We start from the raw sequence: 114,955 nt of genomic DNA, 5'->3' as shown, positions 1-114,955 counted from the left end.
CTCGGCGACTCGTGGCCGCACGGGTCCCCGGAAATAGATCCAGTCGATCGCCTTCGGCGGTGATGCGACTGGAGACTTGGTGGTGCCGACCGTCTCCGCGAAGCCGCTGGGGATCACCGGATGGGTGGGCGGGCAGTGCCGTCCCAATGCGCTGAAGGCGTCGAGATATCCGCCGTTGCCGAAGGTCCAGAGCGGGACGCCGATGTCGTTGATGTCGACCGCGAACAGCACCGGCTCGTCCTCACCGGCGATCTTGGCCAGCTCTTCAATGACCCGCAACGCCTGCGGAACGCGCTGATTCACCCCGGATGCCAGCTCTATCGGGGTACCCGCGTAGGACAGGTGGGCGGTGGACATCAGCAGTGTGCCGCCGCCGTCGGCGCGACGGAGCCTGACCCAGAACAACCGGGCGTCCGCGTCGAGAATCCCGACGTCCTCGGCGCCGTGGCCGACCCGGGCGAACAGATCGCTTCGCCACCAGATGTTCGACTGCCGCTGCCAGCCGGGGAAACCGTCGTCGACCCTCTCGTGATCGGGCATCGCCGCATCCAGCACGTCGCGCGACCACGGGCGGAGCTCCTGGGTCGCCAACAGATCGGGTGGCCGGGCGCAATACAGCCGGCCGAGGGCGGCGCTGCGTTCCTGCGCCCAGGTGTCGCCCCACAGGTTGTGCGTCTGGACGACGACGGTGGTCATCGGAGCTCCGCAGCGTCGGCGGTGCCGGCGGGCGCGACGGTGTGGTTGTACCGCAACAACTCCCGGGCTCCGCCGGGTTTGATCCTGATGGACGTGACGGAGCAGTTGTCGGGTGCGGAGAATGCGGTGTGACCGGGCGACGGCAGACCGAGGGCGGCCGCTGCGGCCACCCGGATCGGCCCGCCGTGGCTGACGGCGACCATGGCCCGATCCCCGTCACCGTCGGGCAGCCGCCCGACCGCGCGGGCCAGCGCCGCGGCGACCCGGCTGCGTGTCTGGGCGAAGGTCTCGCCTCCGCCACGCGGCAGGTCGACACCGTCCTCGACCGCGGCGACCGTGTCCGGGTGCTCGGCGGCGATCTCGCCGAAGGTGCGGCCGGACCAGTCACCGACGCTGATCTCTCGCAGTGCCCGGTCGGTGACCACCCTGGCGCCGATCCGGGCAGCGTAGGGCCGGCAGGTGTCCATTGCCCGCGGCAGGTCGCTGGAGATCACCAGGTCGGGTGCGGGCACCAGGTCGGCGAGTGCCTCGCCGAGAGCCGCGGCCTGGCGGACGCCGTCATCCGTCAGCCCGGAATCGGTCTGGCCCTGGTAGCGGCCCTCGACGTTCCACCGCGATTCGGCGTGGCGGACAAGATGAATCGTGACGGTGCCGCTCATGTCGGGGACTCCAGCCAGGGCCGGACCACCGGGACTGCGGCGAGCAACGCTCGGGTGTATGCGTCCCGCGGGTCGGCGAAGATCTGCCGCACCGCGCCCTCCTCCACCACCTCACCCTTGTTGAGCACCAACACCCTGTCGCTGAGGTGCTCGATCACCGACAGGTCGTGCGAGATGAACAGGTAGGACAGGCCGAACTCGTCCTGTAGGTCGGCCAGCAGGTTGAGCACCTGCGCCTGGACCGACACATCGAGGGCGCTGACGGCCTCGTCACAAATGATCAGCTTCGGCCGCAGAGCGAGCGCGCGGGCGATGCAGATCCGTTGCCGCTGACCGCCGGAGAACTGATGCGGGTAGCGGTCGCTGTAGTCCGGGTTGAGCCCGACCCGCTCCATCAGCTGCTTCGCCTCGTCCGTCCAGTGCGCGCGCGGCAGCTGCCCGCGATGCACTCGCCAGCACTCGGCGATCTGGTCGCGCACCGTCAGCCGGGGGTTCAGCGAGGCGTACGGGTCCTGAAAGACCATCTGCATGTCCCGGCGGACGGCCTTGAGCTGCTGCGGGCCGTACCGGGTGATGTCGCGGCCCTCGAACTCGATCGAGCCGGCGGTGGCCGCGACGAGTCCGATCACGGCGCGGGCGATCGTCGACTTGCCGGACCCGGACTCCCCCACCAGGCCGACGGTCTCACCCGGCCCGACGTCGAAGGTGACGTCGCTGACGGCGACGATCTCCCCGACCCGGCGCAACATCACGGAGGACCGGATCGGATAGGCGACCCGCAGGTGCTGGACCCGAAGTACCGGGGACGGTGCCGGTCCGGCCGGCCGGTCAGTCATGGGCGAGCACCTCCTCCGACCGGAAGCAGGCGGCGACGTGGGTCGGCTCCCAGCCGTCCGGTCGTCGCAGCTGCGGTATCTCGTCACGACACCTGTCGATCGCGTGCGGACAGCGCGGGTGGAATGCGCAGCCGGTCGGCAGCGCGAGCAGGTTCGGCGGGCCGCCGGGGATCGGCGTAAGTCGTTCTCCGATGACCGTCGTCGACGGAATCGATTCGAGCAGCCCCCGGGTGTAGGGGTGGGCGGGATGGTCGTAGACCTCCCTGATCGTGCCGGCCTCGACGATGCGGCCGGCGTACATGATCGCGGCCCGCTTGGCGACGTCGGCGACCACGCCGAGGTCGTGGCTGATGAGGATCATCCCCATGCCGGTCTCGGCCTGCAGGTTGGCCAGCAGCTTCATCACCTGTGACTGCACGGTCACGTCGAGGGCGGTGGTCGGCTCGTCCGCGATGAGCAGTTTCGGTTCCAACGCAATGGCCATCGCGATCATGATGCGTTGCCGCTGGCCACCGGAGAACTGGTGCGGATAGTCACGGATGCGCCGCTCGGCGTCCGGGATGCCGACCCGGTCGAGCAGCTCAAGGGCCTTGGCCAGCGCCTGTCGCTTGTCGATGCCCAGGCGCCGCCGGAACGGCTCGGCGATCTGCCAGCCGACCCGGAACACCGGGTTGAGCGAGCTCAGCGGGTCCTGGAAGATCATCGCGATCTCGGTGCCGCACAGGCGTCGGACGTCCTTGGCCGGGAGCGTGACCAGATCGCGGTCTGCGTAGCGAATGCTGCCGCCGACAATGGAGCCGGCCGGCCTGGGTAGCAGCGCCATGATCGCCTGGGCGGTGACCGACTTGCCGGAGCCCGATTCGCCCAGGATGGCGATGGTCTCGCCCCGCCGGACGTCGAAGCTGACCCCGTCGAGCGCCCGCACCACTCCGGCGGAGGTGGAGAACTCCACCTGCAGGTTCTGCACGCTCAACAGCGGCGCGTCCGGTGGCACCGACTTCTCCAGGGCGACCGGCGTCGACTGGCTCATCAGGCGCTCCGCAGCCGCGGGTCGAACCGGTCGCGCAGGGCGTCGCCGAGGATACCGGTGGCCAGTACCAGGATGGCCAGGGCGATCCCGGGCAGGGTGGAGATCCACCAGGCCGTCGTCAGGTAGGCGGTGCCGGCCTGGATCGAGCTGCCCAGGCTGGGGACGCCGAGCGGAACGCCGACACCGAGGAAGGACAACGCCGCCTCGGCGAGGATCACGTGGCCGAACTCCACCGTTGCGACGACCAGGATCGGCGCCAGACAGCCCGGCAGTTGGGTCCGGAACATCAGGTGCAGATGGCCGGCGCCGAGCGTCCGGGCCGCATCGACGTACTCCCGGTTCTTCAGCGCCAATACCTGACTGCGGGTGACCCGGGCGAAGACGACCCAGCTGGCGATGGACAGCACGATGATGATGTTCGTCAGACCCTGGCCGAGCACCGACGCCAGCAGGATCGCCAACAGGATGGACGGGAAGGCCAACTGGATGTCGGCGATCCGCATCAGGGCCATGTCGATCCAGCCTCCGAAGTGACCGGACAGCAGGCCGACGAGGACACCGAAGACACCGGCGAACAGCAGGGTGAGCGCACCGACGGTGAGTGACACCCTGGCACCCATCATCATCTGGGCGAACATGTCCTGCCCGACCTGGTCGGTACCGAAGATCGCCGTCTTCCCATCTGCCACCGTCGTCCCGGGCGGCTTGAGGCGGTACAGCAGCTCGGTGTGCAGCGGGTCGAAGTGATACAGGATCGGGACCAGGATCGCCCCGACGACGTAGAGCGCCACGATGATCAGCGGGATGACGATCCGCAGCCGGACCCCCCGTCGCGCCCTGCGGGCACGGCGCATCGTGCGCGCGGCCGCGCCGGCCCGTGCCGCAGTCGTCACGACAGCCTCACCCTCGGGTCGAGGTACCCGTACAGCAGATCGATGATCAGATTGACCAGCACGAACGCCACGGCGATCACCAGCACGCAGGCCTGCACGACCGCGTAGTCACGGACCTGGATCGAGGTGACCAGCAGCCGGCCGATGCCGGGGAACGAGAACACCGTCTCGGTGATCACCGCACCACCGAGCAGGGTGCCGAACTCCAGCCCGACGATGGTGATGATCGGGATGGTCGCGTTCCTGATCGCGTGCGGGAAGATCACCGTTCGCTCCGGCAGGCCTTTGGACCGGGCGGTGACGATATAGCCCTCGCCCATCACTTCGAGCAGGCCGCTGCGGGTCATCCGGACCAGGATCGCGATGAACGGCAAGGCCAGCGTGATCGTCGGGAGCACCAGACTCGCCGGCGAGTCCAGGCCGGCGCTCGGCAGCCAGTTCAGCTTCCGCGAGAACACCAGCATGAGCACGATGCCGACCCAGAAACCCGGGAGTGACTGGGTCAACAGCGACAGGGTGGTGACAGCGCGGTCGCTGAATCGGTTGACCCGCAACGCGGCCAGCAGGCCGAGGGGGAAACTCACGATCACCGCGAAGACGCAGGCCAGCACCGCCAGCAGCACGGTGTTCGGCAGTACCTGACCGATGAGCTGCGTCACCGGGACGTTCTGCGTGTAGGAGTTGCCGAAGTTGCCCGTCACCGCCTTGCCCAGATACCCCAGGTACTGCAGCAGCAACGGCCGGTCGAGGCCCATCTCCGCCCGCAGTGCGGCGATCTGCTCGGGCGTCGCGGTCTCACCGGCGATCAGCACGGCCGGATCGGCGGGCACCAGGCGCACGACGATGAACACGACGGTGACGGCGCCCCACAGTACGAACACGGCCAGCAACAGGCGTCGTGCGACGTAGCCGAGCACCCCGCACCTCCGCTGGATGTCGTGGTTGCCGTCGCCGTCGCATGAGATCTCCGTCGACCCGCAACATTATCGTTCATGCACACTGTCGCATTGATGGTCATATGTCAACAGATCGATGTGCCTTTCACAGCAAGCACTTCCTCGTTGGATCGCAAGGTGCTGTCAATTGCGCGGCGCCTCTGGACGGCGATCTTCGGTAACGCTAATGTGAGCGCGACGATGCCGACGGCGGCAGCGCGCAACCCACTCCTAGGAGCAGCGGTGACCACCACCGACATCAGCGGGTTGGCCGACGCACTGCGCGGTGCGCTGCGCAGCAGCGACGGCCGGCTGTCGAAGTTCAACCCCCTGCGGCGGATCCTCACGTTCGACGACTTCAACGACGGCCTGCACGGCTGGGTCGAACTGGGCGGCAACTACAACGGCCGAGGCGACCTCGAGTCGTTGGACCGACACTTTCGGGACATGCGACCCCCGCAGTTGTCCAACGCGAATTTCTTCGACGTCGGCACGCACGGTGCGATGTCCGGCACCTACTCGATGAAGCTCGCGACCCGGGCACACCGCGGGCACAGCGCCACCGGCATCCGGCGGCTGACGATGAGCGGTCGCGGCCTGCTGCAGATCGAGGCGTACCTGGCCTGGAAGACCGAGGCGAACCTCTCCGGCACCGAACAGGAGAGCAATTCCTTCGGGGACATCACCTGGGACGCGAACTCGCATCCGTCGGAGGCACAGTTCGGATCGTTCACCGTGGCCACGGACCTGTGCACCGAGGGCGTCAGGTACCACAACGTCATGCGTTTCGTGAACGCCGATGCCGACGGACACCTGATCCAGAAGTGGGCCTATCCGGTTGTTCCTGAACCCACCCCGCACGAGCGGCACGAGGGGGTGCACGACTACGAGTACGGCGCCGACTTCACCGCCCCCGACCCGAACGACTGGCGGTACCTGTCCGACGACCGCGTCGAGACCTGCTACAACGAAGTGCCGACCAAGATCAACTGGCACTATCTGCGGTTCTTGATCGACACCAGCACCCGCTCCAACGTCGAGCTGCAGTTCAACAATGACGTGATGGATCTGCGGGGCGTGCCCGTTCCGCCGTACGCCGACAAGTACGAGTCGCTGGAGAACCTGCTGAACTTCTACTTCTCCGCGAGGACCGTCAGCGGTGTGCGCAACTTCCTGTTCCTGGATTCCGTCGTGATCTCGGCGGGGTGGTGATCATGGCGATGCGACAATCGCAAAGTGCGGTCATCGAGCGCGGGGTCGACCTCGATACCGTCCATTCGACCGATCCGTTCGAAGTGGCCTGGGCCGGCGAGGCCAGGTGGTTCGTCCAGTTCCTGCGGCCCGCCCCTGGCTGCCGGGTCTCGATCCAGGTGCAGATCTCGCCCGACGGCATCAGCTGGATCGACCACGAGTCCGTGGCCGCGCGCGAGACCGAGGCGGTCGGAATGGTCTCGATCCCCGTGGCGCAGTTCGGGCACTGGCTGCGACTGACGACCAGCAAGGTGGCGGGCGAGAGTTCTCCGTCGCTCCGCATCTACCTTGAGCTCAAGGAGTGACATCGAAGCGGATCGGTCGAACGGTAGGAGCGCGTCGTGCAGGAAGTCGGTAGCAATCCGCACCGAACGACCCTCAAGGATGTCGCACAGGTCGTCGGGCTGTCGGTGAACACCGTCTCCCGTGCCCTCAACGAGAGGCCGGGAGTCGGTGAGGCAACCAGGCAGCGGATCAAGGCGGAGGCCGAGCGGATCGGCTACGTGCCGAACATCCACGCCCGATCGCTGGTCCTCGGTTCACGCCAGACCATCGCGATGATCGTCACCAACCTGTTCAATCCGTTCTTCGCGGAGTTGGTCAGTGAGGCGGAGTCACGCGCGATCGAAGCCGGATACACGCTGCTGTTGCTGCTGTCCGAGGAATCCGAGGACCGAGAGGTGGCTGCGGTCGCCGCGGCACTGCGTTCCGGGGTCGACGGCATCCTCGCGGTTCCGGTCAGCAACGACTCGCACGCGTACGACGGGCTGACCCGGGCCGGTCTGCCACTGGTGCTGGTGAGCAGGAACATCGCCCATCTGAACGCGGATCTCTACGCCAACGACAACGTGTCGGGAATGCGGATGACGACGCACGCAGTGCTCGATCGCGGGGCGACCGACGTCGTCCTCATCGAAGAGGATCTGCAGATCTCGACGGTGCGCGACCGGATCGCCGGGTTCCGGCTGGCGCTTCAGGACCGCGGCGTCCCGTTCGACAGCCGCAACATCGTGCTGATCCCGACCCGCCGGTCGGCGAGCGTCGCGCTGCCGTGGTTGCCGTGGCAGGCGGAGGACGCCCATCGGGTCGCCACCGACCTGTTCGAGCGGGGCCGCCGCCCCCATGCCTTCGTGCTCGGCAACGACCACTTCGCGCTCGGCCTCTACGCCGCGCTGCGGGCGCAGGGTCTGCGGGTCCCCATCGATGTCATGGTGATCGGCTGGGGCGACCAGCCGTTCGCCCGCTACCTCGATCCCCCGCTGTCGACGGTGGCGCTGCCGGCCCGGCAGGTCGCCGCGCATGCGATGAAGCGACTGCTGCACAAGGTCTCCGGTAGTCAGGAACCGCCGGAGACCTTGTGCATCGAACCTGAACTGATCGTCCGAGGCTCGCTGCCACGCGAGCTCGTTCTCGCCACCGGAGGCCAGACGCCGTGACCAACTATGCCGCAGTGATGCCGACCCTTGGCACCATCGAGATCTCGGACGTCGGCGACCCGACGCCTGGACCGCGGGACGCCGTGGTGAAGATGGAGGCCGTCGGCGTCTGCGGATCGGACACCGCGTACTTCACCGTCGGCTACGTCGGCGACTACCTGGTGAACGGGCCGATCATCCTCGGCCACGAGTGCGCCGGGGTCGTCGTCGAGGTGGGCACGGGCGTCACCGGCGTCCGGGTCGGTGACCGGGTGGCGATCGAGCCCGGCCGGCCGTGCCGGGACTGCCGGGAATGCATGGCCGGCCGCTACCACCTGTGTCCCGACCTGATCTTCTTCGCCACCCCGCCGTACGACGGATCGCTTCAGCAGTACATGGCCGTCGACGAACGTCAGCTGTTCGTCCTTCCGGACACCATGTCGTTCGAGGACGGTGCGCTGTGCGAGCCACTGTCGGTGGGCATCTGGGCGTGCCACCGCGCCGGACTGCAGCCGGGCGACAGCGTGCTGGTGACCGGAGCCGGCCCGGTCGGCATCATGGCCGCGCAGGCGGCCAGGGCGTTCGGCGCCGCTGACGTCACGATCACCGATACCTCCGACTGGCGCATCGATTTCGCCGCTCGGCTCGGCTTCACGGCGGCGCGGGCGGGCGAGTCCGAGCGCAACGACTTCGACGTGTTGCTGGAGTGCTCGGGGGCACCGACGGCGCTGGCCGACGGTGTGTGGCGGCTGCGGCCGAACGGCCGGGCGGCCATGGTCGGCATGCCCAAGCAGGACGTCACGCTGGCACTGTCCCGGCTCAACGTGAACGAGCTGACCATCGGCCTGGTCAACCGGTACGGGCACACCTGGCCGACCGCGATCTCGCTGATCGCCGGTGGCCGGGTGGATGTGTCCACGATGGTGACCCAGCGGTTCCGGCTCGATCAGACCGTCGAGGCGCTGCTGAATGCCAGCCAGGAGCCCGCCTCGATGAAGGCGATGATCGCGCCGCAGCAGGTCACCGGCTGAAGCGAGCGATAGCGGCCACGGTCAGCGACCACCGGGGCTGCGCTCACCCTCACCGGACACCACGGGCCCCGCCCGCGCCCGGCCCTGCGCCGATCCGACGGCCGGCAGCAGTTGGTTCCGCACCACGACCACCACCAGCACATCGCTGCCGGACAGCTCGCAGGACAGCACCGAGCCACCGTTCGCGGCCGCGATCGCGCCCGCCCGCTGGCAGGCGGAGCCGGTCCCGGACTGGACCGCGGTCGCGCCGGCCAGCGCGGCCAGGTCGGCGGCGCCCTCGGCGCGATGCCGGGCGATCACGGCACCGCCGATCTGCAGCGCGATGATCAGCAACGCCAGCAGCGCCGCGCCACCGATCGCGGTGAGCACCGTGGCGTAGCCGCCGTCAGCGGCTTTCCGGCCACGCAGATCACCCATCGCCGGCGCCCTCCTCGCTGGCCGCGACCGCAGTGGCGCTCACCCTGATGCCCGGCAACAGCCCACCGACCCCGCTCGCCGAAACCGTTGCCGTCACGGTGTTCCCGTCGACGCTGACGGACAGCGCGGCGCCGGCCGGGGCAATCGACCCGACTGCGGCGGCCGCCCGGTCCTGATCGCCACGGGCCGCCAACCTGGCCGCTTCCCTGGCCGCATCGACACACCGGATCTGGGCGATCGCGCACCCGATCCCGGACAGGCACAGCGCCAGCAGCACCACCAGGACGGACAGCGCGACGGCTGCCTCGATGGTGACGGAGCCGCGTTCGCCGGACCGCCGGGACCGGGCGGGCATCACACGATGCCCAGTGCGCGGGTGATCAGCGACGTCAGCCCGGCGACGATCGAATCGCCGGTGACGATCCGGTAGAGCACCGCTGCCAACGCGGCGGCGACCAGCGTGCCGACGGCGTACTCGACCGTCGTCATCCCGCGGTCGTCGTGTCCGATCCGGCTCCACAGCAGTCGCCCGAAGGCGATTGCCCGATGCCGTATCCGCGACTGGATGTCTTGTCCCACAGGCCTTCCCCCTTTCTGATTGTCGGCACCGCCGGCGGCGGTACCTGGTGCCGATCAGCCTGCCGGGGACGATCGGTCCGGCGCCGCGACTGCGGCCCGTTCTGTGGACCGATGACGACGGGTGGACAACTTTCCGGGCGTCGGACACCGACGAGCACCGGGAATCACCACAGGTGCAGGGTGTCGAGCAGTCCGACAACGGCCGGGGCGAGCCCGAGGCACAGGAACGCCGGCAGGAAGCACGCGCCCAACGGTGCGGTCATCAGCACGCCGGCCCGACCGGCTGCGGTCGCAGCGGCGTCGGAGTTCTGCCGCCGCAACTGATCCGCCTGTTCGGTGAAGGCCGCCGCCAACGCGGTGCCGCCGGCCGCCGATCGGCAGGCGGCGGCCGCCACCGATGCCAACTCGGCCAGCTCGGCGGCCGGTCGCCAGGCGGCCTGCGGATCGGCGCCGACCATCAGCATGGCGGCCACCTCGTCCAGCACCTCGATCGGCGTGCGCCAAGGACCCGGCGGTGACGACGCCGCCGGGCCGGTGGCGCCGACCGCGACCAGCGCCGAGCCGATCGGCAGTCCCGACCGCAGGCAGGCCGCCACCAGGTCCAGTCGGCCGGCCAGTGCCCGCCGTTGCGCGGACAGCTGGGCGGCACTGGGGCGGTTCGCCCGGCGGGCGAGATACACGGCCAGCGGGACAGCACCGAGCACGCCGCACCACCACCACCGCGGAGCCAGCAGTGCGATCGCCACCGGCAGCCCGATGGCGGCCGCCCAGCGGCGGATGCCGGTGACCAGCCGCGCGCCCGGGCCCGATCGGCCCGGGCCGGCGGCCGTCGGCCCGGCACCGTGGCCGGGTCCCGCGACACCCACGCCGCTCGCCCCGATGAACCCTGGAAGCGGACCCGACGGCCAGATCAGCAGTGCCGAGCCGATCGCGAACAGCGCCGGGGCGACGACGGCGGACGCCGTCACGGGCGCACGATCCTGGCCGACCAGAGCAATCCGGCGCAGGCCAGCGCGACCCCGGCCGGCAGCAGCAGCCCGCCGGGTGCTGGACCCAACAGCACCTGCAACGGCCGCGCGCCCATCCCCGACCCGAGCAGCAGGCCGAACGCCGGCAACGCGGCCAGCACGTAGCCGGAGAACCGCGGCCCGGCCACCTGCGCGGACCGGTCGCCGGCGGCCCTGACCCGGTCGGCCAGGTCGCCGGCGATCGCATCGACCAGCGCGGCCCACGGCACCCCGTGCCGGGCCGACAGCACCAGGCCGGCCCGAAGCTGCTCAGCCACCTCACCGGCCGGTCCGGATCTGGCCGGTAACGCACGGTCGAGACCGAGCCTGCCGGCGGCCGCCAGATCGGACATCAATTCGCCCGCCGGGCCGCCGATCGCGGCAGCGGTCGCCGCGGCGGCCGCCGGCGGCGGCGCGCCGCTGCGCAGCTCGCGGCCGAGCATCCGGACCGCTGCCAGCAGGCCGCTCCAGGCCCGCTCCCGGCGGCGCTCGGCCCGTTGGTCCCGCACCAGCCGAACCGCAGTGCCGACGGCAATGGCGGCTGCCGCCGCCGGCAGCGGCCCGGCGAACAACCAACCGAGCGCGCCGGCACCGACGGCCGTCAATACAGCGCTCGGCAGGATCGGCGTCCAGCCGGCACCCGGCCGGCCGGCCGGGCCGCGGCCAGCGAGGCGGCCCGGCGGTGACGGCCGACCGGTGCCCGACTCCGGCCACAGTGCGACAGCAGCGGCCGCCAACAGCAGCGCCGCCGCCACCGCCGGCCGTTCCGGCCAGCCGGACCCGGCACCGGCACCGGGGATCACCACGGCGGTGCCACCCCGCGGGACAGCAAGAGTTCCCGCAGGTGGGAGGCTCCCGGCTCGACCGGCAGCCCCTCCAGCACCGCGGGGTCCGGCTGGACCTGCCCGTCCTGCCGCCGCCGCAGCACCCCGACCTCGACGAGCCGACGCACGCCGTCGTCCCGACGCAGGTGCAGCACCACCGCTATCGCTCCGGCCAGTTGGGAATGCAGGGCCTCCCGCGGCACCCCGCCGGTCGCCGCGAGCGCCTCCATCCGGGCGGGAACGTCGCGCACCGTATTGGCGTGAACGGTGCCGGCCCCTCCGTCGTGGCCGGTGTTCAGCGCGGTCAGCAGATCGATCACCTCCGCGCCGCGGACCTCACCGACGACGATCCGGTCCGGGCACATCCGCAGGGCCTGCCGGACCAGCTCGCGCAGGTCGACCGCACCGGCGCCCTCGACGTTCGGTGGCCTGGCCACCAGCCGGACCAGATGCGGGTGCGGCGGACGCAGTTCTTCGGCATCCTCAACCGTGACGATCCGCTCGCCGGGCGGCACCTTGGCCAGCATCGCCGACAGCAGCGTGGTCTTCCCGGAACCGGTGCCGCCGGAGATCAGGAAGGCCAACCGGGCCTCGATGATCGCTCGCAGCAACGGTTCGCAGATTCCGGGGAGGGCGCCGCCGGCGGCCAGTTGGTCGAGGTCGTGGCGGACCGGTCGGAGCACCCGCAGCGACAGGCAACTGCCGGACGAGGCGACCGGCGCCAACACCGCGTGCAGTCGGGTGCCGTCGGCGAGCCGGGCGTCCACGTAGGGATGGGCCTCGTCCAGCCGGCGATCGACCGAGGTGGCCAGCCGCCGGGCCAGCCGTTGGACCGCTGCCTCGTCGGCGAATCGCACATCCGCCCGCTGCCAACCGTTACCGCGGTCGACGCGAACGTCATCCGGGCCGTTCACCACCACGTCGGTGGTGTCCGGGTCGGCCAGCAGCGGGGCCAACGGGCCGGCCCCGACCAGCTCCCGTTGCAGCAGGTGCAGCAGCCGCAGCATCTCGGCGTCGCTGACCAGCCCGGCCTGCTCGCCGCGGACCGCCCTGGCCAACGATGCGGGGGTCGGCTCAGCACGTTCGTCGGCCAGCCGCGCCTGCACCCGCTCCACCAGGCCGGCCGGGAGCCCGTCGACCGTCTTCGTGCCGATCGCGTTCAGCTCGGCGGTGCTCATACGGTCACCGGCTCGACCGCAGCCAACACCGCGGCCGCAGCCCGACCGAGCGGCGACTTCGGATCGGTGCCGGGTGGCCGGCCGTGCTCCAGGTCCTGCAACAGCCTGGCCTGTGGCCGCACCCGCGCCAGCAACGGCAGCTGCAGCGCCTGGGCGATGTCGTCGGCGCCGATCCCGCCCGGCGATGGGCCACGGACCACCACCCCCGCCCAGGCGCCGAACGACCGCAGCCGCTCCACCTGACGCTGGGCCGCGAAGCACCCACGGACGTCGGCCGGCACCACCAGCACGATCAGGTCGGCGATCTCGATGATCCGGTCGGACGCCGCGGTCGGCACCCGAGGCAGGTCGAGAACCGTCAGGTCGCCCGCGCGCCGGGCGGAGTCGATCACCACCTCGGCGACCGCGGCCGGTACCTCCCGATCGGCAGCGCGGTCGAACCCCAGCACCGGCAGCTGGCCGCGGGACAGGGCGAGCCCGGGCAGTGCCCGGCGCAGCAACTCCGGCGACAATCGGCCGGCCGGCGCCGCCAGGTCGGACCAGCGGACGCCCTCGGCATCCTCGACACCGAGCACCACGTCCAGTCCGGCCCCCCACCGGTCGCAGTCGGCCAGCAGGACCTGCCGGCCGACCCGGTGAGCGGCCACCGCCACAGCGGTGGCGAACACCGAGGCACCGGCGCCGCCGCAGGCACCGAGCACCGCGATCGCCCGGCCACCGCTGCCCGGTTCGGCGATGGCCCCGCCGAGGGTCTCGACCAGGAACTCCTCGGCCTCGACCACCGACACGGTGCGCTGGACGCCGAGCAACACACAGTCCCGCCACAGATCCGCGGCGGGTTCCGCCTGCGTCACCGCGATCACGCCATCCCGGCGTGGCAGCCCGGCGGCCACCGCTGCGGGCACCTGGGCGATGTCGATGACGATCACCGGGGCGGCCCGCCATTGCGACCGGTCCACCGTGGCGCAGGTCAGCACCTCTACGCCCGCGGCGGCCGCCAGTCGGAGCAGGTCCTCGGCCATCTGCCGGTCGTCGGTGATGATCAACGGTTCGTTCATTCCTGGTGCCCCCTCGCCGGTTCCCGCGTCGGCGCGGGATCGGACACCAGTCGACCCGGCAAGGCCGACGCCGTCGAGGTCGTCGATCGACTGTTGTGGACCGGTGGGTGTCTGTGGACAACGGCGAGCACGAAACCCGGTACCGCGATGCCCTGCGGCGACGGCCGCGGCATCGATCGGAACCGGGACGTACGGCGCCCCGTCAGAAGGACATCGGTATCGTCCGGCGCCGCCGGGATCGCTCCGCCCAGGACCGATCCGCGCCGGAACGGCGCGGAATCGATCGGGGAATAGGGGCGGCCCCCGCCGGGGGGAGGCGGGGGCCGCGGGGTTCAGTTCCGGGGGGTTGAACTGAACCGGGTGGTCGGTTTCGGGGGGGGTGAAACCGACCTGTCCACTGTAACCCGGGTCCCCGTCAAACGTCACGCCCCGCGGAGGATAAAAGTCTGGCGGAAATCGAGGGCCGGCACGTCGACCACGGATTGTTCCGGTCCTGATTGGGCTTTCCGGGTGACGATCACCGTGTGCGCGCCACCGTTCGTGCAATTCCCTGAGCGCCGTTCCGTGACGTCGCCGACCCGGCCGACCGACCCTGCGGCGAAACCCGGCCGCGGGTTATTGCCAACAGTGGGGAGCAGGGGTAACACTGACGGTACGGAGCCCCGATCGGCCAGGGACGGAGTGGAAGAGAAATTCCGCCCACCCCGACACGGAGAGTCCGGCGGGAACCAACGGCACCCACTCACCGCCAACGCCGCGGAAGGTGCGCCGTCAAGGCCTGCGGGGAATGACCCCGCGACCTGCAACGACGACGAAACTCGGTGCAGCTTGCTAGCCGTGGGACTTTCCGCTGACGGCGCCCGATCGGCAACGATCGGGCGCCGTCTTCCATCTCCGCCGGGTCCGTCGGCGGGTCCGGGCGACAGATCCCGGTTCCCGCCGCCCGGTCCGTCAGCCCGTTCCGGGCGCTCGTCGCGACACGCCGAAGGGCCGTCGGCCCGGACGGATCGCCGGCCCGACCCCGGGCCGTCAGGGCGCCAACAGGCGATGTCCCGGAGCAACCAATCCGAACTCCGATAATTCACTCTTTCGGAGGGCTCCGCATCGGCGGGCGGGCCGACGGTCACCGGCCGTGAGCGGACGCCGTGGCCACCGCACCCGTCAGCCGGCCGATCAGTCGGCGGCGGCGGCGGCGATCGAGCCGCCCTCGCGGGCTCCCGCGCTCAACCACTCGCAGTTGGCGACGACCCAGTCGGCAACCCCCGCCGGCGACCCATCGGCATAGCCGTCGGCCAACTCGCGATAGCGGCCGCCGGCCCGTAGTTCCGCGACCTCGGGAACCCCGAGCCCGTGCGGATCCAGGCCGGTCGTGACAGCGACCAACCGGCCGGCCGCCCTGGCGACCACGCCGTCGGCGGTGCCGAAGGGCGCGCCGGCCAGCACCTCACCGTGCGCGAGCGCCACCACGATCGGCGCCGGAGCGCCGTCGGCGGCGATCAGCCCGGCCAGCGCGGCGAGCCGGTCCGCCGCTCGCACCGGCCTGCCGAGCGTCTCCGGGTCGGTCACCAGGTCGGCGGCGGCCAGCGTGTGTAACCGGGCCAGCACCTGCAGCGGCGAGCGCTGCCATACGGCGGTGGCCGATCCGAGCGCGGCGGCCACCCGCAGGGCGCCGGCCAGCACCGGGTCGGTGACCGACTGCTGCTGCTCCGTCAGCGTCGGGTCTCCGCCGTCCAATGCCGCCGAGGCCCGCGCCGCCCGCACCGACGCCGCGGCCGACGTCTTCGGCCAGCCCCGCCGGTTCGCCGGATGACGATGCAGCGCGGCGAGCGCCGATCGCGCATTCTCGACGGCGTCGGCGACCCCCGGCAGGGCGAGGAGTTCGGCCGCGCCGGCGGCCCGTTGGTTCACCGACATGCCGTCACCGTATCGATCCCGGCACCCGGACCCGCCGTGGCCGGGCAATGCCGACGGGGTTAGTTTCGTAACACGCCAACGCCCGGCCGTCCGCCGGTGTGTGCGAACCCGCCCGATGCCGTGCTCCCAGGGAGAAGACCGTGGCCGACAATCCAGCCAACAGCGAGACCCTCGACAACCTGCTCAGCGAGAACCGCACGTTCCCGCCGTCAGCAGAGCTGGCCGCGAACGCGAACGTCAAGCAGGAGGCCTACGCCCGCGCCGAGGCAGATCCCGAGGCCTACTGGGCCGAGCAGGCGAACCGGCTGGACTGGGCGACACCGTTCACCCAGGTGCTCGACTGGTCGGATGCCCCGCACGCCAAGTGGTTCGCCGACGGCAAGCTGAACGTCGCGGTCAACTGCGTCGACCGCCATGTTGACGCCGGCCACGGCGACCAGGTGGCATTCCACTGGGAGGGCGAGCCTGGCGACAGCAGGTCGGTGACTTATGCGCAGCTCAAGGACGAGGTGTGCAAGGCGGCCAATGCCTTGGTCTCGCTCGGGCTGCAGACCGGGGACCGGGTGGCCATCTACCTGCCGATGATCCCGGAGGCGATCGTCGCCATGCTCGCCTGCGCCCGGCTCGGCCTGCCGCACTCGGTGGTGTTCGGCGGGTTCTCGGCCGAGGCCCTGCGCTCCCGGGTCGCCGACGCCGAGGCGAAGCTGGTGATCACCGCCGACGGGCAGTTCCGGCGCGGGTCGGCACTGCCGCTGAAGGCCGCCGTCGATGAAGCCGTCGAGGCGTCCGATTCCGTGCAGCACGTGCTGGTGGTCCGGCGTACCGGCATCGACGTCGAGTGGGCCGACAACAACCTCTGGTGGCACGAGCTGGTCGACGGGCAGTCCACCGAGCACGAGGCGGAGGCGTTCGACGCCGAGCACCCACTGTTCATCCTGTACACCTCGGGCACCACCGGTCAGCCCAAGGGCATCCTGCACACCTCCGGCGGCTACCTCACCCAGGCCGCGTACACCCACCACGCGGTGTTCGACCACCAGGCCGGACAGGACGTCTACTGGTGCACCGCCGACATCGGCTGGGTCACCGGGCACACCTACATCGTCTACGGCCCACTGGCCAACCGGGCCACCGAAGTGATCTACGAGGGCACCCCGAACTCGCCGCACGAGGGCCGGCACTGGGAGATCATCGACAAGTACCAGGTGTCGATCTACTACACGGCGCCGACCACCATCCGGACCTTCATGAAGTGGGGCAAGGACATTCCGGCGAAGTACTCGCTGGCCTCGCTGCGGATCCTGGGCAGCGTCGGCGAGCCGATCAACCCGGAAGCATGGATGTGGTACCGGGAGAACATCGGCCACGACAACTGCCCGATCGTCGACACCTGGTGGCAGACCGAGACCGGCGCGATCATGATCTCGCCGCTACCCGGCGTCACCGCCACCAAGCCGGGTTCGGCAATGCAACCGATCCCCGGGATCAGCGCGAAGGTGGTCAACGACGAGGGCGTCCCGGTCGGCAAGGGCCAGGGCGGCTACCTGGTGATCGACAAGCCGTGGCCCTCGATGCTGCGAACGATCTGGGGTGACGACGCCCGGTACGTCGACACCTATTGGTCCCGATTCGCCGCCCAGGGCTACTACTTCGCCGGTGACGGCGCCAAGTACGACGATGACGGCGCCATCTGGCTGCTCGGCCGGGTCGACGACGTGATGAACGTGTCCGGGCACCGGATCTCCACCACCGAGGTCGAGTCGGCGCTGGTCTCGCACCCGTCGGTGGCCGAGGCCGCCGTGGTCGGCGCCAGCGACGCCACCACCGGGCAGGGCATCGTGGCCTTCGTCATCCTGCGGGGTGACGCCGCCCAGGACGCCGCCGAGGCGGACGCCTCGGACCGGGTCACCGAGCTGCGCAACCACGTTGCCAAGGAGATCGGCCCGATCGCCAAGCCCCGGCAGATCATGGTGGTCGCCGAGCTGCCGAAGACCCGCTCCGGCAAGATCATGCGGCGACTGCTGCGGGACGTGGCCGAGAACCGGCCGGTCGGCGATGTGACGACGCTGGCCGACTCGGCGGTGATGGAGCAGATCTCCAGCGGCCTGTCCGCGGGCAGCGAGGACTGACGCGGCGGGTCCGGCCTGGACGGGATCGGGATTGGGATCGGGATTGGGATCGGGATTGGGATGGCAATCCGTGGTTATGGTGCTGCCAAAACCACCGATTGCCATCCCAATCCTGGCGAAGGGGCCGGGCGAAGGCCGCGGGCTCGCCTAACACTTCTTTCAGTTAGAATTGTGAGATGAGGCCCCCGCGACTGTCCGGCAGGCCGCTGCTGACCAACCGGATCGATCGCGAACTGTTCGTCGATCGTGAGGTCGAGTTGCGACGGATCGCCGGCGCTCTGGCCGGCGGGCTGAACTGCGCGATCACCGGCGAGCCCGGAATGGGCCGCACCAGCCTGCTGCACCGTGCTTTGGCCGCCGAAGATGGGCCGACGTTGCTGATCGGCGGCGGCGCCGTCACCGACGCCACCGACCTACTGGACCGGATTATTGCGAAGCTGGCCGACACCGGCAGGCAGCCGACCCCGGTGGCTGCCGATCCCGATCCGGTGCTCGACCGGATCGCCGCCTTGCGGGGTCGGATCGGGCCGGACCGGCCCGTGATCGCGATCGACGACGTTCCGCCCGCCGCGGGGGTCGACCTGTTCGGTCGCTACCGGGACGACCTGTGGACGGTGCCGGCGACCTGGCTGGTGACGGTGTCGTCGGCGCACGCCGGGTTGCTGCTGCGCCCGCCGGCCGACGTGTTCTTCGAGGTGCGGATCGACCTGCCGGCACTGTCGGACGACGGGTCGGAAGCGTTGTTGCGCAGGCGGATCGGTGACGAGTCCGGGTGGGACCCGGAACCGGTGGTCCGGGTGGCGCAAGGCAACCCGCGCCGGCTGATCGCCCTGGCTAGGCAACTTCGTCAGGCGGACCCCGAGCAGCGAACGGCAGCCGCCGATCGGCTCGCCACAAGCGCCGCAACCTTGGCCGGGATGTCGGTCCCGGCCCGGATGCTGGCCGCCGAGTTGGAAGCGGTGGGAAGCGCCTCGGCATCCGATCCCGTCCTGCAGCAACGACTCGGCTGGACCCGGTCGCGGATCGTGCAGGTGCTCAAGGAACTCCAGGCGGCCGGGCTGGTGACCGCCACCGACGAACGGTCCGGCCCCGGCCGCCCGCGCAAGGTCTACCGGCCGACCGATCCGGCATCGTCGGAGGCGTCTGCCAGACTCAGTCGATCATGAGCCAAGACCTGCTGAACCTGCTGCGCGACAACGGTGCGTTCGACCCGGCGCCCCGGCACGCGGAACTCTCGGACATGCACGTCCCGTTCGACACGCTGTCCGGCGCCCGGAACGTCGAGCACGCCCTGCTGGCCGGGCTGCGGGCCGGGAACCGGATCGCCCTGCTGGGGGCCAGCGGCTCGGGCAAGTCCAGCGTCGTCGCCTACACCCTCGGCCCACTGGTCGAGGGGATCTTCCCGATCCCGGTGCCGGTCTATCCCGAGCCGGCGACGGTCGCCGGCAACGGCACCGAGTTCGTCGCGCACCTGGTGCGCACCATCAGCCGGATGCTGCAGGCCACCACCCCGGGGCTGTCCCGTCCGGCGCAGCAGCTCGAGCAGCGGGCGACCGCGGGCGGCACCGGGCAGCGCCGGCATCGGATCAGCGCCGGCTGGCGGTCGGCGGGGCTGGGCCCGGAGCTGGCGTACGAGCTGGAACGGGCCGTCAGCGTGCCCGCGCCGACCGCGGGACAGGTGCTGGACCAGGGCCGGCAGATCCTGGACCTGGTGGCCGCCGACGGATTGGTGCCGATCCTGATCCTGGACGACACCGACCGCTGGCTGGCCGCTACGGCGCCGGAGATCGCCAGGGTCCGCCGCGAGTTCTTCTTCACCGTCCCCCGGCTGCTGGCCGAGGACCTGGGGGCAGCGGCCGTCATCGCCGTCCACCCCGAGTACCTGCAGGATCCCGGATACCAAGCGGCGCAAGGCTTCCTCACCGACGCGATCCAGGTGCCGGCGGTGCCGTCCGCCGCAGCCGTCGGCGCGGTGTTGGCCCGCCGGGTGGAGTTGGCCAGGGCCGCCGAGACCCCGGACGTGGCGGAGGTGTTCACCCCGGACGCGCTCGAGGTGTTGTACGCGCACTACACGGCGTGGCCGTCCAACATCCGCCGCAACATCCTGTTGCCGGCGCACACCGCGCTGTCGCTGGCGCTGGACGATGGCGTCGACCGGATCGACGAGGGCCACATCATGGTCGCCATCACCAGCTGACGAGCTTGGCCAGACGGACGTCGGTGGTCAGCCCGCGGTGCGGACACGCGGACGGTGTATCAACCGCGCACAAGAACCGGCGCAATTCGCGGGTGGTGACGGCGGGGCCTCCACCGGGTTGGCGTGACCGGGTCCTGTGCGTACGACGAGCTCGGATCCTGGCATGGCGTCGTCCCGGGCCTTGCCGATCGCGACGGGCGGCGACGAACTCATCTGGCGGGAGCCGCGATGCTTCCACCGAGCGTGCCAGCCGCTGGTCGGCCACGTCGGTGGCGAGCGATCCGACCCAGCGCCGCGTAGCCGCTCAGCGTGGCGATCGGGCCATCCGGCTGTGCCGGTGCAAGACTGCGAACACCAGACCCGCGCCGAACGACAGGCCGACGAGATGGGCTTGCTCGATCCGGAATTCTCAGAACCTCCATCATCGGAAGATCTCGACACCCACCCTGCGCCACGCACCAGTCCAGCCCGTCAGCCAGGCCCTTGGCACCATCTGCGAAGAGCCCAGAAACCGCCACGCCATCAGGTCGGATGAGTCGTATGTGCGCAAGCCACCCTTCCAGCGGCACACTGAGCAGCGAACATCGCAAGGCCCCCGATCGTGAACTAGGTGTGAGAGCGCAATCCGTGACCCAGCAACGCATGATGCCAGATGGCCCAGAGTTGCTGACACTTGCCCGAACGCTACTCGGCCCAGCCCGGTTACTCACCGGTCATAAGCAGGATGCGGAGGATCTCGTTGCAGACACGATAGTAGCCATGCTGCCAAGGTGGTCTTCGATCAAAGGCAGCAAGACAGCCTACGCGCGACGCGCCCTTACGAACAGATTCATAGACGCATACCGAAGGAAAGCACGAGAGCCCGACCACCGTCAAATAAGCCTATTCATCACACCAGACCCTGCCGACCAGGTAATTCTTAGTGCCGACCTCCAAAATCTGATCAAGGACCTGTCTGAACAGAGCAGGCAGGTTCTCGTGATGCGGTACCTCCTTGACCAATCGTCGTCCGATGTCGCTGCTACCCTCGGCATACCCGCAGGTACTGTCCGACGAATAGCACACCAGACACTGCGGCAGCTTGCCAATAGGCTGTACCCACTCGATCCCTTTCCGAGATAAGGAGGCGCCTTGTGCTCACCCCAAGAGAGCGTCGTACACGTGATCAGATTCGTAATAGTTTCGGAGACGAAGAGCTGTCGCCAGAACTGTGTGTGCGAATCGAAGGCGCAATAGTCGAAAGCGCGCGCTCGACACCTCGTCGCGTGCGTTCCAACCGGCGCTTCGGCCCGTTCGCCATACTCGCGGTCATTGCGCTGGTCGTTGGCCTGATCGTGATTGCACAGGTTTTCCACAGCGAAGGCACGGATCGCGTTGCTTCCCACAGCAACACCCAACGTCCCGTGCCCATCCCAGGCTCGTGCGGCACGCAATGGACTACGGAGACGGGTACTCCCGGCCTACTGAATACTGTCAATTGGCCTGCAACTCTCAGCTTATCTGCCTCGACTACCGTGACGGTCAGATTGACTAACCGGTCAAACGGACTTCTCGTCGGGAGTAGTAGATGGACGATCGTCGTCACGGACCAGGCTGACAGGATCGTTGCAACCTTCGCAGACGAGCAACTGACTCTTAAACGAGAGGTTCAGCTCGAGCCCGGTGCATCCGAGACAACCAAGGCCAAGATGGGACCCGTCCAAACGGCGTGCGACTCCTACGCACCACCCAAGCCCGGGACGTACCGTATCAGCGCAATCGCAACTCTCGGTGCTCATTGGGCAACTAGTGTCCCTGTAGATATCAGCGTCATCCCTTAGTCGCTGGTCCGTCACAGCGATCTTGGCGGCTACTTCATGCGATGTTCAGGTTCACATTTAGGCTACTCAGAGCAGCAGGAAGAGATCTATACAAGATGCTGCCGTAGCAGTTGGCCCCATTCATTTGTCGCGCGACCACAGACGCACCGCGCTCGGCGACAATTCCATATGCTCGGCCAGCGACGTAAACCGGCCCGCCACTGTCGCCCTCGCAGGCAACCGAGTAGTAGCCATCGTCATTCCCAGGGAAATCAATCTTCCCGAAACCGGTCTATCCGTCTCGAGGGTTGGTATACCCAACTTGCTGCAGGACTCCGCATCCGGTTCCGCCATTCGCCCCCGACTTGCAGATGTAGTGACCCACCAGAGCTCCGCTCGTAGAGGCATTTGGCGCCAAGTCGTAAGTCTCGTTTCGCGTGGTGGGGTAAGGACCGATGCTCACCGCCACGAACAGGTAGTTCCCCCCGAAAGAGGCTCCATTGGTTACGGAAACGAGACCGTCGTCGCGGGTACTGGTCGAGAACCAGTTGTGGACTACGCCGATAGTGTAGGAACCACCGCTTGGCGTGAAACCCTTAATAGTGGCCCCTGCCCCGCCTTCGTCGTGCAGGCAGTGCCCTGCAGTCAGAATGTAGGGCTTCCCGTCAGAATTACTCCGCACATTGAAGCCCAGGGTACAGACACGAGTGTTTCCGATGTCTACACCGCCGCGCGTGGGTGGTTGACACCTCATCGGAACCGAAGCGGTCGGAATTGAGCATGCGAGCTCTTCTTCGCGCGGATCACTTTCGCGACCCTCCGAACCTTCGAACGACACGGCGGTGCCGTACGATTCCGCCAGGGCATTCTGTATCGTATTTCGTTCAGCTGCGGTCTTATATAGAGCTACTCCAACTGTATTGGTCCAAATGTCTACAGAGGTGGTCACTCCGACGACTGGAGACAGAGCAGCGTCAATCTTGCGGCTGATGCCTGCTAGTTCGATTAAGCCGTGTTGGACGAGATCGACCTCAAATGGAATATCGTCCGGCATTCCGGATGCTATTGCATCCGTCATCAAATCGATCCGCTTCGTGCTGAGAAAGTGCACAGTGCCGTCACCTTGCTGCGAGATAAATGCACCCGCGAAAGTATCCGGAAACGACAGCAAGAGCGACTGTGTCAGGTCCTCGACCTTGTACTGATTTGCGATCCGATACTCGGCAACCCGATTGGAATGGACTGTACATGAGCCATCGCAACTGCAGCTGGGTCGACCCTCGTCTCGTCGGCGCTGGCATCGTTGTCTCGAGAACTGGCTTCGGCTGAGACTGCTGGAGGCACCAGGACGGCGGCAGCAAGTGTCAAGGCGAGCCCGCACATCGCCGCTCGGTAGAGTTTGCCCAACTCCGGCTCCTGAATTCGGCTGTCGATTTGAGGGTGACGATAGCGCGCGCGTCCCCGTCAGTCCATAACCCGATCAGAATCGGATCTGCCTGGTCATCGCCATGCTTGCGAACCAGCCCCGCCGCCTGTTACAACTCCCCGCCCCTGTCGGGCGTTCGGAACCGAGAGGCTCACTCTCTTAGATCGTCGGCCGCTTGGCCCGAGGCTTCCGCTGGACCGACCATGGCTGACCCGACACGCGCCATGGAACGCCTGATCACCGCCGCGATCCGTCAGCCGACAGCATCTGCCTGACCAGCCGGGCCTGGTGTTGATCGACACCTGGATCCCCAATACGCCCCTGCGCGGGTCTTCCAGCAGGTCGCCGGCCCGATCCAGGAGCACCCCGATCGGCATCGGTGTGTGTAGACCGACCTTGGGTCAATGCCGAGGGGCGCGTCCTGAAGGGACGCTGTCACGGCAGCGTCAGTGCCCGCCGGCCAGCAGGTCGAGGGCGGCCTGCTTCTCCCGCTCGAAGCGGGCGACGACGTTGTGCTGGATGTTGGGTGGGCTGCTCGGGAAGTGCGCCCGGCCGTCGTCCCGGCCCCGCTCGTCGTACATCGCGGTGACCAGGTCAGCATCCGACATCGCCGCGACGTCCTTGCCGGCCAGCGCGTGCGTCATCACCCCGACGCTGAACCCGCGGTGCTGTACCGCCATCGACCACATCGCCTCGGCGACCACCGGGGATCGCCCCTGCAGGCTGAACCCGGGGACGGCCGCCTCCACCGAACGCACCACCGGCTGGTAGTGGGTCTGCGCGATGAAGTCGTACTGGGACTTGCCGAATCCCTCGGGATCTGCCTGCGCGAGCGCCTGCCATTCGGTCTTGAAGGCGGCCGACCCGGGCGTCAAACCCTTCAGCTCGGCGGCGATCGCCGGGTCGTGGGCGGCCGCCCACTTCACGTATTCCGGCATCGTCGGCGTGGAGATCTGGAACGTCCCGTACGACACTCCACCCGGATCGTCGATCCCGGTCGAGACGGTGTCGAGGCGCCCGTTCGACTCCTCCGCTGCGGACAGCGCACCGCTCGGGTGCCCATACCGGTCCTCGACCGCGGCCGACATCGGGGCCGGCTGGGCCGACGACTCCGGCGGGGCCGGCGGGGCCGGCGGGGCCGGTTGGGCAGACGGGGCTGACGACTCCGACGACTCCGTCGGGGCCGACGGAGCCGGCCCGGCTCCCGAGGAGGCGACCGGCGCGGCCGGCGCGGAACCGGCGGCTCCGCTGGCCGCATCCTGCTCGGCCGCCTGGGCCACCAGGTCCTTCGCGGCCAGCAGCATCGCGGCCGAAACCCTGGTCAGCGCCGGTTCGCACGAAGCGTCCCACTGGCCGGCGAACCGGTCCCGGTCAGGCCCGTACCAGGCCGTCGCCGTCAGCTGGGCGGTGGTCCGGCGGCCGATCTCGCCGAGAGTCTGCGCGCCCTGGGTGATCTGCCGGCCGAGTGCCCTGAGCTGATCGGGGTTCGCACCGAGAAATTCAGCACTACGGGATCCGGTCATGCCGATCAGCGTGCGACAACCGTCACTCTGCCGGCAATCCGGTCGGGCCGGAACCTTCCTCTCCGACCACGTGCCGCACGACCACCGGCCGCGCGTTCGACCGGCCGGATCAGCAGCCGGCCGGTGCTCGTGGCACCATGAGTCGCGGCCGACCGATCGTGCCGCTCGCCATCGAAGACCGAAGGAGGGACCGTGGCAACTCCCGGCACCCCGCACCCTGACCTGTCCAAGCGCCACGACATCCCGCTGGTCGCGGAGCGTGACGTGGACCGGACGGCGTCGATCGGCACCCTGGTCAAGGACGCGTCGACGCAGATGTCGACCCTGGTCAGGGCCGAGATCGAGCTGGCAAAGACCGAGATCACCCAGTCCGTGAAGCAGGGCGCGATCGGTGGGGTGTTCTTCGTGGCCGCCGGCGCCATCGGGCTGTTCTCGTTGTTCTTCTTCTGGCTGATGGTCGGCGAGATCCTGGACATCTGGCTGCCGCGTTGGCTCGCCTTCGTCATCGTGTTCGTGGTGATGCTGCTGATGGCGGGTGCGTGCGTGTTCCTCGGCATCAAGAAGGTCAAGAAGGTCAAGAAGCCGGAACGGACGATCGCCAGCCTCGATCAGACGAAACAGTCACTGACCGAGGCGGTCAAGCAGCACGACGGCGCAGCCTGAGCTGTCTGTCCGCCGCGGCTTTATGGGCGGCCGCCGCCCGGCGCAGATGGGTGCGATGACGCAATACCAGTGCGACGCCGCAGCCGCCGAGGACGACGGCGATCAGCAGCAGGACCAGCAGCGCAGTCGTCATCTATTCACGATACGCCGAGCGGTCCGACCCGTCAGCCGTGCGGGACGCAGGCTCCGGTGGGCTCCGCCGTCGCATCGGTCTTGCCCGCCTCCAGCACCTGCCGGACCTGCTCGCCGGTGAGCGCGTAGCCGATACCGGCCACGTCCGGCGCGGTGCCGAAGACCACTCCGATCACGGTCCCGTCCGGGTTCAACAACGGGCCGCCGGAGTTGCCCGGCTGCACCACGGCGCGCAACGTGTACACCTCGCGCTGCACCGTGCTGGCGCCGTAGATGTCCGGTCCGCGCAGCTGGAAGCGGGTGGCGATCCTGGCCGGCTCCACGGAGAACGGTCCGTTCAGCGGGTAACCAGCGACGATCGCGTCCGACCCGATCTCCACCGGCGCCGGGTCGAAGGGCAGCGCCGGTAGGCCCAATCCGGGAACCTGCAGTACGGCCAGGTCGGTCTCCGGGTCGTAGAGCACCACCTGCGCCGGCAGCCACCCGTTGCCCGACTGGATCTTCGCGGTGGCCGAACCGGCGACCACGTGGGCGTTGGTCAGCACCCGGTCGTCGGCGATCACGAACCCGGTGCCTTCCATGCCGCGGCTGCACTGCGGCGCGTCGGCCATCACCTTGAGGATCGATCCGCGGGCCGCCTGCACTGCGGCGTTGCCGGCCAGTGCCGAGTCCGGCGCCGGCACGTTGTCGGTCGGGGTGCGACCGAGCGGTGCCAGGATGGTCGGCAGCCCCGAGTCACTCAGCGCGGCGCCCAGCGCCGACGAGATCTGCTGCGCCTGGCTCGGCATCGCCGCGTCGATCTTGTTCAGCAGCATCGACGAGCGCACCGCCGACGACAACCACGGGATCGGCGCCGCGCCCAGCGGTACCGCGATCATCCAGGTCACCAGCAGCACGGCCAGGGTGTGTCCGACGAAGCCGAGGACCCGGTCCACCACCACCGCCGGTTGCCAGGTCACCCGGCGGGACAGCGACCGGCCCAGCCAGGAGCCGCCGAGTTCGCCGAGACCGACCCCGACCACCGCGCAGGCCACTCCGATGGCGACCTTGGCGCCGGAGTCGACCAGCTGGTCCATCAGCAACGGGGCCAGCCGGAGCGCGATGATCGCGCCGGCGACGGCGCCGACCAGCGACAGCCCGGCGACGATCAGACCCTGGCGCAGGCCGGAGACCGCCGCCCAGATCAGGAGCACGATGATGATCGCGTCGACGAAGGTCATCGGTCGGCATTCCGTAGCGACTCGAGCGCCGATGCGGCCGCATCGTGCGGCGGCAATGTCAGGTCGCGGCCCGGTGTCCACGGCCGGCTCCAGCCGCCGAACTCGAGCACCGCGTCGAGCAGGATGCCGGTGAACCCCCAGACCACCATGGAATCCACCTCGAACGCCGGCCCCCTCGCACCGCTCGACAGCGTCACGGACCCGCGGCGGTGCGGGTCGATGAGAGTGGCGATCGGGATCCTGGCCACGGCGCTGGTCTCCGCCGGGTCGACCACGGCGATCGGACCAGGGGTACGCCAGTAGCCGATCACCGGCACCACCCGATTCCCGGAGAACCCCAGATGCAATTCGGTGACCTGCAGCAAAGGCAGCACCGACGCCGGGTCGAGGCCCGTCTCCTCGGTCGCCTCGCGCAGCGCGGTGGCCACCGGATCCTCCCCCGGCTCGGCGTGCCCACCGGGAAACGCGGGCTGGCCGCCGTGCGCGCGCAGGCCGGCCGCCCGCTCGGTCAACAACACGTCGGGCCCGGATCCGTCAGCCCCATCGGAGAGCAGAATCAGCACGGCACTGGACCGGCCGTCGTCTTTCGCCGCGACCAGGCCTGACAGCGGCGGCGGGAACGGCCGGTGCGTCACCGCCTCGATCAGCGGGTGCAGCCACGACGGTGCGGTGTCCGCACCGGGCAGCTCGATCCCGGCCGGCCCCGCAGGATCGGTCACCCGAGACCGTCCAAGCCGACCAGCTTGAGCAGCCTGGGGCGCTCGGCGCCGACCACCAGCGCAGCGGCCGCCGCCGGTTCGGTGGGCCCGGTGCCGTAGGACGGGCACAGCGATGCCAGGTAGCAGGCACCGCAGGCCGGCTTCTTGGCATGGCAGACCCGGCGACCGTGGTAGATCGCCCGGTTCGAGAACGGGGTCCACTCGGCCTTCGGCAACTGTTCGGCCAGCTCGGCCTCCACCTTCACCGGGTCGGTGTGCTCCGTCAGCCCCCACCGTCGGGCCAGCCGGCCCAGGTGGGTGTCGACGGTGATGCCGGGCTTGCCGAAAGCATTGCCCAGCACCACGTTCGCCGTCTTCCGGCCGATCCCGGGGAGCGTCACCAGGTCCTCGAGGGTGTCCGGGAGCACCCCGCCGAAGCGCTCGACCACTGCCTGCCCCAACCCGATCACCGCTGTCGTCTTGTTGCGGAAGAACCCGGTCGACTTGATCAGGGTCTCCAGCTCCGCCCGGTCGGCGCCCGCGTAGGCGGCGGCATCCGGGTACCGGGCGAACAGCGCCGGGGTCACCAGATTGACCCTGGCGTCGGTGCTCTGGGCGGACAGCACGGTGGCGACCGCCAACTCCAGTGGCGTGCCGAAGTCGAGTTCACAGGGCGCCTCGGGAAACTCGACCGCCAGCTCCGCGGCGATCCGGCGAGCCCGCCGGGTCCTGGCCAGCGGCGTCGCCGGCGCCGTCGCCTTCTTGATCGGCGTCCGCCGGGTTGCTGTTCCTGCCATGCCAGCTAGGTTGCCACAGCCGCCTGAGCCGCCCCCACGGGTTGACCCGGACTGCACGCGCCCACGACCGCCCCTTGTCAGCTGCGGCGGCTCCGACGGTGCACAATGAGGTCGCTATGACCGTCTTCCTGGTGTTACTGATCCCACTGCTGCTGATGATCTTCGCGCTGCTGATGGAACGCGTCGAGCACCGGCTGCGGACGGCCACCATGACCGAGGACGAGGTCGAGGAGTTCCTGGAGTCGGCCCAGCCGGACGAGGTGAACACGTTCATCCGCGAGGGCTGGACCAGGGCGTTGTCGCTGTTCCGGCTGCGCCGTCGGCCGCGGCCGACGCAGCATGCGGACCCGGTTCCGGCCGAGCCGCAGCACTGATCCGGATATCCCGGGCGCATTCCGGCTCGACCGGGACCGGAGCACCGCCTGTTGCAGGTTCGTCGCGCGATTCTGCGCGCCCAACGGCAAGCACGACCGGCGGGTTTGCCTAGACTGTGACCCACACCTCGGAGCTGTCGCCGCCAGGCACCGCTCCGGGGTCCGTCGGGTCACGGCGGATCAGCTCGAACGGCCATGCGGCCGAACTACAGGAGGACCAGGTGGAGGAGAACCTCGCCAAGGCCGGCATCTTCCAGGGTGTCGACCCGGATGCGGCGCTCGCCCTCGGCTCGCAGCTCGAGACGGTGGAGTATCCGCGGGGCAGTGCGATCTTCACCGAGGGCGAGTTGAGCGACCGGCTCTACGTGATCCTGTCCGGCAAGGTGAAGCTCGGCCGGCACTCCCCCGACGGCCGGGAGAACCTGCTCGCGGTGATGGGCACGTCCGACATGTTCGGCGAGCTGAGCGTGTTCGACCCTGGTCCCCGCACCTCGACGGCGACCGCCGTCACAGATGTCCGGCTGGCCACCATGGACCGGGCGAATCTGCGCGAGTGGATCTCCCGCCGGCCGGAGATCGCCGAGCAGCTGCTGCGGGTGCTGGCGCGTCGACTGCGCCGGACCAACAACAACCTGGCCGACCTGATCTTCACCGACGTGCCCGGCCGGGTGGCCAAGGCGCTGCTGCAGCTGGCCCGCCAGTTCGGCCAGCAGGAGCAGGGCGAACTTCGGGTGACGCACGACCTCACCCAGGAAGAGCTGGCCCAGCTGGTCGGTGCGTCGCGGGAGACCGTCAACAAGGCGCTGGCCGACTTCGGCCACCGCGGCTGGCTGCGGCTGGAGGGCAAGTCCGTCGTCATTCTCGATCCCGAACGGCTGTCCCGCCGCGCCCGCTGACGACCGTTGCTGACGAACCGCAGGTCATGCTGATCCGCGATGCCCGCCCCTGGGGCGGCGACCCGAGCGACATCACCGTCACCGACGGGCTGATCTCCGCGATTGCGCCGAGTTCCTCGGCCGGAGCCAGGAACGTCGACGTGGTCGAGGGTCGAGACCGGATCCTGCTGCCCTCGTTCTCCGACGCCCACATTCACCTGGATTCGAATCGACTCGGCCTGCCGTTCCGGCCGCACACCGCCGGCACCGCCGACGCGCCGGCCTCCCTGCGCCAGCTGATCGACAACGATCGCGCGAACTGGCGGGCAGCGGAGACTTCGATGGCCGAACGGACGGGCACCGCGCTCGGCCTGGCGATCGCCCGCGGCGGCACCCGGTTCCGGTCCTACGCGCAGGTCGACGCCGACTGCGGGCTGGAGCGGCTGGAGGCGGTGCTGGCCGCGAAGCAGCAGCACCGGGATCGGGCCGAGGTCACGGTGATGGCATTCCCGCAGGCCGGCATCCTGCTCGAGCCGGGAGTGCCGGCGCTGCTCAAGCAGGCACTGCGATCCGGCGCCGACGTGATCGGTGGGCTGGATCCGTGCGGCCTCGACCGGGATCCGGTCCGGCACCTGGATGTGGTCTTCGGGCTGGCCGAGAAGTACCAGGTGCCGGTCGACATCCATCTGCACGAACGGGGCACGCTCGGCGCGTTCACCATCGAGCTGATCGCCGAGCGCACCGCCGCGCTGGGTATGCAGGGCCGGGTGACGCTCTCGCACGCCTTCGCGCTGGGCACCAGCAACGACGACGCCACCGTCGGCGCATTGATCGAACTGCTGGCCGCGCAGGACATCTCGGTGGCCACGGTCGCGCCGTCCGGCAGCGGGGTACTGCCGATCCGCCGGCTCACCGAGGCGGGGGTACGGGTCGGGCTCGGCCAGGACGGGATGCGCGACTACTGGTCGCCGTACGGCAACGCCGACCTGCTGGACCGGACCTGGCAGCTCGCGTTCACCCAGGGCTTCCGGCCGGACGAGCTGATCGAGTACTGCGTCGCGGTGGCCACCGTCGGCGGCCGGTCGGTGATCGATCCGTCGGCCCCGCGGGTCACCTCGATCGCGGACCGCCCCGGGCTGACGATCGGCGACCCGGCGGACCTGGTGCTGGTGCCGGGCGACTCGGTGACGGCAGCTTTGATGGATCGGGGCACCGACCGGACGGTGATCAGGGCGGGCACGGTGGTCGCCGACCGGCTCGAGCTGCTGCCGGCCGGCTGAACACCTCGGCGCCCGGCAGCGCGGTTCAGGCCTGCGGGTCGCCGCCCGTCTCCTTCCATTTGCGCGGACCGGTGCTGCCGGCCGGGTAGCTGTCCAGCGGCACCTTGTCGGCCTTCCAGGCCCTGAGCACCGGCGCGACCACCCGCCAGCAGTCGACCGCCGAGTCGCCGCGGACGGCCAGCCCGGGATCGTTGTCCAGCACCCCGGCGAGCACCTCGCCGTAGGCCGAGAGCTCGCCGGGCCCGAAGTCGACGACCATCTCGTGCGGGTCGAGCTCCATCGGGTCGCCGGGGCCGTTGACGTTGATCTGCAGCCGCATCTGATCCGGACCGAACCCGATGTGCAGGCGCTCCGGTTGCGGTGAGCCGTGGAATCCGTCGGGCAGCCGCGGGGCCGGCTTGAAGGTGATGACCGCCTCCTTGCGCCTGGTGCTGAGTGCCTTGCCGCTGCGCAGGGTGATCGGCACGCCCGCCCAGCGCCAGGTGTTGACCTCCACCGTCATCTCGGCGAGCGTCTCGGTCTTGCGGGCCGGGTCGACGCCCGGCGAGGCGGCGTAGCCGGCGAGTTTTCGCCGGCCGATCCGGCCGGCGGTGTACCGGGCGCGGCGGCTGGAGCCGACCGGGTCGTCGGCCCACACCCTGGTGGCCCGCAGGATCTCCGCCTTCCGGTCCCGCAGGTCCCCGGCCGTCAGCGTCGGCGGCGCCTCCATCGTCAGCAGGGTCATGATCTGCAGCAGGTGCGACTGGATCATGTCGACCAGCGCGCCGGCGCCGTCGTAGTAGCCGGCCCTGCTCTCCAGGCCGAGGTCCTCGTCGAAGACGATCTCCATCTTCGCCACGTGCAGGTTGTTCAACACCGGTTCGAACAGCCGGTTGGCGAACCGGAAACCGAGCAGGTTCAACACCGTCGACTTGCCGAGGAAGTGGTCGATCCGGAAGACGTTCTCCTCCGGCACCAGCCGCAGCACCAGCTCGTTCAGCTTGGCGGCGCTGGCCGCGTCGGTGCCGAACGGCTTCTCCATCACCAGCCGGGTGTCCCGAGGTAGGTCGACCTTCGTCAGCGCCTGGCAGGCCAGCGCCGTCACCGCCGGGGGCAGTGCGAAGAAGATGGACACCGGGCCGACCGCCTTGTCCAGCAACATCTTCAGCTGCTCGGGATCCGTCACGTCGGCCTGCGTGTAGCTGGTGTCGGCGAGCGCCTTGGTCACCAGGGCGCCCTTGGCGTGCTGGGTGGCGAAGGCGTCGGTGACCCGCTTGTGCCACTTCGCCTGGGTCCAGGGCTCCATCCCGCTGCCGAGCAGCAGCAGGTCCCTGCCGCGGTCGCAGGCCAGCAGCCCGCCCACCCCGGGCAGCAGTAGCCGGCCGGTGAGGTCGCCACTGGCGCCGAGGATCAGCAGGGTCTGCCGGTCGCCGCCGCGGGGACCCGACGACGCGGTGCCGCGGCCGGTGGTCTTCTTCACGCTGCGCTGTGCCATCCGTTCAGCCTGCCAGCCGCGGCGGCCGGGCGCAGGTCAGGCCGGTCCGAGGTGCTCGGCGTTCCGGCGCAACCGGCTGACGGTCACCGACATGGTCACCACCGTGGGTTCCGGCAGGGCCGCCACTGCGGCGGCGATCTGCTCGGCGGACCGATGCCGGGCGGTCGGGCCCATCGCGACCAGGGCACGCAGGTCGGCGGGTGAGAGCCGCAGCTGCGCCGTCACCGCGGTGGCGGCGACCAGCTCGAAACCGGGCCGCCAACCGACGGCCACCGACGCCGCCTTGCCGGCGTCGATGTCCAGCATTCCCAGCGGGCCGCGGATCTCGGCCAGGTGGCCGGGCTCGGGGGTGACGACGACGGCGATCCCGCCAGGTCGCAGCACCCGGGCTAGCTCCGCGACGTCGCGTGGGGCGAAGATCACCAGCAGGGTGTCGATCGCCCGCGAGCGGATCGGCAGCGGCGCCCAGGCGTCGGCCAGCACCGACGCCACGCGCGGGTGCGCCTTGGCCGCCCGGCGGGCGGCATACCTGGACGAATCCAGCGCGATGCCGACCTGCGGTTCGGTGTGGGCCAGGTAGTACGCGGTTCCGGCGCCGATCTCCAGCACTGCGCCGGGCCGCTCCGGTGTCCGGTCGCGCCGGACCGCGTCGCGGACGGCCTCGGCGATCGCCGCGTAGTGCCCGCCGCCGAGGAACTCTGCCCTGGCCGCCACCATCGCGGCGTCGTCGCCGGTGTCGGTCCGCGACCGGCCGCCGAGCAGCGGCAGGTAGCCCTGCCTGGCCAGGTCGAACCGGTGTCCCTGTGGGCAGCCGACGGTGCCGGGGTCGACACCGGCGAGGGCCGCGCCGCAGTGCGGGCACGCCAGTAGCGGCAGCGCCGGCCCGAGCGCCCCTGGCTCGGTCACTACTGTTGGTTCCGCAGGTATTCCAGTTGCGCGGCAACGGATTTCATCGCCGCGAAGCGCACCTGCGCCGGCGTGTCTGTATACACCGCGTCGACCACCTGGTCGATGGTCGCATCGGCGCCGAGCCGGCGCAGCACCTCGCGGATCTGTTCGAGGCGCAGCAGCCGGTGGTCCCGGTACTCCCGACAGGTCTGTTCCAGGCTCGCCAACTGCGGGCCGTGCGCGGGCAGCACCCTGGCGGCGCCGTAGCCCTGCAGTCGATCCAGCGATCGCAGGTAGTCGGCCACGCTGCCGTCCGGATGCGCGATCACCGTGGTGCCCCGGCCCAGGATGGTGTCGCCGGTCAGCATGCTGCCGCCCGGGCCGTCGTCCGGCAGCAGGAAGCTGACCGAGTCGTCGGTGTGGCCGGGGGTCGGCACCGCCTCGATCACCACCCCGGCGGACTCAATCCGTTCCGGGCCGGCCAGTGGTGTGCCGCCGCCGTGGCAGTGCACCGGGTCGGCGGCCCGCACCGGTGCGCCGGTCAGCTCGTGCAGCCGGGCGGCCCCCTCGGTGTGGTCGGGGTGCCGGTGGGTGATCAGGATCAGCTGCACGTCGCGGGCCGCACCGAGCGCCGACAGATGACGTTCGTCGGCCGGACCGGGATCGACGATCACCGCACCGGCGCCCCGCCGGCCGATCACGTAGGAGTTGGTGCCCTCCAGCGTCATCGGGCCGGGATTGGGCGCCAGCACGGTGCGGGTCAACTCGGTGGTCGCGGTCGGGGGAACCGGCGGCAATGCCATCTGATCTCTCCTCGGTGCTGATCTCTCCGCGGTGCGGTCTCGGCCGGGTTCGGGCTCGGCCCGGTTCGGCGGTCGATGCCACGTTGACACCTCCCCGCCTTGACGGACGGGGATTCGAGAGCCACTCGGCCGGTAGTCGGGTTGGTTGTCATGCTGCCACTCCGTCGTCCCGGTCTCCCGTGGTTCTTCCTGCTTCATCGACAGATGCCAGCGTTGTCAGCTGGTCTTCTCCCGTCTCCAACAGCCCCGGAGGGCCGTCCGCGTGAGCGGCAGGCGTTTTTAGACTCCGGCTGTCCACCGGCGTCGTCGGTTGAGTGCTCGCGGATGCGAGTAGACGCAATCCCTCGGTGAGGATGTTGCGGGCGGCATTCACATCACGGTCGTGAGCGACACCGCATTCGACACAGGTCCAGTGACGGACCCGGAGTTCTCCTCGACCTTTGGGGCCGGTGATCTGCCGGCAGGACGAGCAAGTCTGGGTGGAGGGGTAGTACCGGCCGACCTTCACCACGGTCCGGCCCTGTCGGGTGGCCTTCTCGGTGATCAGCCGCAGGAACTGGCCCATCGCCTGGTCGTGAACGGACCTGGCCAGATTCGATCTGGCCATCCCCGTGATGTTCAGGTCCTCGACGGCGATCACGTCGTGGCCGGCGATGATCTTCGCCGCCTGCCGGTGGGCATGATCCAGGCGGGTTTGCCTGACCTTGCGGTGCAGGACGGCGACCCGTTGCTTGGCCTTGCCGCGGTTCTTCGAACCCTTCTCCTTACGAGACAGCGCGCGCTGGGACCGAGCCAGGGCACGGGCCTTGCTGCGCAGGAACTTCGGGGTGTCGATCCGGGCGATGGCCTCCTGGCCGGTGGCGGTGTCGCTGGTCACAATGGTGGCGAAACTGGACAGCCCTGGGTCGATGCCGCACACCCGTCCCGCGGCCGGCGCCGCGTCCTCGGTGACCTCGACGACGAATGAGACGTAGGTGCGCCCATCGGCCTCGCGGATGACGGTCACGCTGGCCGGGGTAGATGGCAGCGGCCGGGACATCACAAGCTTGACGGGGCCGATCTTCGGCAGGCGCACGACAGCTTCCCGGTCCCCGGTTCGGGAGACGGCGAACCTGGCGTTGCGGGTGAAGCACGCGGACTGGCGTGAGTCGTGTCGGGATCGGAACTTCGGCGGCCCCATCTTCGGCCCCTGGCGTTCGCCCGTCAGGCCGGCGAAGAAGTTGCGGTATCCGCGATCAACGTCGGCGATGGCCTGCTGCAACGGCACCGCGCTGACCTCGGACAGGTATGCGCGTTCTGGTGTTGTCTTCGATCGAGTGAGGGCGGCGCTCAGTTCCGAGTATTTCAGGTACGGCTGGCCCGCCCGATAGGCGGCCCGCCGGGCTGCGATGGCGTCGTTGGCGGCGACCCGCACACACCCGAACAGCCGGCTCAGGGCGTGCCGCTGCTTGGCATCGGGATAGGCCCGATACCGATAGCGCAACACGGTCGATTCCACCCCCCGAGCATATTTTCAGCCACCGACACCGAACCCGCCCCGACCTGACTCGAAGCACCGATACGGGAACTGCGCGCCGACTTCGACTGCGAACTCGTCGAGTTCAATGGCGAAGGCGAACACGTACACCCGCTGATCAACTTCCCGCCGAAGGTCGCCCTGGCCCGACTGGTGAACTCCCTCAAAGGTGTGTCCAGCCGGCTGATGCGCAAGAGTCCCCTGGCCTGGCCCGGCGCCACAACCGCCAACAAACTCTGGTCCGGCTCCTACTTCGCCGGCGCTGCCGGCGGCGCACCACTGGACGCCCTTCGCACCTACATCGACAACCAGAACCCGCCCCAGCAAGCCTGCGTGGGCCTAAACGGTGATCCACCGCCGCCCCGAAGGACAACGCCCTCCCACCTGGCCCCGAGGTAGCGCCGGCCGTTCCGGGCCCGCCACGTACCCTGCGTTGATGGCAGACGTGCGGACGGTGGCGCAGGCGCAGCAGCTCTTCCACCCGGACGGGGTGTACCTGAACACGGCCACCGCCGGCCTGCCGCCGGATCCGTCCTGGGAGGCGTTGCAGGGTTCCTGGTCGAAGTTCCGGGCCGGCACCGCGCAGGGACCCGACTACGACGAGTGGGTGGAGTCGGCGCGCGGGCACTACGCCCGGCTGGCCGGGGTCGACGTGCAGCGGGTGGCGATCGGCAATCAGGCGTCGGTGTTCGTCGGCACGATTGCGGCTTCGCTGCCGGACGGCGCCGAGATCCTCACCGCCACCGGCGATTTCACCTCGGTGACCTTCCCGTTCCTGGCGCAGCAACGGCAGTCGCACCGGCGGTTCACCGTGCGTGAGGTGCCGCTGCCCGAACTGGCCGGGGCGGTCACACCGACCACCACCCTGGTGGCCGTCTCCGCGGTGCAGTCGGCGGACGGGGCGATCGCCGACCTGCCCGGGATCGCGGCGGCCTGCGCGGCCAACGACAGTCTGTCGTTGATCGACACCACCCAGTCGCTGGGCTGGTACCCGCTGCGGACCAACGACTTCGACGTCACGGTGACCAGCGGCTACAAGTGGCTGCTGGCGCCGCGCGGGACGGCGTTCATGACCATCCGGCCGGAGCTGATGGACCGGATCGTGCCGGTGGCTGCCGGCTGGTACGCCGGCGAGGAACGCTGGTCGTCGATCTACGGCAGCCCGCTCCGGCTGGCCTCCTCGGCCCGCCGCTACGACATCTCTCCCGCCTGGCACAGCTGGGTCGGCGCGGCCCCGTCCCTGGAGTTGTTGGCGGACATCGGATCCGCGGCCCTGCACGAGCATGCGGTGGGCCTGGCCAACGCGTTCCGCGCCGGCGTCGGTCTGCCGCCGGGCGAGTCGGCGATCGTCAGTCTGGACCTGCAGCCCGGGGCGGAGCAGCGGGTCGCCGATGCCCGCGTTACCGGGGCCATGCGAGCCGGCAAGCTGCGATTGTCGTTCCACCTCAACAACTCCGCTGACGATGTGGCAGCCGCCGTCGGAGCGTTGAGCGGCTGGATCAGCTTGTCATCGGCGGTACCGGCATCCCGAGAGCGCCGAACTCGTGGTCGCCGAACCTGACCACCACCGACTCCCCCTCGGCCGAGATCACCCGCGGCGAGGCGGGATGCACCCGGCGGTCGATCTGCAGCAGGTCGGTCGCGGATGGCAGGGCGGCCAGGTCGGAGAGCATCGCCACCGTCGGGGGCATCAGGGCGATCTCGCCTTTCCGGCCGGCATCCAACGCGTCCTGCGGCCGGACCCAGCGGCCGATCTCGGCCTCGGTGGTCAGCAACTGCGGCTCCGCGCCGGCCGGCGCGACGGCGGCCAGGAAGAAGGTGTCGTAGCGGCGGGGCTGACCGGGCGGCGTCACCCAGCGGGCCCAGGGCCGCAGCAGATCGGCCCGGATCGTGGCGCCCAGGGCCTCGATCCCGGTCCGGTGGCCGACGATCCCGCGCCGGAGGTCCTCGCGGACGGCCGGGTCGGTGGCCGCCGATCCCGGCGGCAGATCGGCGAGCAGCACCCCGGTCTCCTCGAACAGCTCGCGGACCGCGGCCGTCACCACCGCCGCCGCCAGTACGGAGTCGGCCGCGAACCGGTCGGCCCACCAGTCCGGTGCCGGGCCGGCCCAGTCCGGCGTCACCTGGTCGCGATCGTCGACCCCACCGCCGGGGAAGGCCGTCATCCCACCCGCGAACGCCATCGACGCCACCCGCTGCAACACGAAGACCTCGGGGCCGGCGGCTCCGTCGCGGAGCAGCATCACCGTCGCGGCCGGCCGGATCCGCACCGCCGGATCGGGCGGGCGCGGGTCGGCTGACATGCGATCACCGTACGCGGCAGCAGGTCGACCCGGCCGCGGCTATGGTCGGGACGTGACGACCGACGCCAGCACACCGTCAATACGGGCCGGCAGCGCGGGCTACGTCGACAGCGAGGTCGGCCGGCTGCGCACCGTCATGCTGCACCGGCCCGGCGCCGAACTGTCCCGGCTGACGCCCCGCAACAACGACCGGCTGCTGTTCGACGGGGTGCCGTGGGTGAGCCGGGCACAGGACGAGCACGACGCGTTCGCCGAGGCATTGCGGACCCGCGGCGTCACCGTCCATTACCTCACCGACCTGCTCACCGAGGCGTTGGAGTCCCCGGACGCCCGGAAACTGACCATCGCCGAGGTGCTCACCGATCCGCAGCTGGGCACCGATCTCGGCGACATCGTCGGCGCCCACCTGGAAACGCTGTCGCCGGCCGAGCTGACGTCGGCGCTGATCACCGGTATCTCCCGGACCGAGCTCGCCGACGGGGCCGGGCTGGCCTTCGCGTTGATGGCCGACCAGGACTTCGTGGTGCCGCCGCTGCCGAACGTGTTGTTCACCAGGGACTCTTCGGTCTGGGTCCGCGATCGGGTGGCCGTCACCTCGATGACCATGCCGGCCCGGCACCGGGAATCGACCTTGACCCATGCCATCTGGAGCCATCACCCGGAGTACGCCGGCACCGAGCACCTGTACAACGACGATCTCGAGCCGCTGGAAGGTGGCGACGTGCTGTTGCTCGGCCCGGGCGTCGTCGCCATCGGGGTCGGCGAGCGGACCGCCCCGGCCGGGGCCGAGCGGCTGTCCCGCAACATGTTCGAGGCCGGCTTGGCGCACACGGTGTTGGTGGTGCCGATCGCCCAGGACCGTGCCACCATGCACCTGGACACCGTCTGCACGATGGTCGACGTCGACGCGATGATCATCTATCCGAACGTCGCCGACACCCTCACCGCCTTCACCGTGACAGCACCCGACGGCGCCCAGACCCAGCTGCGGGTGAGCCGGCGCGAACCGTTCCTGCCCGCGGCCGCCGCGGCGCTGGGGATCGAGAAGATGCGCACCATTTCCACCGGCCTGGATCCGGTGACGGCCGAACGCGAACAGTGGGATGACGGCAACAACACCCTGTGCATCGCGCCCCGGGTCGCGGTGGCCTACGAGCGGAACCTGGTCACCAACGCGGCGTTGGAACGGGCCGGCATCGAGGTGATCCGGATCGCCGGATCCGAACTCGGCAGCGGCCGCGGCGGCCCCCGGTGCATGTCCTGCCCGATTAAGCGCGACCCCGGCTGACGGCCACCGGCATGGGCGAGCGTTCGGAGGTGCGGCTGCCTCCGCAGGGCGGATTGCCGCCGGTGGACGTCGGGACCGGCGAGGTGGTGGAGATCGCCTGTGACGAATCCGGGTTCTCGGGGCGAAACCTGCTGGATCCGTCGATCCCGGTGATCACCCACGCGAGCGTCGATCTGCGGGTGGACGAGGCTGCCGAACTGATCGCCGCGGTACGGTCCGCCCTGCGGAGCGCACCGGGCGAACTCAAGTCCCGGCAACTCCTTCGCGGCCGAAGGGCGGACCAGGTGCTCGCGATGCTGCTGACGGCGCTGTCCGGCCGGGCACACGTTCACGTCGTCGAGAAGGAGTACTACCTCGTCACCCGGATCGTCGACCTGTTCATGGCCGAGCCGACCTACGCCTCCGGCACCCGGCTCACCCAGCAGCAGCGTCCGGCCGCACTCGCGCTGTACCGGGCCCGGGGCTCGGCCGGTCCCGACTGGAATACCTTCCTGGCGACCTTTGTCGAGCTGGTCCGGACCAAACGACGGCGGGAGCCGGATCGCCGGGCCCTTGACCGGTTCTTCCAGGCGCGGGACGCGCTGCTCGCCGGCGGCATCGGGCCGCCGGCCGCGGGTGTCCTTGAGGAGCTGCTCCCCGGCCGGGTATTGGCCGTCGTGTCCCGGATGACCCACGACGACCGGTCGATCCCGCCACCGTTGGAGCCGGTGCTGCCGGCGTTGGCCGAGACGGTCATGTTCTGGAGTGCTGGGCACCGGTCGGTAGTGGTGATCCACGACGAGCAGAGCGCCCTCACCCCCGACCGGCTGACGCGGCTGAAGCAGGTGCTGGCGGAGAGTCGCGGACCGGCGGCCGGGACGGAACCGGGCCGGCCGACGCGGCCGGCGATGTCACCGTTGGCCGGTCTGGTGACGGTCGACTCCCGGGACGATCCCCGGGTCCAGGTCGCCGACCTGCTGGCCGGGGTGGCCAGGCACGCGGAAGAGTCCGGTGACGACGGACCTCTGCAGCCCTTCGTCTCCCCCACCTCCCTGCGCGACCGCGCCCGTTCCGGCTGACAATCCGCCGCCCCGGCGGGTCCTCCCCAGGGCAGTCGTCCCCAGCGGCTCGCCAGATCACCTCTTGACAACGATGTCAGACGACGGTGAACTACCGGGACCAGGAGCGGGCAAGGGAGCCGGCTCGGGCACCGGGAGGAACCACCCATGCACCGTCGTCCGTCACGCCGTCCCAGTCTCGCGCTGGTCGCCGGAGTCGCCGCCGCACTGGCCCTGAGCCTGCCCGCCCAGGCGGCGGCCGCGACCCCCGCCGTCCTGGTCGCCGCGGGGAGCACCACCGCGACGGCCGCTCCGGTGACCGACCCGGCGAGTGACGTCGACCCGCTGGTCGGCACCGCCAACGCGGGCAACACCTTCCCCGGCGCGGTCGCCCCGTTCGGCATGCTCAGCTTCTCCCCCGGCCAGTCCCGCTACTACGGGCCGACGTCCGGCGCGAACGCCGGCAAGGGCACCGTCCGCTGGGCCTCACCCAGCGGATACCAGTACGGCACGGACTTCATCACCGGCTTCTCGCTGACCCACCTGTCCGGCGCCGGGTGCAACGGCGCCGGCGGCGACGTGCCGATCATGCCTATCACCCAGGACGTCACCGGCTCGCCGACGCTGCCGGCCGGCGGCATCTCCACCGCCTACTCCAGCACCTTCTCGCACGATCAGGAGCAGGCATCGCCCGGCTCCTACCGGGTCACGCTGGACTCCGGCGTCACCGCGTCGCTGGCCGCCACCGCCCGCACCGGCAGCGCCAGATTCGCCTTCCCCGCCGACAAGCCCGCCGGTCTGCTGATCCGCGGTTCGGACTCGATCGCCGGCAGCTCGGACGCGGCCGTCACCATCGATCCCGCTGCCCGCACCGTCTCCGGCTCGGTGACCAGCGGCAACTTCTGCGGCCCGTACACCGGCGACGGCATCCTGCAGCACAGCTACTACACCCTGCATTACACGATCGCCTTCGATGCGCCGTTCGCCGCGGTCGGCACCTGGAAGGACGGGACGGTCAGCAGCGGCAGCACCTCAGCGCGAGGCGGCACCGGCTACACCGGCGGACTGAACCCGGATGGCGGCACGGCCAACGGATATGCGCCGGCCGGCAAGGGATCCGGCGGCTACCTGATGTTCGCCCCTGGTTCAACGGTGAACGCCAGGGTCGGCATCTCCTACGTCTCGGACGCGAACGCGACAGCCAATCTGCAGGCCGAGAATCCGGCCGGCCGCACCCTCGAGCAGGTCACCGCGGCCACCAAACGGGACTGGAACGCCGAGCTCGGCCGGATCACCGTCGGCGGCGGCACCGACAACGAGCGCAGCACCTTCTATACCGCGCTCTACCATGCGCTGTTGCACCCGAACCTGGTGAGCGACGTGAATCGCCAGTACCCCGGCTTCGACGGCCGGGCACACCTGCTCCCCGCCGACCAGCAGGCGCAGTACACCACCTTCTCCGGCTGGGACGTCTACCGCTCGCAGGTGCAACTGCTGACGCTGTTGGATCCGCGGCGCGGCAGCGACATCGCCGCATCGCTGCTCAACCAGGCCGACCAGAACGGCGGCGTCTGGGACCGCTGGACGCACGTCACCGGCGGCACCCATGTGATGGTCGGCGATCCGTCGGCCGCCGCGTTGGCCGGCATCCTGGCCTTCGGCGGCACCGACTTCCCGATCCGGCGCGCCTTCGACTCCCTCGCCACGGCGGCCAGAGTGCCGACCCAGCAGGACTATTCGAGTGCCGGCTGGAACGTCGCGGTGATCGGACAACGCCCGTCGCTCGATCAGTTCCTGAGCCACGACTTCTACCCCGAGGGCTGCAACGCCTGGGGTTGCCCGAACGAGACGCTGGAGATGGCGGCGGCCGACTACGGGCTGGCCACCATCGCGAAGTACCTCAAGGACAAGAAGTCGTACACCGAGTTCGTCACCCGGTCACAGTCCTGGCAGAACCAGTTCAACCCGGACGCCACCGACGGCGGCGGCTACATCCAGAGCCGGATGGCCAGTGGCAGTTGGGTTTCCGGCTTCGACCCCGGCTCCTCGTCCGGCTTCGTCGAGGGCACCGGCGCCCAGTACACCTGGATGGTGCAGCACAACCCGGCCGGCCTGATCGACGCGATGGGCGGCAACGACGCCGTGAACGCCCGGCTCGACAGCTTCTTCAAGGACGCCGACGGCAACTGGGTGCTGATCGGCCCCTGGGACGGCACCACCCACGCCAACATGGACAACGAGCCGTCGATCGGCGCCGCCTGGCTCTACAACTACGCCGGCACCCCCTGGAAGACCCAGGAGACGGTGCGGCAGACCATCTCCCAGCTCTGGCTGGACACCAAGGACGGCGTTCCCGGCGGACCGGACGGGATCCCTGGCAACGACGATCTCGGCGAAATGAGCTCCTGGCTGGTGTTCGCCGCGATGGGCCTGTACCCGGAGAATCCGTCGTCTGCCGACCTGACGATGGCGGCGCCGCTGTTCCCGTCGATCACCGTCACCCGCAGCACCGGCAAGAGGCTGCAGATCACTGCGCCGGCCGCCGCACTGGACGCCCAGTACATCGACAAGCTGAAGGTCAACGGTGCGACCAGCAGCAAGACCTACCTGTCGGCCGCCGCGCTCAGAAAGAACACCACCGTCGACCTCACCCTGACCACCACACCGAATACCGCCCGCGGTACCCGTCCGGCCGACGCGTCGCCATCCAACCGCGACGGCGAGAAGCCTTACACGGCCAGCATTTCCTCGCCGGCCACCACCGCGGTGCCCGGCGGGCTGAGTAAGGAGGTCACGCTGGACGTGGTCCGGCTCACCAGCAAGGCACCGAAGAAGGTCACCTACACGGTGACGGCCGGCGACGGTCTGACGCCGATCCTCCCGACCTCGTCGATCACCATCGGGGCTGACGGCAGAGCCTCGGTGCCGATCGTGTTGCGGGCCGACAAGAACACCCCACTTGGCAGCCACACCGTCACCGTGCACTACGCGGTCGGCAAGACCGATCTCGGATCGCTGACCTTCACCGTGCTGGTGGCGAAGCCGGCAAAGACCCTGCTGTCCACCAGCTTCGAACCGGGCCAGCCCCAACCGGCCGGCAGCGTCCGGCTGGATTCCACCGGCTTCGGCGAGTACTGCTGCGGGATCGGCGGCACCGAATCCAAGGCCCAGGGCGGCGATGCCAACACCGGTACCTGGGCGACCATCTACTCGGCCCGCGCGGTGACGGCCGGCAATCACGCCGACAACGTGCTGCTGTCCGGCGGGCAGACCGGGCAGCGAGTCGCCGCCGGCGACGTGTTCTCCTACGCAGTGCGGCCGCAAGCCACCGGCGGCCCGTTCGGCGACTACGTGCAGAACGCGAGTCAGTACGTGGCCGTCGATCTGCTGTTCACCGACGGGACCAGGCTGTCCGACAGCGGCGCGCTGGCCTCCAATGGCGCCACTCTCGAACCGGAGCAGCAGGGCGGGGCGCTGACGCCGGATACCTGGACCACGGTGCAGGTATCGATCCCGGCGCAGGCGGCCGGTAAGACCGTCGACAAGGTGCTGCTGGCCTTCGGCACCGGCGACGTGGTCGCCACCGCCGGCCATTCGGACGGCTACCTGCGCGGCTGGATCGACGACGTGTCGATCACCCATCCGCTACCGGCTCTCACCGTCACCGCGCCGGCCGATGCCGCCGCCGTCAGGGGCCAGGAGTTTACCGGCACGCTGGCGTCGTTCACCGGCGGGAACGGCGCCGCTGCCGGCGATTTCACCGCGAGCATCGACTGGGGCGATCGCAGCGCGGCCTCGGTCGGCACCATTGCCGCCGTCGACGACGGCTCGTACACGGTGACCGGCAGCCACACGTATTCGAAGCTCGGTGAGTTCACCGCCACCGTCTCGGTCACCGACACCGATGGCGTCACCGAGTCGGCACCGCTCACGGTACGGGTCACCAAGGCCTCCCAGCGGGACCTGCCGACTCTCACCGTCAGTCGGCAGACGGCCCTTCGGGCCGGCGAGATCACCGTCAGCGGCGGTGGTTTCACCCCCGGCGAGCAGGTGCGGATCGCGGTGGATGCGGCCGGCGCCACGGCGGTGACGGCCACCGCCGGCGCCGACGGCGCCGTGCAGGCGACGGTGCCGGTCCCGAGGTCGGCGGCCGACTACGACACCGTCACCGCGTTCGGCGTCATCTCCGCGTCGCCGGCGGTCGGCGGCATGACGGTGACCGGCTGACGGCTACCGGACCTGCCGGGACGGTTCGGTTCCCGGCGGGTCCGTAGAGTGCCGCCATGGCTGCAAGCAACGATGCGTTGGGGATCGGGCTGCTGGGATTTCGTCAGGCCGTGGCCGAACGGGACTTGGGCGTTGAGGGCATTCACATAGCCCGGGAAGGCCACGATCCAGTGGCCTTTCGGTGGGTTTCCGACGATCGGCGCGAGGTCTACTCGGTGTCCAAGACCTTCACGTCGGTGGCGGTCGGCATCGCGCAGGCCGAAGGGCTGCTCGAACTGGACGACCGGGTGCTGTCGCATCTTCCGCAGTTCGCCGACGCCGCCGCCAGTGGCGTGCAGGAGATGACGATCCGTCATCTGCTGACGATGACGGCCGGGATCGATTACCGATGGGATGATCCCGACTTCGACCATCCGGGCGATCCGGCCGAGGACTTCCTGTCGACCGCACCACATGCCGCGCCCGGGAGTTGGTTTGCCTACCGGGGCACGAACTCGTACCTGCTCAGTCGCATCATCGCCGCCGCCAGCGGCCAGGACATGCGCGACTTCCTGATGCCGCGACTGTTCACCCCGTTGCAGATCGGGAATCCGCAGTGGCTGCGGTGTCCGTTGGGATATTCGATGGGCGCACTTGGCCTGCAACTGCGGACCGAGGAGATCGCGCGACTAGGCATCACCCTGCTGCACAGAGGTGCCCACCAGGGCCGGCAACTCGTGCCCGCCGAGTACGTCGACCTGATGCACGGCCCGTCCATTGCTTCCGACCTTGAGGGCGTCGAGGGTTCCTACGGCCTGCACTGCTGGCACTGCGCGCGAGATGACGCGTGGCGGATGGACGGCCTGTACGGCCAGTTCTGCGTCATCTTTCCGCACCAGCGCGCGTGTGTCAGCGTGACCTCGCACTACGAGAGGCCGACGGTCGACATCCTCGACGCGATCTGGGACGAGATCGTTCCCCACCTGTAGGCAATAGCCGCAGGCCGACGCTCGGCGCCGACCCCTGGCCGGTTCAGGCGTGGGAACTGAGCTGGAATACCACTTTTCCTGCGACGCGCCGGCCACGCAGCGCATCGACTGCCTCGTCGAAGCGCTCCCAGGAGCCGCGCCAACCGATCTCAGGCACCACTGCACCCTCTGCGACCAGCCGTACCAACTGGGCAAGGTCGGCGGCGGCGTCGAATTCATTGACGTAGGACGTGAGCGTCTTGGGTGGGCCAACGGTCGCGTAGGGAGGGAAGACGGCCGGCTCCGCCGAAGTCCACCCGATCGATTGCAGACTGCCGCCGGCAGCAAGGAGTTCCCAGGCCCTGACCAACTGGCGACCACCGACCGTCTCCACGACGATGTCGACGGGTTCGTTGATCCCCGCCATGCCCTCCACCACCTCGTCTGCGCCAGCGTCGGCGAGGCCGTCGCCGCGCGCCGGAGAGCCGACCGAAGCAACGACGTACGCCCCGGCCAGTGCGGCCAGTGTCACGGCGTACCGTCCCACTCCACCCGAGGCACCCGTCACCAACACCCGCTTGCCGGGTCCGACCCCGGCGGAGCGCAGCGAGCGGAGCGCGGCCAGGCCCGCCGTCGGCAATGCTGCTGCCTCGGCAAGTCCGACACCGTCCGGAACCTCGGCCACTGCCGAAACGTCGACGGCGACCCGTTCCGCGAACGCGCCGTCCGCAAAGAGGACGACGCGGCTGCGCCGCGGCGGCCCCGACCCGTCCGTTGCGCCCCGCAGGACGATCCCGGCCGCGTCCAGACCCAGCGGCGCGCCGACCGGCACGCGTCCCGAACGGGCGTTGTTCAGGTCCGCGTAGTTCAAGGCCGCGTACTGCACTCCGACGAGTATCTGATGCGGGCCGGCAACCGGGGTGGCTACCTCCCCGAAGCCAATGTTCGAGTCCGCGGACGGGTCGACGATCAGTGCGCGGGTCGAGGTCGACGTCTCGGCTCGCTCGGTCCCCGGCTCCGCCGGTACATCCCGGTAGTTCGCCACCCCATCAACCTAAGCCAGTGCCGGCCAACAACAACGGGCGGACGGCTCGCCGTTAAGATGCCGCACATGCTGTACACGTGGCTGACCGAGCGGCTGGGCATCCGGCATCCGGTGATCAGCGCGTCGATGACCGGAGTGGCGCACGGCCGGCTCGCCCGGGCCGTCAGCCGGGCCGGCGGACTGGGCATGCTGGGGATCGGTAGCCAGGTGCCCGTCGAGTTTCTGGCCGACGAGGCGCGGATCGCGAGCGACGACGGGGCGCTGCCGTTCGGGGTGGGGCTGACCGCCTGGGCACTTCCCGGCCGTCCGGAGCTGGTGGCGGCGACTGCCGCGCAGCGGCCGGCGCTGGTGTCGCTGTCGTTCGGCCCGGTCCGGCCCGGCGACGTGGAACTGCTGCACGCCGCCGGTGTCGTCGTCTCGGCGCAGGTGCACAACCCGCAGGCCGCGCGCGACGCGGTGGCGGCCGGCGTCGACCTGATCGAGGCGCAGGGCACCGAAGCCGGCGGACATACCGGAACCGTCGCCATGCTGCCGTTGCTGCAGCGGCTGCGGCAGGAGGTCGATGTGCCCGTGCTGGCGGCCGGCGGCATCGGAACACCCGAAGCGCTGGCGGCCGTGCTGGTCGCCGGGGCCGTCGGCGCCCGGGTGGGCACTCCGCTGCTGCTCAGCCAGGAGGCCGTGCTCGACGATGCCGCTCGCGACCGGCTGCGCGCGGCCGAGGTGGACCAAACGGTCTTGTCTCCCCTGTTCGACCAGGTTCTCCGTCCCGGCTGGCCGCAGGACTATCCTGTGCGCACGCTCGCCAACGACTTCACCGACGCCTGGGCCGACAAGGTCGACCACCTTCCGCCGGGCGCCGAGGCCCGCCGGCAGGTGACCGACGCGGTCGATTCCGGGAACTACGATCTGGCACCCATCCTGGCCGGGCAGGCCGTCGGGCTGCTCACGGCGGCGCGACCGGCAGCGGACGTGATCACCGAACTGGCCGAGGGAGCCGAGGCCGTGCTCCGTTCCCGGGTACCTGGACTCCTGGGCGAACGTTGAGGGCCGGCGACGCCGCGCGCGGCGGGGTCGCCGAGTAGCTACCGTTACCGGATGACGCAGCGCGATTGGACCGACCTCACCGACTCGGTTCGGGTCTGCCACAGTGCGTTGTACGCCACCGCCAGCACGGTCGTTTCGCGACCCGGCAGCAACGAGGTGTTGCTGGTCGATCCGGCCTGGGTGCCGTCCGAATTGGCCGGCCTGGCAACGGATCTCACCGACGCGGGACTGACGGTGGCCGCCGGGTTCAGCACTCATGCGCACCACGACCATCTGCTGTGGCATCCGGGATTCGGCGCCTCGCCGCGGTATGCGTCGCCCGGCGCCACCGCGCTGGCCGAGCGGGAACGGCCGGCCCTGCTGACGGCGCTCGGACCGGGCTGGCCGACCGAGCTGACCGATTTACTCGGCCGGGTGAGCGCGACCGACACCCTGGAGCCCTGGGGCGAGTTGGTGATCCACAACGCGCACTCGACCGGACACGCAGCGCTCTGGGTACCCGACGACCGAGTGCTGCTGGCCGGCGACATGCTCAGCGACCTCGAACTGCCACTGCTGCAAGAGACCGGCTTCGCGGCCTACGACGCCGGTCTCACCGCGCTACGCCCGTACGTCGAACGGGCCGCGATCGTGGTGCCGGGGCACGGATCGCCGACCGGGGCACCGATGGAACGTTGGCTGGCCGACCGCCGCTACCTGGATGCGCTGGCGGCCGGCACCGACGCCGATGACGAACGGCTGGCCAACCCGGACATGCCGCAGGCACATGCGGCGAACCTGACCGCCGTCGCCGAAAGCCGACCGGCCGAATAGCCGAACGGCTCAGCGAACCTCGACGATCGCTTCGACCTCGACCGGAGCGCCCAGCGGCAGCTCGGCGACACCGACCGCGGACCGGGCATGTCGGCCGGCCTCGCCGAGCACCTCGGCCAGCAGGTCGGACACTCCGTTCACCACGCCAGGCTGCCCGGTGAAGCCCTCGGCGGACGCGACGAACCCGACCACCTTCACCACCCGCACCACGTTGTCCAGCCCGACCTCGGCGTCGATCGCGGCCAGCAGGTTCAGGCCGGCCTGCCGGGCCACCGCCTTCGCGTCCTCGGGCGACACCTCGGCGCCGACCTTGCCGGTGGCCACCAGCTTGCCGTCGGCGAACGGCAGCTGACCGGAGGTGTAGACGTAGGAGCCGGAGCGGACCGTCGGGACGTAGGACCCGGCAGCGGCCGCGACCGGCGGCAGGGTGATGCCCAGCTCGGCCAGCCGGTCGGCGACGGTGCCGTTCTCGCTCCCCATCACTTCACCCGTTTCAGGTAGGCGACCAGCTGTTCGGGATTCGGGCCGGGAATGACGCTGACCAGCTCCCAGCCGTCCTCTCCCCAAGTGTCCAGGATCTGTTTGGTCGCGTGGGTCAGCAGCGGCACGGTCGCGTACTCCCAGGCCTGCCTGCCCTGTGGTGAGCTCATCCGCCCACTGTAGGTCGACCGCTTCGGGACGCCTATCGCGCCCCTGGTCGGGCCGACCCATAATCTGGTGGGCATGCAGTGGTGGCGATGGGTGGCCGCGGCCGTGGCGGCCGTGCTGCTGGTGATTCTGTTGCTGCTGTGGTTCGACACGTTGAAGGAGAGGCAAGGGTGGAGCACCGCACGTGCGGCCCGGCCACCGGCGATCGCCTCGATCGCGGTGCCGATCGGCTTCCTGCTGGTCCTGGTGCTGCCCTGGTGGCTCGGCCTGATCCTGGTCGCCGGCCCGGCCGTCGCGGTCGCCGTGATGGCGCTGGCGAGCTGACCCGGTGAGCACCGCAGAACCGGCACCGGCGGCACCCGCCGCGGCCGAATCGGTGGTGCCGGGCTGGGCCGCCGCCAGCGCACAGGCCCGACTGCATGTGGTGACGGGCAAGGGCGGCACCGGCAAGACCACCGTGGCCGCCGCACTGGCGTTGACCCTGGCCGCCGGCAACCGGCGGGTGCTGCTGATCGAGGTCGAGGAACGACAGGGCATCGCCCGGCTGTTCGACCTGCCGCCGCTGCCCTACGCGGAGACCCGGATCGCGGTCGCCCCGGACGGCGGCGAGGTCCGGGCGCTGGCCGTCGACGTCGAGGCGGCGCTGCTTGAGTACTTCCAGCTGTTCTACAACCTCGGGCTGGCCGGCCGGGCGTTGAAACGGATGGGTGCGGTCGAGTTCGCCACCACGTTGGCTCCGGGGTTGCGCGACGTGCTGCTCACCGGCAAGGCGAAGGAGACGGTCACCCGGCGCGCCGCCGGCGGCGAACCGATCTACGACGCGGTGGTGATGGACGGCCCGCCGACCGGCCGGATCGTCACCTTCCTGAACGTGACGGTGGCGATGGCCGACCTGGCCCAACGCGGCCCGATCCGCTCGCAGGCCGAAGGGGTAGCGACCTTGCTGCATTCTCCTTCCACCGCAGTACATCTGGTCACCCATCTGGAAGACATGCCGGTGACCGAGACCCTGGAGGCGATCGCCGAACTGCGTGAGGTCGGCCTGCCGGTGGGTTCGATCATCGTCAATGCCGTGACCGATCCACTGCTGCCCGCCGACGCGCTGGACGCCGCGGCCGGCGGCGACCTGGACGCCGCCGCGGTGGCCGACGGGTTGGCCGCCGCCGGCCTGACGGTCGACCAGGCCGGACTCAAGACGCTGGTCGAGCAGGCCACCGACCACGCTGCCAGGGTCACCAGGGAGTACGAGCTCGAGTCGGAGCTGGCCACCACCGGACTGCCGATGCTGAACCTGCCCCGGCTGGTCGACGGCGTCGATCTCGGTGGGCTGTACGAACTTTCCGAGATGCTCACCGATCAGGGCGTGACGCTGGACCGGGAGCGCCCATGACGGAGCTGAGCCTGCGCGAGCTGGTCGCCGATCAGGCCACCACCGTGGTGGTGACCTGCGGTTCCGGCGGTGTCGGGAAGACCACCACGGCAGCCGCGATGGCGGTGGCCGCCGCCGACGCCGGCCGGAAGGTCGCGGTGCTGACCATCGACCCCGCGCGACGGCTGGCCCAGTCGCTAGGCCTCGGCGAGTTGGACAACACCCCGCGCCGGGTGGAACTCGATGCGCCCGGCGAACTCTGGGCGATGATGCTGGACACCCGGCGCACCTTTGACGAGATGGTGCTCGCGCACTCCAGCAAGGAGCGGGCCGAGCAGATCTTCGCGAATCCGTTCTACCGCACCATCGCGACCTCGTTCTCCGGGACCCAGGAGTACATGGCGATGGAGAAGCTGGGCACGTTGTCGGCCACCGGCGATTACGAACTGATCGTCGTCGACACCCCGCCGAGCCGATCAGCCCTGGATTTCCTCGATGCGCCGCAACGTCTTTCGTCATTCCTGGACGGTCGGATGATCCGGCTGCTGGTGGCACCGGGTCGCGGCGTGATGAAACTCGTCGGCGCCGGGCTGACGCTGTTCACCAAGGCGATCCGGACGGTGATCGGCGGTCAGATGCTGACCGACGCGACCCAGTTCGTCCGGCTGTTCGAGGATCTGTTCGGCGGGTTCCGGGAACGGGCCGAGGCGACGTATCAGCTGCTCCGCGAACCCGGCACCCGATTCATCGTGGTGGCGACGCCGGAGGGTGAGTCGATCAGAGAGGCGTCCTACTTCGCCGACCGGTTGCGCGCGGAGCACATGCCGCTGGCCGGCCTGGTGATGAACCGGACCCATCCGTTGCCGGCGTCGTTGTCGTCGCTGACGGTCGCGGCCGTTGACGCCGGGATCTCGGCGATCGCCGAGACCGACCCGCTGACCGCCGGCGTTCTGGCCGTGCACGGCAAACTGCTGGCGATCAACGCCGAGGAGCGGCGGATGCTGACCAGGGTCACCCGGGCACATGCCGGCCTGCCGATCCGGCAGATCCCGGCCCTGCCCACCGACGTGCACGACGTTGCCGACCTACGCGCGATCAGCCTGTGAGCTTCACCCGGCAGTGGCCGCGGTGGAGTCGTCGCGGGCCTGGCTCAGCACGTCGAACCAGCTGGTCACGTCCGGGCACTTGCGCAGGATTGCCCGCCGCTGACGCTCGGTGAGACCGCCCCAGACACCGAACTCGACCTGGTTGTCCAGCGCATCGGCCAGACATTCGAGCTTGACCGGGCAGCCATGGCACATCCGGGCGGCGTCACGCTGGGCCGCGCCGGTGACGAACAGCAGGTCCGGGTCCTGATTCGCGCACACCGCGCGGGTGGTCCAGTCGGTGGAATTTGCAACGGTGGCGGTCCCGTCCTGCGGGACGACGCGCAGGCCTCGTGCGCTCATCGTGTGTTCCCCTTCTCGGTTCGTACCGGGCCCGGTTCGGCCCTGGTCGGCCATCCACCCCTGTGATCGGCCGACGTGCGTACGACGCGCCGCTGGGTGATCGCGTTCCCACCCGAACGGGGACACTTTCGCCCGACTGCCGGTCACCGTCCGGAACCGTCACCGCCGGCAGTGGCGGCGCGGATCACCCTGGGTCCCCCGGCAGGCCCGGTACCCTGGCGAATCGTGCGGGTAATGAGCGGGATCGGACGGCTACTGGTGGCCACCTTGGTGGCCGGCGCGCTGGTGGCCGGCTTGATGCTGCCCTACTTCGTCGGCGTCGGGCTGGCGTCCAACAAGGCGACGGCGGCGATCGCCGACGTGAACACGGACGACTTCTCCGATCCGGTACCGGAACGCACCACGGTGTTGGACGCTTCCGGCAAGGTGCTGACCTACATCTACGACCAGAACCGGGTCGTGGTCCCGCTGTCGGACGAAAGTGAGCTGCTGATCCGGGCGGTCATCTCCACCGAGGATCGCCGGTTCAAGCAGCACCACGGGGTGGACTGGCCGGGCACCATCCGGGCCTTGCTGCACAACGCCTCGTCCGACCAGATCCAGGGCGGCGGCTCGACGCTGACCCAGCAGTACGTGAAGAACTACCTGTTCCTTGTTCAGGCGAAGACCGACGCCGAGCGGGCCGCGGCCATCGAACAGACCCCGATCCGCAAGCTGCGCGAAGCGAAGATGGCGCTGCAGCTGGAACTGAAGCTGTCCAAGGACGACATTCTCGAGCGGTACCTGAACACCGTCGCTTTCGGCCCGTCCACCTACGGCGCCGAGGCCGCGTCGATGCGCTACTTCGGGGTGCACGCCAAGGACCTGGCGCTGCCCCAGGCCGCGCTGCTCGCCGGCATGATCAACAACCCGAACAAGTACAACCCGCTCAATCCCGATCACTTCAACGACGCCATGGAGCGGCGCAACCTGGTGCTGCAGTTGATGGTCCAGTCGCACGCCATCTCGCAGGCCACCGCCGACGAGGCGAAGAAGGCGCCGGCGATGCTCAAGCCGGCGCGGACGCCGAACGGCTGCGGCGACGTCGCGTCGGTCACCACGAACGGCTACTACTGCCAGTACGTGCTCGACTGGCTCAAGAACAACGACTTCGACACCAGCACCCTCGGCACCGGCGGCTACACCATCCGGACCAACCTCGATCCGGCGGCGATGAAGGATGCGAAGGCCGCGGTCGACGCGAACGCCGACCCCTCGTCGGACACCACCAAACGCATCGCCAACGTGATGGCGGTCGTCCAGCCCGGCCAGTCCACCCGCCGGGTGGTCGCGCTGGTGGCCAACCGGCCCTACGGCCTGGCGGCCAACAAGGGACAGACGGTGCAACGGCTGCCCACCACCTTCGCCCCGCTGGGTGCCGGGTCCACCTTCAAGATCTTCACCGCGGCCGCCGCGCTGGAGTTGGGCATGGGCACGGAGCGCCCGACGTTGGCGGTGCCGACCGAATACCGATCGCCGCTGGCGCCGAATCACGCCTTCAAGAACTCCGGCGGGTATCCGCCGACACTGACCATGGAGGGCGCGCTGGCCACCTCGCCGAACACCACCTTCGTCGCGCTCGAGGACCAGATCGGGCTGGACAAGGTCACGCAGATGTCGGTGAAGCTCGGCCTGCGCGGCTACAGCCTGGACGCCGGGGACGTGTCGCCGCAGCTGGCGGGGTCCGGTCAGTCGTACGCCGACGAGGTGGTGCGGCAGAAGATCGCGTCGTTCACCCTTGGGGTGTCGCCGGTCAGCCCGCTGGAGCTGGCGAACGTCGGGGCCACGCTGTCCTCCGGTGGTGTCTGGTGCGCACCGAGCCCGGTGGATTCGGTGTCCGACCGGGACGGCAAGCTCATCACGCTGAAGGCGACGCCGTGTGACCAGGCGGTACCGGCCCCGCTGGCCAGCACGCTGTCGCGGGCAATGGAGGGCGACCTGACCGCCGCGGACGGCACCTCGCACGCCGCCGCGGTGAAGGCGAACTGGACCAGGGTCGCCGCCGGCAAGACCGGGACCACCCAGGACTACAAGTCGTCGGCCTACCTCGGCTTCACCCCGCAGTACTCCGGCGCGGTGATGGTCTGGGACTACCTGACCCGACCGAAGTCGATCTGCAAGGACCCGCTGCGCACCTGCACCAACGAGGAAGCACAGAGCGGACAGGGGATGTCCGGCGGTTCGGTCCCGGCCGCCACCTGGCTGGACGCGATGACCCCGCTGCACAAGGACCTGCAGGAAAAGGACTTCGGTCCGGCCGATCCGACCTACCTCGCCGGGCAGCCGAGCAACCAGGTCCCCGATGTGGTCGGCCTGCCGATCGACGAGGCGACCACCAGGATCACCGAGGCGGGCTTCAAGGTGTCCGCGCAGTCGACCGACAAGTCCGGCGCCGCGATCAACATCGTGGTCGCGCAGAACCCGGACCAGGTCGCGCTGCCGGGGACCACCGTGGTGCTGACCGTCTCGACCGGCGGCACCACCACCGGCGGCGGCTGACGTGCCGACCGCCGCCAAGGCCCTTGGAGCGCTGACCGCGACCGGGGCCGGGGTCGCGGGTTGGGCGATCGGGATCGAACCGCGGTTGTTCACCCTGCGCCGGGTGTCCGCGGAAGTGCTGGAGCCCGGCTCCTGGCCGGTCCGCATCCTGCACCTGTCGGACCTGCACATCCTTCCCGGCCAGCGGCGCAAGGCCCGCTGGGTGGCCGCGCTCGCCGATCTGCGTCCCGACCTCGTGGTGAACACCGGCGACACCCTGTCGCACCGGGATTCGGTACCCGCTGCGGTGGAGGCGTTCGGCGATCTACTGGACGTGCCCGGTGCATTCGTGATGGGCAACAACGACTATGTGGCGCCGATCTTCAAATCGCCGCACTACTACTTCGTCGGCGGCAACCCGCGGCGGGCCAGGGTCCCGCTGCCCTGGCGGGACCTGGCGGCGGCCCAGCGCGAACGCGGCTGGGTCGATCTGGACAACGCGGCGACCGTGCTGACCGTCCGCGGACAGCGGATCGCGCTGGCCGGGGTCGACGATCCGTACACGAAGCGGGATCGCTACCCGAAGATCGCCGGACCGGCCACGGCCGATGCCGTGGTGCGGATCGGGGTGCTGCACGCGCCGCAACCGCGGTTGCTCGACCTGTTCGCCGCCGACGGCTACGACCTGGTGCTGGCCGGGCACACGCACGGCGGCCAGGTCCGGCTGCCGTTCGTCGGCGCGGTCACCACCAACTGCGACATCGACCGGTCAAGGGCCCGCGGGCTGTCCCGGTGGGGCGCCTCGACCTGGCTGAATGTCTCGGCCGGCCTCGGCCACAGCCCGTACATGCCGGTGCGGTTCTGCTGCCGACCGGAGGCCACCCTGCTGACCTTGACCGCGCGAGACTGACGGCACCGTCGGGCGCCGCCAGGCGATGGGCTCGAGGCGGGTGACGGTCCGCCGCCAGGCAGCGTTCGAGTCTTGTCCGTTCTGTCCGGCCCTCGTAGAGTGAGCCCGACTCAAGGGGGCTTTCCGATGGCCGAACCAGCCGCGGCGCAGCATGACACCCGAGTGGATCGCGCAGGTGCACTTGATGGCGACACCCTGCCCGCGCCGGCACCGACACGGCCGCTCGGTGGTTGGGTGGTGCCGGCATCCGGCCTGGTGCGCGGATCTGGGCCGGGAGCGGTCCGTCGCTCCGCAGGGACCCTCGACCCGCTGGGTGGCTCCCGAGTGGACCAAAGCGTGGATGCCGCGCTGGCACGCCGACGCGGGGGCGGCAGCCCGCTGCCTACCGACGTTGCGCACGCGATGGGTTCTGCATTGGGGGCCGACCTGAGGAACGTCCGGGTACACACCGGCGACGAGCCGGCCCGGCTGGCCCGGTCGGTCCAGGCCCTTGCCTTCACCCATGGCACCGACATCTATTTCGGTGCCGGGAAGTACGCGCCCGACACCGGTGCGGGGCAACGGTTGCTGGCCCACGAGCTGGCGCACACCGTCCACGACGTCGGCCGATCAGCGGCGGGCCCGCCGGTGATCGGCCGGGCCACCGACCCGGCCGAAGCCGACGCGGATCGAACCGCGGAGTCGGTGATGGCCGTGCTGAGGCGATGCGCCGCCACCGGTCCGCAATCGGTTTCGCGGATCGCGCCGAGTACCAGGCCGGCCGGCCTCGGCACCCTCCGCCGGGCCGGCGACAAGATCGCCTTCGAAGCTGCCGGGAAGGTCGACGAGGCCGACCAGGCGCTGGTCAAGCAGATCGCCGACGCGATCACCAGTCATCAAGTCGCAAAGCGGGACTACAAGAACGAGATCGAGAGCGACAAGGATCGAAAGATCGAACAGACCGACGACGCCGACCAGGACACACGAATTGCAGCGCTGAAAACGTTCCACAACGACTACAAGTCGTCGGGCTGGGACCTGAAGAAACTATCCGACGAGATCCTGACGGCAACCAAACGAGCGGTGACCATAGGCGCCGAGGAGGGTGATGAGATTCCCATCATCTCGAACGCCAGCGGGGAAACCGTGTACCGCATCCTGCTACGGCAGGCGCGATTCCGTGCGCCGGCGGACAGTGAAAAGGAAGCGAGTCTGGCGAACCCGTTCGTTGTCAAGAAAGGCACCACGAAGCAGTACGTTCACGACGCCCGCGATCTGTCGATCGGTCGATTCGTCTACCGGGGCTGCGACTTCGAACAGATGACTCAACTGTTCACCAAAGGCGAGATGTTACCCCGGAACACATCGGACAAGCGCGGCGACCAGTTCGATCTGTACAAGTTCAAGGGCGGGGACCGCAACTCGGCGCTCAAACAAGAAGAAAAACTGTTCCTGCAACAGCGCGACGGCAGCGGACCGAATCAGCGTCTGTTGTCCGCGACTCACGCCGGGCCTAACCGTAAGGTGTACAGCAATCACGGCAAGGTCTTTACCAGTGAAGCGGCGATCAAAGTCGACCTGGCCAAGATCGAAAAATCGAAGATCTTCGACATCCACCTTGAGGAGTCGCACGCATCGAAGGTCGCCTACGGCCGGAAAGAGCAGGGTGACTGGCGGGCGACAACGGACAAAAAGGAGCGGGATCTGTACGTCTACAGCGCAGAGAAGAACCGCGAGACACTGCTGACTAGTTTGCCGCTGGCAGCCGTGGTCGAAGTCAGCGTCGACGGAAATCGCATGAGCCTCGAGGATGCCAACAAACGCTTCAACCGAGCGGTCATCCTCGCCGAGCAAGAAAAGCAACGTCAGGCCCAAGCTGAGGCGAAAGCCGCCGCCGAGAAACGTCAGGCCGAAGCGAAAGCTGCCGCCGAGAAACGTCAGGCCGAAGCGAAAGCCGCCGCCGAGAAGAGCCAGGCCGAAGCAGAAAAGGCGGAGAGAAAGAGCGAGCAGACGAAGATTGCCGCCACGGAGGAGTTGCGACGTAAGGCGGTCGCGGACAAGTTCGCTACTCTCCTCGCCAAGGACTCTAAATGGAAATCGGATTTTGAGGATGAGATTTCCACCTATGTCTCAGACCCCGTGGACTGGATCAAGACCTACGAAGAATCGATGGAAGATTCTACCGAGTTCACACCTCTGGACCCCAAGCGGGCTGACCTCGCCGAACTCAGAGACGTGCTCCAATACATCAGATCGATGTTCGGTTAGCCCACGGCCGCACGCGACCGCGCGGACGTCCGCGGGCCAGGGTGCCGACTAGAACATCGGAGGCGGCCGGAAGCTCACGCCGTGCGACGCCGCAACGTCAGCGAACCCAGCAGCAGTGCCCCGATGGCGAAGGCGAGCACGATGCCCACCTTGCCCAGCACCTGGCCGGTCGCGTCAGCGCTGGTCGACACCAGGGTCATCGCGTCCACCGCGTAGGACAGCGGCAGGACGTTCGAGATCCAGTGCAGCACCGTCGGCATCTCGTCCCGGGCCACCAGTAGCCCGCAGAGCAGGAACTGCGGCAGTACGAAGGCCGGCATGAACTGCACGGCCTGGAACTCGGTGCGGGCGAAGGCGCTGACGAACAACCCGAACGCGGTGCCCAACAGCGCGTCGACCACGGCGACCAGCACCAGCAGCCCGGTCGGCCCGACCGGGTCGAGGCCGCATACCCAGACCGCGAAGCCGGTGGCGACCAATGCCTGGACGATTGCCAGGGCGCCGAAGGCCAGCGCGTAACCGAGCAGGAAGTCGGCCTTGCCCAGCGGCGTGGTGAGCAGCCGTTCCAGGGTGCCGGAGGTGCGCTCCCGCAGGGTGGCGACGCTGGTCACCAGGAACATCACCACGAACGGGAAGATGCCCAGCAGCGGCGCACCGATCGCGTCGAACACCGGCGTCCCGCTGAACACCCAGGCCAGCAGCCCGATCAACACGCACGGCACCACGATGAGCAGCGCGATCGTCCGTGGGTCGGCCCGCACCTGGCGCAGCACCCGGCCGGCGGTGGCCAGGGTCAGCCGCGGTTTCATGCCGCCGGCTCCGCTTCGATCAGCGTCAGGAACGCCTGCTCGGCGTCGGCGGCGCCGGTACGCCGCAGCAGTCCGTCCGGGGTGTCGTCGGCGAGGATGACGCCCTCCCGCAACAGCAGCAGCCGGTCGCAGCGGGTCGCCTCGTCCATCACGTGGCTGGACACGAGCAGCGTGGTCCCGGCGTCGGCCAGCCGGTGAAACAGCTCCCACAGGTCGCGGCGCAGCACCGGGTCGAGGCCGACCGTCGGCTCGTCAAGGACCAGCAATTCCGGACTGCCGACCAGGGCTGCGGCCAGCGACGCTCGAGAGTGCTGCCCACCGGACAGCTCGCCCACCCGGGTGTCGGCGTGCGAGGTCAGATCGACCGCCGTGATCGCCTCGGCAATCGAGGCCGACGAGGCGCCAACCAAGCTGGCGAAATACCGGAGGTTCTGCGTCACGGTGAGGTCGGCGAACACACTGGGTGACTGGGTCACGTACCCGACCCGCGATCGCAGCCCGGCAGATCCGGCGGGCTCACCCAGCACCGTGACGGTGCCGCTCTCGATGATCTGGACCCCGACGATCGCCCGCAGCAGGGTCGATTTGCCGCCGCCGCTCGGCCCGAGCAGGCCGACCACCTGGCCGCGCGGCACGGCCACCGTCAGGCCCGGCAGCACGGTCCTGCTTCCGCGCACGACGCACAGGTCCTGCACCAGTACCGCAGGTTCGTCCATGGCGAAAGGCTAGGCCCAACTCCCGGGCCACGGCGGACGAGACATCATCGGGTTCGGGGCTGCGGCTTGAATCGGCGAACCTCATGCGGCCAGCCGCATGCCTCCGCGACCTTCGCAGCCCACATCTTGGCGGCCTCGTCGTCGGCCACGTCCACCACGGCGAACCCGCCCAGAAACTCCTTGGTCTCGACGTAGGGACCGTCGGTCATCGTCACGGTTTCGCCGTTCGGGTCCGCGCTGTAGACCGGGCCGTCCTCCTCCTCAAGTCCCCCGGCGAACACATAGACGCCGGCCGCCTTCATCTCTTCGGTCACTGCCATCGCCCGCGGACCACGCCCACGGAACCATTCCTCGGTGTGGTCTCCGACCCACTGCTGGTTGAAGTACAGGAGGTATTCGGTCACGGTTGCTCCTTCAGTTCGCGCGGACCCGGTCGGTCCGCTGTCGCACCCACCCAACGAACGGGGAGCGACGATTCCGACACGGATGTCCCGGTGGTGAAGGATCAATTGTGGCGCAGGCGGGATTTGGCTGCCTCGCTCCGCTCGTCAGCGTTCAAATCCTGACGGTCCTGATGAATCAGCAAAGGGCCCCGGCCTAGCGGCCGGGACCCTTTGCTGATTGGTCGGGGTGACAGGATTTGAACCTGCGACCTCTTCGTCCCGAACGAAGCACGCTACCAAGCTGCGCCACACCCCGGAGGTCGTGACAAGTCTAGCGGATGTTGCGCGTGCCCCCGACCGGGTCTCAGTTCCAGCCGCGAGCGTCCTGTTTGAGCGCGGTGTCCACGCACAACGCGGCGGCGATGCACAGCGACTTCAGTGGTTCGGCCAGTCCCGGCATCAGCTGCACGGCGTACTTGTCGGCGCTGGTGAACATGGTCGTCAGGACGCCCTCGAAGGTCTTGGTGATGCGTCCGACCTCGGAGCCGTTGGCGTCCAGCATCTGGAAGTTCCAGGCGATCCAGTTCTGGGCGTTCAGCGAGCCCACCTCCCGGCCGCCCGCTTCCATGCCGAAGCGGATCCTGCCGAAGACGTTGCGCTGGACCAGCCGGCCGATCTCGCCGCCAAGGGGATTGCTCACCACGAGTGTCGACTTCACGATCTTGGCCGGCCTGGTCAGCACCATGAACGGCCGGCCCGAGGCGTCCCGCACCTCGAGCGTGTGGGTCATGTACTGATCGAGGCTGCTCAGGAATCTGGCGGCCTTCTTGAGTCCGGACTGGTTGATCTCGGCGACGTGACCGATCACCGCGCCGTCGGCGCCGTAGACGTCGTACTCGTTCGTGAGTTCGATGATCTTGCGCCGCTGGGACACGGCCATGGTGTCCTCGGTGTACGGCGAGCGGACTCCTTGGGCCGGCTGTTGGCCCGCTGGTTGGCCGTAGCCCTGCTGAGCGGACTGCTGGCCGTAGCCCTGCTGAGCGGACTGCTGGCCGTAACCCTGCTGCTGATGGCTCTGCTGCGCATAGCCCTGCTGACCCGTTGGCTGTTGCTGCTGCGGCGGATCCTCCGGTGGCGGCGGCGCCGAGCCGAACTGCACCTGGCCGCCGTACTCGGAACCGGGCACGTACGTCGAGCCGGCGCCGGAACCACCCGCCGCGTTGCCGGCGGTACCGGCCGCCGGAGCGGGTGCGGGTGCGGCATCCTGGGCCGGGCGCCGGTGGTCCGTCCAGGAGGTCCCGTCCCACCATCTGAGCATCGCCGGCTCGCCCGCCTGGCCGGGCGCCGGATCCGGATACCAACCCGAGGGTGTCGCTGAGCTCATCGGAGTGCCTGCCGCTCGATCATCGGCCCAGTGTTTCACTTGGGGATGGGGCTGGAATCATGCTGGGGAACGCTCCGCGAAACACGCGGAGCCGGCGCCCGGCGATCCGGCCCGCGACAGATCGTCTCGTCAGCGACGAGACAACGAAAGGAAGCCCGTGCAACTGCAGCGAATCGGCGAATCCGGTAGCGAACGTCCGGTGGCGGTGGTCGACGACGTCGCCTACGACATCTCGTCGCTCACCTCCGACATCGACGGTGCCTTCCTGGCCGGCGGCGGCATCGCGGCGGTGCGGGCCGCCCTCTCGGCAGAGCCGAAACTGCCGACACTGGACATCGCCGGGCAGCGGATCGGCGCACCGGTCGCCCGCCCGCACGCCGTCTGGTGCATCGGGATGAACTATGCGGCGCACGCAGCCGAGTCCGGCGCCGAGCCGCCCAAGGTCCCGGTGCTCTTCTTCAAGACCCCGAACACGGTGGTCGGTCCCAACGACGACGTGCTGATCCCCCGCGGTTCGGTCAAGACCGACTGGGAGGTCGAGCTGGCCATCGTGATCGGCAAGCAGGCCCGCTACCTGGAGTCGGTCCAGGACGCCTGGGAGTACATCGCCGGTTACACGGTGTCCAACGACGTCTCCGAGCGCGCGTTCCAGCTCGAGCAGTCCGCCGGCCAGTGGTCCAAGGGCAAGTGCTGTGAGACGTTCAACCCACTCGGGCCGTCGCTGGTGCCGGCTGATGAGGTCGATCCAGGGGCACTGCGGCTCACCTCGACGGTGAACGGTGAGCCTCGACAGGACTCGTCGACGGCGGACATGATCTTCGACGTGCCGACCATCGTGCATCACCTGTCCCAGTACGCCGTGCTGGAGCCCGGCGACGTGATCAACACCGGTACCCCGCAGGGTGTGGCGCTCTCCGGCCGGTTCCCGTTCCTGACCGCGGGCGATGTGATGGAAGTTGCCATCGACGGCCTGGGCACGGCCCGCCAGACCTGCGCCCAGGCCTGATCCCGAGAGGTGGTGGAGATGACGTCACCCGAGCAGCACGGTTGGTCCCAGCCACGGGACGGCCGGCCCGCGCCCGCCGAGGAGCGCACCGCAGCGGAGAGCACCGCAGCGGACGGCACGGCGGCGGAGAGTGCTGCCGCAACCGGCGCCACCTCCACCGCCACCTCCACCCCCCATCCGCCGGCGGCGGTCCCCGACCCACTGCTCGACGACCCGTCGGCCGAACGTCGCTGGCGTGACCGGTACAGCGCCAGCCGGATGTCGCTGCCGGTGCCGGCCAGGGACGTTGCCGGCCGGGCGGCGTACGTGTCCAACGAGTCGGGCACCTACGAGCTGTACTGCTGGGACGTGACGGGCAATCTGCAGCTGCAGGCGACGGACCGACCCGACGGCACGACGCTCGGGACGCTGTCGGCGAACGGCCAGGGCCTGTGGTGGTTCGACGACGACGCCGGTGACGAGTTCGGCCGGTGGATGGCCCAACCGTTCGGCGCCGCGCCCGGCAGCGCCGGCGAAGCGATACCCGGCGTGCCGCCCGGTTATCCGGCAGGTCTGGAAGTCGGCCAGCAACTGGTGCTGGCCGGTTTCAACGACGACGACGGCACCCGGATCCACCTCGCTCGCGGCGGGACGGACACCGAGGTGGTGTACCGCAACGAGAACGACGGCTCGGTGGGCGCCCTGTCGGCCGACGAGCAGATCTGGGTGCTGGTGCACACCGAGCACGGCGACTCCCGTTACGGCGCACTGCGTTCCTTGCGCACCTCGGACAACTCGACGCTGGCCGAGCTCGACGACTCTCCCGGAAAGGGCCTGTCGCCGTTGGACTTCGCCCCCGCTCCGGGCGATCAGCGGTTATTGGTCGGGCACGAGCGCCGCGGTCGCGACGAACTGCTGATCTGGGACGCCGGCACCGGCGAGGTCACCGAGCTCGCGATCGACCTCCCGGGCGACCTGACCGGCTCGTTCTTCCGCGACGGCGCTGCCGTGCTGGTGCTGCAGACCGAGGCCGGCCGCGGCAGGCTGTACCGCTACCAGTTGGACACCGGCGAACTGCAGGCGCTGCCGGCGGACCCCGGAATGATCGACAGCGCATTGGCCCGCGACGACGGTGTCGTCTGGTACCGCGGCTCCAGCGCCGCCACCCCGGTGCGAGTGCGTCAGCTGCATCCGATCCCGGACCGCGACCGGATCACCTACGTGCCGACCACCCTGCTGACCTCACCCGGTCCCCAGGCCCCGTCATCGGAGCCGGTGCACGATGTCTGGGTGGACGGTCCGGGCGGGCGGATCCATGCCCTGCTCGCGACACCGGCCGGCGGACCGGCGCCGGATCTCGCCGGCGGGTCCAATATCCCGCAGCGCGCGGTCTTCCTGGTGCACGGCGGACCGGATGCGGCCGATGAGGACTCCTTCGACGCCGAACGGGCCCTGTGGCTGGATGCCGGCTTCGCCGTTGTGCAGGTCAACTATCGCGGCTCCAGCGGCTACGGATCGCAGTGGCGGGACGCCATCACCCAGCGGATCGGCCACACCGAACTGGCCGACCTGGCCGCCGTTCAGGATCACCTGATCAGCGCCGGAATCGTCGACCAGGATGCCTGCGCCCTTGTCGGTGCCTCCTGGGGCGGCTTCCTCACGCTGCTCGGGCTGGGCGCGCAGCCCACCCGGTGGCGGGTCGGGGTGGCCGGCGTCCCGGTCGCGGACTATCCGGCCGCCTACCAGCAGGAAATGGAGCCGTTGCGGGCCTACGACCGCGCACTGTTCGGCGGCTCACCGCAGGAGGTGCCGCTCAAGTACCTCGATGCCTCCCCGCTGACCAGGATCGATCAGGTGACAGCGCCGGTGCTGGTGCTGGCCGGCGCCAACGATCCGCGCTGCCCGATCGGCCAGATCGAGAACTACCTGCAGGCGCTGTCCGCCCGCGGCGCCGACTACGCGGTATACCGCTACGACACCGGCCACGGCTCGATGGTGGTCGACGAACGGATTCGCCAGGCCGCGGTGCAGGTCGGGTTCGTCCGCGCCGTACTGCGGCGATAGGCGCAGCCGAACCCCGCGAACCGTCAGGCGGTCAGTCGGTGACCAGGTCCTCCCAGCGGAACTCGCCGTCAACCGTTGCGTCACCGGCATGCAGTTCGTTCTCCCGGCCGCGCAGCTCGACCCGTCGGATCTTGCCGGAGATCGTCTTGGGCAACTCGGCGAACTCGAGCCTGCGGATCCACTTGTACGGCGCCAGGTGCTCCCTTGCGTAGCCGAGGATCTCTCTCGCGGTGGCCGCGTCCGGCGAGAAGCCGTTGGCCAGCACGACATATGCCTTGGGGACCGACAGCCGGAGCGGGTCGGGTGACGGCACCACTGCCGCCTCGGCGACCGCCGGATGCTCGATCAGCACCGACTCGAGTTCGAACGGCGAGATCCGATAGTCGGACGCCTTGAACACGTCGTCGGCGCGACCGACGTAGGTGATGTAGCCGTCGTCGTCCCGCGAACCGACGTCACCGGTGTGGTAGTAGCCGTCCCGCATGGCTTCCGCGGTCCGTTCGTCGTCCCCGTGGTAGCCGGCCATCAGCCCGACCGGACGGTCCGACAGATCCAGGCAGATCTCGCCCTCGTCCCCGACCTCACCGGTCGCCGGGTCGACCAGCACCACCGGGTAACCCGGCAGCGGCCGCCCCATCGATCCGTCCTTCACCGGCTGACCAGGGGTGTTCGCCACCGCCAGGGTGGTCTCGGTCTGCCCGAACCCGTCCCGAATGGTGACGCCCCAACCCTTTCGGACCTGGTCGATCACCTCTGGGTTCAGCGGCTCGCCCGCGCCGAGTGCCTCCCGCGGCGGCGTGGTCAGCTCGGACAGATCCGCCTGGATGAGCATCCGCCAGACCGTTGGCGGCGCGCAGAAAGTGGTGACGTGGTTCTCCCCCATCACCCGCATCAGGGATCTGGCGTCAAACCTGTTGTAGTTGTACAGGAATACCGTGGCACCGGCCAACCACGGCGCGAACACGTTGGACCAGGCGTGCTTCGCCCAGCCGGGCGAGGAGATGTTCAGGTGCACGTCGCCGGGCTGCAACCCGATCCAATAGATGGTGGACAGGTGGCCGATCGGATAGCTGATGTGGGTGTGCTCCACCAACTTCGGTAGCGCGGTGGTCCCCGAGGTGAAGTAGAGCAACAGCGTGGCGTCGGCAGGCGTCGGTCCGTCCGGCGTGAAATCCGTTGCGGCACCAACCGAATCGCTGTAGTTGCGCCAACCCTCCGGCGCGTCCCCGGTACCGCCGACCCGGATCCGGGTGAACTCGCCGGGTACGTCGGCGAAGGTGGTGACGTCGGCGTCCCTGGCGATGACGAACTTCGCGTTGCCGCGCTGCACCCGGTCCCGCAGGTCGGCGGCGGCCAGCAGCGTGCTGGCGGGGATGACGACAGCGCCGAGCTTGATCGCGGCCAGGATGGTCTCCCACAGCTCCACCTGGTTGCTGAGCATCAGGATGATCCGATCGCCGCGGGTCACCCCGAGCTCGCGCAGCCAGTTGGCCAGCTGGTCGGATCTGGCCGAGAGCCCGGCGTAGGTCCAGCTCCCGGTGCTGCCGTCCTCCTCGACGATCGTCAGGGCCGGCCGGTCCGGGTGCTGCTGGGCGAGCACGTCGAACCACTCGAGGCCCCAGTTGAACTCGGCGGGGCGCGGCCAGCTGAACCCGGCCTTCGCGGCCGCCAGGTCGGTCCGGTTCGCGGTGAGAAAGTCCCTGGCCCGCTCGATCGCCTCGGTGGCCTCGGTCCGTTGCGCCGTCATCGCCTGCCTCCTTGCGTGGTCACTGCCGGGTCCGGAAGTGCTGTGGGTCGATCATCGTCCGTCATCGGATCCGGTGCCCATCTTCCGGGCGAACGAGACGACCTGGGCGGCAACCAGCTCGAGCGAGTCGCGCGCGCCGTCGTCCTCGGTCAGGTCGTCGTCGAAGTGGGTCATGCTGGAGTTGATCGTCACCCCGTACGGCGTCGGCCACCCGCGCAGCGCATGGGTCACCTGCCGCAGCGTCACCAGGGTGTCGACGGTGGCCTGCCAACCCCTGGCCACGGCGACCAGGCCGACTGCCCTGCCGTCCAGGTACGGCCGGGCGTCGTCCCGCAGCTCCTCCAGGTAGTCCAGCGCGTTCTTGACGACACCGGAGATGGTGCCGTGGTACCCGGGCGAGGCGATCACCACCCCGTCGGCCCGGCGGACCGACTCGATCAGGTCGCGGGCCGCCGGCGGCAGCTGCGCACCGGTGAAGTACGGCGGGAACGCGATATCCGGGCCGGTGAACACCGTGGTCGATGCCCCCAGCCGCTGCGCGGCGGCCAGCACCGAGCGGAGGGCCGCTCCCGACTGCGACCCCGGGTCGACCGAGCCACCGATCCCAACGATGCGTAGGTTCACTCCACCGATCCTGCCTCGCGCCGTTGTCGGGCGAGGCGCTGGGTCGCCCGTCGCGCCTACGGCGTTGCCACGGACGTCGATGCGGGCTGATGCTTGGTCCGTCGTGGCATACCCTGACCGGCCTGTTGACGCAGCCCGGCCAGCAGCAGGTCGAGTCCGGCGCGGAACTGGTCGATGTCCCGGTGTTTCTCGAACTCGCCAAGAATGGTGTGCAGGAACGGGTAGTCGGCCGGGTCGAGTGCGCGCCACTCGGCCACCACCCGGTCCATGTACTGGGCGCGATCGAGCTCGCCGCTGATCAGTTCCTCCGGGAGTTCCTGACCCATGTCGGCGGCCACCCCGACGACGAATCCGACCACCGCCGACGCCGCGTGGAACGACTGTCGCGGTGTCAGGTTCAGCCGCAGGACCTGCTGACCGAGCCGCTCGTACAGCTGCAGCGAGTTCGGCTGGAATCCGGTGTTGCGCATGAAGTAATTGCCGAGCCACGGCCGGTCGACGGTGGCGCCGTACAGGGCGATGCCGATGTTCCGGATGGCCTCGATCGGGTCGTCGTCGTCGACGAACTTCTCGGTGGCCTCCAGCATGGCGCCCATCACGTGGTCGGCGGCCCTGTCGAGCAGTTCGTCCTTGCCCTGCACGTACCAGTAGATGCTGCCGACGCCGCCGCCCAGCCTGGCCGCCAGGGCCCGGAAGGTGAGCGCCTTCTCGCCGGAGGAGTCCAGCAGCCGGACGGCCTCGGTCAGCACCGCTTCCATCGAGTGCGATGCACGCTGGCGGCCGGTGCGCTGTCCTGGTCGATCCTGGGTCACTGTTGCATCCTATCGAACCTCGTTCTATAGTTCGAACCGTGTTCGGTTATCGAACATGGTTCGATCTTCGAGAGGTATCCCATGAGCACCCATCAGTCCTCGTCCCCTTCCCCCGCGGTGACGTCTCCCGCCGGCCACGCGGCGGTGTCCGGCGCCCGCACCTATCCCTCCTTGCGAGCGGCGTGGATCCCACTTGCTGCGCTGTGCCTGGCGTTCTTCGTCGAGATGGTCGACAACACGCTGCTGACGATCGCGCTGCCGACCATCGGCCGCGATCTGCACGGCAGCACCACCTCGCTGCAGTGGATCACCGGCGCCTACTCGCTGACCTTCGGCGGACTGCTGCTGACGGCCGGCTCCATCGCCGACCGGTTCGGCCGTCGCCGCGTCCTGCAGGTCGGTCTTGCCGCGTTCGGCCTGATGAGCCTGCTGGTGCTGGTCGTCACCTCTACCGGTGAGCTGATCGCGCTGCGGGCGGCCCTCGGCATCGCCGCAGCCGCCATGGCACCGATCACGAACTCTCTGGTGTTCCGGCTCTTCGACGACCAGGCACTACGGATGCGCGCGATGACGGTGATGATCGTCGTCGGGATGAGCGGCTTCGTCCTCGGCCCGCTGCTCGGCGGCACCGCCCTTGCCCACGTGAGCTGGGAGTGGCTGCTGGTCGTCAATGCGCCGATTGCCCTGATCGCGTTCCTCGGCATCCGGCTCGGTGTCGCCAAGGACCGCCCGGAAGACCTCACCGCCGACGTGATGGACGTGCCCGGCGCCGCGCTCACCATCGTCGCCATCGGTCTGGCGTGCTTCACGATGACCAGCGGTGTCGAGCACGGCTGGCTGTCCGTGCCCACCGTGCTGGCTGCGGTGGGCGCAATCGCGGCCGGCGTGGGTTTCGTGCTCCGCGAGCGCAGCGCCGCGTTCCCGATGCTGGACCTGCGGCTGCTGCGCAACCGCACCGTTCGCGGAGCGACGCTGGCGCAGATCGGCACCGCGATAGCGATGGCCGGCGTGATGTTCAGCCTGGTCCTGCACTTCCAGTTCGCCTTCGGCTGGAGTCCGGTCCGGGCGGGCCTGGCCAACTTGCCGTTCATCGTCACCATGCTGGCCGCCACGCCACTCACCGAACGCCTGGTGGCGCGGTTCGGCCGCCGGGTTGCCTGCCTGTTCGGCGCGGTGTCCCTGACCGTCTCGCTGGTCTGGCTGGCCTGGGCCGTCGATCACGGGTACCTGGCGATCGCGGTCGGCATGGTGATCATGACCGTCGGGTTGCGGACGGTGATGACGATCTGTGCCGTCGGCCTGGTGGATGCCATGCCCAGCGAGCGGACCTCGCTGGCCGCGGCGCTCAACGACACCGCCCAGGAGGTCGGCACCAGCATCGGTACCGCGCTGGTCGGCACGTTCATCGCCGCACTGGTGGTGACGGTGCTCCCGCTCGGTGCCTGGAGTCCTGCCCTGGTCACGTCCTACTTCCACGGCGAACGCGTTGCCTTCCTGGTGCTCGCCGTGTTGGTCGGCGCGGTGGCGCTGCTCGGCGCGCTCACCATGGACGACTCGCGCACGGCCGATGAGCACCACTCGGAGTCGGCGGCCTGAGGTCCCGACGTCCGTACCCTCGAGCCATGAGCATGGGGTGGTCGGGCCGAACGCTGCGGCGCCGGGCACCCGCAGTTCTGTCGATCGGGCTGCTCTCGGTGGCCCTGCTGATCGGCGGATGTGGGGCTACCGGGCCCGGTGACGCCTCGTCGCCGCCGACGCAGTCGCCGGTGACATCCAGCTCGGTGATATCCAAGCCGGTGACAGCCAATCCGGCGCCATCCAATCCGGCGCCAGGCACGTCCTCCTCGACCCGTCCGTCGTCAGCCCGGTCCTCGTCAGCCCAGTCCACGTCAACCCAGTCCACGTCAGCCCAGTCCACGTCAACCCAGTCCACGTCAACCCGGTCCACGTCAGCGCAGTCCTCGTCAACCCAGTCCACGTCAGCCCAGTCGGGGGTGCACGCGCTGCCGGCCGGCGTAGCGACCGAGGCCAGCGGACTCGCTGTCACCGCGAACGGGACCTTCTACACCGTCGACGACGCGACCGGCACCGGCGAACTGATCGCGTTGCGGGCCAACGGATCGGTGCTGGCCCGGGTGAAGGTCGCCGGAATGTCGGCGACGAATGCCGAGGCGCTGACGTCCGGACCGTGCGAGCCGACCGGGACCGGCACCGGGAACTGCCTGTTCGTCGGCGACATCGGCGACCACACCCACCGGGAGTCGGTGACGATCTACCGGGTCCCGGTGCCGACCGGCCCGCCGTGGTTCGCCCAGTCGATCGCCTGGACGTACACCTATTCCGACGGGCCGCACAACGCCGAGTCGATGTTCCTGGCGCCGGACGGCGATCTGGTGGTGATCGACAAATCTGCCCGCGATTCGACCGGAACCGTTGCGCCACATCGGATCTATCGCGGCAAGCCGGGCGGCGGGGTGCTCGATCTGGTTGGCACCTTCACCCCGCCGGCACCGGCCGTGCCGGAACAGTCGTTGCTCACCGGGACGGTGGTCACCGACGCCGCCTACGACGGCGACCGGGTGCTGCTGCTGACCTACGACCAGGTGATCCAATACACCGCGCCGGCGCCCGGCGCCGATCCGACGGGCTTTCCGCACTGGCCGCACCGCTCGCTGCCGATGCCCGCCGTCCCGCAGGCCGAGGGCATCACCAGCCTGCCGGACCGGTGCGGTTACGCCGTGATGTCCGAGGCGGGTCCGTTCAAGGGCCCTGGCCGGCTCGCCGTGATGCCCTGTCGGCGCTGAACCCGGTCAGCGGCCGCGGTTCTTTATCGACCACTACGCGAGAAGTGCTGCAGGTCAACCGGATCGGTCCAGTTCCCGCCCCAGTGCCAACCGATCGCGGCGAACGCGGAGACCACCGCATCGCCCGAGTGGATCACGCCCGGCGAGTCCGGCCGATCGACGTATCCGGCACCGTCCGGCGGAAGCACCGTGTCACCCGACAGGTACGGGTTCTCCCGCGGGTTGATGTCGATCGCCTCGCCGTAGGAGTGCTCCGACCAGCTGGAGCCGCCGGTCACCGGCCGGCAGTTGAAGGCGGAGCTGTTGTCGGCGGCCATCGACGCGTCGTCATCCGCACCGAAGTCGTCCACCAGCCGCATCGACCTGATCGGAAAGCCCTTGTCGTACAGCGTCTTGAACACCGTGACGACGTCGGCGGCGACCCTCGCCGAGACCACCAGCTCGCCCTGGTGCGACCGGCCGTCGAACCCGCGGATGGTCACTGTCAGGTAGCGCAGGTCGGTCAGCGGCACCGGACAGCCGGCCCGGTACGACGCCGTCATCCGGGTGGCCAGCTCCGGGCCGATCCGCTGCACGGTCGACCGGAACGCTTGCGCCCCGGCGGATGCCCCCGCAGTCACCCGTAGCGTGGTTGTCCCGCCGCCCGTGACCGCGCTGGTCATCCCCGAAGTGGGCCGTAGCGTGGTTGTCCCGGTGCTCGTGACCGCGCTCGTCATCCCCGAAGTGGGCCGTGGCGTGGTTGTCCCGGCGCCCGTGACCGTGCTCGTCATCCCCGAAGTGGGCCGTAGCGTGGTTGTCCCGGCGCCCGTGACCGTGCTCGCCGCACAGCCCACCGCCAGCCAGCAGCCGATCACCAGACCGGCTGCCCGGACCCGCGATCGCCTGAACGCCACCATCAGCCCACGGTATCCGCCCTCGCAGGTAGCGGGATTTTCCACGACACGCCGGCACCAACAGCGCTACCTCGCAAGAATTCCGCTACCTCCCTGGAGGGACGGTCTCCGGGACAACCCCGTTACGCGTTCGGGGAGGGCTCAGCGCAGCGCAGGAGCGATTAACTCGGCGATCTGCACGGCATTCAGCGCGGCGCCCTTGCGCAGATTGTCGTTGGACACGAACAGCACCAGCCCGCGACCTCCCGGCACGCTCTGGTCGACCCGGATCCGGCCGACCAACGACGGATCGGCGCCGGCCGCCTGCAACGGGGTCGGCACGTCGGCCAACTGCACCCCCGGGGCTGACGACAACAGCTCGGTCGCCCGGGCCACCGTCAGCGGCCGGGCGAACTCGGCATGGATGGCCAGCGAGTGCCCGGTGAACACCGGGACCCGCACGCAGGTGCCGGCCACCGCGAGCTCCGGAATGTCCAGGATCTTGCGGGACTCGTTGCGCAGCTTCTGTTCCTCGTCGGTCTCGCCGGATCCGTCGTCGACCAGCGAACCGGCCATCGGCAGCACGTTGAAGGCGATCGGCGCGACGTACTTCTTCGGCGCCGGCATGCTCACCGCGGCGCCGTCGTGGGCCAGCTTCGGCGCGTCGGCACCCACCGCCTGCACCTGCCCGTCCAGCTCCTCGACGCCGGCCAGACCGGATCCGGACACCGCCTGGTAGGTGGCCACCACCAGGCGCTGCAGCTGCGCCTCGTCGTGCAGCGGACGCAGCACCGGCATCGCGGCCATCGTGGTGCAGTTCGGGTTCGCGATCACCGCGCCCGTGCCGGCCGCCCGCCCGGCGGCCACCGCGTCCAGCGCGGTCTGCGGGTTCACCTCGGAAACCACCAGCGGCACAGCGGGATCCATCCGGAAGGCGGACGAGTTGTCGATCACCACGGCGCCGGCATCGACGAACCGCTGCGCCTGGGCGCGCGACGTCGATGCACCGGCCGAGAACAACGCGATGTCGATCCCGGAGACGTCAGCCGTCGCCGCGTCCTCGACCACGATCGCACCGTCGGCCCAGGGCAGCGAGCTGCCCGCCGACCGCGCGGAGGCGAAGAACCTCAACGTGTCGAACGGGAAGTTCCGGGCCGCCAGGATCTCCCGCATCTTGGCGCCGACCTGCCCGGTCGCGCCGACAACCGCCACTGTCAGTCCATCGGACATGGCGCTCACCGTCCCGTTCCCGCGTACACCATGGCCTGTTCGTCGCCGCCGAGATCGAACGCGTCGTGCAGCGCCCGCACGGCGGTATCCAATTCCTCGTCCCGCACCAGCACCGAGATCCGGATCTCCGAGGTGGAGATGATGTCGATGTTGACCCCGGCGGCGGCCAGCGCCTCACAGAAGGTGGCCGTCACCCCGGGATGGCTGCGCATGCCGGCACCGATCAGCGAGACCTTGCCGACATGGTCGTTGTAGATCACCTGGTCGAACGCGATGGCGTCGCGCCTGCCCTCAAGGGCGGCAACGGCTTTCGGTCCGTCGTCCTTCGGCAGGGTGAAGGTGATGTCGGTCTGCCCGGCCGTCCCGGGCGAGATGTTCTGCACCACCATGTCGATGTCGATCTCGGTGTCGGCGATGGTCCGGAAGATCTGGGCCGCCACGCCTGGGTGGTCGGGCACGTTGGTGACGGTGATCTTCGCTTCGCTGCGGTCGTGTGCAACTCCGGTGATCATGGCCTGTTCCACTGGGAGCTCCTCGATGGTGCCGGTGACGATGGTGCCGTTGCGGTAGGAATACGAGGAACGCACGTGCACCGGAACCTGGTACCGGCGCGCGTATTCAACGCACCTCAGCATCAGCACCTTGGCGCCCGATGCTGCCATCTCCAGCATCTCCTCGTAGGTGATGGTGTCGAGCTTCGCCGCGTTCGGCACGATCCGCGGGTCGGCGCTGAACACCCCGTCCACGTCGGTGTAGATCTCACAGACGTCGGCCTCCAACGCCGCGGCCAGGGCCACCGCCGTGGTGTCGCTGCCGCCGCGGCCGAGCGTCGTGATGTCCTTGGTGTCCTGGCTGACGCCCTGGAACCCGGCCACCAGCGCGATCGCTCCGGCATCCAGTGCCGCCCGGATCCGCCCGGGGGTGACGTCGATGATCCTGGCCTTGCCGTGCACGGCGGTGGTGATCACCCCGGCCTGCGAGCCGGTGAACGAGCGGGCCTCGGCGCCCAACGCGGAGATCGCCATCGCGACCAGCGCGTTGGAGATCCGCTCCCCGGAGGTGAGCAGCATGTCGAGTTCGCGGGCCGGCGGTACCGGGGCCACCTGCTGGGCCAGGTCGAGCAGTTCGTCGGTGCTGTCGCCCATCGCGGAGACCACCACCACCACGTCGTGACCGGCCTTGCGAGTCGCGACGATCCGTTCGGCGACGCGCTTGATCCGCTCGGCAGAGGCCACGGACGAGCCCCCGTACTTCTGCACGACGAGGCTCACAAGGGCTCCCTGGCAACACGACGGAACCCACAGAATACCGGTGCCGTCGCACACCCTTGCCACCAGCGGCCGCCGAGCGGGACAACCCCGCTACCGCAGGCGTAGCGCACTTGTCCCAGCAGCGGGACAACCCCGCTACGGCAGGCGTAGCGGGGTTGTCCCTTCGGGCGCCGATCTACAGGTTCGGCTTGACCTCGGAGTTGTAGATCTTCGTCAGCGTCGCCTTCAACGCTGTCATGGTGTCCTGCACCGACCCCTGCGAGGTCAGGATGGTGGCGCACGACTTGGCCATCTCCTGGTCGGCGCCGGGGATGAACACCCGGGCGTTGTCCTGCGGGCGGGTCACCGCGAGTTGGTCGATCGCGGTCTGCACCAACGGATTCGCCTTGACCAGCGCGCTGGTGTCGGCGTCCGTCTGTACCGGCATGTAGCCGGTGGCGGCGGAGAACTTGACGGTGTTCTCCGCGTTCGTCAGGAACTTCAGGAACAGCGCGGCCGCCTTCTGGTTCTCCGGCGCGATGTCGATCGGGATGCCCAGGCCGGCACCACCGGTCGGACAGACCGGCTTGTCCACCTTCGGCCCACCCGGCAGGAAACCGACGCCGACATCGAACTTGGCGGTCTTCTGCACGCCGACCAGGCTGCCGGTGGAGCCGACGGTCGCGCTGACCGCGCCGGCCGCCAGGTCGTCGGTGGCCGCCTTGCTGGAGACGCCTGACCACTTGTCCTTGTAGACCGAGTCCTGCAGGAACTGCAGGGCGGCCACCGACTCGGCCGAGTCGCAGGTGATGTCCCACTCCTTGGACCAGCCGCCGCCCCAACCCCACAGGTTGTTCTGGAAGGCCCAGCCGGCGTAGTCGGCCAGCGCGGGCAGCTGGTAGACGTGCTGCGTGCCGAGGCCGGCCGCCGCCAGCTTCGGCGCCCACTCGGCGAACTCGTCCCAGGTCTTGGGTGCCCGGTCCTCCAGTCCGGCCTTGCTCCAGTGCTCCTTGTTGTAATAGAACAGCGGCGTCGAACGGGCGTACGGGATCGCCCACTGGCCATCGGCGTACTGGTAGTCCTTGACCAGGCTCTCCCGGTAGGCGGAGGTGTCCAGCTCGACCGCGGTGAGCAGGTCGTCGAGCTTCAGGATCGACTTCTGCATGTAGTAGCGGAACCACCACACGTCGGAGAAGATCACCAGGTCCGGGAGCCCGCCGCCGCTCTGCGCGGTCTGGAACTTCTGTGCCACCTCCTCGTAGTTCGAGCCGGCGGTCACCATCTTGACCTGGATCTTGTCCGGGTTGTTGGCGTTGAAGTCGGCGATGATCGCCTTCTCCACATCCTCCGAGCTACCGGGGTGGTTGGTCCAGAAGGTGATCGAGGTGGCCGGCTTGACCCCGGCCCAGTCGGTGCCCGACCCGGCCGCCGCGCCGCTGGACCCGGCAGCACCGGAACCTGCGGCGCCGCCGGCCGCTGGCGTGCTCGGCGGTGCCGTCTCCGGGCCGCCGCAGGCGGCCAACGCCATGGCGCCGGCCCCCAGGCCGGCCAGCCCGAGGAAGCGCCTGCGGTCGAGCTTCTTGATGCCGAGCGCGGCCAACGGATCGGGGAGGTTGAGCGTCATACCTGGTTCCTTTCAGCGGGTACTGCACGGGTACAGCACGATGGGTAACAGGAGTGGGCACCAGCTGGTGCAGATTCTCGGCGGGTCACTTGACGGCTCCCTGGGTGAGCCCGGCAACGATGAACCGCTGCAGCGCGGCGAAGATCACCAGCACCGGCACGATCACCATCACCGCACCCGCCATCAGCACCGGATAGGCACTGGCGTCGCCCTCGATGTTGCGCAGCAAGGTCAGGCCGACCGGCAACGTCATCCGCGACTCGTCGTTGGTGATCACCAACGGCCAGATGTAGTCGTTCCACTCGTTGACGATGGTGACCAGCGCGACCGTGACGATGGTCGGTCCGGAGATCGGCACCACCACCCGCATCATCCGCTTGAAGTGGCTGGCGCCGTCGATCTCGGCGGCCTCCATGATCTCGGTGGGCAGCGACAGGAAATGCTGCCGGAGCAGGAAGGTGCCGAAGGCGGTGCCCAGCCCCGGCAGGATGATGCCCCAGTAGGTGTTCACCCCGCCGAGCCCGGAGATCAGCACGTAGTTCGGGACCAACGCCACCTGCGGCGGCACCATCAGGGCCACCAACACGCCGACGAACAACACCCGCTTGAACGGAAAGCGGACGAACACGAACGCGTAGGCCGAGGTGATCGCCAGGATCACCTTGATGGTCGACCCGACCACGGTGACGATCGCCGAGTTCAGGAACAGCCGGCCGATACTGATCCGCTCCGCGGCCTGGCCGTAGGCATCAAGATCCGGGTGTTTGGGCAGCAGCACCAAGTCCTGGGTGACGATCTCGTCCGGCGACTTCAGTGAGCCGAGCACCATCCAGATCAGCGGCAGCGCGATGATCAGGGTGGCCAGCAGCAACGGCAGATAGCCGGTGACCAAGGTGGCGACGACATTCGACCTCGACAGCGGACCGGGCGGCCGGTTCGCGTCGTTGCGCTCGTTCTCCGGCAGGTTCTCGCCGAGTGACCCGGCGGCCGGCATCGCCACACTCATGCGTAGTGCACCTTCCGCTCGATGAAGGACAACTGCACGACCGTCATCACCAGCAGGATGGCGAACAAGATGGTGGCCACCGCCGCTGAGTAACCGGCACGGTTGTACCCGCCGAACGCCTGCAGGTAGGCGTCGTACATCAAGGTGGTGGTGCCGTTGCCCAGCGGCGTCATGATCCGGATCAGGTCGAACGCCTGCAGCGAACTCAGCATCGTGGTCAGCAGCAAGAAGAAGGTGGTCGGCGACAGCAGCGGCAGGACGACGGACCGGAAGGTCCGGAAGGAACTGGCGCCGTCGATCGAGGCTGCCTCCAGCAGGTCCTTGGGCACGGCCTGCATGGCCGCCAGATAGATCACCGCGCAGTAGCCGGTGTTCTTCCAGACGTAGACGATGATCACCATCACCAGGCTCAGGCCCGGCTTGTTGAACCATTCGGGGCTGGTACCGCCCATCGCCCGCAAGACGGCACCGAGCACCCCCACCACCGGGTCGAAGATGAACACCCAGACCAGGCCGATGCCCACGCCGGACAGCACGTACGGGGCGAACACCGTCGCCCTGGCCAACGTGCGGCCGCGCAGCGGGCGGTTGAGCACGGTGGCGAGCATCAGCCCCAGCACCATCGACCCGCCGACGGTGGCCACGGTGAAGATGGCCGTCGTCTTGAGCACCCCGAGCGAGTCCGGGTCGGTGAAGAACTCCCGGTAGTTGCCGAGGCCGATCGGGGTCGCGTACTTGCTGCCGAGGGTCCAGTTGAGCGTTGAGTAGTAGATGTTGGTGATCAGCGGCCGGTAGATGAAGGCCATGATCAGCAGGATGTTGGGCAGGGCGAGGATCAAGAAGATCGGAAAGTCGCGTCGGTCCCGTGCGGTGAACCCCCGCCGCAGCCGTTTCGGCTTCGTCGGTCCGGCCGCCGGTACGCCGGTCCGATCCGTCACCGTGGCGCCCACAGGCAATCCTCCTCGACTTTCGGTCCGGCACGTCGTCGTGTTCGGTCCAACGACCGGATCCGAGGTCGGCTGTTGCCTGGGCTCTCGGTCCGATCAGGCTCGGGCCGAGAAATGTCCGCGAGGCAACGCCTCGGTGACCGGTCGTCGAACACTTTAAGCACACGAACCACGCCGACGGCAGAGCCAGGCGGGTTTCTCAGGTAACGGATCGGGCACGACCGCGCTACAGTGATCCCGTGGTGCGCATCGCAGTGCCGTCCAACGGCCTGCTCCTTAGCCGCCGCGACGGGGCCTGATCCGACCGGCTCCTCCGTCGCGGGGCTTTGCTGATCCTTCGGGACGCCCGCCGGTCCTCTCCCTCCCAGCTCGGACAGGACACCCACCATGACCACCGTTTCCACCCGCCCCGGTTCGCCCAGCCCCGCCGCCTACCCCGGCATCAGCACCCCGGCCGGTGACGTTCCGGCCGATCAGCCGGCCTGGAACCGCCAGCGGCCCAGCCAGATGCACTTCGGCCGCTACACCCCGTTCACCCCGATCGACCTGCCCGACCGGACCTGGCCGGACAAGGTGATCAGCAAGGCGCCGCTGTGGTGCGCGGTCGACCTCCGGGACGGCAACCAGGCGCTGATCGACCCGATGTCGCCGGCCCGCAAACGCCGGATGTTCGATCTGCTGGTGGCCATGGGCTACAAGGAGATCGAGGTCGGTTTCCCAGCCGCCAGCCAGACCGATTTCGACTTCGTCCGCGAGATCATCGAGCAGGACGCGATCCCCGAGGACGTCCGGATCCAGGTACTGACCCAGGCCCGCCCCGAGCTGATCGCCCGCACCTACGAGGCCGTCGAGAACGCCCATTCGGCCGTGGTGCACCTGTACAACTCGACCTCCACCCTGCAGCGCCGGGTGGTGTTCGGCCTGGACCGGGCGGGGATCACCAGCATTGCCACCAGTGGCGCCGAGGAGGTGCTGCGCTGGAGCGAGAAATATCCGCAGACCGATTGGCGCTTCGAGTATTCGCCGGAGTCGTACACCGGCACCGAGCTGGAGTACGCGGTCGAGGTCTGCAACTCCGTCTCGGCGCTCTGGCAACCGACCCAGGACCGGCCGATGATCGTCAACCTCCCGGCAACGGTCGAGATGGCCACCCCCAACGTGTATGCCGACTCGATCGAGTGGATGCACCGGAACCTGGAGCGCAGGGACGGGATCATCCTGTCGCTGCACCCGCACAACGACCGCGGTACCGGAGTGGCGGCCGCCGAGCTGGGGTATATGGCCGGCGCCGACCGGATCGAGGGCTGCCTGTTCGGCAACGGCGAGCGGACCGGCAACGTCTGCCTGGTCACGTTGGGGCTCAACATGTTCAGCCAGGGCATCGACCCGCAGATCGACTTCTCCGACATCGACGAGATCCGCCGCACCGTGGAGTACTGCAACCAGCTGGCGGTCCCGGAACGCCACCCGTACGGCGGCGACCTGGTGTTCACGGCCTTCTCCGGATCGCACCAGGACGCGATCAACAAGGGCTTCGATCACCTGCGCCGGGACGCCGCTTCGGCCGGGGTCCCGGTCGAGGAGTTCACCTGGCAGGTGCCGTATCTGCCGGTGGACCCGAAGGACGTCGGTCGCAGCTACGAGGCTGTGATCCGGGTGAACTCGCAGTCCGGCAAGGGCGGCGTGACCTACATCATGAAGACCGAGCACGGCCTCGACCTGCCGCGCCGGCTGCAGATGGAGTTCTCCAAGGTGGTGCAGGGCTTCACCGACAGCGAGGGCGGTGAGGTGTCCCCCAAGGCCATGTACGACTATTTCGCCACTGAATACCTGCAGCGGACCACGCCGCTGGAACTGCTGCGGGCGAAGGTGGAGAGCCCTGACGACGACGGACCGGACACGGTCACCGCCAGGGTGGTGATCGATGGCACCGAGCAGGTGATCTCCGGGTCCGGCAACGGGCCGGTCGCCGCCTTCTGCAACGCGTTGTCCGGCAACGGGTATGACGTACGCGTACTCGACTACGTCGAGCACGCGCTGTCGGCCGGCGGCGACGCGCGGGCCGCCGCCTATCTCGAGGTGGCGATCGACGGGCAGGTGCTCTGGGGCGTCGGCATCGACTCCTCGATCACCATCGCCTCACTGCGGGCGGTGATCTCGGCGGTCAATCGCTCGGCCGAGGCCGACGGCGCCCCGGTCGACGACCGGCGCTGACGTGCGCCGGATCCGGGTCGACGCGATGCCGATCGAACGATTCGGATCGACCGGGGTGACCATGCATCTGCCGACCGCAGACCCGCAGGCCAGGTTCCGCACCGACGGCCCGACCACCATGGCCGTCGCCGAGCTGGCCGCCGGCGCGGTTCTCGGCCGTCATCCCGCGGTCGGCCCGCAGTTGCTGTCCGTCGTCGCCGGCACCGTCACGGTGGCCGGCGACGACGGACGATGGCAGTCGCTCTCGGCGGGTGAGGCCGTGCTGTTCGCGCCGGGCGAGGAGCACGAGACCAGGGCCGATGCACCGGCGACCCTCGCCATCCTGGAATGGGCCGGTTCGCCGGACCCGGGTGGGGCTGGGTAATCTGCGAACGTGACGGACCTACATGAGACGCTGATCTCGGTATATGAGACGGTGCTACGTCGTAACGCGGGCGAAACCGAGTTCCATCAAGCGGTTTACGAGGTACTGGAATCGCTGAACCCGGTCGTCGACAAGCATCCCGAGTACGCCGACCATGCGGTACTGGAGCGGCTCTGCGAGCCGGAGCGGCAGATCATCTTCCGGGTGCCGTGGTCCGACGACGCCGGCCAGGTGCAGATCAACCGCGGCTTCCGGGTCGAGTTCAACTCGGCGCTCGGGCCGTACAAGGGCGGGCTGCGGTTCCACCCGTCGGTGTACCTGGGCATCGTCAAGTTCCTCGGCTTCGAGCAGACCTTCAAGAACGCGCTCACCGGGATGCCCATCGGCGGCGGCAAGGGCGGCTCCGACTTCGACCCGAAGGGGCGCAGCGACGCCGAGGTGATGCGGTTCTGCCAGTCGTTCATGACCGAGCTGTACCGGCACATCGGCGAGTACACCGATGTGCCGGCCGGCGACATCGGGGTCGGCGGCCGGGAGATCGGCTACCTGTTCGGGCAGTACAAGCGGATCACCAATCGCTTCGAATCCGGAGTGCTGACCGGCAAGGGCGTCGGCTGGGGCGGCGCCCTGGTCCGCACCGAGGCGACCGGCTACGGCGCGGTGTTCTTCACCGAGGAGATGTTGCGCACCAAGGGATCCGGGCTGGACGGCCGCCGGGTGGTCGTCTCCGGCTCCGGGAATGTTGCGCTGTACGCGGCGCAGAAGGCCGCCGAGTTCGGCGCCACCGTCGTCGCCTGTTCGGACTCCAACGGCTACGTGGTCGACGACTCGGGGCTCGACGTCGAACTGCTGATCCAGACCAAAGAGGTCGACCGGTTGCGGGTGGCCGACTACGCGCAGCGGCGGGGTTCGTCAGCCCAGTATGTCGAGGGCGGTTCGGTCTGGGACGTGCCGTGCGAGGTCGCGCTGCCCTGCGCTACCCAGAACGAGCTGGACGCCACCGGCGCGAAATCGCTGATCGCCGCGGGCGTGGTCGCGGTCGCCGAGGGCGCCAACATGCCCACCACCCCGGACGCGGTGCGGCTGCTGCAGGATGCCGGCGTGATGTTCGCCCCCGGAAAGGCGGCGAACGCCGGCGGGGTGGCCACCAGCGCGCTGGAGATGCAGCAGAACGCGTCCCGCGACTCCTGGACGTTCGAGCACACCGAGCAGCGGCTCGGCGAGATCATGAGCGCGGTGCACGAACGCTGCGCCGAGGCCGCCGACGAGTTCGGACAGCCCGGCAACTACGTCGCCGGCGCCAACATCTCCTCGTTCCTGCAGGTGGCCGACGCGATGATGGCCCAGGGCCTGGTCTGACGCCGCATCGCGGTTGTCCCGGCCGCCGCTGCCGTTGTGATGGCAATCCGTGGTTGTGGCGGTAGAACAACCACGGAATGCCATCACAACTCTGCGGGATGCAACCCGATCGAGTGTCAACCATTTGGCGGGTGATGTCCGTCGTTCACAGTAGGAAGCCGAACGGCGGACGGAGACGCGGTGGGCCCGAACCCCCGGGAGCAGGCAGTGCGCACATTGTTCGAGACGCGCTGGACTACTGACGTGCGTCTGGCCGGCCTACTCGGAGCTGACGATGCGGAAGACGTGGTCGCCGAGTCATTCGCACGCTTGCTGCACCGAAACGGTGCGTTTCCCGCAGATGCGGGCGCATATCTGTACCGCACAATCGTCAATCTAGTTCGGGACCGCCAGCGGCGCGCGCAGATGGCCCAACGACGTCTTGCTCGTGTCGGCGCCGAGCCCGCGACCGTCGAGTCTCCGACGGAGCCCGACGGCGCGGTCGCCAGAGCAGTGGGTTCGCTACCGCCGCGACAGCGGGAGGCAGTGGTGTTGCGGTACTGGCTGGATCTGACCGGTGACGGCGTTGCTGCGGCGATGGGCGTAACGCCGGGGGCAGTGAAGACACACTTGTCACGAGCGCACACGGCGCTGCGGCGGGTGCTCAAGGAGGCGGGCGACAATGACTAGCGACGGGCACGATACCGGCCGGAGTGGCAACAACGCAGATCTCCCGGAATTGGATCCGGCTGAAGAAGAGGTGCTCCGTCACAGCCTGGAACGACAGGCAGGGCAGCACACCGGCACACTGCGCTGGGAGGACGTGACCGGCCGCCGCCGTCCAATGCGAGCCATTGCGGGACCACGACTGCCACTGCTGGTAGCAGCCGTGGCGTTGGTGATCGTCGTCGGGGCGGTCGCAATCGCGGTTGCCGCGCGGCGGCCTGCGGTGAGCAGTCCACCGGCCGAAAACACGGCCGCGGTGGGCACAGCGGTGCAACAAACGGCGTCGACACCGTCAGCCCCATCGACGGTTGAAGGTAGCAACACTGTGGTTGCCACCAGTAGTGCGGGCGCGACAGGTACCCCAAGTGAACGTGTTTCGGACTCTGGCGAGGTGGTTTCCTCAGGTCCCGGTTTTCCAGCATCGTCGCTGGCACCGTCGACGTTGAAGACTAACCCGGCCGACTATCCGGCGAGCTTTGTTTCGGTGATGTGGGCCAAGAACGACGACCTCCTGCTCGTGACCACCTTCGGGAGCGGTTCACTTTGGTGTGCCAGGCGGGTCATCTCGATCGAGCAGACGGGCCCGCATTCGGTCAACTTGATCCTGAGCGGAACGGACGACGTCATCGGCACGCACACCGGACCGATCGTGTGGGCCTGTACAGACGACCTCCGGCCGTACACCTCCGTCGTGCGCCTTCCAGACGGCCTTACGCCGGATCATCCACTGGACGTCTCGGTCATCGGGCCAACGATCCATCTTCCGGCGCGAGACAAGTAGACATCGCCGAGAGGTTCACGTTTCAGGTCCCGGTCGCGACTGTGACATTCAAGTCCGCCTCGGCATAGAGGATTGGATAGAACAGGGCGTCACACACCGCGGACCCTCCCGAATGCGTGCCGTAAGCCCGATGCGAAGCGAACACCGGACCGCCGCTGTCACCGCCCCGCCGGCAATAGGCAGCCTCCGAAAGGCCGTCAATGTTGTGATGGGCCTGACCGTCAACCTCCGATCCTTGAGTTCCGTAGTCGGTCGAAATACCCACGGCCAGCACTCTTCCGCAGAAGGACTTTCCGGTGGTCGTGCCGGTCTCACACACTCGATCGTCGTAGGACTGAGAAGGCGGCACCTGGTCCAAGACGGTTGTAGTCGAAGTCGTCGACAGGGTCTGGCTTCGCGTCAGCTTGCGATGTTCCGGTCCGCACCATTACCCAGGCGTGTAGTGGCCCCCATTCTCCTGCGACAGCGCCCGACTTTTCGATATAGACAATGCCCGCGTCGCCGTTCATCGCAGGGTGCGATGCGTTGTGAAAGTAGCTTGTGTTGTGGCCCTTGCCGATAGGGTGCGCAACCATGTTGGCGTCCCAGGCATTCTTGTAACCATCCTGTCGGATCGGTTCCGCGACGCAGTGGCCGGCGGTGAGGATGTAAGGCTTGTGATCACTGTTGCTGCGGACGACAAACCCCGCTGTGCAGCCCTCCATCCAAACGCCGCCGCGAATCGGGCGATCACAACGGTTGTTGCCTGGAGGTAGCTGTGCTCCGTGGCAGGCGTCTGGGTGTGCAGCCGGAGCTTCGGCGTACACAACTGGCATTCCAAGGTCCGGGATGTCGGCTGCAATCGAGTCAAGCACCTCACGCGGACCTTTGATCCGCACCACCTCGCCGACCTCATCGACATCCAGCGACCACCCGGCAGCCCGCTCGGGCGTCGCGATAATCGCCCGTGCCCGCGACATGATCGCCGCCATCTGCCGCAACGTGTAGTGGGCTGGTTCGACAAGCACCTTCCCCTCCAGGATCGCCCCCGCAGTCGCCGCGAGTTGATCCACGGTGGCGGTGTCCGCAGGTGTCGGTTCGATCAGCTTCACCACGACCTGGTTCAGCTCGTTGAACGTCACCACCGTGAAGCGATCGCCGAACGTGGACTCGGCAAGCGGCACGAGAGCATGCTTGGCGAGTTGCAGCTCGTCCGACCACTCGATTGCCACCGCCAGAGAGGCCCGGGCCGCGTTCGCGGTGGCAACCGCGGGCGCGACCATGAGCAGGGCAATGGCACCCAATCCGATCGTTCTGCGCGTTCGGGATGAATTTCGCATGGCGCGAAGGTAGTACCACTCCGGACTTACTGCATCTCGAACCCGGCATGCAGGGCAGACCCCTAAGTGGGTGGCGTGCACCTCCGCCGTGCCCGTGCTCAGACCGAAACTGGTGCTGGCCTTGGCCAGTACCGAGGATGCGAGCAACGCTGCACCGGGTCTCTTGGGGTCGATCGGACCTCCGGGACAACTCCGCTACGGCACCCGTAGCGCACTTGTCCCACCAGCGCCCGGGACAACCCCGCTACGCCCAGGTCACCGGGATGCCGTGCGGCGGGGCCTGGCCCAGCACCCTTTCCTCGCCACCCGGCCAGCTCCGCGCGGTCACCAGGAACGGATGCCCTTCATCGACCCGGCGAGGTTCGAAGGCCACGTGCACGAACGGCTGGTCGGCGGTCGCCGTCGCGCCCAGCTGCTCGATCCGGGCCAGCACCCGCCGTTGTTCGTCATCGGCCAGGTATTGCCACGTCACCGAATGCCAGAGGACTGTCAGCGCCCCCGACTGCAGTTCCAGCGTGTCCAGCAGGTCGGCGGCGCCGGACCGGACCAGCCGGGCCGGGTAGGCCCTGGCGATCTCCACCGCGCCGCGCAGCCGCCGCAGCCGCGCCGTCTGATCCGGCCAGACGTACGACATCAGCCGGATCGCGCCGGCATCGGTGGACGGGTCCAGTGGGTTCAGGTCACCGCCGACCCGTTCGATCACTTGCAGTCCACCGACGGCATCCGGCGGTCGGGCGTTCCAGGCCGGATCCAGCTCGACCGGCGACATCACGCCCCACACCGGGCCGTCGGCCGCCACGAACCGGAAGCGGTCGGCCCGCAGGTTGAGCCCGCCGGACGCGCCGATCTCCCACAGCCGCACCGGCAGCGGGTCCGGCCCGACGACGTGCAACAGGGCGCCGATCAGCGCGGCCGACCGGCCGACCTCGTTGGTCTGCGGCGCCGACGCCAAGCCCTCCCGGAACCGGTCCGGTTGATCCCGCAACAACGCCTGCAGCGCCGGCCACGCCAGGTCGGCGTCGCTGTCTCCGCCGCAGCTCGGGAAGTGCGCCGCCAGCTCCGGCGCTTCGCCGGCCAGGGCGATGCCGTGCGCGGTTCCCATCAGCCGCAGGGCGAGCGCCGACGGCCCCGGGTCGTCCTGGTGGCCGGCCAGCACGGCGGCCGCCGGGCCGCCGGCCGCGATATCGTCGGCCACCAGGTCGATCAGCCGGCCGTACAGCGGCGAACCGAGCGCTGCGCAGGCCCGTGCCTGCTGCCGGAACAGCTCGACCATCCGCGAGTCACCGGCGCCGACCAGGCCGCGCACACCGTCCGGCACCGCACCGTTCACGGCGCCGTTCGTCGCCCCACCGTTCGTCCTTGCATTGTTCGTCATCGCGCCGTCCGCCATAGTCGAACTGTAGGCGGCTGGCGATCTTGTCGACGGGCCGGGAGGTCCGTGGACGACCCCGGCCGGCGGGTGCGGGACACTGATGTGATGCATGTTCATCGGCGGCATCGGCCGGCCCGCGGCGCCGATGCCTGAGGGCCACACGCTGCATCGGCTGGCTGCCGAGTTCACCGAGCGGTTCCGCGGGTTGCCGACCCGCTCGTCGAGCCCACAGGGCCGCTTCGTCGCCGAATCGTTGCTGATCGACGGCCGACGGCTGGACGATGCCGAGGCCCACGGCAAACACCTGTTCCTGACGTTCGGCGAGCGCATCGTGCATGTCCATCTGGGCCTGGCCGGCAAGATCGGCTTCACCGATGGTGACCCGCCACCGGTGATCGGTGCGATTCGCTGGCGGTTGACCACCGAGGCTCCGCACAGCACCGCTGATCTGCGGGGGCCGGCCGCTTGCGAGCTGCTGACGCCCGGCGAGGTTGACGCGCTGACCGCGCGGCTGGGGCCCGACCCGCTGCGCCCGGATGCGGATCCCGACGCGGGCTGGCGCCGGATCACCCGCTCGCGGACCCCGATCGCCGCGCTGTTGATGGACCAGCGGGTGGCCGCCGGCGTCGGCAACATCTACCGCGCCGAACTGCTGTATCGGCATCGGATCGACCCAATGATGGAAGGTCGCCTGCTCAAACCCGGTGAGTGGCAGGCGATGTGGGCCGATCTGCAACAGTTGATGCGCCACGGCGTGCAGACCGGGCGGATCGACACCGTCCGGCCCGAGCACGAGCCGGAGGCGATGGGGCGCCCGCCGCGGGTCGACGCCCACGGCGGCGAGGTCTACGTCTACCGCCGGGCCGGTCAGCCGTGCCTGGTCTGCCGCAGCAAGGTCCGGATCGCCGAGTTGGCCGGCCGCAACCTGTTCTGGTGCCCCGGATGTCAGCGACGCACCCGCCGGCGGGGCCGATGAGCAGCCCGGCGCGCTCGAATCCGTCGCTGACCGAGGTGGCGAACACGATCCTCGCGCTCGACCCGAGGCACCCACCGACCGCAGTGGTCGCGATCGACGGTCCGTCCGGTTCCGGCAAGACCACGCTGGCCGATCGGCTCGGCGATGCCGTCGCCGCTCGGCACCGGAGTGTCGCGCTGATACACGTCGACGACCTGCTGGCCGGCTGGGACGGGCTCGCTGACCTGCCGGGCGACCTGCTCCGCTGGGTGCTGGAGCCGGTCGCCGCCGGCCGCCGGGCGCGGTATCACCGGTACGACTGGACCGCCGACCGGTACGCCGAGTGGTGCGAGGTGCCGGCCGCCCAGGTACTGATCGTCGAGGGCGTCGGATCCGGCGCCCTGACAGCGGCGCCATTGCTCGACCTGCTGCTGTGGGTCGAGGCACCGGAGCCGATCAGGTTCGACCGCGGCATCGCCCGCGACGGCGAGGCCTACCGGCCCAACTGGCAGCGCTGGGCGCTGCAAGAGGCGGCGATGTTCGCCGGCGACCGGACCAGGGAACGGGCTGACGTCAGACTCGACGGCACCGCGCCGGTCCCCTGACCGGCGCGGGTCGCCGTCAGCCCGCGCTGCCCTCCAGCAACGGCTCGTCCACCCCGGCCGGATCCGCCGGCGCGCCCGGCCCGGTGGCCGGCTGCGCCCTGCGCAGCGCGCGCAGCACCGCCAGCCCGATCACGAACGCACCGATCGCGCAGCCGGACAGCACCAGGTACGACAGGTGCGGCGCGTAGTGATCGGCGATGAAGCCGGCCATGGGCATGGCGATCGCGATGCCGACGGCCAGACCCGAGCTCACCCAGCCCATCGACTCGGTGAGCCTGGCCGCCGGCACGATCCGTTCCACCAGCGACATTCCGGCGATCAGCGCCGGGGCGCAGGCCAGGCCGGCGACGAACATGCCGATCGCCAGCTGCCAGACCGAGCCCATGAACACCACCGGCAACGACACCACCGACAGCGCGGCCAGCGCGGTGATGTACTGCCGCAGCAACGACGCCTTCAGGTTCAACCCGCCGAACACCAGCCCGGACAACAGCGAACCGAAGGCATACAGCGCCAGCAGCCCGCCGGCCGTTCCCGGCTGGCCGAGTGCCTTGGTGGTGGCCAGCGTCGCCACCTCGAGGGTGCCGAAGACGCCGCCCAGCAGCACCGAGATGGCCACGATGCCGCCGAGGCCGGGGAGCAGGATCGCCGACCGGCCACCGACCCCGCGCAGGTTGCCGGACGGCGCCGGTTCGGTACCCACCTGACGCACCAGGAAGAACAGCCCGATCGCCAGGAACAGGGTGGCCACGATGATCGCCGACGACGGGAACAGTTGCAGTGCAAGGAAGGTCGCCAGGACAGGTCCGACGATGAAGACTGCCTCGTCGATCAGCGACTCCCAGGCGAAGGCGGTCCGCAGCTGCGGCGTGCCGGAGAGCATGGCCGACCAGCGGGCCCGCACCAGCGGACCGACGTTCGGCTGCGAGGCGCCGGCCACGAAGGCCATCGCGACGATCGGCCAGTTCAGCGGGGTGAACACCGCCAGCGCGATGAGCGCCGCCATCGCCGGCAGGTGCACGGCCAACTGGCGCGGCACGATGCTCCGCTGCCCGCGCGCGTCGATGAACCGGGAGATCTGCGGGCCGACCAGCGCGCCGGAGACGGCATACGTGGCCGAGACGATCCCGGCGAGCGCGTAGGAGTCGCGGACCGCGGACACCAGCAGGACAGCGCTGACGCCGGCCATCGACATCTGCATCCGGGCCAGCGCACCGGCGGCGGAGAACTGCGCGGCTCCAGGGCGGCGGAGGACCTGGAGGTAGGGGCCGAACACGGGAATTGCTCCGTTCGAAGCGTCCTGGGGCCGGAAACCCAGTGCTTCGTTGATCGAGAAGGAGGTGAACCGTCCGGCCGGTACAGTTTACGGCATGGCCACCGACACCCGCGACCGGATTCTGACCGCTCTGCGCGGATTGCTCGCCAGCGGCGGCACCGATGCCGCCACCCTGGAGAACGTGGCCGCGGCGGCCGGGGTCTCCAAGGGCGGGCTGCTCTATCACTTCCCGTCGAAGCAGGAGCTGTTCCACGGGTTGCTCGAGCAGACCAAGCAAGCGGTGGCCGCGGAGCTGTCCGGGCTGACCTCACGGGACGACGTGGTCAGAACCTTCCTGGAGTACTCGGCGCCGCGGGACGAGCAGGAGCGCGGCTTCATCACCGCGTTGATCACCGGGATCCGCAACGAGGGCGGCCAGGTCGGGTCGGCGGCCGGGCAGGAATCGGGGCCAGGTTCGGGCACGGGCACGGGCACGGGCGCCGATGACGAGTACCGGGTGGCCGGGCTGTTCGCGGATATCTTCGCGGCCTGGGAGGAACCGATCCGGCAGTCGGTCGACGACCCGGTGACTGCCGAGATCATCCTGCAGGTCGGGAACGGCATGTACCTGGCCGCCGTCTGCGGACTGCCGGCCCCCGACCCGGAGCTGACCCGTCAGCTGGTGGATCGGCTGGTGGCCGCGGCGTCCTGACCCCGCGCGAGGATCAACTTCCCATCTTTTGTGACGGGAGTGACGAACGAGCTAATTCCGTCCTCGCGACCGAGGTGGATCCTCGCCTGGGCAGGGGGTCAGGAGTCGACGATGCGGCGGCCGGCGAAGGCGCGGCCGAGGGTCACCTCGTCGGCGTATTCCAGGTCGCCGCCGACCGGCAGCCCGGACGCCAACCGGCTGACGGTCAGGTCCGGGAAGGTGCGCAACATCCTGGTCAGGTAGGTGGCGGTGGCCTCACCCTCCAGGTTCGGGTCGGTCGCCAGGATCACCTCGGCCACCCCCGGCTCGGCGATCCGCTTGAGCAGCTCGGCGATCCGCAACTGGTCGGGGCCGATCCCGTCGATCGGTGAGATCGCGCCACCGAGCACGTGGTAGCGGCCGCGGAACTCCCTGGTCCGCTCGATCGCGGCGACGTCCTTGGACTCCTCGACCACGCAGATCTGCGCCAGGTCGCGGCGCGGATCGGCGCACACCCGGCACAGCTCGCCCTCGGCGACGTTGCCGCAGACCGTGCAGTAGCTGACGTCCTCCTTGACCCGCCGCAGCGCCTCCCGCAACCGGTCGTTGTCGGCCGGATCGACCGTCAGCAGGTGGAAGGCGATGCGCTGGGCCGATTTCGGGCCGATACCGGGTAGCCGGCCGAGCTCGTCGATCAGATCCTGGACCGGACCCTCGTACAACGCCTCAGGCCTCCGGTCCGGCTGCGGGCAGCTCACCCGTCCGGGCCGAACCCGGCGGCGCCGGCGGCTGCGGCAGACCGAACCCGCCGAGGCCCAGCGATTCCAGGTCGAAGCCGCCGGTGGCGCCGGCCATCAGTTGCTCGCCCAGCTCCTTGGCCTGCCGGCTGGCATCACGCACGGCCGCGACCACCAGATCGCCGAGGGTCTCCAGGTCGTCGAGATCGACGGCGTCCGGTGAGATCGTCACCGAGCGCAGCTCGCCGTCACCGCTGACCACGGCCGTCACCAGTCCGCTGCCGGCGCTGCCGGCGATCTCGGTCTCGGCCAGCGAATCCTTCGCCCGCTCGACGGCTTCCTGCATCTGTTGCGCCTTCAGCACGATCTGGCTCAAATCGGGCATTCCTGGCTGCATCGGGTCTCCTCACGAGGGTTACGGCATGCGCAAGCCTACTGGTGCGCGACTCTCCGACGTGTTGACGCGGCCGATCGGCATCCGGCTGGCACTGTGGACGCATGCGTGCCCGAAAGCCAGTCGTCAGCCTGCTCGCCGTCGCCGTTGCGGTGCTGCCGCTGCTTGTCGGCTGCGGTGCGGCCAGCACCGCGGATCCGACTTCGGCGACCGCAACGCCGGCGCCGTCCAGCGTGGTCGCGGTACCCACCGGACCGACGGTCACCGTCCCGGGGCTGGACGAGACCGCCGCGGGAACGTCGTCGGCTTCCTCGGCGACCCGGTCGACCACCGTGTCGTCGCCGGCGAAGACGACGGCCACGTCCAGCGAGCGGGCGACCACCGTGCCGCCGAAATCGTCCACGGTCGACGTGACCACCACGGTCACCGTCCCGCCCCCCACGCCGTCCACCTCGAAGGCCGCGGAGCCGCCGGCCACACAGCACAGCACCACTTCGCAACCGCCGAGCACCACGAAGGCGCCGGTGTCCACCAAGCAGAACAGCGGCGGCACGATGACCCGCAAGGTGGTGGTGATCGATCCGGGGCACAATGGACAGAACAACGCCCATCCGGAGATCATCACCCAGCAGGTACCGGCCGGGTTCGGTGAGATGAAGGACTGCAACACCACCGGCACCGAGACCAGGGACGGCTACACCGAGTCGCTGTTCAACTGGAAGACCGCGTTGCTGCTCAAGGAGAAGCTCGAGGCCAAGGGCATCACGGTGATCATGACCCGCGACTCCAACGACGGCGTCGGCCCGTGCGTCAATGAGCGCGCAGCGGTCGGCAACGACAACAACGCCGACGCGGTCGTCTCCATCCACGGCGACGGCGACCTGCACGAGAGCGTGCACGGCTTCTATGTGATGACGGCGGAACGGGCGCCGGCCGGCGCCGCGATGGCCGCCGAGTCCCACCGGCTGGCCACCGACATCCGGGACGGGCTGGTCGGCGACGGCTCGACCCCGAGCAACAGCCTGGGGGACAACGGTTTGTGGCAGCGCAGCGACCTGAGCGGCCTCAACCTGTCGATGCGGCCGACGGTGATGCTGGAGATGGGCAACATGAAGAGCGCCACCGACGCAGGCCCGATGACCTCGGCCGCCGGACAGGACAAGTACGCCGCTGGCATCGCTGCCGGCGTGGTCGCTTTCCTGGTCAACGGCGGCTGACGGCCGGCGCTGATCATGGCCTGGAAAACCCTGGGGAAGCTCGCCGCGCTGCCGGCCGCCGCCGGCGCGGCGCTGGCCGCCTACGACCTGACCCAGCGCAAACACGCCATCCTGCGCAACTTCCCGGTGATCGGGCACCTGCGGTACCTGCTGGAGGCGATCGGGCCCGAACTGCGCCAGTACATCGTCACCGACAACGACGCCGAGAGACCGTTCAGCCGGGACCAGCGGCGCTGGATTTACGCGTCATCGAAGCTGGAGAACAACTACTTCGGCTTCGGCACCGACGAGGACATCGAACACACCCAGGGTTACGCGATCATCAAGCACCGCACGCTGTCTCCGGTCGGGCCGGCGACCGGACAGCACAGCGGTGAGGACGTAGCGCTGCCGTCGGCGAAGGTGCTCGGCGGCCCACGGGGCCGGGCCGGGGCATTCCGTCCGGCGTCGATCGTGAACATCTCCGGAATGAGCTTCGGGTCGCTGTCGGCGGCCGCGGTGACCGCGCTGAACAAGGGCGCGGCGCTGGCCGGCTGCCTGCAGGACACCGGCGAGGGCGCCCTGTCGCCGTACCACCGCAGCGGTGGCGAGCTGGTCTTCCAGATCGGCACCGCCTACTTCGGCTGCCGCGACTCGAGCGGCCGGTTCGACCTCGAGCGACTCAAGGACCTGGTGGCCTCCGCACCGGTGAAGGCGTTGGAGATCAAGCTGTCCCAGGGCGCCAAACCCGGCCTCGGCGGCATGTTGCCGGGGGCGAAGGTGACAAAGGAGATCGCCGACATCCGCGGCATCGAGGTCGGCAAGGACTGCGCCAGCCCGTCCCGGCACGCCGAGTTCTCCACCGTCGACGGGCTGCTGGACTGGGCCGAGCTGCTCGCCCAGGCGACGGGTCTGCCGGTCGGCATCAAGTCGGCGGTCGGCGACCTGGACTTCTGGCGGGAGCTGACCGAGCTGATGACGCCGGGCGACCGCGGCCTGGACTTCGTCACCATCGACGGCGGCGAGGGCGGCACCGGCGCCGCTCCCCTGGTCTTCACCGACGCCGTGTCCCTGCCGTTCCGGGTCGGCTTCGCCCGGGTCTACCGACAGTTCGCCGAGGCCGGGCTGACGGACCGGCTGACGTTCATCGGCTCCGGCAAGCTCGGCCTGCCGCGAAATGCCGTAGTGGCGATGGCCTTGGGCTGCGACATGGTGAACGTGGCCAGGGAGGCGATGCTGGCGATCGGCTGCGTGCAGGCGCAGCGTTGCCACACCGACCGGTGCCCGACCGGAGTGGCCACCCAGGACCCGTGGCTGCAGCACGGACTGGACCCGGAGCTGAAGTCGGTACGGCTGGCCAACTATGTCCGCGCGCTGCGCCGGGACCTGGTGAAGGTCGCCGAGGCCTGCGGAGTACCGCACCCCGCCCTGATCTCGATCGACGACATCGAGGTGATGGATGGCGAGAGCCGCGCCACCCCGCTGGCCGAGCTCTTCGGCTACCGGTCGGGCTGGGGGCTGCCGTCGGCCCCCGATCGGGCCGAGCTGTTGAGGGTGTTGCAGCACACCGGCACCGAGGCCAGCAGCGCACTCGAGTCACCGGTCGCGCAGGACTGACCGCTACCCATCGCGCTCCGCCGCTCCGGCGTCACACCAATTGAAGCGGCTCCGCGTTCGGCTTCAGCCGACCGGAGCCGATCTCGGTGGCGTAGTGGCAGGCCACCCGGTGTCCTGGCTTCAGCTCGGTGAGCACCGGACGTTCGGTGTCGCAGCGCGTTTCCTGCCGCCACGGGCATCGGGTGTGGAAGCGGCAGCCGGTCGGCGGGTTCGCCGGCGACGGCAGGTCGCCGGTCAGGATGATCCGCTCCCTGGTGTCCTCCAGCACCGGATCCGGCACCGGCACCGCCGACATCAGCGCCCGGGTGTACGGGTGCAGCGGCTCGGCATAGACATCCGCCGACGGCGCCTCCTCCACCAGCGCGCCCAGATACATCACCCCGACCCGATCCGAGATGTGCCGGACGACGGCGAGATCGTGGGCGATCACGATGTACGTCAGACCCCGTTCCTGCTGTAGGTCCTCCATCAGGTTGATCACCTGCGCCTGCACCGAGACGTCAAGCGCCGAAACAGGTTCGTCGGCAACGATCAGCTCGGGACCGACCGTCAGCGCCCTGGCGATGCCGATCCGCTGTCGCTGCCCACCGGAGAACTCGTGCGGGTACTTGCGCAAAGCCGTGGCCGGCAGCCCGACCGACGACAGCAGTTCCCGCAGCTCGCGGTTCGTCTCGATCTTGCCCTTCGTCAGCCCGTGCGCCTTCATCCCCTCCAGCAGCAGCGATTCGACGCTCTGCCGCGGGTCCAGCGACCCCAATGGGTCCTGGAAGACCATCTGCATCCGGCGCCGGGTCCGGCGCAGTTCCTCGCCGGCCAGCCCGGCCACGTCGACCCCGTCGAAGATCACCTGGCCGGCCGTCGGCTCCTCCAGCCGGAGGATACCGCGCCCGAGAGTGCTCTTGCCGCAACCGGATTCGCCGACCAGCCCGTAGGTCTCGCCTCGCCGAACCGCCAGCGACACCCCGTCGACGGCATAGACGTAGCCGACGGTCTTGTCGAACACCACCCCGCGTTTGATCGGGAAGTGCACCTTCAGGTCGTTGACCTCCAGCAGGACGTCGGCGGCGTCGGCGGTGGCCGCGGACAGCGCCGCGGCCGAGGCGCGGCCGCCGGCCACCTCGTCCTCGGTCGGCGCGTCGGTCTCGGCCAGCCCTTCGACGTGCAGCTGCTCGATCCGCTCGGTGAGCTCCGCAGGCTCGGGTCGCGGCTGCTCGGGTTCCCCGGCGGCGAACAAGTCGTCCTGTGTCACAACGCTTCTCCTGCAGAATCGACCGGAGCGGAACCGCCCGTGGCGCCGACGCCGGCGCCGTCCGGCAGTACCGGGTTGAAGCACCGCAGCTGGTGCCCGTGTCCCAACGGCGCCGCGGTCAGTTCCGGCGAGGCCGACCGACAGCGATCGACCTCGTTGCCGCAGCGCGGCGCGAAGGCACAGGCGCTGGTCCACGGGATGTTGTCGGACACCGAGCCCTGCACCGGGTGCAGCCGCTCGCCGGCCGGCGCGTCCAGCCTCGGGATGGAGGCCAGCAGGCCATGGGTGTACGGGTGTTGTGGGGTGGCGAACAACTCGTGCCGGTTGGCCCGCTCGACGATCCGGCCGCCGTACAACACGTTCACCTCGTCGCACAGGCCCGCCACCACGCCGAGGTCGTGGGTGATCATGATCAGCGCGGTCCCGTTCTCCCGGACCAGAGTGCCCAGCAATTGCAGGATCTGCGCCTGGATGGTGACGTCCAGCGCCGTTGTCGGTTCGTCGGCGATCAGCAGTCGCGGCCGGCAGGCCACCGCCATCGCGATCAGCGCCCGCTGGCGCATCCCGCCGGACAGCTGATGCGGGTACTCCTTCAGTCGGCGGTCCGGATCCGGGATCCCCACCTGGTCCAGCAGGTCCCTGGCCTCGGCCCTGGCCGCGGACTGCTTCATCCCGCGGTGGCGCTGCAGCACCTCGGTGACCTGCAGGCCGATGGAGATCACCGGGTTCAGGCTGGACAGCGGGTCCTGGAAGATCATCGCCAGGTCCCGGCCGCGCCGGTCCCGCATGTCGCGGATCGGCAGCCGCAGTAGGTCGGTGCCGTCGAACGACACCCGACCGGTCACCCGGTTCCCGCGCGGCATCAGCAATCGCATGATCGCCAGGCTGGTGACGGATTTCCCGCATCCGGACTCACCGACCAACCCGACCGTCTGGCCGGGGTCGACATCGAAGCTGACCCCGTCGACCGCCCGGAACGGTTCGAGTCCGCGCCGGCGGAACTCGACCCCTAGATCCTCGACTTCGAGCAAAGGCATGACGTCACCGCCGATTCTTCGGATCGAGGGCTTCCCGGAGCGACTCGCCGAGCAGGGTGAAACCGAGCGCGACGACGATGATGCAGCCGGCCGGCCAGAATGCCAGGTGCGGGTAAGAGTCGATCTTCTGCTGGGCCTCGCCGAGCATCTGTCCCCATTCCGGGACCTTCACGCTCTGCGAGCCGAGACCGAGGAACGACAGCGCCGCCGCATCGATGATCGAGATCGCCACCACCAGTGTGGCCTGCACGATCACCGGCGACAGCGAGTTCGGCAGCATGTGTCGGAAGACGATCGGTGCCCGCTTCACCCCCAGGGCCCGCGCGGCCAGCACGTGGTCGGACTCCCGCTGCGCCAACATCTGTCCCCGGAGCAATCGGGCGAACACCGGGATCTGCACCACCGAGACGGCGATGATCACGCTGGTCTGACTGGGGTTGGCGAACAATGCCGCGATCGAGATGGCCAGCAGCAGGCTGGGAATCGACAGCAGCACGTCCACCAGCCGCATCACCACGGTGTCCACCTTGCCGCCGAACGCGCCGGCCAGGGTGCCGAGAATCAGCCCACCGGTGAAGCCGATCAGCGTCGCGAACACGCCGACCAGCAGGGTCTGCCGACTGCCGATCACCAACCGGGAGAACAGGTCACGGCCGAGCTGGTCGCCGCCGAGCGGGAACCCGGGCTGCGGCGGCGCCAGCTGGTTGCGGGCCAGCCTGGTCTGGCTGCGCAGCAACAATTCTCCGGGATCGTGCGGAGCGATCACGTCGGCGAAGATCGCGATCAGCACGAACACCGAGATGATCACCGCGCCGATCCAGAACACCGGGCTCACCCGGAGCCGACGCCAGGCGTCGGCCAGGATCGACCCGCCGGAGCTTTCGACGTCGGTGGGATCGACCACCGCGGTCGCCGACGACGCAGCCAGCTGGTCGATCCGCTCCTTCTTCTTCGTCAGTCCAACCATGGTTTCCTCACCGGGTCCTGATCCGCGGATCGATCAACGCGTAGGAGAGATCCACCACCAGATTGACCAGCGTGTAGGTGGCCGCCGACGCCAGTACCAGCACCTGCAGAACCGCGAAATCCCTGAGCTGGAAGGCAATGGCGGTGGCCTGGCCGAGGCCTGGGTAGGCGAACACCGTCTCGGTGAGGACTGCTCCGGCCAGCAGCGCGCCGACCTGCAACCCGGTGACGGTGACCACCGGAAGCATCGCGTTCCGCAGGATGTGCCGGCGCCGGATCACCTGGGTGGTCAGCCCCTTGGCCTCCGCCGTGCGCACGTAGTCCTCGTTCTGCACGTCGATAACCGACGATCTGGTGATCCGGAAGATCACCGCAAACGGGATGGTGCCCAACGCGATCGACGGCAGTATCAGGTGCCGGAAGGCATCCCAGGACGCGTCCCATTCCCGGGTGATCAGGCCGTCGAGGACGAAGAATCCGGTGACCCGGGTGGCCGGCTGGGCCAGATCGGTCGACTGCCGGCCGCTGTCCGGCAGCCAGCCGAGTTTGACGGCGAACACGAACTTGAGCAGATAGGCCAGAAAGAACACCGGGATCGCGATGCCAACCAGCGAGCTGATGATGCCCAGGTTGTCGAAGATCCCACCCTTGCGGCGGGCGGCGAAATAGCCGAGCGGGATCCCCAGCACGATGGCGAAGATCAGCGCCCCGATGGTGAGTTCGATGGTGGCCGGCAGGCGGTGCAGGAAGACCTCGATCGCCGGGGTACCCGGTTCGACCCCGGAGGAATAGCCGAAGTTTCCGGTGAACACCCGGCCCATGTACTTGAAATACTGGACCCAGATCGGCTGGTCCATGCCCAACGCGTGCCGCATCGCCACCCGTTGATCCGGCGTACAGCGTTCGCCACAGATCGCACTGTCCGGGCCACCCGGTAGCGACCGCAACCACAGGAACAGCAGCAGCGACAGCACGAACATCACGACAACGAGTTGGATCAGTCGCCGGACGATATAGCGGAGCACGTCACGAACTCCTCACTCGACTATCGGGGTCCGAACCTCGGATCACGGCCTTGAACCTGACGGCGAAACCAGAGGGACCCTAGGCGAATTTCCGACCTCAGCGCCAACCCGACACACCACCGACGCACCAGCGGCGAGCACCGACATGCGGTGCTCGCCGCTGTACGTGCGTACTACTTCTGCCCGATGACGGCGTGTGCGTAGTCCTCGTCGGTCAACGGGGATGCCACCACACCGGTGACGTTCTTGGCCAGCACCAGTGCGGGCGGAGAACTCGAAATCGGGATGTCCGGCAGGTATTCGGACGCCAACTTCTTGTTCAGCTCCACGTACATGGCGTTGCGCTTGGCGGTGTCCGGCTCGGCATCCGCCGCCGCCACCTCACTGGCCAGGGTCTTGCCCCATGGCTGCGAGCCGGTGTCGAACCGGTTCTCCGGGTTGTTCAGCGCGAGGCTGCCACCGAGGAAATTGTCCGGCGTGTTGTAGTCGCCGGTCCAGCCGAGGAAGAACAGGTCAGGCTTGTTGGCCTCGACACCGTCGAGGTAGCCGCCGTTCCACGGCTTGGAGGTGACATTCAACTTGATGCCGACGGCCTGCAGGTCCGCGGAGAACGCGGTGAAGACGCTCTTCGGGTCCGGCATGTACGGCCGCGAGACCTCGGTGGGCCACCAGAAGTTCAGCGTCAGGTTGGTCTGTCCGGCCTCGGTGAGCAACTGCTTCGCCTTGTCCGGGTTGTAGTCGTACGGCTCGACGTCCTTGGTCCAGCCGTCGACCGTGTCCGGGTAGTTGTTGAGCGCGACGGTCGCGCCCTCCGGCAGCTGTGACGCAACGAAGTCCTTGCGGTTCAACGCATAAGCGATCGCCTGGCGTACCTTCAGATCCTTCAGCGCCGGGTTGTTCTTCATGTCGATACCCAGGTACAGGATGTTGAAGGCCGGCCGGATCAGCAGGTTGTAGTCGGCCTTCAGGCTGTCCCAGTCGGCCGGGTTCGGCAGGTCGTAGCCGTCGATGGTGCCGGCCTGCAGCGCCTGCTTGCGCGCCGTCTCGTCCGGGATCACCTTGAACAGGATCTTGGAGACGGTGGCCTTGTCACCCCAGTAGCCGTCGTACCGATCGAGCTCGATGACGCCGTTCGTCTTGTCGTACTTGCCGAACTGCATCGGACCGGTCCCGGTCGGGTGCTCCATGGCGTACGCCGGGTAGGTGAACGCCTCGCCGGAGGCCTGCACGTTGTTCGCGTCGTACTTTTTCAGCGCGGTCGGCGACTGGATGGAGAACGACGGAAGGCCCAGCAGCGCCGGGAACTTCGAGGTGTACGCGGAGATCTTGACCACCGCGGTGTCGCCGTCGGCGGTGCACGACTTGTACAGCGAGGGAACGTCCTTGCCGGCGTCGTCCTTCTGGCCCTTGAAGCCGCCCATGTTGTCGGCCCAGTACTGCGCCTGGGTCGCGCCGGCGCCGGTCTGCGAGTACATCCGGTCGAGGTTGTAGCAGACCGCGGCCGCATCGAGCTTCGTGCCGTCGTGGAAGGTCACGCCCTGGCGGATCTTGAAGTTCCAGGTGAGACCGTCTGCGGAATTGGTCCAGGACTCCGCCAGCTTGGGCTCGACGTCGGCGGTCCCCGGCTTGAAGCCGACCAGGCCCTCCATCATCTGCCGCACCGGGCGGAACGACTCGCCATCGGTGGCGTACAGCGGGTCGAACATCGACGGCGCTCCGGCGGCGCCGAAGGTGAGGGTGGCGTTCGTGTCACCGGCGGCCGCCGGTGCCGACGACGCCGATCCCGATCCCGGCGCCGAACCCGATCCGGTGTCGCTGGCGGGCGCGGATGTGTCCGCCGCGCCGGTCGACGCACCTGGTGCGCTGGCGCTGGATGGCGCCGACGACGAATTGTCGCTCCGATCGGAGCTTGCACATGCGGCAAGAGACACCGCCACTGTGGCGGCCAGTCCGGCCACCATCAGCCTTTGACGACGCACTGTCATTCAACCTCCAAGGTGAAGCCGGTGATGCGGGTCACGTTGCACCGGCGGAACCCTCGAACGGTAGAGCGTGCCTTCACCGGTCGCCTACCCCTGTCACCCGATCGTTACGATGCCTACGAGAGCCAGCACGGGTCGCCACCGCAGCCCGTTATCCCAGTTCCCGCAGCGAGGAGCCTCCCGTGTCGACCACCGATCCCAACGCAGCAACCGCCGTCACCGTCGGTGAGGCCGACGCCGCCTGGCCCGGCCTGGACGCTCCGCTGGAGCAGGCCGACCCGCAGGTCGCGGGGTTGATCGCCGACGAGTTGCACCGTCAGCAGTCCACCCTGGAGATGATCGCGTCGGAGAACTTCGCCCCGGTCGCCTCCATGCAGGCGCAGGGCAGCGTGCTCACCAACAAGTACGCCGAGGGCTACCCGGGCCGCCGCTACTACGGCGGCTGCGAGTTCGTCGACCAGATCGAGACGCTCGCCATCGAGCGGGTCAAGGGTCTGTTCGGCGCCGGTTTCGCGAACGTGCAGCCGCATTCCGGCGCGCAGGCCAACGCCGCCGCCATGCAGGCGCTGATCAAACCGGGCGACACCATCCTCGGACTGTCGCTGGCGCACGGCGGGCACCTCACACACGGCATGCGGATCAACTTCTCCGGGCTGCTCTACAACGTGGTGGCCTATGAGGTGTCGAAGGAGGACTACCGAGTCGACATGGACGCGGTGGCCAAACTCGCCCGCGAGCACGCGCCGAAGCTGATCATCGCCGGCTGGTCCGCCTATCCGCGGCAGCTCGATTTCGCCCGCTTCCGGGAGATCGCCGACGAGGTCGGCGCCTACCTGCTGGTGGACATGGCGCACTTCGCCGGGCTGGTGGCCACCGGGCTGCATCCGTCACCGGTCCCGCACGCCCACGTCACCACCACCACCACGCACAAGACCCTCGGCGGACCCCGCGGCGGGGTGATCCTGACCAACGAGGCGGACCTGGCCAAGAAGATCAACTCGGCGGTGTTCCCCGGTCAGCAGGGCGGGCCGCTCGAGCACGTGATCGCCGGCAAGGCGGTGGCGTTCAAGATGGCGGCCGACCCCGCGTTCAAGGAGCGGCTGGAGCGCACGGTGAACGGCGCGAAAGCGCTGGCCGAGCGGCTGACCGCCGACGACGTCACCGCCGCCGGGGTGACCGTGCTGACCGGCGGCACCGACGTGCACCTGGTGCTGGTCGACCTGCGCGACTCCGAACTGGACGGCAAGCAGGGCGAGGACCGGCTGCACTCGATCGGCATCACCGTCAACCGCAACGCGGTGCCGTTCGACCCGCGCCCGCCGATGGTGACTTCCGGGTTGCGGATCGGCACCCCGGCACTGGCCACCCGCGGGCTGGACGCCGCGGCGTTCGCCGAGGTCGCCGACGTCATCGCCACCGCGTTGACCGCACCGTCCGGCGAGCTGGATGCCGCCCTGGCCGAGTCGCTGCGGGCCCGCGTCAGCGCCGTCGCCGCCCGTTTCCCCCTCTACCCGACCCTCTGACCCGGCGCTTATCAACATCGCATGCGCTTGCGAAGTTGACGACTCGCTTCACTCCCGTCCCAAAACGCGCAGGTTCGCAAGCGCCGGACGGGACAAGGACGGACCGGCTCGGATGACGCCGCAACTTTCGTCCGATCCTTACGGTGGACGAGTGACTACCCCGTCCGGCCCGGTCGAGCACCCGATCGACCCGGTCGTGCGGCGGCAGGTGCTGGCCACTTTGGATGACGTCGAGCGCGAGCACGACGTTCGAATCGTGTTCGCCTGCGAGTCCGGCAGCCGCGGCTGGGGTTTCGCCTCCCCCGACAGCGACTACGACGTGCGGTTCATCTTCGTCCACCGACTGGACTGGTACCTGTCGGTCGACCGGCTCCGGAACGTCATCGAGCTGCCGATCAACGACGTCTACGACGTGAACGGCTGGGATCTGCGGAAGACACTCGGGCTCTTGAAGCGGGGCAACGCGACGGTCATGGAGTGGCTCAACTCGCCCGTCGTGTACCGCGCCGATCAGCAGTTCGTCACCGAGATACGCGAAGTGGCGCAACAGGTTCACCGACCCGAGCGCTCTTTTTACCACTACAGCCACATGGGGCGACGGCACAGCAGAGCGGTGCTGGACGTCGATCAGGTGAAGCTGAAGAAATACCTATATGCGCTCCGTTCACTGCTTTCGGCCCGCTGGGTGGCGCTCGGCATGGGACCGGCTCCGATGCGGTTCACCGAGTTGGTGGACGCCCTGGTCGCCGACCAAGCGCTGCGCGCCGAGATCGGTGCCCTGCTGATCCGCAAGCGGCGTGCCGGCGAGGTCGAACGGATCGTCCCGCTGCCGATCATCGATGACTTCATTCGCAGCGAGATCCACCGCCAGGAACAGCTGTTCGTGCCAGCCACGCCCATCGACACGGCACCGCTGGACCAGTTGCTGGGCGGCACGGTCCGGCGGTTGGACCGAACGATCGGCTCGCAGCCGGGCCCCCGGTAGCGCGGGCATCCGGCGCTTGCGAACGTGACGACTCGCGTCACTCCCGTCCCAGAACGTGCACGTTCACACGCGCATGCGATGTTGATAAGCGGCGTCAGGGGGTAACTGGCGCTTGGAGGAGATGACGCCGGTGTCGAAGCCGGCCAGATGCAGGCCGCCGTGGAAGCGGGCGTGTTCGATCTTGATGCACCGGTCCATCACCACGTTCAGGCCAGCGGCCTCGGCCCTGCGAGCCACCTCCTCGTGCCACAGCCCCAGCTGCAGCCACAGGGTCGGGGCGCCGATCGCCAGGGTCTCGTCGAGCACCTCGGGCAGGTCGTCGTGCTTGCGGAACGCGTCGACGATGTCCGGCACCTCGGGCAGCGCGGCCAGCGACGGATAGACCGGTTGCCCGAGGATCTCGGTCAGCCTGGGGTTGACGAAGTACACCCGGTACGGGCTGGACGAGAGCAGGTAGGTGGCCACGAAATACGAGGCCCTGGACGGCTTGTCGGACGCACCGACGATGGCGACCGACCTGGCTTCCCGCAGGGTGTCCCGGCGCCGGCCGGCAGTCGGCCCGATCCAACTGCGTGGTCGCGCATTCGATGCGCTCATGCGACGTCTCCCCGTTCCGCACCGGCCGCCGTCAGCGCCTGGTCGAGGTCCCAGATGATGTCCTCGAGATCCTCGATTCCGACCGAGATCCGGATCAGATCCTCTGGCACGCCGGCACTTTCCAACTGCTCGGGACTGAGCTGACGGTGCGTGGTCGAGCCGGGGTGCAGCACCAGCGTGCGCACGTCGCCGATGTTCGCCAGGTGCGAGCACAGCTGCAGCGCCTCGATGAACCGTTGCCCGGCAACGCGTCCGCCACGAACCCCGAAGGAGAACACCGCCCCAGGTCCGGTGGGCAGGTAGCGCGCGGCCCGCTCGAAATGCGGGTGTGACGGCAACCCCGCATAGTTCACGTAGGAGATCCGCGGGTCGGCGGCCAGCCAGTCGGCGACCCCGCGCGCGTTGGCCAGATGCGCATCCATTCGCTGCGGCAGGGTCTCTACCCCTTGCAGCAGAAGGAATGCCGACTGTGGAGAAAGGGCCGGTCCGATGTCCCTGAGCTGCTCGCTGCGCAGCTTGGTGAGGAAGCCGTACTCGCCGAAATTATCCCACCAGCGGATCCCGCCGTACGACGGCACCGGCTCTGTGAGACTCGGGAACTTGCCGTTGCTCCAGTCGAAACGACCGGATTCCACCACCACCCCACCGAGCGTCGTACCGTGACCACCGAGGAACTTCGTTGCCGAGTGAATCACGATGTCCGCGCCGTACTCGATGGGACGCAACAGATACGGCGTGGTGAGGGTCGAATCGACGACCAGCGGTATGCCGGCCGCATGGGCGACATCGGCCAATGCGGAGATCTCGGCAATGTCGCCTGACGGATTGGCGATCACCTCGACGTACAGTGCCTTGGTGGCCTCGGTGATCGCCGCCGCATAATCGGCCGGGTCGGTCCCGGGGACGAAGGTGGTGTCCACCCCGAACCGCCGCAGGGTGACGTCGAGCTGGGTGACGGTGCCGCCGTACAACTGGGCAGCGGCTACCAGGTGGTCGCCCGCGCCGGCCAGTGCCGCGAAGGTGACGAACTCCGCGCTCATCCCGGAGGCGGTGGCGACCGCGCCGATGCCACCTTCCAGCGACGCAATGCGCTCCTCGAAGGCCGCCACCGTCGGGTTGCCGATCCGGGAATAAATGTTGCCGTACTTCTGCAGGGCGAACAGGTTGGCGGCGTCGTCGGTGTCGTTGAACACGAACGAGGTCGACTGGTAGATCGGCACCGCCCTGGCCCCCGTGGTGGCGTCCGGCGTACCTCCGGCGTGCAGGGCCCTGGTCCGGAACCCGAAGGATCGATCACTCATCGACCCAGTGTAGGAACCGGACGAATCCACCCGGCATCACGCCCGCCGAATTCCCAGAATCCGGGAGGTGCGTGCACTTCCCGGGACAGTGCGCTATCGTCGTCAGCGATATCCATCAAGACCGGCAGAGGGACAGGCCCGATGAAGCCGGGGCAGCCTCCTGTGGAGCAATCCGCAGGAAAGGTGCCAAATCCTGCGGCATGCGGAGTCGGTGACGGCCCCGGAGTGTCGGAAGATGGAATGCGGTCGACGGCCCACCGGGTCGCCACCGTAGGGCCGTTTCCCGGACGTGTCGCAGGCGTTGGCTGCCTGACGATCCTGGGAAGGGCACGACAAATGACCGAGATCTCCCGCCTCACCCGCGGTATCCGCACCGGCATCGATACCGACACCTCTCAGGGCGCCATCGTCCCGCCGCTCTACCTGTCCAGCAACTACAGCTTTGCCGGCTTCGGCGAGCCGCGGAAGTACGACTACACCCGCAGCGGCAACCCCACCAGGGATGTGCTGGCCGAAGCGCTGGCCACCCTCGAGGGCGGCGTCGGCGGTGTCATCACCTCGACCGGGATGAGCGCGATCACCTTGTGTGTCAACGCATTGCTCTGTCCGGGCGATACGATCGTCATCCCCCATGACTGTTACGGCGGCACCTGGCGGCTGTTCGATACGCTGGCCGCGCGGGGTCACTTCTCCATCGTCACCGTCGATTTCGGTGACCAGCAAGCGGTGACGACGGCGCTGGCCGCCGCACCGAAGGTTGTCTGGCTGGAGACCCCGTCGAATCCGCTGCTGCGGATCACCGACATCGCCGCGGTGACCGGCGCCGCCCACGCGGCCGGCGCCCTGGTGGTCGCCGACAACACCTTCCTGTCGCCGATCCTGCAGCGCCCCTTCGACTTCGGGGTCGACCTGGTCGTGCACTCGACTACCAAGTACATCAACGGGCACAGCGACGTGGTCGGCGGTGCGGTGATCGCCAGGACGGACGAACTGCAGGAGCAGATCAGCTGGTGGTCCAACGTGCTCGGGCTGACCGGCAGCCCGTTCGACAGCTATCTCACCGTGCGCGGGCTGCGCACCCTGCACACCCGCATCCGGGCGCACCAGGAGAACACCACCGCCGTGGTCGAGGCCATCGCCTCCCACCCCGCGGTGTCCACCGTCTACTACCCAGGCCTGGCCGGCCATCCCGGTCACGAACTTGCCGCCCGGCAGCAGGACGGCTTCGGCGCCATGTTCAGCGTCGAGCTGGCCGGCGGCGAAACCGCGGTGCGTGCCTTCCTCGACGGACTGCGCTGCTTCAGCCTGGCCGAGTCGCTGGGCGGCACCGAGAGCCTGATCGCCCACCCGGCGACGATGACCCATGCCTCGATGAGTGCGGAGGCGCGCGCGGTGGCCGGAATCAACGACGGCCTGCTGCGGATCTCGGTCGGCATCGAACTGGCGGACGATCTGGTCGCCGACTTCCTGGATGCGTTGGACCGGGCGCACGAGGCGACCCGCCCGCATTGGTCCGAGCCGACTGTCAGGGACTGTGATCTGGTGGCGGCCGGCTGATCGGTTGTTCTACGCCATCGGGCGAACGCCGAGCTTGCGATCGCCGCCTCGAAGCCAGCAATTCGCCCATTTGGTGGATTCGAGTGGACAAGGCGAGGACTAGCGTCCCAGTCTGTTCATCCCGAAGTTGTTGGGGGGTGGGCCGCTCAATCGATCAAATGCTCAACTAAAAGGGTATCTCGTGACCGGTAGAACGAAGTCAAAGGATTCAGCAGGACATCATCCTCGCTGGTGGATCGGCACGATGGCACTCTTGGCCATTGTGCCGACCGTGGCGATGGCGAGCCCAGCATCGGCGTCGGCCGTTCGACTCACCACAGAGATGCACGTCATCGGGTTCGACGCATCGGTTGCGACCACTCACGGCTACCAGCTGATATTTGACGCGCGCGGGAAGGCCGTGGCTAGCGTTCCTAGAACAGGTGTCGGTCCGCGAAATGTGATTGAGGGCAGTTGCGGCGAGTCGTACCTCTGGATCACACCAACCGGCCAGCCGTTGGTTGGGCAGGTCGCTACCGGCTTTTCCGTCGTCGACGCGACGGTCGAATGGGATTGGCGTGCCTATTTCAGCGATCCGTACGGATCGAGCACCCAGCATTGGACTGGCGGCGCCTCTTCCGGTGAGGTAGACCGTTATTTCGCCTACGGCGAAGGCGGGCACGGCACTGTTCACGGCCAGGTAGCTACGACTAGTTTCGCCATTCTCGCCGATGGGCGGATATGTTCGAGCGGCGGCCCCTCTGACGACCAGTATCTGTAGAAGCCCACGGCTCTCCGATGTCGATCCGAAGTTCGGGTGCCGATTGGTCGATCGAAGAGAGTGTCGATGCCCCGCTCATCACCGCGCTCTACGGGCGAGACGCACTCGGAATCGAACGCCAGCCGACAGAACCACCGCTGTTGAGCCCGCCCGTCCCGCGGTCGGAAGAACCGAGCGGTCCCGGCATGTACCGCGACACATGGACCGGCCTGATCCGAGCGCTGCTGCGTGGAGCCGGTACTCCGAGTCTGACCGGAACGCAGCAAGCAGCACTCGTGGCCTTTCGTCCACAAGCTGATGAGTGGGTAGTCACGGGCAAGCAAATACTGCGGACTCACAGCCTCGGTCGCAGCAGGGTGACCCCCGGGACGATTCTGCGAGATGGCTTGTCCGGGATGGTATTGCCACGAGCAGTAGCGGTGCGGGTCGACATCGTGCCCAGCGCTCAGGATTGGCACAGTGTCCTCGATCAAAGGGTCGTGATCACGACGGCGGGCCTCGACAGTCAGGACGAGCTACGAACAGCTATGGGGGCAGTCATCCAGCAGATCAAGAACGGCGGCGCTGGATCCTGGAACCGATGACCTCGCACCCGGGTCACGAACTGGCCGAGGACCTGGTCGCCGACTTCCTGGATGCGTTGGACCGGGCGCACGAGGCGACCCGCCCGCATTGGTCCGAGCCGACCGTCCGGGACTGTGATCTGGTGGCGGCCGGCTGATTTGCCGGTCGCTGTCCCCCGCCGAGACGGTTGACCCGAAGCTGGGTCAGCCGTCTCGGTCCATTCTGCGGGCGCCGAGTTCGGTCGCCAGCAGGTCAACGGCGGCCTGTTCGGGGTCGACCGGCGGCGACGAGCTGACGATGTCCGGATCGCCGTAGTCGTCGGGCATGTCGTCGTACTCGTCGTCCGGCGGCGGCTCCGGAAGGTCGGAACGGTTGTCCGGCCGGGGTTCCCCGGCACGTCGGTCGGCCGTTGCCCGCGAAGATCCGCCGGAGTCCGGCGCCGGCCGGTCGACCGGCTCGGGCCGCCGCTGCTGTGGTCGGGCCGGTGCCTGCCGGCCGGGCACTTCGGCGGCGGCCGGTTCTCCAGTCACGCGCCTGGTCGCCGGCGGCGCCCCGACCGGGTCGCCGGCGGTGCACTTGATGGTCCAGTCGACGCCCAGCACCTCGTTCAGCGCGGCCCGCAGCAGGTCGGCGTTCGCCGCTTCGACGACCCGCTTCGCCATCCCGGAATGCGGCATCGACAGGTGCAGGGAACCACCGTCGACAGCGATCACCGAGGCACTTTCCAACAGGATCTGGGTGGTCCGGCGGCGCCGTTGCACGGCAGCCAATACCTCGGACCACACCTTGCGGACGTCGGTGACGTCGATATCGGTGCCCCGACGGGCCGTTGCGGTCGCGGGGGCCGGCCGTTCCGCGGGTTCCGGGGATGACGTGGGTGGCGTCGGTGTCCGTTGGACTTGCGCGGCCGCCGCTGGTTCGCTCGGGACCGGTTGCCGGCCGGGCGGCCGAGCGTCTGGGGCCGGATCCGCGGGTCGTTCCGGTGCTGGCACCGGCACCGGCTCCGGCGCGGGCGCTGCGGCCGGCTCCGGCGCTGTCGCCGGTTGGGACGGTGCCGGACGATGTGACCGCAGCGTGGGCGGCTGCGGCAGGCCCAACGTTGAAGCCGGTGCCGGTGGCGCGGTCGATGTCGGTGGCGCGGTCGGTGGCGCAGTCGGCGTCGGTGCCGCGATCGGTGCCGGTTCGTCGCCGCCGGCAGGCTCGGGGGTCGGGGGTCGCTCGGGGGTCGGGGCAGACTCCGGGAGCGCGCCGGACTCCGCGACCGGGGCCGGTTCGGCGACCTGAGCCGGCTCGCCGACGGGCGCCGGCCCGCCGACCGCAGCCGGCCCGCCGACCGCAGCCGGCCCGCCGACCGGTGCCGGGCCGGGCTCGGCGACCTGGGACCGACGGCTGAACTGACGACCGGCGGCCGCCGGCTCGCGGCCGGCGCGGTCCGCGTCCGCTTCCCCGCCGGCGGCGTCCCCGGGATCGTCGCCGGACGGCGAGGGACGGCCGGCGATGGACAGCCGCCGCTCCATCCGTTCCAGCCGCTGCAGCATGGCGCCGTCCTCGGTGGAGGCGGCCGGCAACAGCATCCGAGCACACATCAGCTCAAGCACCAGCCGCGGCGCGGTGGTGCCGCGCATGTCGACCAGGCCGGCGTGCACCACCTCGGCCAGCCGACTCAGGGTGGCCGGACCGAGTCGGTCGGCCTCGGCGACCATCGACTCGAGCTCGTCGTCGGGCACGTCGATCAGGCCCTTGTCGGCGGCATCCGGCACGGCTCCGAGGATCATCAGGTCACGCAGCCGCTGCAGCAGGTCGGCGGCGAACCGGCGCGGGTCGTGCCCGGCCTCCACCACCTTGTCCACCGCGCCGAACACCGAGCCGCCGTCGCCGGCCGCCAAGGCGTCGACCATCTCGTCCAGCAGCGCGGCATCCGTCACCCCCAGGAGGGCGACGGCGCTGGCATAGGTGACCCCCTCCGGGCCGGCCCCGGCCAGCAACTGGTCCAGCACCGACAGCGAGTCGCGAGCGGAGCCGCCGCCGGCCCTGATCACCAGCGGGTACACCGCCGGGTCGACCGTGACCCCCTCCTCCGCGCAGAGCTTCTCCAGCAGCGCGCGCAGGGTGGCCGGCGGAATCAGCCGGAACGGATAGTGGTGGGTCCGCGAGCGGATGGTGGTGAGCACCTTCTCCGGCTCGGTGGTGGCGAAGATGAAGACCAGGTGCTCCGGCGGCTCCTCGACGATCTTGAGCAGTGCGTTGAAGCCCTGCGGCGAGACCATGTGCGCCTCGTCGATGATGAACACCCGGTAGCGCGATTCGGACGGCATGTAGAACGCGCGGTCCCGCAGCTCACGGGTGTCGTCGACGCCGCCGTGGCTGGCCGCGTCCAACTCCACCACGTCCAGCGAACCGGGCCCCTCCGGCGCCAGCGCGACGCAACTGTTGCACTCGCCGCACGGATCCGGCGTCGGACCCTTTTCGCAGTTCAGACTGCGGGCCAGGATCCGCGCGCTGGAGGTCTTCCCACAGCCGCGCGGCCCGGAGAACAGGTAGGCGTGATTGATCCGGCCGGCGGCCAGCGCCGTGCGCAACGGCTCGGTGACGTGCTCCTGCCCCACCACCTCGGCAAAGGTCGCCGGTCGATACTTGCGATAGAGAGCCAGGGCCACCCGGCGAGACTACGTGGACGCACCGACAGCGGGCCAGCGCCGGTCGGCGGGTAGCGACGCCGGTAGCCCGAACGCGGCGAACCGATCGGTCAGATCCAGGCAGGTCGTCATTCTGGAGATCCGCCCGTCCACCAGCTCGACCAGCAGCAGCGCGAACGGCCGGAGGACGCCGCCGTCGGGGGCGTACTGCCCGAACGCGGGTCCACCGTTCGCCCCGGTCGGGACCAGCCGGTGGCCGACGCAGCCGTCGGTCTCGGCGAACGCCCTCGTCACATCCGTAATACCGGACATCCAGAACGCCACCGGCGGCATCGCGCTGATCACGTCGGCGTGGAGCAACGCGGCGAGCTTCGCGACGTCGTGCCGTTCGAAGGCGCTGACGAAGTCCGCCAGCACCCCGACCGTCCACCGCTGCGGTCGGTTCGTCGGTTCGAACATCCCCGGAGCCGGATCCGAGCACCCGCCGGGCCCGCTGCAGCGCCGAGTGCACCGCCGCCGCGCCGGTACCGAGCATCGCGCCGGTCTCAGCGGCGCTGAAGCCGTACACGTCACGCAGCACGAGTGCCGCCCGCTGTCGCGGCGACAGCCGTTGCAGCGCAGCGACAAAGGCCAGTCGAACGGTCTCGCGCTGCTGCGCGATGTCCGCCGGATCGCCGGTGTCGGGCAAGGGCGTGATCCAGCTCCCGGCGGGCAGCACGGCGCCGATCGGGTCGCCCGGCCGGCTGGGTTCGACCAGTTCTGTCGGCAACTCCCGCCGCCGGGCGGCCCGCAGCAGATCCAGGCAGTGCCGGGTGGCGATCGCGAAGGCCCAGGTACGCACACTTGCCCGGGCCGGATCGTAGGTGTCCCGCGCCCGCCACACCCGCAGCAGTGCCTCCTGTGCGGCATCCTCGGCCGCAGCCCCGTCGCCGAGCATCCGGTAGCAGCACCGAACCAGGTCCGGTCGGACCTCGGCGATGGTGGCCTCGTCGATGGTGGCCTCGTCGATCACCCTGCCATTGTCCCCTGGAGTTGAGGAACGGGCCGGCGTCCGGTCACGATCAGCACGATGTCGCGGGCGGGCAGTCGCACCGTCTGCCCGGTTCCCACCGTGAGGTCCGCATCTTCGGCGACCAGCTGGAGCCCGGTCAGATCGACGCCGAAAAAGGCGTACGACGCCGGGTCGCCACCGGCCACCGCTGCCGCCAGCACCTGCGGTTCCGGGGCCGGCAGGCCAAGTGGCACGGTGATATCCAGCCCGTGGATCACCTCGTGAGCCAGCGCACCCTGCTGATTCCCTGGCCCCGGCGTCCACCGACTCGCTACCCGGAGCTGTTGGGTGGCAAGCAGTTCCGCGTCGGAGAACCGCTCGGCATCGGACCGTGCCGTTCGATCGCAGGCCAGGTTGATGTCGCCGTCGGCCTGCTCGACCGCGGCCAGGAACTGCTCGTAGGTCTGGGTCGCGGTGGCGTTGATGTGCGCCACCACTTCGCGAATCCGCCATCGGTCACACAGGCTGGCTGCCGACCAGTCGGCCGGGTCGAGGTCGCGGAGCAGGTCGGCGTGTCGTTGGCGCTCGGCCACCGTCTGGCGGTACAGCTCCTCGGTGTATTCGGTGTCTGCCATGAGTCTGTCCCTGTTCGCTCGGGTTCGGTGCCGGGCGTGGGTTCACCCGTCACCGATACCTACGAACGGCAGGCCGCGAATTCGTCGCGCGCCCCTTCCCGATTTTCGTGGGTGGGCAGTTGTCCACAAGACGGGGATGACGGTTGCCGCCGGCTGGCACCACGATGATCCGGTCGATGTGATGTTCCTTGGGCCGCGATCGATCAGCCGTCGTAGCTGGCCTGCCGCACCGCAAACACATTGCGGTTACCCGCGCCCTCCTGCAGCGACCACAGCAGGTCCGGGTTCTTCGAGTCCTCCCAGTAGGAGATGCTCTCCCCATAGCTCACCCAGTTGTAGCTGCTGGCGGCCTTGCCAGGCGCCCAGTAATAGAGCAACTTGTAGTGCGACGAGTTGAACCACCAGCGGCCGTTGTGCGAGGCGACCCCGTTGACGTAGAAGTACGGCGTCTGCAGGGCCTGACTGGCCTTGGTGGTGGCGGCAAACGCGGTGCTGCCGCTGGCGAATGGGAAGCGGACCGCCTTGGCCGCGCGGGTCGGCGCCGACTTGCAGGCGCCGCTCGGCGTGTTGCTGACGCAGGTGTACTCGCTGACCACCAATGACTTGCTCGCCCGGTCCAGCGAGATGGTCGACCACAGCAGATCGCTGCTGGACGTGTCGGTGATGGTGCCGATCTGCGGCAGCACGTACTTGTAGTTGTGCGCCTTGTATGTCTTGCCGTCGGATTGGCGGCCGATCAGCGATTCGCTGCCAGTAGTGCTGGTCACCAGGATCTTGCGCATGTCGAACACCCGCAGTCCGTGGCTGGTGTCGGCGACGTAGAGATAGTTGCCGTACCAGACGATCCCGCCGGCGTGCACGTTCACGTCCTTGAAGCTCGGCTTGGCCGCGGTGCCGGTCGGTTCGACCAGCAGGATCTTGCGATACTTGTTGGCGTAGGTCGCATCCCAGTCGACCAGGGTGATCCGGCTGCGTGCCCCGCTGCCGCCGCAGCTGGTCTTGGTGTACCAGCTGACCATCACCAGTTGATGCCCGTCGTAGTTCCCGCTGCCCGCGCCGCCGACCGCGTCGCGGCTGGTGGAGATGCCCTGCGGGTAGCTGCGACAGTCGCTGTTGTCGGCGCTGTCGAAGCGGAATCCGGTCTCCAGGCCCGGCAGCGAAAGGTTCTGCATCGCGGTCCGGGAATGATTGGCATCGTTCATCACCGTGTGCACGTACGCATTCGGCAGCTTGGCCGCCAACGCCGAGTAGAGAGAGTTGTACTTCGTGTAGTTCGCCGACAGGTGATACGGCGAGGTGCTGATCGTTTTCGGCGCCGCCACGGCGGCCGCCGCCTGGGGCGGCTGAGTGAGCACCACGCCCGCCGCCGTCACCAGCATCGCAGCGGTTGCCGCCACGATCCGTCGCATACTCCTCATATTCCGACCTCCAGAAAGGTTCGTCGAAGCTGCGGGCCAGCGTAGGGCGGCAGACCGCTGTCAGCACCGCTTTTCCGGCCGATCACCCGTCTGCCTGGAGCAGATCGACGAACAGTGACCAGGGCCGGCGCTGACATCGGCCACCAGCTGACCCGTGCGCACCGAGGGCGTAGCAGGGTTGTCCCGGGGCCGGGACAACCCTGCTACGCCCTCTTGGGACAACCCTGCTACGCCCTCTTGGGACAAGACTGCTACGCGGTCCTGGGCTGGACGAAGACGGCGACCGTCCGACCGGGAACGGTCACCGAATCGGTTGCCACCGAAGAACTCTTGACCACCGGGTCGGCGCCGGCGGCCTGGATCGGGCTCAGCCGCAATGCTGATGCGCCGGCAACGGTGACGGTCTGGGCGTCCGGAGAGGCGTTGAAGACCACCACGATCCGCTGCAACGACCGGTCGATGTCCCTGCCGACCCGGTCGTCGATCTGCATCGCGATCACGCCAGGCGCCTGGTCGGGACCGGAGGTCAGGAAGCTCACCTTCTGCCCGATGGTGGCGGCGTCGCCCAGCCGGAACAGCGGTGACGAGTACCGCAACTTGAGCAGATCCTGCGCCCCGGCGGTCGCCGCGGCGATGTCCGCGGGCTGGGGCACCAGCGCGGCGTCGGCCAGCAGCGGACGCATGTACGGCCACTTGGCCTCGTTCGCCGCCTTCGGCGGCAGTCCGGACCCGAAGGTGGACTGCTGCCCGGTCCAGTCGATCCGGTTGAACCAGTCGCCCGAGTTGTAACTGTCACGGTCCAGCGACTTGGACCGCAAGAGATCGGTCCCGGCGTGCCAGAACATCGGGCCCTGGCCGAGCGCCACGGTGGCCAGCGACAGGGTGTTCATCCTGACCCGGTCGGCCATCGGGGTATCGGCAGGGAGCTTGTAGGCGAGCACGTCGAACAGGGTCTCGTTGTCGTGCGCGTCGACATAGTTGATCGTCTCGGACGGTTCGGCGGTGTAGCCGGTCGGGGCACCGTTGTAGTCGATGTCCTTGCCCCGCACGGTTTCGCCCTGCGCGTTCACCAGCTGATAGTTCGCCAGGTTGCCGACCAGACCGACCTTGATCCGATCCTGATCGGCCAGCAGCGTCGCCTTCTGCTCGTCGGCGGATCCGTTGGCATCACTGCTGTTCGGGTCGGTGAACAGCCCGGTGCCGAAGCCCTGCTTGCCGGGGTTGTCGTCGAACGGGCCGCCGCCGCGCACCGAATCCCGGAGCCGGTCGTTGAAGGTGCCGACCCCGGTGCCGGCCATGTTCTGCTGGGTGGCCTGGACGAACAGGGCGTCGTCAGCGACCTCACCGAAGTTCCAGCCCTCGCCGTACAGGTAGATCTTCCTGCCGTCCACCCCGTCCCGGTGCAGGGTCAACCGGTCGAGTGCGTGCCGCACGTCCAGGATGGTCTGCTTGGGCATGTGGCCCATCAGATCGAAGCGGAAGCCGTCGATCTTGTACTGCTTCGCCCAGGTGACGATCGAGTCGACGGTCAGCTTGTTCATCATCGCGTGCTCGGTGGCGGTGTTCGCACAGCAGGTGGAGGTCTCCAGGGCGCCGGTGGCCGACAGTCGGTGGTAATAGCCGGGAACCACCTTGTCCAGCACCGACTTCGGGTCCTGGCCCGACGCGGTGGTGTGGTTGTAGACCACGTCCATCACCACCCGCAGGCCGATCCCGTTGACGGCCGAGACCATCTGCCGCATCTGCAGTGTGCGGGCGGTTCCGTCGGGGTTCGTCGCGTACGAACCCTCCGGGGTGGTGTAGTGCCACGGGTCGTAGCCCCAATTGAACCCGTCGGTGTCGGCAACTGCCGACGTGCAGGCCTGCTGCGCCTCGCCGGCCGGGTCGGCGGCGGTCAACGCCGGCAGATCGCACTGCGGCGTCTGCTGCTGCGACCGATCCTCGTTGATGGTGGCGATGTCGAACACCGGCAGCAGGTGCAGGGTGTTCAATCCCGCCTGGGACAACGCCTTCAGGTGCTGCATTCCGGCGCTGTCCGGATGGGTGAAGGCCAGGAAGGTGCCGCGCTCGGCGGCCGGCACCGTCGTGTCGGAGATGGAGAAGTCGCGGACCTGCAGCTCGTACACCGAGGTGTCCGACGGCTGCGGCAGGTCGGGTTTGCGCAGCCGGTCCCAGCCGGCGGGCTGCAGCGATCTCGCGGACAGGTCGGCAACTACCGACTGCGCCGAGTTGGTGGTGAGTGCCACGCTGTACGGGTCGGTCACCACGTTCCGCTGCACGCTGTCGGTCTCGGGAACGTAGACGGTGACGGCGAACAGGTAGCGCGCATCCTGCCAGGACGACCGGCCGCGCACGCTCCACACCCCATCGGAGTCGCGCCGCATCGGGATCGTCTGCTGCGCAGTCGATCCAGCTGGCGTCAGCAGCAGCTCCACCGACTTCGCGGTCGGCGCCCACAGCGCCAACTCCGGGTTGTTGCCGTTCCAGGTGGGCCCGAGTTCGGCCTTCGCCGCCTTCGGATACAGCGCGTCCAGCAACCACGGCAATTGCACACCGGTGGCGTCGATCAGCGTGCCGGCGTCGTCGTAGGCAGCGACCACCACCTGCCCTGAGGTGATCTGCTCCAGCAGCCGCTTGTCCCGGCTCACGTAGTCCGGTAACCGGAGCGCGTCATAGCCGGACAGGTTGGGGTGCTGGGCCTTCAATGCCGCCGACAGGCCCGCCGGGTCCCGGGTCAGCGCGACGGAAGATCCGCCGGTGACCGCGGTGGCGTCGATCCCGAGCCCGCCGGTAGCCGCGTAGTGCAGCCGGTAGTGGTAGGTGTTCGCCGCGGCCGGCAGATCCCAGGCGATCACCGACGTGCTCAGCGCCTGTGCCTTCGACTGTCCCAGGTCGGCGGCGGTGGAGGCCGACGACGTCACCGTCAGCACGTGGGTGGCCAGCACGTACGAGAAGGTCACGACGGCGCCGTCGGTCACGGTGTAGGCGATGTTCGCGCCGTTCGGATCGCCGCCGGCGCCGTAGCTTTCGTCCCAGGACAGGCCGTGGGCGGCCTTCACCTCGTAGCTTCCGGCCGGGATCTTGGCGGTGGAGAAGGTGTAGGTGCCGTCGCCGTCCGGGTCCTGCAACCAGGGGCGCATGCAGTCCGGGGCCCAGTCCGCGGAGCAGCCCAGCTCGGACTGCGCCGAGCCCGGCGCGGTGACGATCGGTCCCTCCGCACTGCTGGTCACCCAATGGGTGGACGGGTCGTAGTAGAAGGTGACGGACCCACTCGCCGGCACGCTGATCGCGATGTTGCCGCCGTCCCGTTTGGCGTTGGCGCCGTAGTTCTCGGTCCAGGAATCGTCGATCGCCGCCTTGTACTGGAAGGCGCCGCCCGCCGGCAGCGTGAAGGTGCCCTTCCAGATGCCGTCGTTCGTGTCCAACGTCAGGTGCGCGGCGGCGCAAGCGGGATCCCAGTCGCCGCCGCAGCCGATCTCCGAGTCCAGGTCGCCGGCGATGGTCACCGAGGTCGGCTGGGTGGCCGGCGGATCGTTCTGCGCGGTCCC

Annotated in this window: 105 protein-coding genes, 1 tRNA gene, 2 pseudogenes and 1 riboswitch (2 of these 109 only partly in view); of the genes and pseudogenes, 47 read left to right on the top strand and 61 right to left on the bottom strand. The window is 69.0% G+C overall.

The annotated features are described in order from the left end of the window. The 6 genes in view from K340_RS0114060 to K340_RS0114035 are tightly spaced (each overlapping or abutting the next) and all read right to left on the bottom strand, a layout consistent with a single transcriptional unit that may run on beyond the window. Positions 1 to 696, bottom strand: the 5' portion of a protein-coding gene (locus K340_RS0114060; RefSeq protein WP_029137185.1) for an endonuclease/exonuclease/phosphatase family protein. Its footprint begins 81 nt before the window's first position; the window shows 696 of its 777 coding nt (coding positions 1–696); the start codon lies at positions 694 to 696; its stop codon lies off the left edge, out of view. Beyond that, positions 693 to 1,355, bottom strand: coding sequence for a histidine phosphatase family protein (locus tag K340_RS30075; protein ID WP_051266304.1), 663 nt, complete (start codon positions 1,353 to 1,355; stop codon positions 693 to 695). Before K340_RS30075 ends, K340_RS0114060 begins: the two co-directional genes overlap by 4 nt. Continuing rightward, positions 1,352 to 2,191 (bottom strand): ABC transporter ATP-binding protein, encoded by an 840-nt coding sequence (locus K340_RS30070; RefSeq protein WP_051266301.1) that lies wholly within the window; start codon positions 2,189 to 2,191, stop codon positions 1,352 to 1,354. Before K340_RS30070 ends, K340_RS30075 begins: the two co-directional genes overlap by 4 nt. Beyond that, positions 2,184 to 3,221, bottom strand: a complete 1,038-nt coding sequence (locus K340_RS0114045; RefSeq protein ID WP_037364661.1) for an ABC transporter ATP-binding protein — start codon at positions 3,219 to 3,221, stop codon at positions 2,184 to 2,186. The genes K340_RS30070 and K340_RS0114045 overlap by 8 nt, the downstream gene beginning before the upstream one ends. After that, complete coding sequence (locus K340_RS0114040) at positions 3,221 to 4,114, bottom strand: ABC transporter permease (RefSeq protein ID WP_037364657.1); 894 nt, start codon at positions 4,112 to 4,114, stop codon at positions 3,221 to 3,223. The genes K340_RS0114045 and K340_RS0114040 overlap by 1 nt, the downstream gene beginning before the upstream one ends. Continuing rightward, positions 4,111 to 5,031, bottom strand: coding sequence for an ABC transporter permease (locus K340_RS0114035; protein ID WP_029137182.1), 921 nt, complete (start codon positions 5,029 to 5,031; stop codon positions 4,111 to 4,113). The genes K340_RS0114040 and K340_RS0114035 overlap by 4 nt, the downstream gene beginning before the upstream one ends. 261 nt (positions 5,032 to 5,292) lie before the next feature. Here K340_RS0114035 and K340_RS0114030 point away from each other — a divergent pair, with 261 nt between their 5' ends. Genes K340_RS0114030 through K340_RS0114015 form a run of 4 tightly spaced genes read left to right on the top strand, consistent with a single transcriptional unit; the run spans position 5,293 to position 8,746 of the window. Beyond that, entirely contained in the window at positions 5,293 to 6,261 is a 969-nt protein-coding gene (locus K340_RS0114030; RefSeq protein ID WP_211229434.1) for a DUF6772 family protein, read from the top strand. 2 nt (positions 6,262 to 6,263) lie between these two features. Next, complete coding sequence (locus tag K340_RS0114025; protein WP_154674260.1) at positions 6,264 to 6,605, top strand: DUF6385 domain-containing protein; 342 nt, start codon at positions 6,264 to 6,266, stop codon at positions 6,603 to 6,605. Positions 6,606 to 6,641: 36 nt separating this feature from the next. Further along, positions 6,642 to 7,736: a LacI family DNA-binding transcriptional regulator gene (locus tag K340_RS30065; RefSeq protein WP_051266296.1), complete on the top strand. Its 1,095-nt coding sequence runs from the start codon at positions 6,642 to 6,644 to the stop codon at positions 7,734 to 7,736. Beyond that, on the top strand, positions 7,733 to 8,746 hold the full coding sequence (locus K340_RS0114015; RefSeq protein ID WP_029137179.1) for an NAD(P)-dependent alcohol dehydrogenase: 1,014 nt from the start codon (positions 7,733 to 7,735) through the stop codon (positions 8,744 to 8,746). Before K340_RS30065 ends, K340_RS0114015 begins: the two co-directional genes overlap by 4 nt. A gap of 21 nt (positions 8,747 to 8,767) precedes the next feature. Here the strand turns inward: K340_RS0114015 and K340_RS30060 are convergent, their stop codons facing one another. The 8 genes from K340_RS30060 to K340_RS0113975 all read right to left on the bottom strand — a co-directional run bounded on the left by K340_RS30060 (position 8,768) and on the right by K340_RS0113975 (position 15,723). Further along, positions 8,768 to 9,163 (bottom strand): Rv3654c family TadE-like protein, encoded by a 396-nt coding sequence (locus K340_RS30060; protein ID WP_051266294.1) that lies wholly within the window; start codon positions 9,161 to 9,163, stop codon positions 8,768 to 8,770. Next, positions 9,156 to 9,518 (bottom strand): TadE family type IV pilus minor pilin, encoded by a 363-nt coding sequence (locus tag K340_RS0114005; RefSeq protein ID WP_029137178.1) that lies wholly within the window; start codon positions 9,516 to 9,518, stop codon positions 9,156 to 9,158. The genes K340_RS30060 and K340_RS0114005 overlap by 8 nt, the downstream gene beginning before the upstream one ends. Continuing rightward, on the bottom strand, positions 9,518 to 9,718 hold the full coding sequence (locus tag K340_RS37035) for a DUF4244 domain-containing protein (RefSeq protein WP_051266350.1): 201 nt from the start codon (positions 9,716 to 9,718) through the stop codon (positions 9,518 to 9,520). The genes K340_RS0114005 and K340_RS37035 overlap by 1 nt, the downstream gene beginning before the upstream one ends. Positions 9,719 to 9,906: 188 nt before the next feature. Then, positions 9,907 to 10,710, bottom strand: a complete 804-nt coding sequence (locus K340_RS0113995) for a type II secretion system F family protein (RefSeq protein ID WP_051266292.1) — start codon at positions 10,708 to 10,710, stop codon at positions 9,907 to 9,909. Next, complete coding sequence (locus K340_RS36250) at positions 10,707 to 11,555, bottom strand: type II secretion system F family protein (protein ID WP_051266290.1); 849 nt, start codon at positions 11,553 to 11,555, stop codon at positions 10,707 to 10,709. Before K340_RS36250 ends, K340_RS0113995 begins: the two co-directional genes overlap by 4 nt. After that, the gene (locus K340_RS0113985; RefSeq protein ID WP_051266287.1) at positions 11,549 to 12,751 is read right to left on the bottom strand and encodes a TadA family conjugal transfer-associated ATPase; all 1,203 of its coding nucleotides are present in this window, start codon (positions 12,749 to 12,751) and stop codon (positions 11,549 to 11,551) included. Before K340_RS0113985 ends, K340_RS36250 begins: the two co-directional genes overlap by 7 nt. Further along, positions 12,748 to 13,809 carry a septum site-determining protein Ssd gene (ssd, locus tag K340_RS0113980; RefSeq protein WP_029137174.1) on the bottom strand — a complete coding sequence of 354 codons (1,062 nt, stop codon included), beginning with the start codon at positions 13,807 to 13,809 and terminating at the stop codon, positions 12,748 to 12,750. Before ssd ends, K340_RS0113985 begins: the two co-directional genes overlap by 4 nt. A 1,173-nt stretch (positions 13,810 to 14,982) precedes the next feature. Continuing rightward, a complete protein-coding gene (locus tag K340_RS0113975) occupies positions 14,983 to 15,723 on the bottom strand; it encodes a hypothetical protein (protein WP_051266284.1) in 741 nt (246 codons plus the stop codon). Between the two features lie 140 nt (positions 15,724 to 15,863). Here K340_RS0113975 and acs point away from each other — a divergent pair, with 140 nt between their 5' ends. From acs to K340_RS37550, 4 genes are all read left to right on the top strand, one after another. Next, a complete protein-coding gene (acs, locus tag K340_RS0113970; protein ID WP_029137172.1) occupies positions 15,864 to 17,852 on the top strand; it encodes an acetate--CoA ligase in 1,989 nt (662 codons plus the stop codon). A 176-nt stretch (positions 17,853 to 18,028) separates the two neighbouring features. After that, complete coding sequence (locus tag K340_RS0113965; protein WP_029137171.1) at positions 18,029 to 19,018, top strand: helix-turn-helix domain-containing protein; 990 nt, start codon at positions 18,029 to 18,031, stop codon at positions 19,016 to 19,018. Next, a complete protein-coding gene (locus K340_RS0113960) occupies positions 19,015 to 20,049 on the top strand; it encodes a hypothetical protein (RefSeq protein WP_029137170.1) in 1,035 nt (344 codons plus the stop codon). Before K340_RS0113965 ends, K340_RS0113960 begins: the two co-directional genes overlap by 4 nt. Positions 20,050 to 20,580: 531 nt before the next feature. Then, positions 20,581 to 21,171 (top strand): sigma-70 family RNA polymerase sigma factor, encoded by a 591-nt coding sequence (locus K340_RS37550; protein WP_084614444.1) that lies wholly within the window; start codon positions 20,581 to 20,583, stop codon positions 21,169 to 21,171. Between the two features lie 2,549 nt (positions 21,172 to 23,720). On the opposite strand, the gene K340_RS0113955 is transcribed toward K340_RS37550, so the two are convergent. After that, positions 23,721 to 24,797 carry a VgrG-related protein gene (locus K340_RS0113955; protein ID WP_029137169.1) on the bottom strand — a complete coding sequence of 359 codons (1,077 nt, stop codon included), beginning with the start codon at positions 24,795 to 24,797 and terminating at the stop codon, positions 23,721 to 23,723. 192 nt (positions 24,798 to 24,989) lie between these two features. Between K340_RS0113955 and K340_RS30050 the strand changes: the two genes are divergently transcribed. Next, complete coding sequence (locus K340_RS30050) at positions 24,990 to 25,460, top strand: phage holin family protein (RefSeq protein WP_051266281.1); 471 nt, start codon at positions 24,990 to 24,992, stop codon at positions 25,458 to 25,460. Here K340_RS30050 and K340_RS35930 read toward each other — a convergent pair. Genes K340_RS35930 through nth form a run of 4 tightly spaced genes read right to left on the bottom strand, consistent with a single transcriptional unit; the run spans position 25,435 to position 28,307 of the window. Next, positions 25,435 to 25,593, bottom strand: a complete 159-nt coding sequence (locus K340_RS35930) for a hypothetical protein (protein WP_154674259.1) — start codon at positions 25,591 to 25,593, stop codon at positions 25,435 to 25,437. The two genes, K340_RS30050 and K340_RS35930, sit on opposite strands and share 26 nt — an antisense overlap. Positions 25,594 to 25,624: 31 nt before the next feature. Then, entirely contained in the window at positions 25,625 to 26,812 is a 1,188-nt protein-coding gene (locus K340_RS0113945; protein ID WP_029137168.1) for a MarP family serine protease, read from the bottom strand. Beyond that, entirely contained in the window at positions 26,809 to 27,531 is a 723-nt protein-coding gene (locus K340_RS30045; RefSeq protein ID WP_084614442.1) for an NUDIX hydrolase, read from the bottom strand. Before K340_RS30045 ends, K340_RS0113945 begins: the two co-directional genes overlap by 4 nt. After that, the gene (nth, locus tag K340_RS30040; protein WP_084614441.1) at positions 27,528 to 28,307 is read right to left on the bottom strand and encodes an endonuclease III; all 780 of its coding nucleotides are present in this window, start codon (positions 28,305 to 28,307) and stop codon (positions 27,528 to 27,530) included. The genes K340_RS30045 and nth overlap by 4 nt, the downstream gene beginning before the upstream one ends. A gap of 116 nt (positions 28,308 to 28,423) precedes the next feature. Between nth and K340_RS0113930 the strand changes: the two genes are divergently transcribed. The 3 genes from K340_RS0113930 to K340_RS0113920 all read left to right on the top strand — a co-directional run bounded on the left by K340_RS0113930 (position 28,424) and on the right by K340_RS0113920 (position 30,836). After that, positions 28,424 to 28,681 carry a hypothetical protein gene (locus K340_RS0113930; protein WP_029137167.1) on the top strand — a complete coding sequence of 86 codons (258 nt, stop codon included), beginning with the start codon at positions 28,424 to 28,426 and terminating at the stop codon, positions 28,679 to 28,681. 221 nt (positions 28,682 to 28,902) lie between these two features. Further along, on the top strand, positions 28,903 to 29,577 hold the full coding sequence (locus K340_RS0113925; RefSeq protein ID WP_029137166.1) for a Crp/Fnr family transcriptional regulator: 675 nt from the start codon (positions 28,903 to 28,905) through the stop codon (positions 29,575 to 29,577). A gap of 26 nt (positions 29,578 to 29,603) precedes the next feature. Further along, positions 29,604 to 30,836, top strand: a complete 1,233-nt coding sequence (locus tag K340_RS0113920; RefSeq protein WP_029137165.1) for an amidohydrolase — start codon at positions 29,604 to 29,606, stop codon at positions 30,834 to 30,836. A gap of 25 nt (positions 30,837 to 30,861) precedes the next feature. Here K340_RS0113920 and K340_RS30035 read toward each other — a convergent pair whose 3' ends face one another. The 4 genes from K340_RS30035 to K340_RS30030 all read right to left on the bottom strand — a co-directional run bounded on the left by K340_RS30035 (position 30,862) and on the right by K340_RS30030 (position 35,499). Continuing rightward, entirely contained in the window at positions 30,862 to 32,310 is a 1,449-nt protein-coding gene (locus K340_RS30035) for a glucose-6-phosphate dehydrogenase (RefSeq protein WP_051266278.1), read from the bottom strand. 36 nt (positions 32,311 to 32,346) lie between these two features. Then, a complete protein-coding gene (locus K340_RS0113910) occupies positions 32,347 to 33,216 on the bottom strand; it encodes a putative RNA methyltransferase (RefSeq protein ID WP_211229433.1) in 870 nt (289 codons plus the stop codon). Continuing rightward, positions 33,216 to 34,001 (bottom strand): MBL fold metallo-hydrolase, encoded by a 786-nt coding sequence (locus K340_RS0113905; RefSeq protein ID WP_029137163.1) that lies wholly within the window; start codon positions 33,999 to 34,001, stop codon positions 33,216 to 33,218. Before K340_RS0113905 ends, K340_RS0113910 begins: the two co-directional genes overlap by 1 nt. A 148-nt stretch (positions 34,002 to 34,149) precedes the next feature. Beyond that, a complete protein-coding gene (locus K340_RS30030) occupies positions 34,150 to 35,499 on the bottom strand; it encodes an RNA-guided endonuclease InsQ/TnpB family protein (protein WP_211229432.1) in 1,350 nt (449 codons plus the stop codon). Between the two features lie 48 nt (positions 35,500 to 35,547). Between K340_RS30030 and tnpA the strand changes: the two are divergent. Beyond that, a pseudogene (gene tnpA / locus K340_RS37545) lies at positions 35,548 to 35,838 on the top strand (IS200/IS605 family transposase); the annotation flags it as partial. A gap of 115 nt (positions 35,839 to 35,953) precedes the next feature. Beyond that, the gene (locus K340_RS30025) at positions 35,954 to 37,078 is read left to right on the top strand and encodes an aminotransferase class V-fold PLP-dependent enzyme (RefSeq protein WP_051266275.1); all 1,125 of its coding nucleotides are present in this window, start codon (positions 35,954 to 35,956) and stop codon (positions 37,076 to 37,078) included. On the opposite strand, the gene K340_RS30020 is transcribed toward K340_RS30025, so the two are convergent. Continuing rightward, entirely contained in the window at positions 37,017 to 37,820 is an 804-nt protein-coding gene (locus K340_RS30020; protein ID WP_051266273.1) for an NUDIX hydrolase, read from the bottom strand. The two genes, K340_RS30025 and K340_RS30020, sit on opposite strands and share 62 nt — an antisense overlap. Positions 37,821 to 37,872: 52 nt before the next feature. Here K340_RS30020 and K340_RS0113880 point away from each other — a divergent pair, with 52 nt between their 5' ends. The 4 genes from K340_RS0113880 to K340_RS0113865 all read left to right on the top strand — a co-directional run bounded on the left by K340_RS0113880 (position 37,873) and on the right by K340_RS0113865 (position 45,340). After that, on the top strand, positions 37,873 to 39,108 hold the full coding sequence (locus K340_RS0113880) for an arginine deiminase (protein ID WP_211229431.1): 1,236 nt from the start codon (positions 37,873 to 37,875) through the stop codon (positions 39,106 to 39,108). Between the two features lie 11 nt (positions 39,109 to 39,119). After that, positions 39,120 to 40,166 carry a hypothetical protein gene (locus tag K340_RS0113875; protein ID WP_029137161.1) on the top strand — a complete coding sequence of 349 codons (1,047 nt, stop codon included), beginning with the start codon at positions 39,120 to 39,122 and terminating at the stop codon, positions 40,164 to 40,166. Positions 40,167 to 40,313: 147 nt separating this feature from the next. Then, positions 40,314 to 44,372 carry a GH92 family glycosyl hydrolase gene (locus tag K340_RS30015; RefSeq protein WP_051266270.1) on the top strand — a complete coding sequence of 1,353 codons (4,059 nt, stop codon included), beginning with the start codon at positions 40,314 to 40,316 and terminating at the stop codon, positions 44,370 to 44,372. A 56-nt stretch (positions 44,373 to 44,428) separates the two neighbouring features. Then, complete coding sequence (locus K340_RS0113865) at positions 44,429 to 45,340, top strand: serine hydrolase domain-containing protein (RefSeq protein ID WP_029137160.1); 912 nt, start codon at positions 44,429 to 44,431, stop codon at positions 45,338 to 45,340. 43 nt (positions 45,341 to 45,383) lie between these two features. On the opposite strand, the gene K340_RS0113860 is transcribed toward K340_RS0113865, so the two are convergent. After that, entirely contained in the window at positions 45,384 to 46,364 is a 981-nt protein-coding gene (locus K340_RS0113860; RefSeq protein WP_211229430.1) for a zinc-binding dehydrogenase, read from the bottom strand. 66 nt (positions 46,365 to 46,430) lie between these two features. Here K340_RS0113860 and K340_RS0113855 point away from each other — a divergent pair, with 66 nt between their 5' ends. Together K340_RS0113855 and K340_RS0113850 are read left to right on the top strand one after the other, a co-directional pair. Beyond that, positions 46,431 to 47,408, top strand: coding sequence for an NAD(P)H-dependent flavin oxidoreductase (locus K340_RS0113855; RefSeq protein WP_029137158.1), 978 nt, complete (start codon positions 46,431 to 46,433; stop codon positions 47,406 to 47,408). Between the two features lie 51 nt (positions 47,409 to 47,459). After that, positions 47,460 to 48,221 (top strand): MBL fold metallo-hydrolase, encoded by a 762-nt coding sequence (locus tag K340_RS0113850; RefSeq protein WP_029137157.1) that lies wholly within the window; start codon positions 47,460 to 47,462, stop codon positions 48,219 to 48,221. A gap of 9 nt (positions 48,222 to 48,230) precedes the next feature. Here the strand turns inward: K340_RS0113850 and K340_RS0113845 are convergent, their stop codons facing one another. Together K340_RS0113845 and K340_RS35925 are read right to left on the bottom strand one after the other, a co-directional pair. After that, complete coding sequence (locus K340_RS0113845; protein ID WP_029137156.1) at positions 48,231 to 48,701, bottom strand: RidA family protein; 471 nt, start codon at positions 48,699 to 48,701, stop codon at positions 48,231 to 48,233. Further along, positions 48,701 to 48,871, bottom strand: coding sequence for a DUF4177 domain-containing protein (locus tag K340_RS35925; RefSeq protein ID WP_154674258.1), 171 nt, complete (start codon positions 48,869 to 48,871; stop codon positions 48,701 to 48,703). Before K340_RS35925 ends, K340_RS0113845 begins: the two co-directional genes overlap by 1 nt. A gap of 73 nt (positions 48,872 to 48,944) precedes the next feature. On the opposite strand from K340_RS35925, the gene K340_RS0113835 reads away from it, so the two are divergent. The 3 genes from K340_RS0113835 to K340_RS0113825 are packed head-to-tail and all read left to right on the top strand — an operon-like array spanning position 48,945 to position 51,344. Continuing rightward, positions 48,945 to 49,193: a hypothetical protein gene (locus tag K340_RS0113835; protein ID WP_029137155.1), complete on the top strand. Its 249-nt coding sequence runs from the start codon at positions 48,945 to 48,947 to the stop codon at positions 49,191 to 49,193. 4 nt (positions 49,194 to 49,197) lie between these two features. Beyond that, positions 49,198 to 50,259 (top strand): ArsA-related P-loop ATPase, encoded by a 1,062-nt coding sequence (locus K340_RS0113830; RefSeq protein WP_084614437.1) that lies wholly within the window; start codon positions 49,198 to 49,200, stop codon positions 50,257 to 50,259. Next, positions 50,256 to 51,344, top strand: coding sequence for an ArsA family ATPase (locus K340_RS0113825; protein ID WP_029137153.1), 1,089 nt, complete (start codon positions 50,256 to 50,258; stop codon positions 51,342 to 51,344). The genes K340_RS0113830 and K340_RS0113825 overlap by 4 nt, the downstream gene beginning before the upstream one ends. Positions 51,345 to 51,347: 3 nt before the next feature. On the opposite strand, the gene K340_RS0113820 is transcribed toward K340_RS0113825, so the two are convergent. Next, the gene (locus K340_RS0113820) at positions 51,348 to 51,686 is read right to left on the bottom strand and encodes a WhiB family transcriptional regulator (protein ID WP_051266267.1); all 339 of its coding nucleotides are present in this window, start codon (positions 51,684 to 51,686) and stop codon (positions 51,348 to 51,350) included. A gap of 234 nt (positions 51,687 to 51,920) precedes the next feature. Between K340_RS0113820 and K340_RS30010 the strand changes: the two genes are divergently transcribed. From K340_RS30010 to K340_RS34365, 3 genes are all read left to right on the top strand, one after another. Next, the gene (locus tag K340_RS30010; protein ID WP_084614435.1) at positions 51,921 to 54,224 is read left to right on the top strand and encodes a penicillin-binding protein; all 2,304 of its coding nucleotides are present in this window, start codon (positions 51,921 to 51,923) and stop codon (positions 54,222 to 54,224) included. Between the two features lies 1 nt (position 54,225). Further along, entirely contained in the window at positions 54,226 to 55,113 is an 888-nt protein-coding gene (locus K340_RS30005; protein WP_084614433.1) for a metallophosphoesterase, read from the top strand. A gap of 126 nt (positions 55,114 to 55,239) precedes the next feature. Next, positions 55,240 to 57,360 (top strand): eCIS core domain-containing protein, encoded by a 2,121-nt coding sequence (locus tag K340_RS34365; protein WP_084614431.1) that lies wholly within the window; start codon positions 55,240 to 55,242, stop codon positions 57,358 to 57,360. Between the two features lie 74 nt (positions 57,361 to 57,434). Here the strand turns inward: K340_RS34365 and K340_RS0113800 are convergent, their stop codons facing one another. The 5 genes from K340_RS0113800 to K340_RS0113780 form a co-directional block, all read right to left on the bottom strand. Further along, positions 57,435 to 58,169 carry an ABC transporter permease gene (locus tag K340_RS0113800; protein WP_029137151.1) on the bottom strand — a complete coding sequence of 245 codons (735 nt, stop codon included), beginning with the start codon at positions 58,167 to 58,169 and terminating at the stop codon, positions 57,435 to 57,437. Beyond that, positions 58,166 to 58,885: an ABC transporter ATP-binding protein gene (locus tag K340_RS0113795; RefSeq protein ID WP_029137150.1), complete on the bottom strand. Its 720-nt coding sequence runs from the start codon at positions 58,883 to 58,885 to the stop codon at positions 58,166 to 58,168. The genes K340_RS0113800 and K340_RS0113795 overlap by 4 nt, the downstream gene beginning before the upstream one ends. A gap of 44 nt (positions 58,886 to 58,929) precedes the next feature. Beyond that, complete coding sequence (locus K340_RS0113790; protein WP_029137149.1) at positions 58,930 to 59,289, bottom strand: YciI family protein; 360 nt, start codon at positions 59,287 to 59,289, stop codon at positions 58,930 to 58,932. Between the two features lie 218 nt (positions 59,290 to 59,507). After that, positions 59,508 to 59,584: transfer RNA gene (locus tag K340_RS0113785), tRNA-Pro, on the bottom strand. Between the two features lie 48 nt (positions 59,585 to 59,632). Next, positions 59,633 to 60,652, bottom strand: a complete 1,020-nt coding sequence (locus tag K340_RS0113780) for a phospholipid scramblase-related protein (protein WP_029137148.1) — start codon at positions 60,650 to 60,652, stop codon at positions 59,633 to 59,635. A gap of 157 nt (positions 60,653 to 60,809) precedes the next feature. On the opposite strand from K340_RS0113780, the gene K340_RS0113775 reads away from it, so the two are divergent. Together K340_RS0113775 and K340_RS29995 are read left to right on the top strand one after the other, a co-directional pair. Next, positions 60,810 to 61,658, top strand: a complete 849-nt coding sequence (locus tag K340_RS0113775) for a fumarylacetoacetate hydrolase family protein (RefSeq protein WP_029137147.1) — start codon at positions 60,810 to 60,812, stop codon at positions 61,656 to 61,658. An 18-nt stretch (positions 61,659 to 61,676) separates the two neighbouring features. Next, complete coding sequence (locus tag K340_RS29995) at positions 61,677 to 63,701, top strand: S9 family peptidase (protein WP_084614469.1); 2,025 nt, start codon at positions 61,677 to 61,679, stop codon at positions 63,699 to 63,701. 31 nt (positions 63,702 to 63,732) lie between these two features. Here K340_RS29995 and K340_RS0113765 read toward each other — a convergent pair whose 3' ends face one another. From K340_RS0113765 to K340_RS29990, 3 genes are read right to left on the bottom strand one after another with little or no spacing between them, the layout of a single operon-like run. Beyond that, positions 63,733 to 65,448 carry an AMP-binding protein gene (locus K340_RS0113765; protein WP_029137146.1) on the bottom strand — a complete coding sequence of 572 codons (1,716 nt, stop codon included), beginning with the start codon at positions 65,446 to 65,448 and terminating at the stop codon, positions 63,733 to 63,735. A gap of 51 nt (positions 65,449 to 65,499) precedes the next feature. After that, positions 65,500 to 66,072 (bottom strand): NADPH-dependent FMN reductase, encoded by a 573-nt coding sequence (locus tag K340_RS0113760; protein ID WP_029137145.1) that lies wholly within the window; start codon positions 66,070 to 66,072, stop codon positions 65,500 to 65,502. 56 nt (positions 66,073 to 66,128) lie between these two features. Beyond that, positions 66,129 to 66,830, bottom strand: a complete 702-nt coding sequence (locus tag K340_RS29990; protein WP_051266262.1) for a TetR/AcrR family transcriptional regulator — start codon at positions 66,828 to 66,830, stop codon at positions 66,129 to 66,131. 135 nt (positions 66,831 to 66,965) lie between these two features. On the opposite strand from K340_RS29990, the gene K340_RS0113750 reads away from it, so the two are divergent. Together K340_RS0113750 and K340_RS0113740 are read left to right on the top strand one after the other, a co-directional pair. Continuing rightward, positions 66,966 to 68,480, top strand: a complete 1,515-nt coding sequence (locus tag K340_RS0113750) for an MFS transporter (RefSeq protein ID WP_084614429.1) — start codon at positions 66,966 to 66,968, stop codon at positions 68,478 to 68,480. Positions 68,481 to 68,878: 398 nt separating this feature from the next. Further along, the gene (locus K340_RS0113740; RefSeq protein WP_029137142.1) at positions 68,879 to 69,688 is read left to right on the top strand and encodes a hypothetical protein; all 810 of its coding nucleotides are present in this window, start codon (positions 68,879 to 68,881) and stop codon (positions 69,686 to 69,688) included. Positions 69,689 to 69,711: 23 nt separating this feature from the next. Here K340_RS0113740 and K340_RS29985 read toward each other — a convergent pair whose 3' ends face one another. The 6 genes from K340_RS29985 to K340_RS0113710 all read right to left on the bottom strand — a co-directional run bounded on the left by K340_RS29985 (position 69,712) and on the right by K340_RS0113710 (position 76,620). Continuing rightward, a complete protein-coding gene (locus tag K340_RS29985) occupies positions 69,712 to 70,350 on the bottom strand; it encodes a M15 family metallopeptidase (protein WP_037364650.1) in 639 nt (212 codons plus the stop codon). Positions 70,351 to 70,722: 372 nt separating this feature from the next. Then, complete coding sequence (locus K340_RS0113730) at positions 70,723 to 71,790, bottom strand: aspartate-semialdehyde dehydrogenase (protein ID WP_029137140.1); 1,068 nt, start codon at positions 71,788 to 71,790, stop codon at positions 70,723 to 70,725. Between the two features lie 5 nt (positions 71,791 to 71,795). Next, complete coding sequence (locus K340_RS0113725) at positions 71,796 to 73,061, bottom strand: aspartate kinase (protein WP_029137139.1); 1,266 nt, start codon at positions 73,059 to 73,061, stop codon at positions 71,796 to 71,798. A gap of 175 nt (positions 73,062 to 73,236) precedes the next feature. Further along, entirely contained in the window at positions 73,237 to 74,664 is a 1,428-nt protein-coding gene (locus tag K340_RS0113720) for an ABC transporter substrate-binding protein (protein WP_051266259.1), read from the bottom strand. Between the two features lie 85 nt (positions 74,665 to 74,749). Beyond that, entirely contained in the window at positions 74,750 to 75,664 is a 915-nt protein-coding gene (locus K340_RS0113715) for a carbohydrate ABC transporter permease (protein WP_029137137.1), read from the bottom strand. Positions 75,665 to 75,666: 2 nt separating this feature from the next. Continuing rightward, positions 75,667 to 76,620, bottom strand: a complete 954-nt coding sequence (locus K340_RS0113710) for a carbohydrate ABC transporter permease (RefSeq protein WP_211229429.1) — start codon at positions 76,618 to 76,620, stop codon at positions 75,667 to 75,669. Between the two features lie 384 nt (positions 76,621 to 77,004). Between K340_RS0113710 and leuA the strand changes: the two genes are divergently transcribed. The 5 genes from leuA to K340_RS35920 all read left to right on the top strand — a co-directional run bounded on the left by leuA (position 77,005) and on the right by K340_RS35920 (position 82,040). Next, positions 77,005 to 78,831, top strand: a complete 1,827-nt coding sequence (gene leuA / locus K340_RS29980; RefSeq protein ID WP_051266256.1) for a 2-isopropylmalate synthase — start codon at positions 77,005 to 77,007, stop codon at positions 78,829 to 78,831. Positions 78,832 to 78,856: 25 nt separating this feature from the next. Further along, positions 78,857 to 79,195, top strand: a complete 339-nt coding sequence (locus K340_RS34360) for a cupin domain-containing protein (protein WP_154674257.1) — start codon at positions 78,857 to 78,859, stop codon at positions 79,193 to 79,195. Between the two features lie 9 nt (positions 79,196 to 79,204). After that, positions 79,205 to 80,554: an NADP-specific glutamate dehydrogenase gene (gene gdhA / locus K340_RS0113695; RefSeq protein ID WP_029137135.1), complete on the top strand. Its 1,350-nt coding sequence runs from the start codon at positions 79,205 to 79,207 to the stop codon at positions 80,552 to 80,554. A gap of 207 nt (positions 80,555 to 80,761) precedes the next feature. After that, positions 80,762 to 81,223: an RNA polymerase sigma factor gene (locus K340_RS35180; protein ID WP_161632106.1), complete on the top strand. Its 462-nt coding sequence runs from the start codon at positions 80,762 to 80,764 to the stop codon at positions 81,221 to 81,223. Next, positions 81,216 to 82,040, top strand: a complete 825-nt coding sequence (locus tag K340_RS35920) for a hypothetical protein (RefSeq protein WP_154674256.1) — start codon at positions 81,216 to 81,218, stop codon at positions 82,038 to 82,040. Before K340_RS35180 ends, K340_RS35920 begins: the two co-directional genes overlap by 8 nt. A gap of 22 nt (positions 82,041 to 82,062) precedes the next feature. Here the strand turns inward: K340_RS35920 and K340_RS37540 are convergent, their stop codons facing one another. From K340_RS37540 to K340_RS0113675, 3 genes are all read right to left on the bottom strand, one after another. Further along, the gene (locus tag K340_RS37540; RefSeq protein WP_407662228.1) at positions 82,063 to 82,314 is read right to left on the bottom strand and encodes a trypsin-like serine protease; all 252 of its coding nucleotides are present in this window, start codon (positions 82,312 to 82,314) and stop codon (positions 82,063 to 82,065) included. Positions 82,315 to 82,351: 37 nt separating this feature from the next. Beyond that, a complete protein-coding gene (locus K340_RS0113680; RefSeq protein ID WP_154674255.1) occupies positions 82,352 to 83,359 on the bottom strand; it encodes a chymotrypsin family serine protease in 1,008 nt (335 codons plus the stop codon). Between the two features lie 244 nt (positions 83,360 to 83,603). After that, positions 83,604 to 84,734 (bottom strand): DUF2332 domain-containing protein, encoded by a 1,131-nt coding sequence (locus tag K340_RS0113675; protein WP_211229428.1) that lies wholly within the window; start codon positions 84,732 to 84,734, stop codon positions 83,604 to 83,606. Positions 84,735 to 84,876: 142 nt separating this feature from the next. Between K340_RS0113675 and K340_RS0113670 the strand changes: the two genes are divergently transcribed. After that, the gene (locus K340_RS0113670) at positions 84,877 to 85,707 is read left to right on the top strand and encodes an Fpg/Nei family DNA glycosylase (RefSeq protein WP_029137130.1); all 831 of its coding nucleotides are present in this window, start codon (positions 84,877 to 84,879) and stop codon (positions 85,705 to 85,707) included. Beyond that, positions 85,704 to 86,291, top strand: coding sequence for a uridine kinase family protein (locus K340_RS29970; RefSeq protein WP_169726913.1), 588 nt, complete (start codon positions 85,704 to 85,706; stop codon positions 86,289 to 86,291). Before K340_RS0113670 ends, K340_RS29970 begins: the two co-directional genes overlap by 4 nt. A gap of 16 nt (positions 86,292 to 86,307) precedes the next feature. On the opposite strand, the gene K340_RS29965 is transcribed toward K340_RS29970, so the two are convergent. Further along, on the bottom strand, positions 86,308 to 87,567 hold the full coding sequence (locus tag K340_RS29965; RefSeq protein ID WP_051266250.1) for an MFS transporter: 1,260 nt from the start codon (positions 87,565 to 87,567) through the stop codon (positions 86,308 to 86,310). A gap of 94 nt (positions 87,568 to 87,661) precedes the next feature. On the opposite strand from K340_RS29965, the gene K340_RS0113655 reads away from it, so the two are divergent. Further along, on the top strand, positions 87,662 to 88,258 hold the full coding sequence (locus K340_RS0113655; RefSeq protein ID WP_029137129.1) for a TetR/AcrR family transcriptional regulator: 597 nt from the start codon (positions 87,662 to 87,664) through the stop codon (positions 88,256 to 88,258). A gap of 98 nt (positions 88,259 to 88,356) precedes the next feature. Here K340_RS0113655 and recR read toward each other — a convergent pair whose 3' ends face one another. Next, positions 88,357 to 88,959, bottom strand: coding sequence for a recombination mediator RecR (gene recR / locus K340_RS0113650; RefSeq protein ID WP_029137128.1), 603 nt, complete (start codon positions 88,957 to 88,959; stop codon positions 88,357 to 88,359). Positions 88,960 to 88,963: 4 nt separating this feature from the next. Beyond that, complete coding sequence (locus tag K340_RS29960) at positions 88,964 to 89,371, bottom strand: YbaB/EbfC family nucleoid-associated protein (RefSeq protein WP_051266244.1); 408 nt, start codon at positions 89,369 to 89,371, stop codon at positions 88,964 to 88,966. A 101-nt stretch (positions 89,372 to 89,472) separates the two neighbouring features. Between K340_RS29960 and K340_RS29955 the strand changes: the two genes are divergently transcribed. Next, positions 89,473 to 90,585 (top strand): N-acetylmuramoyl-L-alanine amidase, encoded by a 1,113-nt coding sequence (locus K340_RS29955; RefSeq protein ID WP_051266240.1) that lies wholly within the window; start codon positions 89,473 to 89,475, stop codon positions 90,583 to 90,585. Between the two features lie 15 nt (positions 90,586 to 90,600). Then, positions 90,601 to 92,181 carry an FMN-binding glutamate synthase family protein gene (locus K340_RS0113635; protein WP_029137127.1) on the top strand — a complete coding sequence of 527 codons (1,581 nt, stop codon included), beginning with the start codon at positions 90,601 to 90,603 and terminating at the stop codon, positions 92,179 to 92,181. Positions 92,182 to 92,212: 31 nt separating this feature from the next. Here the strand turns inward: K340_RS0113635 and K340_RS29950 are convergent, their stop codons facing one another. The 5 genes from K340_RS29950 to K340_RS0113610 all read right to left on the bottom strand — a co-directional run bounded on the left by K340_RS29950 (position 92,213) and on the right by K340_RS0113610 (position 98,164). Beyond that, positions 92,213 to 93,268 (bottom strand): ABC transporter ATP-binding protein, encoded by a 1,056-nt coding sequence (locus K340_RS29950; protein ID WP_037364716.1) that lies wholly within the window; start codon positions 93,266 to 93,268, stop codon positions 92,213 to 92,215. Between the two features lie 158 nt (positions 93,269 to 93,426). After that, complete coding sequence (locus K340_RS0113625; RefSeq protein WP_029137126.1) at positions 93,427 to 94,467, bottom strand: ABC transporter ATP-binding protein; 1,041 nt, start codon at positions 94,465 to 94,467, stop codon at positions 93,427 to 93,429. A gap of 4 nt (positions 94,468 to 94,471) precedes the next feature. Next, entirely contained in the window at positions 94,472 to 95,434 is a 963-nt protein-coding gene (locus K340_RS0113620) for an ABC transporter permease (RefSeq protein ID WP_029137125.1), read from the bottom strand. A gap of 7 nt (positions 95,435 to 95,441) precedes the next feature. After that, positions 95,442 to 96,458, bottom strand: a complete 1,017-nt coding sequence (locus K340_RS0113615; protein WP_029137124.1) for an ABC transporter permease — start codon at positions 96,456 to 96,458, stop codon at positions 95,442 to 95,444. Positions 96,459 to 96,631: 173 nt separating this feature from the next. Continuing rightward, complete coding sequence (locus K340_RS0113610; protein WP_245599555.1) at positions 96,632 to 98,164, bottom strand: ABC transporter substrate-binding protein; 1,533 nt, start codon at positions 98,162 to 98,164, stop codon at positions 96,632 to 96,634. Between K340_RS0113610 and K340_RS37025 the strand changes: the two genes are divergently transcribed. The 3 genes from K340_RS37025 (at position 98,142) to K340_RS0113600 (ending at position 100,948) form a co-directional block, all read left to right on the top strand. Then, positions 98,142 to 98,429 (top strand): hypothetical protein, encoded by a 288-nt coding sequence (locus K340_RS37025; RefSeq protein WP_245599554.1) that lies wholly within the window; start codon positions 98,142 to 98,144, stop codon positions 98,427 to 98,429. The two genes, K340_RS0113610 and K340_RS37025, sit on opposite strands and share 23 nt — an antisense overlap. Positions 98,430 to 98,691: 262 nt before the next feature. Further along, positions 98,692 to 99,963: a serine hydroxymethyltransferase gene (gene glyA, locus K340_RS0113605; protein ID WP_029137122.1), complete on the top strand. Its 1,272-nt coding sequence runs from the start codon at positions 98,692 to 98,694 to the stop codon at positions 99,961 to 99,963. 151 nt (positions 99,964 to 100,114) lie between these two features. Next, a complete protein-coding gene (locus K340_RS0113600; protein WP_029137121.1) occupies positions 100,115 to 100,948 on the top strand; it encodes a nucleotidyltransferase domain-containing protein in 834 nt (277 codons plus the stop codon). 63 nt (positions 100,949 to 101,011) lie between these two features. On the opposite strand, the gene K340_RS29945 is transcribed toward K340_RS0113600, so the two are convergent. Continuing rightward, the gene (locus K340_RS29945) at positions 101,012 to 101,545 is read right to left on the bottom strand and encodes a CoA-binding protein (protein WP_051266237.1); all 534 of its coding nucleotides are present in this window, start codon (positions 101,543 to 101,545) and stop codon (positions 101,012 to 101,014) included. Continuing rightward, entirely contained in the window at positions 101,542 to 102,846 is a 1,305-nt protein-coding gene (locus K340_RS0113590; protein ID WP_029137120.1) for an O-acetylhomoserine aminocarboxypropyltransferase/cysteine synthase family protein, read from the bottom strand. The genes K340_RS29945 and K340_RS0113590 overlap by 4 nt, the downstream gene beginning before the upstream one ends. A gap of 109 nt (positions 102,847 to 102,955) precedes the next feature. Then, positions 102,956 to 103,088, top strand: a riboswitch (SAM riboswitch). A 94-nt stretch (positions 103,089 to 103,182) separates the two neighbouring features. Between K340_RS0113590 and metB the strand changes: the two genes are divergently transcribed. From metB to K340_RS35910, 4 genes are all read left to right on the top strand, one after another. Next, complete coding sequence (gene metB, locus K340_RS29940; RefSeq protein ID WP_051266234.1) at positions 103,183 to 104,403, top strand: cystathionine gamma-synthase; 1,221 nt, start codon at positions 103,183 to 103,185, stop codon at positions 104,401 to 104,403. Between the two features lie 244 nt (positions 104,404 to 104,647). Next, positions 104,648 to 105,163 carry a hypothetical protein gene (locus tag K340_RS0113580; protein WP_029137119.1) on the top strand — a complete coding sequence of 172 codons (516 nt, stop codon included), beginning with the start codon at positions 104,648 to 104,650 and terminating at the stop codon, positions 105,161 to 105,163. 17 nt (positions 105,164 to 105,180) lie between these two features. Then, positions 105,181 to 105,747, top strand: a complete 567-nt coding sequence (locus tag K340_RS35915) for a hypothetical protein (RefSeq protein ID WP_154674254.1) — start codon at positions 105,181 to 105,183, stop codon at positions 105,745 to 105,747. After that, positions 105,744 to 105,884, top strand: a complete 141-nt coding sequence (locus K340_RS35910; protein WP_154674253.1) for a hypothetical protein — start codon at positions 105,744 to 105,746, stop codon at positions 105,882 to 105,884. The genes K340_RS35915 and K340_RS35910 overlap by 4 nt, the downstream gene beginning before the upstream one ends. A gap of 46 nt (positions 105,885 to 105,930) precedes the next feature. Here the strand turns inward: K340_RS35910 and K340_RS0113570 are convergent, their stop codons facing one another. The 6 genes and pseudogenes from K340_RS0113570 to pulA all read right to left on the bottom strand — a co-directional run. Then, a complete protein-coding gene (locus K340_RS0113570; protein WP_029137118.1) occupies positions 105,931 to 108,384 on the bottom strand; it encodes a DNA polymerase III subunit gamma and tau in 2,454 nt (817 codons plus the stop codon). Between the two features lie 9 nt (positions 108,385 to 108,393). Beyond that, a complete protein-coding gene (locus K340_RS36690) occupies positions 108,394 to 108,822 on the bottom strand; it encodes a sigma-70 family RNA polymerase sigma factor family protein (protein WP_051266231.1) in 429 nt (142 codons plus the stop codon). A 76-nt stretch (positions 108,823 to 108,898) separates the two neighbouring features. Next, positions 108,899 to 109,300 (bottom strand): annotated as a pseudogene (locus tag K340_RS37535) (sigma-70 family RNA polymerase sigma factor); the annotation flags it as partial. Between the two features lie 71 nt (positions 109,301 to 109,371). Further along, positions 109,372 to 109,989, bottom strand: coding sequence for a maleylpyruvate isomerase family mycothiol-dependent enzyme (locus K340_RS0113560; RefSeq protein ID WP_029137117.1), 618 nt, complete (start codon positions 109,987 to 109,989; stop codon positions 109,372 to 109,374). Between the two features lie 203 nt (positions 109,990 to 110,192). Beyond that, on the bottom strand, positions 110,193 to 111,386 hold the full coding sequence (locus K340_RS0113555) for a hypothetical protein (protein WP_211229427.1): 1,194 nt from the start codon (positions 111,384 to 111,386) through the stop codon (positions 110,193 to 110,195). 272 nt (positions 111,387 to 111,658) lie between these two features. Beyond that, a protein-coding gene (gene pulA, locus K340_RS0113550; protein WP_084614420.1) for a pullulanase-type alpha-1,6-glucosidase crosses the window boundary here: on the bottom strand, positions 111,659 to 114,955 show its 3' portion. Its footprint extends 2,562 nt past the window's final position; the window shows 3,297 of its 5,859 coding nt (coding positions 2,563–5,859); its start codon lies off the right edge, out of view; its stop codon occupies positions 111,659 to 111,661.

Source organism: Nakamurella lactea DSM 19367, from assembly GCF_000426645.1.
Taxonomy (GTDB): Bacteria; Actinomycetota; Actinomycetes; order Mycobacteriales; family Nakamurellaceae; genus Nakamurella; species Nakamurella lactea.
Note: the sequence above shows the minus strand (reverse complement) of the source record. Positions and strands in the feature narration are given on the sequence as shown.

Excerpts from the sequence above, each read along its gene's own strand:
- leuA (WP_051266256.1), top strand. The coding sequence starts at position 77,005 with ATGACCACCGTTTCCACCCGCCCCGGTTCGCCCAGCCCCGCCGCCTAC.
- K340_RS0113825 (WP_029137153.1), top strand. The coding sequence starts at position 50,256 with ATGACGGAGCTGAGCCTGCGCGAGCTGGTCGCCGATCAGGCCACCACC.
- ssd (WP_029137174.1), bottom strand. The coding sequence starts at position 13,809 with ATGAACGAACCGTTGATCATCACCGACGACCGGCAGATGGCCGAGGAC.
- K340_RS0113835 (WP_029137155.1), top strand. The coding sequence starts at position 48,945 with ATGCAGTGGTGGCGATGGGTGGCCGCGGCCGTGGCGGCCGTGCTGCTG.
- K340_RS0113780 (WP_029137148.1), bottom strand. The coding sequence starts at position 60,652 with ATGAGCTCAGCGACACCCTCGGGTTGGTATCCGGATCCGGCGCCCGGC.
- K340_RS30020 (WP_051266273.1), bottom strand. The coding sequence starts at position 37,820 with ATGTCAGCCGACCCGCGCCCGCCCGATCCGGCGGTGCGGATCCGGCCG.
- K340_RS30015 (WP_051266270.1), top strand. The coding sequence starts at position 40,314 with ATGCACCGTCGTCCGTCACGCCGTCCCAGTCTCGCGCTGGTCGCCGGA.
- K340_RS0113610 (WP_245599555.1), bottom strand. The coding sequence starts at position 98,164 with ATGTTCGACCCGCTGTACGCCACCGATGGCGAGTCGTTCCGCCCGGTG.
- K340_RS29955 (WP_051266240.1), top strand. The coding sequence starts at position 89,473 with ATGCGTGCCCGAAAGCCAGTCGTCAGCCTGCTCGCCGTCGCCGTTGCG.
- K340_RS0113945 (WP_029137168.1), bottom strand. The coding sequence starts at position 26,812 with ATGACCTTCGTCGACGCGATCATCATCGTGCTCCTGATCTGGGCGGCG.
- K340_RS0113720 (WP_051266259.1), bottom strand. The coding sequence starts at position 74,664 with ATGACGCTCAACCTCCCCGATCCGTTGGCCGCGCTCGGCATCAAGAAG.
- K340_RS30060 (WP_051266294.1), bottom strand. The coding sequence starts at position 9,163 with ATGGGTGATCTGCGTGGCCGGAAAGCCGCTGACGGCGGCTACGCCACG.
- K340_RS0113670 (WP_029137130.1), top strand. The coding sequence starts at position 84,877 with ATGCCTGAGGGCCACACGCTGCATCGGCTGGCTGCCGAGTTCACCGAG.
- K340_RS29970 (WP_169726913.1), top strand. The coding sequence starts at position 85,704 with ATGAGCAGCCCGGCGCGCTCGAATCCGTCGCTGACCGAGGTGGCGAAC.
- K340_RS29995 (WP_084614469.1), top strand. The coding sequence starts at position 61,677 with ATGACGTCACCCGAGCAGCACGGTTGGTCCCAGCCACGGGACGGCCGG.
- K340_RS0113975 (WP_051266284.1), bottom strand. The coding sequence starts at position 15,723 with ATGTCGGTGAACCAACGGGCCGCCGGCGCGGCCGAACTCCTCGCCCTG.
- K340_RS0113960 (WP_029137170.1), top strand. The coding sequence starts at position 19,015 with ATGAGCCAAGACCTGCTGAACCTGCTGCGCGACAACGGTGCGTTCGAC.
- K340_RS0113655 (WP_029137129.1), top strand. The coding sequence starts at position 87,662 with ATGGCCACCGACACCCGCGACCGGATTCTGACCGCTCTGCGCGGATTG.
- K340_RS0113955 (WP_029137169.1), bottom strand. The coding sequence starts at position 24,797 with ATGACCGGATCCCGTAGTGCTGAATTTCTCGGTGCGAACCCCGATCAG.
- K340_RS0114045 (WP_037364661.1), bottom strand. The coding sequence starts at position 3,221 with ATGAGCCAGTCGACGCCGGTCGCCCTGGAGAAGTCGGTGCCACCGGAC.
- K340_RS0113635 (WP_029137127.1), top strand. The coding sequence starts at position 90,601 with ATGGCCTGGAAAACCCTGGGGAAGCTCGCCGCGCTGCCGGCCGCCGCC.
- K340_RS37550 (WP_084614444.1), top strand. The coding sequence starts at position 20,581 with ATGAGTCGTATGTGCGCAAGCCACCCTTCCAGCGGCACACTGAGCAGC.
- K340_RS36690 (WP_051266231.1), bottom strand. The coding sequence starts at position 108,822 with ATGTTCGAACCGACGAACCGACCGCAGCGGTGGACGGTCGGGGTGCTG.
- K340_RS0113905 (WP_029137163.1), bottom strand. The coding sequence starts at position 34,001 with ATGGCATTGCCGCCGGTTCCCCCGACCGCGACCACCGAGTTGACCCGC.
- K340_RS0114005 (WP_029137178.1), bottom strand. The coding sequence starts at position 9,518 with ATGCCCGCCCGGTCCCGGCGGTCCGGCGAACGCGGCTCCGTCACCATC.
- K340_RS0113845 (WP_029137156.1), bottom strand. The coding sequence starts at position 48,701 with ATGGGGAGCGAGAACGGCACCGTCGCCGACCGGCTGGCCGAGCTGGGC.
- K340_RS0113865 (WP_029137160.1), top strand. The coding sequence starts at position 44,429 with ATGGCTGCAAGCAACGATGCGTTGGGGATCGGGCTGCTGGGATTTCGT.
- K340_RS0113675 (WP_211229428.1), bottom strand. The coding sequence starts at position 84,734 with ATGACGAACAATGCAAGGACGAACGGTGGGGCGACGAACGGCGCCGTG.
- K340_RS0113850 (WP_029137157.1), top strand. The coding sequence starts at position 47,460 with ATGACGCAGCGCGATTGGACCGACCTCACCGACTCGGTTCGGGTCTGC.
- K340_RS0113795 (WP_029137150.1), bottom strand. The coding sequence starts at position 58,885 with ATGGACGAACCTGCGGTACTGGTGCAGGACCTGTGCGTCGTGCGCGGA.
- K340_RS0113580 (WP_029137119.1), top strand. The coding sequence starts at position 104,648 with ATGGCACTCTTGGCCATTGTGCCGACCGTGGCGATGGCGAGCCCAGCA.
- K340_RS29990 (WP_051266262.1), bottom strand. The coding sequence starts at position 66,830 with ATGGAAGCGGTGCTGACCGAGGCCGTCCGGCTGCTGGACTCCTCCGGC.
- K340_RS35925 (WP_154674258.1), bottom strand. The coding sequence starts at position 48,871 with ATGAGCTCACCACAGGGCAGGCAGGCCTGGGAGTACGCGACCGTGCCG.
- K340_RS0113985 (WP_051266287.1), bottom strand. The coding sequence starts at position 12,751 with ATGAGCACCGCCGAGCTGAACGCGATCGGCACGAAGACGGTCGACGGG.
- K340_RS0113855 (WP_029137158.1), top strand. The coding sequence starts at position 46,431 with ATGCTGTACACGTGGCTGACCGAGCGGCTGGGCATCCGGCATCCGGTG.
- nth (WP_084614441.1), bottom strand. The coding sequence starts at position 28,307 with ATGGCAGGAACAGCAACCCGGCGGACGCCGATCAAGAAGGCGACGGCG.
- K340_RS34365 (WP_084614431.1), top strand. The coding sequence starts at position 55,240 with ATGGCCGAACCAGCCGCGGCGCAGCATGACACCCGAGTGGATCGCGCA.
- K340_RS0113765 (WP_029137146.1), bottom strand. The coding sequence starts at position 65,448 with ATGACGGCGCAACGGACCGAGGCCACCGAGGCGATCGAGCGGGCCAGG.
- K340_RS0113965 (WP_029137171.1), top strand. The coding sequence starts at position 18,029 with ATGAGGCCCCCGCGACTGTCCGGCAGGCCGCTGCTGACCAACCGGATC.
- K340_RS30025 (WP_051266275.1), top strand. The coding sequence starts at position 35,954 with ATGGCAGACGTGCGGACGGTGGCGCAGGCGCAGCAGCTCTTCCACCCG.
- K340_RS29960 (WP_051266244.1), bottom strand. The coding sequence starts at position 89,371 with ATGCAGCCAGGAATGCCCGATTTGAGCCAGATCGTGCTGAAGGCGCAA.
- K340_RS0113560 (WP_029137117.1), bottom strand. The coding sequence starts at position 109,989 with ATGGCAGACACCGAATACACCGAGGAGCTGTACCGCCAGACGGTGGCC.
- K340_RS0113930 (WP_029137167.1), top strand. The coding sequence starts at position 28,424 with ATGACCGTCTTCCTGGTGTTACTGATCCCACTGCTGCTGATGATCTTC.
- K340_RS29945 (WP_051266237.1), bottom strand. The coding sequence starts at position 101,545 with ATGAGCGCATCGAATGCGCGACCACGCAGTTGGATCGGGCCGACTGCC.
- K340_RS0113820 (WP_051266267.1), bottom strand. The coding sequence starts at position 51,686 with ATGAGCGCACGAGGCCTGCGCGTCGTCCCGCAGGACGGGACCGCCACC.
- K340_RS0113875 (WP_029137161.1), top strand. The coding sequence starts at position 39,120 with ATGGGCGAGCGTTCGGAGGTGCGGCTGCCTCCGCAGGGCGGATTGCCG.
- K340_RS0113750 (WP_084614429.1), top strand. The coding sequence starts at position 66,966 with ATGAGCACCCATCAGTCCTCGTCCCCTTCCCCCGCGGTGACGTCTCCC.
- K340_RS34360 (WP_154674257.1), top strand. The coding sequence starts at position 78,857 with ATGCCGATCGAACGATTCGGATCGACCGGGGTGACCATGCATCTGCCG.
- K340_RS0113625 (WP_029137126.1), bottom strand. The coding sequence starts at position 94,467 with ATGCCTTTGCTCGAAGTCGAGGATCTAGGGGTCGAGTTCCGCCGGCGC.
- K340_RS0113920 (WP_029137165.1), top strand. The coding sequence starts at position 29,604 with ATGCTGATCCGCGATGCCCGCCCCTGGGGCGGCGACCCGAGCGACATC.
- K340_RS30070 (WP_051266301.1), bottom strand. The coding sequence starts at position 2,191 with ATGACTGACCGGCCGGCCGGACCGGCACCGTCCCCGGTACTTCGGGTC.
- K340_RS0113730 (WP_029137140.1), bottom strand. The coding sequence starts at position 71,790 with ATGTCCGATGGACTGACAGTGGCGGTTGTCGGCGCGACCGGGCAGGTC.
- K340_RS35920 (WP_154674256.1), top strand. The coding sequence starts at position 81,216 with ATGACTAGCGACGGGCACGATACCGGCCGGAGTGGCAACAACGCAGAT.
- metB (WP_051266234.1), top strand. The coding sequence starts at position 103,183 with ATGACCGAGATCTCCCGCCTCACCCGCGGTATCCGCACCGGCATCGAT.
- K340_RS35915 (WP_154674254.1), top strand. The coding sequence starts at position 105,181 with ATGTCGATCCGAAGTTCGGGTGCCGATTGGTCGATCGAAGAGAGTGTC.
- K340_RS35930 (WP_154674259.1), bottom strand. The coding sequence starts at position 25,593 with ATGACGACTGCGCTGCTGGTCCTGCTGCTGATCGCCGTCGTCCTCGGC.
- K340_RS0113680 (WP_154674255.1), bottom strand. The coding sequence starts at position 83,359 with ATGCGAAATTCATCCCGAACGCGCAGAACGATCGGATTGGGTGCCATT.
- K340_RS30010 (WP_084614435.1), top strand. The coding sequence starts at position 51,921 with ATGAGCGGGATCGGACGGCTACTGGTGGCCACCTTGGTGGCCGGCGCG.
- K340_RS0113620 (WP_029137125.1), bottom strand. The coding sequence starts at position 95,434 with ATGGTTGGACTGACGAAGAAGAAGGAGCGGATCGACCAGCTGGCTGCG.
- K340_RS0114025 (WP_154674260.1), top strand. The coding sequence starts at position 6,264 with ATGGCGATGCGACAATCGCAAAGTGCGGTCATCGAGCGCGGGGTCGAC.
- K340_RS0113800 (WP_029137151.1), bottom strand. The coding sequence starts at position 58,169 with ATGAAACCGCGGCTGACCCTGGCCACCGCCGGCCGGGTGCTGCGCCAG.
- K340_RS0113590 (WP_029137120.1), bottom strand. The coding sequence starts at position 102,846 with ATGAGTGATCGATCCTTCGGGTTCCGGACCAGGGCCCTGCACGCCGGA.
- K340_RS35910 (WP_154674253.1), top strand. The coding sequence starts at position 105,744 with ATGACCTCGCACCCGGGTCACGAACTGGCCGAGGACCTGGTCGCCGAC.
- K340_RS30075 (WP_051266304.1), bottom strand. The coding sequence starts at position 1,355 with ATGAGCGGCACCGTCACGATTCATCTTGTCCGCCACGCCGAATCGCGG.
- K340_RS29985 (WP_037364650.1), bottom strand. The coding sequence starts at position 70,350 with ATGACCAGCGCGGTCACGGGCGGCGGGACAACCACGCTACGGGTGACT.
- K340_RS30035 (WP_051266278.1), bottom strand. The coding sequence starts at position 32,310 with ATGGCACAGCGCAGCGTGAAGAAGACCACCGGCCGCGGCACCGCGTCG.